Raw genomic sequence first — 115,343 nt, 5'->3', positions numbered from 1 at the left:
AATGCCCTCGGGGCTGGCGGGATCCCCATCGTGGGTGATGATAATTCGGGCAGCCTTGCCATCAGGGGAGACCAGCAGTTTGAGCCCTCGATTGAAGTCTGGGCTGTTGAACACCTCAGGGGGGACGTAGAAGAAGTCGTCGATTTTAGCGTTGTCAAAGTATTTACCCATCAGGGTCGCCGTATCGGTCATGCGGTCCATTTGGGTTAGCAGACCCGAAAAACTGCTGTAGAGGGCCAGGAACGTGGCCTGCATCGATTTTGCGACGGTGATCATTGGCGGTATCTGCGCGAGAATTTGGGGCATCAGCGTGTCGACGTGGTCTAGTTCGTTTACCATCGTTTGAAGGTTTTCGCTGAGCTTGTCGACGTTGTCCAGCGAATCAAAAAGCGATCGAAACGACCAACAAAGTGGGACGTCGAAGCAGTGCTTTTCCCAATAGAAGTAGCTGCGAATCGGCCTCCAGAAGTCGTCGAAATCAGCCAGCGAGTCTCGTAGCTCATTAGTGATCGCCGACAGATCGTGCGAAGTGCCGGCCAGATGGTGATACGCGTCGTCCAGCTCGAGCGTCAAGCGATATTGACGCTCCAGAGTCGCGATCATCGTGCCAAGGTCGTCGCGGCTCAACTTAAGAATATCGGCTAGGCGATCCCGCAGATACTGCAGATTATCCCTGATGGGAACGGGTTGCAGGCCGATCTGAAACGGGATCGTACCGTGTTCGATGTTATATCCCAACGGCCTGGTTATGCTCTGCACCCGGGCGATGCCAGGTACGCGGAATATGTTTTTCGCGATCCTATCCAAGTCGAGCATGTCCGTCGGATTCCGAAGATCATGGTCGGCTTCGACCAGCAACAGATCGGGATTCAGTCTCGCGTAAGTGAAATGTTGTTCGGCCGCGGCATCTCCGACATTGGATACCATCTTGGCAGGAACATAGGCACGGTTGTCATAGCTGGTCCGGTACCCGGGCAGAGCGAGCCCCCCGATGACGGAGACAACGAGGGCGCCGGCAAGGATTGGCGCGGGCCACCGCACGACCGCCGTTCCAATTCGTCGCCACCTGCGGATGTTGGTCTTTCGTTTAGGGTCGAGCAGGCCAAAGCGGCCGCCCACGACGAGGATGGCTGGAACCAAGGTGAGTGACGCCGCGATCACAACGAGCAGCCCCACCGCGCAGGGAATCGCCAGGGTGTGTAAATACGGCAACCGCGTCAATAGCAAGCACAGCATAGCTCCGGCGACGGTGAGGCCGGAGCCCAAAACAACGTGAGCAACCCCGCGATATGTGGCGTAAAACGCCGCCTCGCGATCGTCGCCGGCTTGGCGCGCCTCATGATATCGGCCGATAAAGAATATCGCGTAATCCGTTCCGGCAGCTATCACCAGCGACATGAGCAGGCTGACAGCGAAAGTCGTAAACCCCATTAAATGAAAGCTGCCAATAATCGCGACAGTCCCTCGCGCGATGCCTAATTCGACGAAGACCACGCTGAGGACAAGCAACATGGTGGTAATAGAGCGATAGAAGATCAGCAACATGATCGTGGCGACGATAAGCGTTATCGTGACACGCTGCCCCAGGCTCTTGTCGCCGGCCTCCGTGGTGTCGGTGGTCAGCGGCGCCTGCCCGGTCACGTAGGCTTTTAGCTGCGCCGGCGGGTGCGAATGCGCCACGATGTCCTCGACTGCGTGGACCGATTCGTCCGACAGCGTCTCACCCTGGTTGCCGGCGAGGTTCACCTGCACGTAGGCGGCCTTGCTGTCAGCGCTCTGGTTACCCGCCGCCGTGATCAGATCGCCCCAGTAGTTCTGGACGTGCTGGACATGTTTGGTGTCATGTTCGAGTTGGCGCACCAGGTCGTCGTAGTAGCGGCGCGCATCATCTCCCAGTGGCCTTTCCCCCACCAAGACCACCATCGCGACGCTGTCGGAATCGAACTCCTGAAAAAGCTTGCCCATGCGCTTCATCCCGATCAACGACGGGGCATCCTTGGGCAACAACGCCACCGTGTTTTCACGCTCGACCGCTTGTAGCTTCGGTGCGGCGACCAGCACGACGACGGTGAGCACCAGCCAGCCGACAATGATCGGCACCGCCATCCGCCGGATCGTCCGCGCTAGCAACGACCCCTCGGCGTGACCGCCGCTCATGCAGCCTTATCCAAGCAGAATGTCTGGGCGTTAAAGCTGCTGCTGAACTGTTCGTCTCTAACCTGGCCATCAACCACGATGCGGCACCCGATCGTGTCGCTGTAGCCCTGGGCCACCACGGCGGCGAAGACTCCCGGCAGGGTCGTAGTCACCGTGTGCGACCAGGGCAGGGCGGTGAAATCCGCCCCCTGCGGCTGGGCGTCCTGGTCAAGGTAGCTGATGTGTCCTACGGTGCCCGCAGGGCCGAAAATCTCATATGTCACCCGCTTGACATTGATGGGCACGATCGCTTCGACCTGACCGCTCCCCGAAACAGCGTGCGACGCAAAGAGTCCATGCAACCGATAGGCGACAAAACCGCCGACCACCACCACCGCCGCGATAACCAGCGGTATCCACATCCGCGTGAGAAAACGCACCATCGCGATCCCTTGTCGGTGTGGTTGCCGGAGTGCCGTTGAGCGTAGTACTCGGCCTCGGCTTTTGTGGGGGATTGACCGACGTTGCTACGACCGTCCCGATTTATCAGGCTCGGCGTGGACCGTCGGCATATGGTGAGGTGCGTGGGCCTCGGTGCGAGTCGCGGGCTAACGCGCAACCCTCAGCTGCGCTGGCTCATGGCGGCGTGGACCGCCTTCTACATCGGGCTCTACGCGTATTTCGTCCTCGCCGTCGCGTTTACCTATTCGGCGGGCGGCGCCCGCGTTGTCGGTGCGGTGACCCTGCTGACCGTGTTGCCGGGCGGGCTGCTTGGGCCGGTGGCGGCGTCACTGGCCACCAGGCCACGGCCCCAGCTACACCTGGCGATCGGGATTGGTGCACGTGTTGCGGTGATCGTGGCAACCCTGATCGCGGTGCTGAGCGGACCGCCGGTCGGCGTCGTGCTGACGTTCGTGGCGATCGACTCGCTTGTCTCGGCCGCGGTACGGCCGCTGCACGGCGCGCTCGTCGTGCGGCTGGCCGACACCGCGGCTGAGGCGGCGGCGGCCAACGCCGCGACCAGCTCCTTGGTCAGTGCCGGCGCCCTGGTTGGGCCGGCGCTGGCGGGCCTGGCGCTAAGGCTGGTGGGCATCGGCTGGGCTTTTGCCCTGCCGGCGGCCGCCTGCGCCGTGGGGGCGGGCGCGGCGCTGCTGATTGTGATCCCGCCCGCTCATGACGGACCCGAGGCTGAGCCACAGGCCAGCGGTTCGCGGACTCGTGGCGGATCGGCGCGAGCCCACCTGAACGCGGTCGGCGCCGGGTTCCGCGCGATCCTCGCAAGCCCCCCGGCGACCGCGGCCGCCACCCTGTTAGTCGTCAACATGGCAGTGCTTGGTGCCTGGTACGTCGCGAGCGCGTCGGTCGCCCATGGGTTGAGGCTCGGGCCGGGCGGCGTCACGATAGTCATGACACTGTTCGGTGCCGGTGGCCTGGTCGGCGCGCTCGCGATGCTGTCTATCGTCGGGCGGCGCCGGCTGGCCCGAGTGCTCGCCGGGGCGATGTTGGGCTTGGCGGTCACGCTGACGGCGATCGGGGAGGTTGTCGTGCCCGCCGTCGGCCTGGCGTTAGCTGCCGGTGTGGGTGCAGCGGGTGCTGTGGCGTACGCCATCGCGCCGACGCTGGTGCAGCGTTGCGTCGCCGCCGAGGCGATGGTCCCCGCCGCGGCCAGCCTGCAAAGCCTGTACTTGGTCGGAATCGCCCTGGGCGCCCTGATCACACCGGCGCTCATCGAGTCGGTCGGGGTGCCCGCCGCGCTGGCCATCGTGGGCGCCGCGGTGGGGCTCATGACGATACTGGCCTGGTCGAAATTGCACCGCGCCGACGCACTGAGCGCCGAAGACGCCGCAAAGCTAGCCGTGATCCGGGACAGCCCGATGCTGGCCCCGCTGCCTGCACTGGCACTCGAACAGCTCGCCCGGGCCGCGACGCGATTCACGGTTCCCGCGGGCTCCGACCTCATCCGCCAGGGAGACCCAGGCGATCGGTTCTACATGATCGCCGCGGGCGTGGCCGACGTCACCGTCGATGGCCGTCGCTTGGCCACGCTGGGTCACGGTGGCTCGTTCGGCGAGATCGCTTTGCTGCGCGACATGCCGCGCTCGGCCACCGTGACAGCGCGCGAGGACCTTGACCTGGTCGCCGTGGATCGCGCCGAGTTTCTCAGCGCGATCTGGACCGCCACTGGGGCAGTGTCGCGCCTGGACGAGCTGGCCAGTGCTCGGCTGGCCACCCCGCCGGTGGAGGAGCGACTTGTGGAGTTGGACCGCGACGTCGCTCTGGGCGGGCGATCGGTTGTCGAGCTGCTGGCGCCGCAGCCGCCGTTGGCCGCGATCGATGCCGGCGCAGTGCGCAAGCTCGCCGACGCCGCGCGGGTGCTGGCCGCGCCGGATGGCGCGCTCGTCACCCGCGAAGGCGACTATGGGGACACCTACTACGTCGTCATTGACGGCGCCGTCGAAGTGCTCGAGGACGAGACCCGCGTGCGCAAGCTTCGCCCTGGCGAGGGCTTCGGTGAGCAGGCGATCCTGCGCGATGTCCCGCAACCGGCAACCGTACGCGCTGTGGGTGACACCACACTCCTGGCGGTGGATCGCGAGTTGTTCCAGCGGGCGCGGCATGCCGGGTAATGGGCCCGCGCGGCGGTGTCTTGTCGTATCTGGGTGATGGCTGTGATGGTGAAGGCTGAGTTGGTGAAAACGGTCCTTACACCACATAGGTAATACGACGTTACGAACGAAACCGCTTCAGAGCCTGGCCAAGTCGTACTGCGCAATGTGGTCAACCAGAACATGGAGGTGGTCCTGCGAGGAACCCAGGGTGTGCTCAATCGCGGTGAGCCGGGCCGCGTAATGGCCGACCGGATACTCCGCGGTCATCCCGATGCCGCCATGCAACTGAATCGCCTCCTGCGCGATATGACGCCCCGACCGGCCGATCTGCAGCTTCGCACGTGATGCGATCACCGGGTCGAGGGTGCCGTCGGCGATCGACATCGCGGCGTAGAGGTTCATACTGCGGGCCAATTCCAGCGAAATGTACATGTCCGCGGCCCGCTGGGTCAGTGACTGGAACTTATTGAGTGTGACGCCGAATTGCTTGCGGGTCTTAAGGTAATCGGTGGTCAGGCGAAGCGTTTCCTCCATCGCGCCGATGGCTTCGGCGCATAGCGCTGACTGGATACGGATGATGGCGTTGCGGATGGCGCGGGAGAAGTCTTGCACCTGAGCGGTGTCGCCGAGAGGCTCGGCGGGGGTGGAGTCGAGTTGGATCTGGGCGCCGCGCTGACCGTCGAACGTCGGATAGGAATGTCTATTTACGGCACTACCGCTGACGAGGAACAACCCGGTGCCACCGTCTGGCAACGCGGCGCTGACCACCAGTGTGTCGGCGCAGTCACCGGCCAGGACCGGGTTCTTCGTTCCGCTCAGTGTCCACGAATCACCTTGCTGCACAGCATGAGTGGTGACAGCAGCGGTCGGTCTACGGTGACCGGTTTCAAGGTGAGCGAACGCGAGTAGTTTCTGACCCGCTGCGACCTTGTCTAGCAGCTGCCGCTGTGTGTCGCTGCCAAGTTCGGCGATCAGCGCTCCGGGTGCCAGCGCGGCATGCACCACCGGTTCGGGCGCCAACCGCCGCCCGATTTCGGTGAGCACGACCATGATCTCGATCTGGCCCGCCTCACACGGGTCGAAACCCAGGCCGAGTATCCCGACATCGGCGAGCTGACTCCAGACATCACGGCTCCAGCCAAGATCGGTATCGATGACTTTGTTGCGGCTCTCCGGGTCATAGCTGCGCGACAGTAGGTCGCGGGTGGTGTCGCGGAGCAGAAGCTGCTCGTCGTTTAACTGAAAGTCCATGGCTGCCTTACAGTCCGAGAATGGTGGACGCGATGATGTTACGTTGCACTTCGTTGCTGCCGCCGTAGATCGATGTCTTGCGGTAGTTGAGGTAGCGCGGGGCGCTGGACTGCGCCCAGTCGGGGGAGGCGATATTTTGGCCGCCGTCGATCGGTAACGCATCGAGTCCGGCCACCTCGACCAGGAGCTCGGTGGCCACTTGCTGTAATTGGCTGCCGCGCAACTTGAGCACCGACGACGCCGGGTTGGGCTTACCGGCCCTGCCATCCCCGGAGTCTGAGACCACCCGCGCTTGGGTGAGTTCCAGAGCCAGCACCTCGTTTTCGGCCTCGGCGAGTCGCGCCGCGAACAGCGGATCTCTCAACAAACCGGTCTGTTTGGCATGCTTTTTCACCTCGGCGAGGCGCACCTTGGTTCGGCCCACCGCGGCGATGCCGGTGCGCTCATTACTGAGCAGGAATTTCGCGTACGTCCAGCCTTGGTTCTCTTGTCCGACAAGCTGATCCGCCGGTACTCGAACGTCGGAGAAAAACACCTCGTTGACTTCGTGGCCGCCATCGATCGTCTTGATTGGCCGCACGGTGATGCCTGGTGTGGCCATGTCAATGAGCAGAAATGAGATGCCCGCCTGGCGTTTGGGCGCGTGCGGGTCGGTGCGCACCAGGCAGAAGATCCAGTCCGCATACTGGCCCAGCGTTGTCCACGTCTTTTGTCCATTGACGACGTAGCTGTCGCCGTCGCGCACCGCGGTGGTGCGCAGCGAGGCGAGGTCGGAGCCGGCTTCAGGCTCCGAAAACCCCTGACACCACCAGATATCGATGCTGGCGGTCGGTGGCAGGAAGCGCTGTTTGAGTTCCTGGGACCCGAATTCGGCGATCACCGGGCCAACCATCTTGGTGTTGAAGTTCAGTGGCTCCGGGACACACGCCAATTGCATCTCGTCGGACCAGATCTGGTGCTGGGTCGGTGTCCAGTTCTTGCCGCCCCACTCGACCGGCCAATTCGGCACCGCGAGCCCGTGATCGTTGAGAATCTTCTGGCTGGTGACGATCTGGTCGCGGCTCAGCGCGGAGCCGCTGCGCATCAGCTCGCGGATCTCGTCGGGGATCTGCGTGGTGTAGAAGGCGCGGAGCTGGTCGCGCAACGCGGCTTCCTCGGTGGTCAGTGCCAGTTTCATGGCAGCCTCCGGTGTCCTGAAACGTGCCCGATGGAAGACAGCGGGGCGTTCGGCATTAGTCGTTCGTCCCGAACTCCATCTTGACCTATCCCGGACTGGATTTGTGCACAGCCTCGGGTCAATCCACAGGCGGGCGCCGTGGCAGCGTTGGTCGTAACCGTGATGGCAGTCACCGCGCTTACTGTCGGCGCATGCAAACAGAATTCCCTACCCAGCGACTGCATCGGCGGTTGGCGGCTGCCCCGAATACCGACGCGCCCGCTGACCCCGATGCGGCCCAGGACGCTGACGATGACCCGAACTCCTTGCTTCCCCGCTGGGTTCCCGACGCACCCAGCGGCATGGGCTGGATGGCCAGAGTCCGCGCCGATCCCGGACGTGCCGGCGCCATCGCATTGGCGGTGGTGGCCGCCCTCGCGGTGCTGATCGCCGTGTTCACCTTGGTGCGGGACCGGCCTGCACCGGTGATGTCGGCGAAGCTCCCCCCGGTAGACAAGGCTGTGTCGGCAACTCCAAGATCGTCCACAAGTCCGGGTGCCGGCCAGCCAGCCGGTGCTGATCGGCCGGTGGTGGTCAGCGTGGTCGGTCTGGTGCACACCCCCGGACTGGTCACGTTGGCGCCCGGCGCGCGGATCGCCGATGCGGTGCAGGCCGCGGGCGGTGCGGTCGACGGTGCGGACACCATCGGATTAAACATGGCCCGTCCGCTGGGCGACGGAGAACAGATCGTGGTTGGGCTGGCCCCTCTCCCCGGGCAGCCGAGGGTGCTCGGCAGCTCGGTGAGCTCGGGCTCGGCGTCGGTATCTGGGTCACCGGCGTCAGGGCCGCCATCGGGATCGGTCACGTCGAAGGCGAGTGAAGTGCTTGACCTCAACACCGCGACCGTGCAGCAGTTAGACACTCTGCCCGGGGTCGGACCGGTCACCGCCGCGGCGATCGTGGCCTGGCGGCAGGCCAACGGCAAGTTCACCAGCGTCGACCAGCTCGCCGGTGTCGATGGCATCGGTCCGGCGCGGCTGGAGAAGCTGCGTGCCTTGGTCCGTGTTTGACGCCGGTGTGCCACCTCGGCCCCGCGGAATCCGCGGTGGCGCCGGTCGATGTGCGCTTGGTTCCGGCGGCTCTCACCAGTTGGGTAGTGACCGCCGCCGGGATGCTGTGGCCGGTCGGCCGAGTGTTGGCATCGGCCTGTGTTGTGCTGACCGTCGCCTCGGGTGCGCTGCTGTGGTGTGCGGCACGTTGGCCAGACCGAGCCGCGCGGCTACGGGTTATCGGCGCTGGCCTGGTGGCGATCGGTGTGGTCGGTGCGGGGTTCGGGCTCGCGATCGCGTTGCGTGCGGACGCGGTGAGTCGGCACCCGATTACCGCAGCGTTCGGAACAGCGGCCCCAGTGACGGTCACCCCCAGCGAGAGCGCGGTGTCGGTGGGCCCAGGGGGTCAGCACCGGCTGATGTTTCGTGCGACCCTACAGCGGCTGCGCGCCGACGAGATGTCGGGCCGGGTAGTGGTTTTCGCGCAGTCATCGGACTTCGGTTCGCAAACCAGCCTCGAAACCAACACAGTGATGGTGGGCCAGCCGGTGCGGTTCACTGCGCGTATCACCCGCCCGGCCCGCCATGATCTGACGGTGGCGGTCCTCAACGCGACGGGCCCGCCGACCCGGGGCCGGGCCGGTGCGGTGCAGCGGGTGGCTCACGCCGTGCGCAGTCGGTTCGCCGCCGTTGTTCGCGAGGTGTTGCCCGCCGGGCAGGCCGCGATGTTGCCCGCGCTGGTTCTCGGCGATACCTCGGCGGTCACCACCGAGACCGGCCGCGAGTTCCGCGCGGCCGGCATGACGCACCTGACGGCGGTATCGGGGGCGAACGTCACGATCGTGTGCGCGGCGGTGCTGTTCTCGGCCCGGCTGATTGGTCCGCGCGTGGCCGTAGTGCTCGCGGCAGCGGCACTGGTGGCCTTCGTGATCGTCGTACAGCCCACAGCCAGCGTGCTGCGGGCGGCCGTGATGGGCGCCATCGCGTTGTCCGGGATGCTGTCTTCGCGTCGGCGACAAGCGATTCCCGCGCTGTCTGCCGCCGTGCTGGTGTTGCTGGCAGCTGCTCCTCACCTGGCCGTCGACGTGGGGTTCGCGCTGTCCGTGCTGGCCACGGCCGCACTGGTCGTCCTTGCGCCAGTCTGGTCACGGCGCATGGTCGGGCGAGGGTGCCCTCAGCCGCTGGCCGACGCCCTGGCCGTCGCGTGGGCCGCGCACGTGGTCACCGCTCCACTGGTCGCTGGTATCTCGGGCCGGTTCAGTCTGGTCGCCGCTGCCGCCAATCTCGCGGTGGCGGCCGTGATAGCACCGATTACCGTCCTGGGCACCGCGGCGGCTGTGGTGTGCGGCCTGTGGCCGGCCGGTGCGCAGCTGTTGATCCGTTTCACCGGGCCCGAATTGTGGTGGGTGTTGAGTGTGGCCCACTGGGCGGCCTGGGTGCCCGTGGCAACCGTGCCCGTTCCGGCGGGTGCGCCCGGCGTGCTGGTGGTCGGCGGTGCCACCGTGCTGGTGGTGGTCCTGTGGCGGTGGCGGTGGGCTCGGATGGTGATGAGTTCAGTCCTGGTGGTCGCGGTCGTGTGCGTGCTTGCCTGGTCGTTGTCAGGGCTCCTGGTCGGCGGGCTCACAGCGGGCTCGTCGGCCCGTCGTGCCACCATCATGGGGTGAGTAAGGTTTCGTCGCTGCACCTGGTCCTAGGAGACGAGGAACTGCTGGTTGAGCGGGCCGTGGGGGAGGTGTTGCGGTCGGCGCGGCAGCGGGCAGGCACCCAGGACGTCCCCGTGAACCGAATGCGGGCCGGTGACGTCGGCACCTATGAGCTCGCCGAGCTGCTGAGCCCGTCACTGTTCGCCGACGAGCGGATCGTCGTGCTGGAGGCCGCCGCCGAAGCGGGCAAGGAGGCGGCCGCGTTGATCCTGTCGGCTGCCGCTGACATCCCGCAAGGCACGGTGCTGGTGGTGGTGCATTCGGGCGGCGGTCGAGCCAAAACGCTCGCCAACGAGCTGCAGTCGCTGGGCGCTGCGGTGCATCCCTGCGCGCGGATCACCAAGGTCAGCGAGCGTACTGACTTCGTCCGCAAAGAATTTCGTTCACTGCGGGTCAAGGTCGACGAGGAGACGGTGACCGCCCTGCTCGACGCTGTTGGTTCCGACGTGCGCGAACTCGCCTCGGCCTGTTCGCAATTGGTTGCCGACACCGCCGGTGACGTGGACGCCGACGCGGTGCGGCGCTATCACAGCGGCAAGGCGGAAGTGAAGGGCTTTGACATCGCCGATAAGGCGGTGGCCGGCGATGTCGGCGGAGCAGCGGAGGCGCTGCGGTGGGCGATGATGCGCGGCGAACTACTGGTGGTGCTGGCTGATGCGCTGGCCGAAGCAGTGCACACTATCGGCCGGGTCGGGCCGCTATCCGGCGACCCCTACCGCCTCGCGTCGCAGTTGGGGATGCCGCCGTGGCGGGTGCAGAAGGCCCAGAAGCAGGCTCGGCGTTGGTCGCGTGACACGGTGGCAACCGCGATGAAACTGGTGGCTGCGCTCAACGCCGACGTCAAAGGGGCCGTCGCTGACGCCGACTACGCTCTGGAATCCGCGGTCAGGAAAGTGGCTGAGCTGGTGGCCGACCGGAACTGACGGGTCAGCCGAGCTTGTTGAGGGTCCGGGCCAGCGCCGACTTCTTGTTGGCCGCCTGGTTTTTATGGATCACACCCTTGCTGGCAGCCTTGTCCAGCTTGCGGCTGGTCGACACCAGCAGCTCCGCGGCCTTCTCCTTCTCGCCGGTGTGGGCCGCCTCGCGGAACGCGCGGACAGCGGTACGAAGCGCAGACTTCACCGACTTGTTGCGCAATCTGGCGCGCTCGTTGGTGCGGTTGCGCTTCTGCTGCGACTTGATGTTGGCCACGCGTTAAGTTCCTTTGTCGATTAGGCTCGGGTGCCCTGCTACCCGACGGCGACTGACCAGGTTATCAGTCGGCTACGCTTTCTCCCAAAAGCACAACCCCGTGCTGCTGACACAGCGAATTTGAGGCAGCATGTCTGAGGTGAGTCTTCCCAACCAGCTCCAGGAGACTGGACCACGGTCGCGGTCTCGTCGCCGGTCCGCTGCCCGGCCGGAGCGCATTTTTGGTGGGTACAACACCTCGGACAGCTATTCGCTGGCCTTCGACGAGATGTTCGATGGTCAGGGCAATGTTCGTGGCCCGTACAAGGGCATCTACGCCGAGCTGGCGCCGTCGGACGTATCCGAGCTGAAGGCTCGCGCCGAAGCGTTGGCTCGCGCATTCATCGACCAGGGCATCACGTTTTCGCTGTCGGGTCAGGAGCGGCCTTTTCCGCTGGACTTGGTGCCGCGGGTGATCTCGGCCTCCGAGTGGAGCCGGTTGGAACGGGGTATCATCCAGCGCGTCAAGGCCCTTGAGATGTACCTCGACGACATCTATGGCGATCAGGAAATCCTGCGTGACGGCGTCATCCCGCGCCGCTTGATTACCTCTTGCGAGCACTTTCATCGCCAGGCGGTCGGCATTGTCCCGCCCAACGGCGTGCGCATCCACGTCGCGGGCATCGACCTGATCCGTGATGACCGCGGCAACTTCCGGGTGCTCGAGGACAATCTTCGCTCCCCGTCCGGGGTGTCGTATGTCATGGAGAACCGGCGCACCATGGCGCGGGTCTTCCCGAATCTTTTCGCCACCCATCGGGTGCGAGCGGTCGACGACTACGCCTCGCGCCTGCTGAGGGCGCTGCGTAACTCCGCTGCCACCAATGAGGCCGACCCGACGGTGGTGGTGTTGACGCCGGGGGTGCACAACTCGGCGTACTTCGAGCACTCGCTGCTGGCCCGCCAGATGGGTGTCGAGTTAGTCGAAGGCCGTGATCTGTTCTGCCGCGACAACCAGGTGTACATGCGTACCACCGAGGGGGAGCGCCAGGTCGATGTCATCTACCGGCGTATCGATGACGCCTTCCTGGACCCGCTGCAGTTCCGGGCCGACTCGGTCCTGGGGGTGGCCGGGTTGGTTAACGCGGCGCGCGCGGGCAACGTCGTCATCTCGAGTGCGATCGGCAACGGTGTCGGCGACGACAAGCTCGTATACACCTACGTGCCAACCATGATCGAGTACTACCTCCGAGAAAAGCCGTTGCTGGCGAACGTCGATACGTTGCGCTGCTGGCTGGATGATGAACGCGAAGAGGTGCTCGACCGGATCCACGAATTAGTTCTCAAGCCGGTCGAGGGGTCCGGCGGTTACGGAATCGTTTTTGGTCCCGATGCTTCCGAGAAAGAGCTCGCCGCGGCCAGTAAAAAGATTCGTGACGATCCCCGAAGCTGGATCGCGCAACCGGTGATGGAACTCTCGACTGTGCCGACCCAGATCGAAAGTACGCTGGCGCCTCGCTATGTCGACCTGCGGCCGTTCGCCGTCAACGACGGCAACGACGTATGGGTGCTGCCGGGTGGGCTTACCCGTGTTGCGCTGGTTGAAGGTTCGCGGGTGGTCAACTCCAGTCAGGGCGGTGGATCCAAGGACACCTGGGTGCTGGCGCCGCGTGCGTCGGATGGCGCGCGTGAGTTGGGCGCCGCCGAAATCGTGCGTTCGTTGCCGCCGTCCCCGAATCGATTGCCCGACCCAGTGCCCGACGAATCGCCGCGACCAAAGCAACAGCCGCAGCAAGCTCAGCAACCGCAACAGCAGATAACGGTGCCCTGATGCTGGCCCGCAACGCCGAGGCGCTCTATTGGATCGGTCGTTACGTTGAACGCGCCGACGACACCGCGCGCATTCTCGACGTCGCGGTGCACCACTTGCTGGAGGATTCCAGCGTGGATCCCGACCACGCCTCGAGGACGCTGCTGCGGGTGCTGGGCATTGAGCCCCCCGACCACGAGTTGGACGTCTGGTCGCTGACCGACCTGGTGGCGTTCAGCACCAATGCCCGAGGCGGCTCTTCGATCGTCGACGCGATCTCGGCGGCGCGGGAAAACGCAAAATCGGCGCGGGAAGTGACATCCAGCGAGACCTGGGAGTGTCTCAACACCACCTACCATGCCCTCGCTGAACGCGAACGCGCCGCCAAACGTCTTGGGCCACACGAATTTCTGTCGTTCATCGAAGGTCGGGCGGCGATGTTCGCTGGCCTGGCCGATTCGACGCTCTCGCGTGACGACGGATACCGCTTCATGCTGCTGGGTCGCGCGATCGAGCGAGTCGATATGACGGTGCGGCTGCTGCTGTCGAGGGTGGGGGACAGCGCGTCGTCGCCGGCGTGGGTGACGCTGTTGCGCTCAGCGGGCGCCCATGACACTTATCTGCGCACCTACCGCGGTGTGCTGGATGCCGCCCGGGTGGTCGAGTTCATGCTGCTCGACCGGTTGTTTCCCCGCTCGGTGTTCTATTCGCTGAAGCTGGCCGAACACAACCTCGACGAGCTGTTGCACAATCCACAGAGCCGAGTTGGGGCCACCGCGGAAGCGCAGCGGTTACTCGGGCAGGCCCGCAGCGAACTGGAATTCGTGCAACCCGGCGTCCTGCTGGAGACACTGGACAGCCGCTTGGCTAGCCTGCAGACCACTTGCCGTGATGTCGGAGAGGCTTTGGCGTTGCAGTACTTTCACGTCGCGCCGTGGGTGGCGTGGTCCGATGCCGGCCACCGGGGCCGATTGGTCGGCAAGCAGGGAGAAGCCTGATGTGGCGGATGCGGGTGGTGCACAGCACCGGATACGCTTACGAATCGCCGGCGACCGCCTCCTTCAACGAAGCCCGGCTGACGCCGCGATCCAACACCCGGCAAACCGTCATCCTCAACCGTGTCGAAACCATTCCGGCCACCCGGTCCTACCGCTACATCGACTATTGGGGTACCGCGGTGACGGCGTTCGACCTGCACGCGCCGCACACCGAGCTGACGGTGACGTCCTCGTCAGTTGTCGAGACCGAACGCCCTGAGCCACCGGCGGGCCAGATCACCTGGACCGACCTGCAGTCGATGGCCGTGATAGACCGATTTGACGAAGTTCTGCGGCCCACCGCATACACCCCGGTAAACAATCGGGTAGCGGCCGTGGGTAAGCGGATCGCCAAGAATCACGAACCCGCCGAAGCCGTCGTCGCCGCAGCTCGGTGGGCGCGCAGTGAGCTGGACTACGTTCCGGGCGCCACCGGTGTGCATTCGTCCGGGTTGGATGCCCTGTACCATGGCAGGGGCGTCTGCCAGGACTTCGCGCACCTGACGTTGATTGTGTTGCGCAGCATGGGAATTCCCGGGCGTTATGTGTCAGGGTATCTGCATCCCAAACGCGACGCGGTCGTCGGAAAGACGGTTGACGGACGCAGTCACGCCTGGATTCAGGCCTGGACGGGCGGGTGGTGGAATTACGATCCCACCAATGGCGCTGAAATCACTGAGCAATACGTCAGTGTGGGTGTCGGGCGCGACTACGCCGACGTGGCCCCGCTGAAGGGGATCTACTCTGGGCTGGGGGCAACCGACCTCGACGTGGTCGTGGAGGTCACTCGGCTGGCCTAGCGGTCCGGGGTTCTACCGTTCGGTGAATGAACGATTCGTCGGCGCAAAGAACTAACAGTGCAGGCACAACCACGGCGATGCGGGGTCGGTTGATGCCCGGTCTGGGACTGGCCTGCATGGGGTTGCTGTTCGGTGGACTTGCCGTCGGGGTCGCGCTGGGTGGCGTGATCCCGTTGCCCTACGGGCCGATAGCCAGCGTTGCGATGTACGTGCGCGCCGAACCGATCGCGGTGCAGGTGATCGCCATTGGCACGTTTGCGTCCTCGGTGCCGCTGGCGCTCTACGCGGCGATAGCCAGTGCCCGGTTGCGTCAGCTGGGCGCGACGTCGTCCGCCGCGGCGATCGCGCTGACCGGCGGTATTTTGGCGGCCGGCGCGTTAGGTCTGACCGGATTGTTGGCGTGGCCGCTGTCGCGACCGGAGGTCAGCGCGGACACCGCGCTGGTTCGGGCGATCTCGTTGCTGGTATTTCTGGTCGGCAGCCCAGGACACCTGGTGGCGTTGGGTCTGCTGGTCGCCAGTATGGCGGCGCCCAGCCTGATACGAGGTCTCCTGTCCAGGCCGTTGGCGTGGACCGGCCTGGCGATCGCCGCGCTCGCCGCAGCAACAATACTGGTGTTGGTCTGGCCGACGCTGGGTGTGATACTGCCGGTCGCACGCGTCTCGGCGCTGGTCTGGCTGGTAGCGGCCGGTGCGCTATGGCCGCGCGCCGACCTCGACTCGGTGTAGGTCATCGCCAAGCTCGATGTGCCCGCTGAACTCGGACGCGGCCAGCGCCCGCCACTGTTCCTCTTGCCCCGGCACCAGAGCCGGCACATAGTGCGTCATGACCAGGATGCCTACGCCCGCGCGCGCCGCGGTTGCTGCCGCCTGCTCGACCGACGAGTGGTAGTCGCAGATGTCTTTGATCCGCTGTTGCGGAACATGCGTGACGATGTCCTTGCGAATTACGGTGTGCACCAATGCGCCGGCCCCGGCGGCTAGCTCGTCCAGGCTGGCGCAGGGAACCGTGTCTCCGGCCAGCACCACTGAGGTCGGTCCGGATTCGATCCGGAATCCGATAGTCGGCGTCACCGGCCGGTGATCCGTGGGGGCCACCCGGATCGACACGCCGTCGCGGTCCCACGCCAAGCCTTCGGTGTATTCGTGCACCTCGACCGGTGGCGGCGCAGTCAGGTCAGCGTGGTGGGCGATCCGGTAGCTGATGTCGTGATTGAACGCCGTCAGCGTCGCCGCCACCGTCTCGGCGGTGCCCGGCGGTCCGATGATCGGCAGCGGTGGGGGATCGGGCGTGAAGGTGGTGACCCAACGCGTGATGAGCAGGTCGCCCAGGTCGCCGATGTGGTCGCTGTGCAGATGAGTGAGCAGCAGCGCCGACAACCCGCTAGCGCCCACGCCGACAGCCGCCGCGCGCTGCAACACGCCACGCCCGCAATCCACCAGGAACAACTGTCCGCCAGCCCGCACCAGCGTCGAGGGTCCGGCGCGGTTGGGGTCAGGAATGGGGCTTCCGGTGCCGAGCAGTGTGATCTCGATCATGGTCCCATCCTTGCAAGCCGGACGAGCGCGCAGCAGCGCAATCCCTCATTCGGCCCCTCATTCGGTCGGTATTAGTGGGTGTGTTCTTCTGTTTGCTTTCCCGTTGACGGAGTTAGCCGTAGCCTGGTGTGAAGCAGATCACAACCTTCGGCTGGAGGCCTCGATGCGGATCGCGGACGTCTTGCGGAACAAGGGTGCGGCGGTGGTGACGATCAATCCCGATGCGACCGTCCGGGAACTGCTCGCCGGACTCGCCGAGCAGAACATTGGCGCCATGGTGGTGGTCGGCGCCGAAGGCGTGGTCGGCATCGTGTCGGAGCGTGACGTCGTACGCCAGCTCCACACGTACGGCGCCAGCGTGCTGTCTCGCCCAATCTCCAAGATCATGACCACCGTGGTCGCCAGCTGCAGAAAATCCGACACGGTCGACAGCATCAGCGTGCTGATGACCAACAACCGGGTCCGCCATGTGCCAGTGCTCGACGGAAAAAAGCTGATCGGCATCGTCAGCATCGGTGACGTGGTGAAGACGCGAATGGAAGAACTCGAGGCCGAGCAGCAGCAGCTGCAGTCCTACATCACCCAGGGTTAACGCCAGGAATAGTCGGCACGCAGCCGGGCGGCTATGACATCGAAGATCTCCCGGTCCAGGACCACGCCCTCGCGGCGAATACTTTCCTCCGGCACGTCGAGCACCCGGTCCAGCCGGACCCAGCTCTCCCTGCCTTCGTAATCCCAACTGCCAGAGCCGATGCCCACCCAGTCTCGGTCGGCGCCATGGCGTTCTTGGCTGGACACCATCAGCCCCAGTAGAACGCTATGGTCGCGGCCCACGACGAGGACCGGTCTGTCTTGGCCGCGGGTCGGATCGGCGTCATAGACCACCCAGGTCCACACGATCTCCCCGGGATCAGCCCGGCCGTCGAGGTCAGGGGAGTAGACCAGCTTGCGGGCTCGCTGCGCGGTGGGGAAGCTAGCGCTTGTCACCGGCCGGCCCGCGGTGATCGCGACAGATGATGTCGGCGCAGCCGCGGCTATCACATTCACGGTGACCTTCACCGCTTGCTGGAGTTCCCGCAGCACGGCTTGCGAATTTTGCATGTGACGGGCCAGATTCGGAGCCCGGTTTAATACCATCTTCTCGGCGAGCCGTTGCAATGTCTTCCACTGCGACTTCCGGGCCGACGCCATACTCGCAGCATAGACGTGAAAGGCCCGGCGGGATTGCCTCCCAGTGTGTCTCGGCCACCCCGCATGGATACGCTGGACGCACCGGCGAACCGCCGCCCAACGCACACTCAAGCATCCCCTCGTAACCGCAGCCCAGGAGATTCCCATCAGCAGTTTCGCCGACAAGACCTTCACCGCGCCGGCGCAGATTCGGAACTTCTGCATCATCGCTCACATCGACCATGGCAAGTCCACGCTGGCGGACCGGATGCTTCAGCTCACCGGCGTCGTCGATGAGCGGTCGATGCGTGCCCAGTACCTGGACCGGATGGACATCGAACGCGAGCGTGGGATCACGATTAAGGCGCAGAACGTCCGGCTGCCGTGGAGTGTCACAGCGGGCGGGGCGACGGAGAACTATGTACTACACCTGATCGACACCCCCGGCCACGTTGACTTCAGCTACGAGGTATCGCGAGCGTTGGAAGCCTGTGAGGGTGCGGTGCTGTTGGTCGATGCCGCCCAGGGCATCGAAGCTCAGACCCTGGCCAATCTCTACCTCGCGCTGGATCGTGACCTGACGATTATTCCGGTGCTCAACAAGATCGACCTGCCGGCCGCCGATCCGGACCGCTATGCCGCTGAGATCGCCCACATCATTGGTTGCGAGCCAGGCGATGTGCTGCGGGTGTCCGGCAAAACCGGCGAGGGGGTCGCTGAACTTCTTGACGAGGTGGTCCGGCGGGTGCCGCCTCCGCAAGGCGACGCCGATGCGCCCACCCGCGCGATGATCTTCGACTCCGTCTACGACATCTACCGCGGCGTGGTGACCTACGTCCGCGTGGTCGACGGCAAGATCAGCCCGCGTGAGCGCATCGTGATGATGTCCACCGGCGCGACGCACGAACTGCTCGAGGTCGGCATCGTCTCGCCCGAACCGAAGGCCAGCGAGGGCCTGGGCGTCGGGGAGGTGGGCTACCTAATTACTGGGGTCAAGGACGTCCGCCAGTCCAAGGTCGGCGACACCGTGACGACCGCGCGCCACGGTGCCACCGAAGCGTTAACGGGCTACCGCGAACCTAAACCGATGGTGTATTCGGGGCTGTATCCGGTCGACGGTTCGGATTACCCGAATCTGCGCGACGCCCTAGACAAGTTGCAGCTCAACGACGCGGCGCTGACCTACGAGCCGGAAACGTCGGTGGCGTTGGGCTTCGGGTACCGGTGCGGCTTCCTTGGCTTGCTGCACATGGAAATCACCCGGGAACGCTTAGAGCGCGAGTTCGACCTGGATCTGATCTCCACCTCGCCCAATGTCGTGTACCGCGTCGTAAAAGAGGACGACGCCGAAATGCAGGTGACCAACCCGTCGGACTGGCCGGAGGGCAAAATCCGAACGGTGTACGAGCCGGTGGTGAAGACCACCATCATTGCGCCCAGCGAGTTCATCGGAACGATCATGGAGCTGTGCCAGTCGCGCCGTGGCGAATTGGGTGGCATGGACTATCTGTCGCCCGAGCGAGTTGAGCTGCGCTACACCATGCCGCTCGGGGAAATCATCTTCGACTTCTTCGACTCGCTGAAGTCACGCACTCGAGGTTACGCCAGCCTCGACTACGAGGAGGCCGGTGAGCAGGAGGCGCAGCTGGTCAAGGTCGACATCCTGCTGCAAGGCGAAGCCGTCGACGCCTTCAGTGCGATCGTGCACAAGGATTCAGCCTTCGCCTACGGCAACAAGATGACCACCAAGCTCAAGGAACTGATCCCGCGCCAGCAGTTCGAGGTGCCGGTGCAGGCCGCTATCGGATCGAAAATCATTGCACGCGAAAACATTCGGGCGATCCGTAAGGACGTGCTGTCGAAGTGTTATGGCGGCGACATCACCCGCAAACGCAAACTTCTGGAAAAGCAGAAGGAAGGCAAGAAACGGATGAAGACCATCGGGCGGGTCGAGGTGCCGCAGGAAGCGTTCGTCGCCGCGTTGTCCACCGACGCCGCGGGGGACAAGGGCAAGAGGTAGGCGCCGACGCGAGATTGCCATTAGGGCTGTGCTCGAGGCCGGTATCACGACCCTGGTCGCCATCTCGGTGTCCTACACCGGCGCGTTGGCGGGCAGGAACATCCCCGAGCTGTCAGCTTCCTCCTCGGCGCGGATCACGTGGACCACCGCGTTGATCAACGCCAGATGGGTGAACGCCTGCGGGAAGTTGCCCAGGTGCCGCCCGGTGCGCGGCTCGATTTCCTCGGCGTAGAGGTGCAGCGGGCTCGCGTAGGCCAACAGCCGCTCGCACAGCCGCTTGGCGCGGGCCACCTCACCGATCTCGACCAGTGCCGACACCAACCAGAACGAGCAGATGGTGAACGTGCCTTCTTCGCCGGATAACCCGTCGTCGGTCTCGGACACCCGGTATCGCAGCACCAGACCCTCTTCGGTGAGTTCGTTGGCGACAGCCAGCACGGTGTTGCGCACGCGCGGGTCGTCCGGCGGCAGGAATCGGGTCAGCACCACCAGCAACAGCGAAGCATCCAACGCGTCGCTGCCATACCGCTGGGTGAACACACCGCGGGAGTCCACCCCATGCTCGAGAATGTCGGCCTTGATCTCCTCAGCGATGGCCCGCCACTGCTGGGCGTAGCTCTTCTCCCCCTGCCGTTCGGCCAGCTTGGACCCGCGGTCCAGCGCCACCCAGCACATCACCTTCGACGACGTGAAGTGCTGCGGCTCCCCGCGGACCTCCCAGATTCCGCGGTCGGGCTCACGCCAGTGCGCGATCGCCTCCTCCACCTGTCTTTTCAATACCGGCCACAACGTCTCCGGGATTTGCTCGCGCGACTTGGCGTGCAGGTAGAACGAGTCCAGAATCGAGCCCCAGATATCGTGCTGGACTTGGTCGTAGGCGCTGTTACCGATCCGCACCGGCCGCGCGTGGTCGTAGCCGGACAGATGGTGCAACTCGTCTTCAACCAGGCTGCGTTCACCACCCACCCCGTACATCACCTGCAGCGGATGACGCTGGTCGCTGTTGGCGCCGGACACATCGGCGATGAACGCGAAAAAGTCGTCGGCTTCGCGGTCCAGCCCCAGGGTGTACAGGCCCCACAACGCGAACGTCGAGTCCCGCACCCAGGCGTACCGGTAGTCCCAGTTGCGTTCACCCCGCGGCGTTTCCGGAAGCGATGTGGTGCTGGCCGCCAGCAGCGCGCCGGTGGGGGAATACGTCAGCCCCTTGAGCGTCAGCGCGCTGCGTTGCAGGTATGCCCGCCACGGGTGGTCGGGGAAGTTGCCGATATTAATCCACTGCCGCCAGCACTCGGTGGTCTGCCACATCTTGTCGGCGGCCTCTTCGTAGGTCTGCGGCGCCGGGTGTTTGGTCCAGCTCAGCGCGACGAACACGTCGTCGCCCTCTTTCATCCGGGTGCGGGCCCGGGCCTCACGGCCCTCCAACCCGATCCGCAGATTGGTGGTGAGTCGCAGCGTCGGGTGGGCGTCTGGTTGTTTGCTGGCGCGTGCGATGGCTTCGCCGTAGGCATTGGTCGAATACTCCCACGCGACGCCGATGCGGTGGTAGTCGAACGCCGGCTCGCAGCTCATCATCAGCTCCACGGTGCCGCTCACGCAGCGCACCGTGCGCAGCAGGATGTGCTCGGCGTCCCAGTCCATCGGGGTGCGGCGATGCGTTCGTGATCGGCGCTCGATGTCGTGCCACGGCCCCATCACCAGCGCGTCTCGCACGATCAGCCATCCGGTGTGTGTCTGCCACGTGGTTTCCATGATCAGGCTGCCGGGCAAGTAACGGCGCGCCGACGGCACCGAGACGCCGTAGGGGCCCAACCGGAAATGTCCGGCGCTGCGGTCCAGGATTGCGCCGAACACACTCGGGGAATCAGGCCGGGGCAGACATAACCACTCCACCGAACCGGCCGGCGAGATCAGGCACGTCGTTTCCCAGTCGGACAGAAATGCGTAGTCGGCGATCGGCGGAAACGGGTTGCGCAGCGCGCCGCCGGAGGCAAATGGCGCCGGCAAGCTGAAATCGACGGGCGCGGATATGGTCGCGTCACCGGCGGTGGTTTCGGCTGCGGCAAACGCTCGAGCCGCAGCGGCCTCGTCGTCGGCCTCGGCGGGTTGGTCGGCGGGTTCGGCGTGCAGGACCATCCCGACATCATCATCTGTCGACCTGCCCGGCGTCCATTGTTTGCGGTGGCTGACCGTGTCGGGGTTTACCCGGCGCGCCTGGCGTACTTCGGCGCGTGCTCGGAGAGCGGTCCTATCGCCACCAGGTAACCGACCATTCGCCGCAGTGTCGGTGACTCGCTTACCAGCCGCACGCCTCGCGGCGGTTGTCGATCGGCGCCGGCCACCGCGACCGCGACCACGTTCGTGTGGATCATCCGTTGCGCCGCCTGCAGAATCGCCGTTGGTATCCAGCGGCGCATCTGCACCCGGGCCAGCTGCCCGGTGGTTACCCGCCCGGCACGCAGCGGATCTGCCAGCATCCGTGCCGCGGCGACGGCGTCGGCTACCGCCAGGTTGATTCCCACACCGCCGACCGGCGACATCGCGTGCGCCGCGTCGCCGATGCACAGCACACCGTCGGAATACCATCGCCGGAGCCGATTAAGTTGTACGTCAAGCAGTTTTACGTCGTCGAATGAACTCAATCTGTCGACGCGGTCAGCCAGCCAGGGCACCATGCTCAGTATCACGTGGTGCAACGCCTCGATGCCCTGCGACCGCATCTCGGAGTCGGTTCCCTTCGGAATGATGTAGGCGATCTGGTAGTAGTCGCCGCGGTCGATCATGATGGTCCCATGTCCGGCGTTGAACATGCCGGCAAGTCCCCCCGGGTCGTTCGGGTAGCGAGGCAACCGGAACCACCAGATGTCCATCGGCGCGCCGAAGCCATCCGGTGTCATGCCAACCGCTGAGCGCACGGTCGAGGTTCGGCCGTCGCAGGCCACCGTCAGCTCGGCGCGCATCTGGTTGGTTCCAGCCGCGTCACGGTAGGTGACGCCGACGATGCGGTTGCCCTCGCGAACCACTCCGGTCACCTCGGTGCTGCGCATCAACCGAAAGCTGGGTTCCGCTTCGGCAGCGGTGGCCAGTAACTCGAGGAAGTCCCACTGTGGCACTAGGGCGATGTGCTGATGCGAGGCGGGAAGATGGCTCAGATCGAGATCGACGGGTTGGCCTTGCAGCTGCATCCGGATGGTGTCGATGCGGCGCTGCGGAATGCGGGCGAACTGCGTCCCCAAACCGAGTTCGTCAAGCAGCCGCAAGGTACTCGCGTGCACGGTGTCCCCACGGAAGTCACGCAGAAAGTCGGCGTGCTTTTCCATCACCGTGACTTTGACGCCGGCGCGGGCCAAGAGCAGGCCAAGCATCATGCCCGCCGGTCCGCCGCCGGCAATGAGACACGTCGTTTTGTTCTGTGTGGGAGACATCCGCCGATCTTGACACATTGGTTTCGGATGTCAGGGCGAATAGTGTGAGCCCAGTGAACGGGTTCCTGAATTGGTGGGACAGCATCGAGCTGTGGCTGTCAGGGCTCGCCTTCGTGCTGCAGGCGGTGTTGGTGATGCCGGTTGTCCTCGCACTGGCCTACGGCACCGCGGTAGCGCTGGACGCCGCGCTCGGCAAGGGCATCCAGTTGATGCGTCGGGCCCGCCACGCTGGCTCGGCCCGCGGGTAACCCGGATGCCTCGGTCACATGTGACGTTGGTGCTGGTCACCCTCGTGGTGCTGGTGATAGTGGCGTGGCTGCTGACGCGCTGACCAGCATTGGGTTGCTGACGTGCTCAGGCGCGCGGCCCGGTGGCGGGCCCGCCAATTCTGTTAGGCTTCGCGCCATGCAGGTAGCACCCGGCGTTATGGCGTGCTGTGTCCTCGTGGACTGTTGTCGCTGACTCCAAACCCGTGCGCGGTCTGGTATGGAGTTCGTGAATTCTCCCCAGTTTTAGGTGCCTTTCCGCAGCAACGGAATCGAAATATCTACGTCCCGCATTGGAAGGCCGTTCATGCTTAACGACATTGGGCCAGTACTGCGCTGGCGGTATTCGATGGTCGTCGTGGTCGCGCTTGCTGTGACCGTCGGTGTGGTTGCTGGGTGTCGTGGTGGTGCTAGTGACGTCGTTGGCGGCGGGCTGGGTAACGCGCATACGAGTATCACGTTGGTCGCTTACTCGGCCCCGGAACCCGGGTGGAGCAAGGTGATTCCGGCGTTTAATGCCGCCCGGTCGGGTGATGGTGTGCAGGTGATTACGTCGTATGGTGCGTCTGGGGATCAGTCGCGTGGTGTTGTCGACGGCAAGCCAGCAGACCTCGTGAACTTCTCGGTCGAAACAGACATCACCAGATTGGTCAAGGCCGGCAAGGTTTCTTCAGCCTGGGATACCGACGCCACCAAGGGCATCCCGTTTGGGTCAGTGGTGACCTTGGTGGTGCGCACCGGCAATCCCAAGAACATCAAAGATTGGGATGACCTGGTGCGCCCCGGGGTGGAGGTGATCACTCCCAGCCCGCTGAGCTCGGGCTCGGCCAAGTGGAATCTGCTCGCTCCGTACGCCGCCAAAAGCGGAGGCGGCCGCAATAGCGCGGCGGGGATTGACTTTGTGAAACGGTTGGTGGCCGAACACGTCAAATTGCGGCCAGGATCCGCGCGAGAAGCCACCGATGCCTTTGTCCAGGGCAGCGGCGACGTGCTGATCAGCTATGAGAATGAGGCCATCGCCGCCGAACGCCAGGGTAAGCCGGTCGAACACATCAACCCGCCGGTGACCTTCAAGATCGAAAATCCGTTGGCGGTGGTGAGCACCAGCGCGCACCTTGAGGTCGCGACCGCGTTCAAGAACTTCCAATACACCACCGCCGCGCAGGGGTTGTGGGCGCAGGCGGGTTTTCGGCCGGTGGATCCGGCGGTCGGCGCCGATTTCAGTGACCAATTCCCGGTGCCGGTGAAACTGTGGACGATCGCTGACCTGGGTGGCTGGAACACGGTGGATCCGCAGCTGTTCGACAAGAACACCGGCAGCATCACCAAGATCTATATGCAGGCCACCGGATGACGGCTGCGCTCATCGTTACTCGTTGCTCGGGCCGGCTCGGTAGCACCACGTCAGTTCGGGTCGGTGCGGCGATGGTGTGGCTTTCGGTGATCGTGCTGCTGCCGCTGGCCGCCATTGTGTGGCAGGCTGCCGGCGGCGGCTGGCGAGTCTTCTGGCTAGCGGTCACCTCGCATGCCGCGATCGACTCGTTGCGGGTGACGCTGACCATCTCCGCCGGTGTCGCGGTCATCAACATCGTGTTTGGTCTGCTGATCGCCTGGGTACTGGTGCGTGACGACTTCGTTGGCAAGCGGCTAGTCGATGCGATCATCGATCTGCCGTTCGCGTTGCCCACTATCGTCGCCAGCCTGGTGATGCTGGCCCTCTATGGGAACAGCAGCCCGGTGGGTCTTCATCTGCAGCACACCGGATGGGGCGTGGGGGTGGCGCTGGCGTTCGTCACGTTACCGTTCGTGGTGCGCGCCGTCGAGCCGGTGCTGTTGGAGATCGATCGTGACGCCGAACAAGCAGCGGCGTCGCTGGGCGCCAACGGTCCGAAAATCTTCCTCTCGGTGGTTTTGCCGTCGGTGACTCCGGCGTTGTTATCGGGTGCGGGCCTGGCGTTTTCGCGGGCGATCGGCGAGTTCGGTTCAGTGGTGCTGATCGGTGGTGCGGTGCCGGGGAAGACCGAAGTGTCATCGCAGTGGATCCGGACCTTGATCGAGAACGACGACCGCACTGGTGCTGCCGCAATATCGATTGTGCTGCTGTCGATCTCGTTTGTCGTGCTCTTCTTGCTGCGGGTCGGTGGCGCGCACGCGGCCCGACGCGAGGAGATGACTGCGTGACGACATCGCCTCGGGTTCGCTATCTGCTGCGGTCTGTCGCCCTGGCCTACATTGTTGTGCTGCTGGTCATTCCGGTGGCACTGATCCTATGGCGGACCTTCGAGCCGGGTTTTGGCCAGTTCTGGGCTTGGGTCAGTACCCCAGCGGCGGTATCGGCGCTGAAGTTGTCGCTTCTGGTCGTGGCGATCGTGGTTCCGCTGAACGTGGTCTTCGGAATTCCAACAGCATTAGTGCTGGCGCGCAACAGATTTCGAGGAAAAGGTGTACTGCAGGCGATCATCGATCTACCGTTCGCGGTCTCACCCGTCATCGTCGGCGTCGCACTGGTCGTGCTATGGGGATCGGGCGGCGCGCTGGGCTTTGTGGAGAAGGATTTGGGGTTGAAGATCATCTTCGGCCTGCCCGGCATCGTGCTTGCCAGCATCTTCGTCACCCTGCCCTTTGTGGTACGCGAGGTCGAACCGGTGTTGCACGAACTGGGAACCGACCAAGAGCAGGCGGCGGCAACACTGGGTTCGAAGTGGTGGCAGACGTTTTGGAGGATCACACTGCCATCGGTCCGGTGGGGCCTGACCTACGGCATTATGCTCACCGTCGCCCGTACGCTGGGTGAATACGGCGCGGTCATCATGGTGTCGTCCAACCTACCGGGGCAGTCGCAAACGCTGACGCTGCTGGTCGCCGACCGCTACAACCGGGGGGCTGAATACGGCGCTTATGCGCTGTCCACGTTGCTGATGACGGTATCGGTGGTGGTCTTGATCGTCCAGGTCAGTCTTGACGCCCGCGCGGCCCGAGCAGCCAGAAACGTCTGACAAGGAGACGCCGGAGATGATCGATGACCCGACTCGCCAGGGCGCGCACGCGATCATCGTGCGCGACGCCCACAAACGGTACGGCGACTTCGTGGCCCTGGACCACGTGGACTTCGTGGTGCCCGCCGGTTCGCTGACGGCGTTGCTGGGGCCCAGCGGTTCGGGCAAATCGACGCTGCTGCGCACCATCGCCGGCCTCGACCACCCCGACACCGGAACCATCACGATTAACGGTCGCGACGTGACCCGGGTGCCGCCGCAGCGCCGCGGCATCGGATTCGTGTTCCAGCACTATGCCGCCTTCAAACACCTGACTGTGCGCGATAACGTGGCCTACGGACTCAAGATTCGTCGACGCCCCAAGACCGAGATCACAGCGAAGGTCGACCACCTACTAGAGGTGGTGGGCCTGAGCGGATTTCACAACCGTTACCCCAACCAGCTCTCCGGTGGTCAACGTCAACGGATGGCGTTGGCTCGAGCACTAGCGGTCGATCCACAGGTGCTGCTCCTCGATGAACCATTCGGCGCATTAGACGCCAAGGTCCGCGAGGATCTGCGCGCCTGGTTGCGGCGCCTGCACGACGAGGTGCACGTCACCACGGTGCTGGTCACCCACGACCAGGCCGAAGCACTCGACGTCGCCGACCGCATAGCCGTACTCAACAAGGGGCGCATCGAGCAGATCGGATCCCCCACCACCGTCTACGACTGTCCGGCGAATCCGTTCGTCATGTCTTTCCTGGGAGCGGTATCCACCCTGAATGGGAGACTGGTTCGACCACATGACATCCGGGTCGGCCGCACCCCCAACCTCGCGGTCGCCTCCGCTGATGGCACCGCAGAATCCACCGGCGTCACCCGGGCCACCGTCGACCGGGTAGTGGTGTTGGGTTTCGAGGTACGAGTCGAGCTGACCAGCGCGGCAACACAAGGCAGCTTCACCGCCCAGATCACCCGCGGCGATGCCGAAGCACTCGCCCTGCGAGAAGGCGACACCGTCTACGTGCGCGCCACCCGAATACCGCCAATCGCCCATGACATTTCGGTCACCCGCTACGACGACGGCACCGCCGACGAAGACCAAAGCGCCCTGACGCCGGCATGACCCGGGCAGACCCGTGCCACGCCAGGTCCGGCGGGCACAGGTGCCTGACAGCAACATCGAGCTGCGCGGCTGTCAGGCCGCAATGCGGTCGTCCAGAGTTTTCCGGGCGTGTTCGTAGCGATCTAATGCGGTCGCGGCCACCAATGTGTGCGCACCCAGCGGTTGTGCCATCGCGATGCCGGCGTCCCGTGCGTAGGTCTGTACCCGGTCGGGCAGTAGACCCGGCGCCAGAAACCACGGCGCTATGACTACCCGGCGGGCACCTTGGCGACGCAACCGGCGAACCGCATCGGCCGGGGAAGCATCGGGTCGGGTGACGAACGCGGTGGTCACTCCGGCCCACCGGGCCCCCGCTGCCAGCTTCGACGCGACCGTCGCGGTGCGCGCATTGGCTGCGGGCATTGACGAGCCGATCGCGACCACGACCACACCCAGCGTGTCATCGAATGGCGAAACGCCCAGCTCGATCAAGCGCTCACGCAGCACCGACACCAGCCGATCGTCCACATCGAGCACATTGGCCTGTTGCACACGGTGATTGGCGCCGCAGCGTGCGATCTGACCCGGGATGTCGACGCGCGCGTGGTAGGCGTCAGCCAACAGCAGCGGGGTTACGACGGCATGGCCCGAACACCCGTTGAGCACGTCGACCAGGTTCGGCGTGTTGAGCTCGCAAAACGCCAGCCGCACGTCGAGGCCGGGACGTATGCGCCTCAACCGGGCCGCGACGGCCCGTGCGTTGGCTGCCGACCGTGGATCCGCACTCCCGTGCGCGGTCAGTACGAGGGTAGTCAGCGCCGCTCCTCCTCATCGCTACGTTCTGCATCGTCGCCGGCGCGGGTAGTCACGAGGCGTGCAACCCGCATTCGGTCTTGGTCAGCCCCTGCCAGCGTCCACTGCGCGGGTCGGCGCCCTGGGCCGGTTTGACTGTGCAAGGAGCGCAGCCGATCGACGGATACCCCTCGTGGACAAGCGGATTGACCAGCACGTCGAACTCGGCGATGTAATCCTGCATGTCTTGGTCGGTCCACTCCGCCAGCGGGTTGACCTTCACCAGCTTGAACGCCTCGTCGAAGCTGATCAGCGGGGCGTTGGCGCGGGTTGGTGCTTCGATCCGGCGTAGCCCGGTCACCCAAGCGGAGTAGTCACGCAGTGTTTTGCCTAAGGGCACGACCTTGCGTAGTCGGCAGCATTCGCCAGGGTTATGGGCGAAGAGATCGCTGCCCAGCGATTGGTCCTGCTGGGCAGGCGTCTGCTCCGGAGTGACGTTGAGTACCCGGATGTCGTAGACGGATTCGACGGCATCTCGGGTACCGATGGTTTCTGCGAAGTGGTAGCCGGTGTCCAGAAAGATCACCGGTACGCCTGGGCGCACCTTGGCGGCTAGATCCACCAAGACGGCGTCGGCCATATTGGAGGCCACCACGTAGTTGCACGTTGCCCCTTCGCGGTGTCCCCCGACAACCCCGTCACCGCCGAAGATGTCGTCGGTCCACCGCAACAAATCGATAGCGCTGGCACCGTCGAGTTCGGCCGCGCCGCGCGCCGCCAGCTCACGTAGCTCGTCTTCGGTCGGCCTAGCAGCTGGGGTGCTCATCGCAAGTCGTCTTCGTCGGCTCGAATAACCCACTGCGCGAAGCGCTCACCGTCGCTGCGATGCTTAACGAAGTTGCGAACCACCCGATCGATGTAGTCACCCAGCTCGTCGCTGGTGACCTTATGCTGGCGCAGTTTGCGGCCGAAACCGCTGTCCAGGCCGAGGCTGCCGCCCAGATGCACCTGGAAGCCTTCGACCGAGCCGCCGTGACCGTCGTCGACCATCTGGCCTTTGAACCCGATGTCGGCGATTTGAATTCGCGCACAGGAGTTCGGGCAGCCGTTGATATTGACTGTGATCGGCACGTCAAGCGTGGAATTGATGTCGGCAAGCCGGCGCTCGAGCTCGGGCACCAAAGACTGTGCCCTGACCCGAGTTTCGGCGAACGACAACTTGCAGAACTCAATCCCGCTGCACGCCATCAAATTTCGGCGCCATTGCGACGGCTGAGACCGCAGACCCAACGCTTCCAGTCCGGCGACCATGTCATCGAGTAAGGCATCGGGTATGTCGAGGATGACCAGCTTCTGATACGGGGTGAACCGGATCCGGTCCGACCCGGCCCGCTCGGCCAGGTCAGCCACCGCAGTGAGGATGGTGCCGGACACCCGTCCGGCGATCGGAGCAACCCCAACGGCGTTGAGCCCGTTCTTGAGCCGCTGCACCCCGACGTGATCAATCGGATGCTTGACCGGCTCGGGGGCTGGGCCGTCGATCAAAGGACGCTTGAGGTACTCCTGTTGGAGAACTTCCCTAAATTTCTCGATACCCCAGTCTTTGATGAGGAACTTCAGCCGCGCCTTAGCCCGCAGCCGCCGGTAGCCATAATCACGAAACAGTGAGGTGACGGCCGCCCACACCTCGGGCACCTCGTTTAGCGGAACCCAGGCGCCGACCCGCTGGGCCAGCATCGGGTTGGTCGACAGACCGCCGCCGACCCACAGGTCCAGGCCGGGCCCGTGTTTGGGATGGTTGACGCCGATGAACGCGATGTCGTTGATCTCGTGCGCGACATCCTGCAGACCCGAGATCGCGGTCTTGTACTTGCGCGGCAAGTCGGCGAAGTCAGGTTTGCCGATGTAGCGGCGCACAATCTCGTCGATCGCCCAGGTCGGGTCCAGCACCTCGTCCAGCGATTCACCGGCCAGTGGTGAGCCGAGCACTACCCGCGGGCAGTCGCCGCACGCCTCGGTGGTCTGTAGTCCGACCTCGGCCAGCCGCCGCCAGATTTCGGGAACGTTTTCCACCTCGATCCAGTGGTATTGCACATTTTCCCGATCAGAGATGTCGGCGGTATCGCGAGCGAACTCGGTGGAGATCTGGCCCAGCGTGCGAAGCGCGGCAGTCGAGATCGCGCCGCCGTCGCAGCGCACCCGCAGCATGAAGTATTTAGCTTCGAGCAGCTCAATGTTCTCGTCGCCGGTCCAGCTGCCGTCATAGCCCTGCTCGCGCTGGGTGTAGAGGCCCCACCAGCGGAAGCGCCCACGCAGATCGGTTTTGTCGATGCTGTCGAATCCAGCTTTGGCGTAGATGTTTTCGATGCGCTCCCGCACGTCGAGCGGGTTGCCGGCCTTCTTGAGTTCCTCGTTGGCGTTGAGCGGCTCATGATTTCCCAGCGCCCACTGGCCCTCGTTGCGAGCCTTTGCCGGACGGGCTGTGGTCATTCGGGGGTTCTCCTTCACAAACATTGCCGACGTGGACCGCGCAGCTCACCGATGTTTCGGCGGCGCAGATCCGATGACCAGCGGGTAGTGCGAGTAGTCGGGTCTACGGCATCAAGGCAGACAGCAACAGCTGCAGACACGTTTGAGATCGACATGCCGCCGCGCCACCAGCGCGATGCGCAAGTTGGGGCGCGGCCTGGGGTTGGCGACGATCACGCCGCCATTCTGCCACGGATAACGACGAGCCGCTCAACCAGGTCAAATTTCTTCTCACGATGATTAAAAGTACCGAACAAACCTGAGTGATCGGGTAAACAAAACCGAGAATCTGCTGAGAGGCCCGCTTATTCAGCTCTGGGTCGACCTAGTTGTCATGCGATGATTTGGCATGACCCTTCTTCGGGCACCGGTGGAGTTGCCCGGCGTGCAGCTCAGTGCCGGACAGCCATTCGGGGTGTATGTGCATGTCCCCTTCTGTGTGACCCGTTGTGGTTATTGTGATTTCAACACCTACACCCCAGCCGAGCTGGGTGGTGTCAACCCCGACGCTTGGTTGGCGGCACTGCGGACTGAGCTCGAGCTGGCGGCCGCGCGGCTGGCCGCGCCTACGGTGAACACCGTGTTTGTCGGCGGTGGGACGCCCTCGTTATTGGGCGGTGAGCGCCTGGCCACGCTGCTCGACATGGTGCGGGAGCATTTCGTGCTGGCGCCGGATGCCGAGGTGAGCACCGAGGCCAATCCCGAGTCCACCTGGCCGGACTTCTTCGACGCGATCCGCGTGGCTGGTTACACGCGGGTATCTCTCGGCATGCAGTCGGTGTCGCCACGGGTGTTGGCCGCCCTCGACCGGGTGCACTCGCCGGGCCGGGCAACGACCGCGGCTCGCGAGGCGATGGCCGCGGGCTTCGAACACGTCAACCTCGATCTGATCTATGGGACGCCGGGGGAGTCCGATGATGACCTGGTGCGCTCCGTCGACGCTGCGATCGAGGCCGGTGTCGATCACATATCCGCGTATGCCTTGGTGGTCGAGGACGGCACCGCGCTGGCGCGGCGGATCCGGCGCGGTGAGCTGGCTGCTCCCGACGACGACGTGCAGGCGCATCGCTACGAGCTGGTCGACGCGCGCCTGTCCGCCGCCGGGTTGAGCTGGTACGAAGTGTCCAACTGGTCTCGACCAGGCGGTGAATGTCGGCACAACCTCGGCTACTGGAACGGTGGTCAATGGTGGGGCGCAGGACCGGGCGCGCACGGCTACGTCGGCACGACGCGCTGGTGGAATGTCAAGCACCCCAACGCCTATGCTCAGATGCTGGGCAATGCAATGCTTCCCATTGCGGATTTCGAGCAGCTTAGCGTGGATGCTCTGCACACCGAAGACGTACTGTTGAAAACCCGTCTGCGCCAAGGGCTCCCGCTTGCCCAGCTGGGGGCTGCCGAACGCAAACGCGCCGAGGACGTGGTCGCTGACGGTCTGCTGGTATTCGAGGGCGACAGTCTGGTGCTCACCCCGCGCGGACGGCTGCTCGCCGACGCGGTGGTACGCACGCTGCTGGGATAACCCGGTTGGCCGGATTGCGCCGACCGCAGCTTAGAACCAGTGTCCGACCATCCGGTTGATCTCGATATACAGCGGGATTCCAACGGTGACGTTGTAGGAAAATGTCAAACCCAGTGATGCGGCTAACGGCAGGGTCGGGCTGGCCTCGGGGATCGCCAGCCGCTGGACCGCGGGGACGGCGATGTAGGACGCCGCTCCACATAGCGCCGCGAACAGCACGTAGGTTCCCGGTTTGAACCCGGTGTGGGTCAGGTAGGCGTAGCTATGAGCGACGATGATCCCAAGCAGCGCAAAGAGATTCGGTGCCAACAGGCCGAACAAGATGAAGCCGAATCCCGCCGATCGCAGGTCTTTTAGCTTCCGGGACGCCGTCATGCCCATCTCGAGTAGGAACAGGCACAGCACGCCCTGGAAGGCCATGACGAAGAATCTGTCGTCGTCTTGAACGACCTTTTGTCCCTGCAGCCCACTGATGAGGCCGATGAGGATGCCGCCGATGAGGAGAACGAGTCCAGGGTTTAGGAAGACTTCCTGCAACAGCTTACGGGAGAACACCGGCATCCTCTTGGGTTTCTCCAGGGGTGTGCGCTGGTCGGGCTCCCAGTTCGGATGCGCTAGCTTTTCCATCGAGAGTTCCAGTTCTTGCTCGACGCCCCGTTCGCGCTGGGCCTCCAAAGTCCGGCCATGCGGCGGCCGCGCGGCCGTGCCCGGCCCGACCCCCACCTTGACCGGCGGGGCGTAGCCCGACTCACCAGGCAGGTATCCGGCTTGGCTCAAACCCTTGTGGCGGAGCCGCGCGACAAGATACAGCGCCACCAGACAGCCTGGGATCTCCATCACCGCAAGCATGACCGGCATGTAGGCGTTGAACGTCATGCCGATGGCGGTCAGCACGGCCACGCACGCGGCAAAGGTCCCTGCCGAGTCCGACGCGTAATAACCAGCGACCGTTGCTACGTCGACTCTCCGCATCGAACTCAAGCGACCCAGCAACAAGTAGGCCAGCCCTCCGATCAGGAAGTTCAACACGAAGCCGAGCAACACAAAGCCAGCGATGTTGCCGACCTCGCTAGGCCTGACCTTGGCTAGCTCTTCGCCTCCGTGCCAGCCGATGGCAAGCAAAAGATACATGGTCAAGCCCTGGTAGATCACGTACGGAAACTCGAAGCGTACCTTCAGGATTGGGATCAAGAACCCGAAGTAAAAGAACAGCAGGAGTGGCTTGAACAGGTTGTGGGTGAAATTATCGCAAAATTCTTGAAGCATTGAGCGGCCCTCCCGTGCTCGCTGCGGCGTTCACGGAAGCACCGAACGTCGGCGGCGCGACCATGAACATCCAGACAAATGTCGAAACTTAGACCTGCTCAGGCCAGTCCGCCACTCAGTACACGCGCTGGCTTGTGAGGTTGATGGCCAAACGCGACCTGTAAGCCCTGATGCAGGGCGGCCGAGATAGTCAATAGGCATCGATAGGCCCACTACCGGGCGTTCGAAACCAGCGAAGGACGCACCTCGACGCCGCGTTTGCGATGTGTCACGGACTGCCACGCCGATGGTGAATAGTGTGTGGTGGTTTCTCGAAGCCGTCGATGCGGGTAACCGTAAGTACGCCTGTCTCTTGGTTAATCGTGAGTTCGTCGCGGTCGGATGCCTGCACTTCTTCGCCGTCCGTAAGCCGGATTACGAACATGATTGCGTTCCTCTCAATCGATGGGTGGCGGGCCGCGATCGGGCGGCAGCGCGGCGAGCTACCCCATCGCATTAAAATTAAAGTTGTGTTAAGCCTTTTCGCTACCCGGTCAGTGGGCGCGATTCGCTATTCTCGGCCGTGCGGTGGCGCGGGTCTTCGTACACAACCGCCACGTCCCACACGAGGCTGGCAGGCGGCCAATGGACGTGTCGGATATATCCACTAACACATTCACCGAGCCTCCTTTCCCGTGCGAACGGAGCCCCCGGTCCGCGCGCCCATCCGGGGCCACACGGCTTAGCGTGATGTTAGGAGAACTCTGGGGACAGCAACCGGCCAGTATGTAAACGGTTGGGAAAAGTTTGGGACCTTAGGGCGTCCGGGAGAAACGGCGTGATCCAGCGCGAAAGATGGCGCCAGACCAGCTATCGCTGCTGTTCTGGGTGAGATCTATCCGAGTAAGTGCGCCACGGGGGACAGGCCGCGCGGGTTTTTCTAGGTTAGGCTACGTTTACTAGCGTGACCGAGGTCGGCGTCGAGACAGGCTCCGCCGGCGCGCGCGGCTAGGCGCGTCGAGCGACCGGATGGATGCGCTGGAGGCGCTATTTCCTGCGGTCACCGCGTCGGGCATCCCGAAAGCAGCCGGCGTCGAGGCCATCTTGCGTCTTGACGAAGTCCCGCGTGGACTGTATTCCGGTGCCGTCGTGATGATTTCAGCAGATGGCGGGCTGGATGCCGCGTTAACGCTGCGAGCAGCCTACGAGTGCGACGGGAAGACCTGGCTGCGGGCCGGTGCCGGCATCATCGAAGGGTCACAACCCGAGCGCGAATTCGAGGAGACCTGCGAGAAGCTGTGCACACTGGCGCCGTATTTGGTTGCGCGCCAGTAGTTTCTCATCCACGTTGCCTCGTCGCGGCCGCAGGTTCTGGAACTGCCTAGATTGCATCTGCACAACCGGGTTTAGGGCCTTTCGGCCCTAGTCGAGGTATATGTCCACCAGCGATGCTTCGGCCACAGCCGCAACCGATACGGGCGAATATGAAAAGAAAGCGGGGTTCCTGCGTCGTGTGTGCACCCGGGATCTGCCAGTGGTCATGTCTTTGCTCCGCAAGCCCGTCTCTGGCCCGCCGGCGTGGCTGATTTGAATGTGACTAGCATCTACAGTTAAATTGAGTGTTACTTAGCGAAACACATAACTAGGGAGGTGTCGTGTCCAAGGACTTGACCAACCTGCAGCTACTCCGTGAGCTTGAACCCGTGGTTGAGCGCCTGCTCAACCGACACCTGTCGATGTTCAAAGAATGGAGTCCGCACGACTACATTCCGTGGTCGGACGGCAAGAACTACTACGCCCTCGGCGGAGACAATTGGGAACCCGGGCAGAGCCAGCTCTCTGACGTGGCTCAGGTCGCGATGGTGCAAAACCTGCTGACAGAGGACAATCTGCCGTCGTATCACCGCGAGATCGCGATGAACTTCAGCATGGATGGCCCTTGGGGGCAGTGGATCAACCGGTGGACAGCCGAGGAAAACAGGCACAGTACGGCGCTGCGCGATTACTTGGTGGTGACCCGCGCTGTCGATCCGGTCGAGCTGGAGAAGCTGCGCCTGGAGCAAATGACTAGAGGCTTCAGCCCAGGCCAGAACCACCAGGGCGACGTGTTTGCTGACAGCCTATTCGACTCCGTCATGTACGTTTCATTTCAAGAATTGGCAACCCGGGTGTCGCACCGCAATACGGGACAAATCTGCAACGAGACGATCGCGGACAAACTGCTCGCCAGGGTGTCAGCAGACGAGAACCTGCACATGATCTTCTATCGGGATGTCAGCGCAGCCGGTCTCGAGATTGCGCCTAACCAGGCGATGAAGTCGGTGCACCGGATACTGCGTAACTTCAAAATGCCCGGGTTCACGGTCCCGGAGTTCCGGCGCAAGGCTGTGATCATCGCCGTCGGCGGCGTCTACGATCCGCGGATCCATCTCAACGAGGTAGTCATGCCGGTGCTGAAGAAGTGGCGGATTTTCGAACGCGAAGACTTCACCGGCGAAGCCGCCTGGATGCGCGACGATCTTGGCTTACTGATTAAAGAGCTCGAGCAAGAGGGCGAGAAGTTCGACGAATCCAAGCAGCGCTACCTTGACCGCCAGTCCCGCAGAGTCGAGAAGATCACGGCACGCAACGTGCTCAAAACCAAAGGGACGCTGACGCTTAGCGGACGGTGATCGCTACCGCAGTGGGCAGCGGGTCGCGGCTAGTTGTAACAGTCTTAGCCCGCTTCGTTAATGACTGTGTTAGCGGACTCGGCATGCCAAAGAGAGTCTCCGATAAAACGCGCCGCATAAGCCATGGCTTTGGCGGCATCGGCTGTCAGCCGCGGTAGCGACTGGAATACGTGCACTTGGTCGGGCCACACTTGCAACTCGCAACGGCCGCCAGCGGCCTGGATATCGGCGGCGAGTTGCCGCGCGTCGCCCTCCAGCATTTCGGCTCCACCGACCTGGATCAGTGTCGGCGGAAGTGCTGGCCCCCCGGTGACGTTGAGTGCCAGGCGATGGTGGGTCGGGTCGATCCCGGCGTGGTAGAGGCCGACCACGCGGGCGGCGGTCGCCGCCCGAACGGCGGGATCGGGGCGGATCCGTTCGCGAGCCGTCGACAACGCGAACGTGAGGTCGATCAACGGCGAAAACAACACCAGTGCCGCCGGAGGCTGTGCTGCGACCTCGGGTTGCAGCAGCATATCCACCGACAGATGTCCGCCTGCCGAATCAGCAACGACCACAATGCGTTCCGCTGGCAAGCCGCACGTTTGCAGCAACCAGTCCCAGCCTGCCCGCACGTCATTGGCTGCGGTGGGAAACCGGTAACGCGGCGCGAGGCGGTAGTCGGCACAGAACACCGGCAGCCCGGTCAGCGACGACAGCCAAGACGTCAACCGTCGATGCGTTCGGGGTGAGCACATGGTGTAGCCGCTGCCGTGCACGAAGTAGATCACCGCCCCGGCAGTGCGTCGGGTGTTGGTTGCGCGGCGGCGCGGCCCGTACACCCATTCCCCGACGACGCGCTGGCCATCGGACAGCACGGAGTTGACCTGTTCGACGCGAGTACCCGCCAACGACGGCCCGAGTGTGCCCATGAGCCGGGCGATGATCTGGCGCGCCATCCAGACCCCCCACGCTCGCTCCGGCTGCAGCAGCCCGGTGATCCGCGGCAGCGTGAGCGCGCTGATCGCTACCGCGCCGCGGGATCGCCAGGATCCGCGGGTCGGTATGCCGTCGGTCATGAATCGTAGTCAATCGCAAATGGTGCCATGAATCAAAGTCAGAGATATCCGTAGCGCCGTCGCCGCCAGTGTGCGCTATCGGCCCGCGACCCGGCGTGTCAGTAGTATCAATGGTCAGATGCCGGGATTCCCGTCGTGTCGCTCTGGTATGTCTTTTCGTGCCAACCGGTTTCCGCAGCTCCGCCCGCTTTGATGATCAGATTCGTGATGTAGCCAGGATTGCTCGACTCCGTACAACGTAAAACCTAAGGTCAACACAGTTTTCGTGTGAACAGTCAGCAGTAACTTCGGACTAAACCGAAATGTCGGTGGGCTGGGCTAGCTTGCGGGCATGGGTTGTGGCGAGGGTGTTGATGGCCTGCTCAGGCGCAGGGCTAGCGAGCGCACTCCCGCGTATTCACGTTCGATGATCCGTTGGTGCAGTTGGTCCCTGCCGATGGGCGCGCTGATGCGGGAAATCGCGCCAACCTCGTTCGCCGAGAGTTTCAGAGAAGCGGTTCTCGAGTTGCTGGAAACGGGAGATCGGTAGGTCGGCAAGGAGTGCGTTGGCAATGCGGCAGACCTCTTGCAGGTAGTGGCGGGCTTCATCGCTGGGAGTGAGATCGTTGGGCGGCCAGCGTAGTTCGTGGCACCCTCTGGTCAGGCCCACCAAGGGCTGGCGGCCGACGCGATTGTTGAGCCGCACCAAATATCGGGCTCCGTCAGCGTGGTCGTGGATGTTCAGTTCGATGCCGGGGTCGCCGACGACAACATGGGCACTTAGCGCCCGATAGACCAATTCCGACAAGGTCGATCCCGACGGGGCAAATCCTGGAGCGGGGAGGTAGTGTGCCAGCTCATCGTCTTCGGCGGCAACCCAGGCCGCAAACGCATCGTCGTCGATGCCGAACCTTCGGAGGGCGCCCTTGGCGGTGATCACAAAAGCCGGTGCACCATCGGCGGCGTGGGTCGCGGTAGTAGCGTCGAGCATCATCGCCTCCAATTCACCTGTCCGTTGACCGCATCCTTCGGATGGAACCTAGGTCACCGATCGCCAATATGCAACAAAGAAGAGTAAAATATAATTAAATTACGTAGGTTTACGTGAGTCGATAGGCTCCAGGTCGACCACTGCAAGATCTACCGTGACACGGCTGGCTCGTTCATCGCTGTTTCGTATGTATTTGTGACGTAGTATGTAGCACCTGATGACAGGACATCCGGAGCACTTCGCCACTAGAGTTGCGCAGCGGCGCCGGAGTCTCGGAATGACGCTGGTTGATGTCAACCGCCATGGTGGACCTACCGCGCCGACGCTGGCCAAGGCAGAAGCGGGAGCACTTGAGGATCCGCGTCCCAGCACGCTGTCGAAGTTCGATGTCGGACTTCGCTGGCTACCTGGTAGTGCGGCCAGTGTCTACTGGGGCGGTGATGAGCCGAAAACTCGGCAGGACGTCGGTAAGCGCGCGGTGCTGGAGCCCGCGGGCGGGGCGGTGGCCTTGCCGCTGGACCGGATCCTGGCGATGATGACGACTCAGGCGCAACTCAACGACGTGATTGATGGCCACTCGCACGAACCCATTCCGTCCGGCGAAATCCGACCCCTCGTTGACGCCCTCAATCAGCACCTGAGCGTCATCGTCGGACTTTATGTGACAGATTTGCTCGAACGTAACCACACCAAGGGCGGCCAGCCGATGCAGCCGCTGCTGGAATACGCGTTTGCTGAGTTGCTTTCGGCGCCGGTCTCAGCAGATGATCCCGAGAAAGTTGAGAAGCTGTACCGACGATGGCTCCTAGGCCGCCTGGAAAGCATCGACGCCGAACTTGAGGCGTCATTTCGGCGGCGACTTCGACGCCGCAACCATCCACGAGAAGGGGCCGACGGATGATCGGCAGCAGCGACAGCGCGCTGACGTTTCCGGCCAAACTTAACCGGCTGTTCGACGTATATCGGTCACGGGATCAAGCCGAGCAGTCCGCCGACGACGTCGCGAGATCGGTGAGTCAGATCATTGGCCGCCCCGTCAGTGGTAACCAAATCCATGCCCTACGACATGACGGCGCAACCATCCCGGACGCAGACATCATTCGTGGGTTGATCACACACTTCGGGGTGCCCGCCGACTACCTGGCATCTACAGGGCCCCAAGCCGAGCACCTAGACAAGCAGCTTCGACTGTTGGCCGCCGCCCGTGACGCGGGTGTCAAGCGCCTTGCTTTGCGGGGCGGCGTGGCGATTGACGATCTGGACAGCATGCTTGAGGTGATCAACAAGGTACCTCCCGAAGTTCCTTGAATCCGGTGAGCAAACTTTGGTGAGTACGATGCGACGATGCAGTCAGGTCCGCGATGAGCCTGCGGGATAGAGTGGATGCGGGAGCTGAGCGAGTATGCCAGCTGGTAGGAGCATTGGATGTTCCATCGCCCTGGGATCTTGACGTCTTCATCAGCACTACCGCGCAGGCGCGTGGCAAACCGATACGGTTAATCCCTCATTCTGGGTTATCCGGCCCGGGGCAACCCTGCGGAGTCTGGATCGGCCGTCATACCGACGACATCATCGATCCGGCGACCGTCACCCACGTACTGAACCGCACATCGTATGACACTGAGCAGGAAAGCCAGGCGGAGCTTTTCGCATCTCTGATCAAGTCGGAATCACGAAAGGCCTACACCGCATCGAAATTCCTGCGCACATTTCTTCGCGATTAAAAGTCCAGGCAACGACAAGACAGGGCTGACGGGTAGGACATGGATTCAGGGATTCCCGAGTTGCTGTATGAACTCAGCGGATACCTGGTAACTCCGGCTCTCGGCCCCCTTTTCCTGGCGCGGCTGCTCGATCGCGCTGGAAGCGAGCCGGCGTGATGGTCACTGTCGGCGCGATCAGCCGGTCGGCTGATGCCCCAGTACTGCGGCCGACCGCCAAGGTCGCCGTTTTCCTGTTGGGGTTGTGCGCGCTGCTGAACATCTACTCGACCCAGCCTTTGCTGGCTGAACTGGCCGCGGTCTTTCAGGTGCCCGTTGACCGGGCGACGTGGACGATCACCGCGACGACGCTCGGCGTTGCAGTGGCGGCCCCGTTCGCCGGTTCGATCTCGGACTACCTGGGCCGCAAGCGGGTGATGCTTGCTGCGATCGCCATCACAGCGGCGGCCACCGTTGCGTGCACGGTCGCCTGGAGCTTCGGTGCGCTGCTGGCGTTCCGGTTCGTGCAGGGCATGCTGATCCCGTTTGTGTTCGCCGTCGCCGTCGCCTACATCGCCGAAGAACATGCCGGCGCGGCGGCGGTCGCGGCGAACGCGCTGTACGTGTCCGGCACGGCATTCGGTGGGTTCTGCAGCCGCTTTCTGTCTGGCGCGATGGCGACCCACTATGGGTGGCGCTCCTCGTTCGGTGCGCTCGCGGTCGTGCTGCTGGTTGTCCTGGCCACGACCGCGGCGTGGCTAGACCCGGACCGGCGATTCCGCCGCTCGGGTTCGCTGCTGGCCAGCGCACGCGGCATCGGTGCACACGTTGGCAACGGGCGACTGATCGGCACCTGTTTTGTCGGCGCGGCCATCTTGTTCCTGCAGGTCGGATCGTTTACCTACGCGGGGCTGTACCTGCAGGCACCGCCGTTTGGCCTGACCACGTTTCAGATCGGCGCGGTGTTCGCGGTCTTCCTGGTCGCCGTCGTCGTCACACCCGCGGCCGGAGCGCTGATCACCCGGGTCGGCCGGCCGTGCACCTACGGTCTGGCCAGCGCGGTGTCGCTGGCCGGCTTAGGCCTCACGCTCATCCCGACGACACCGACCGTGGTCGCTGGCCTCGCCGCGTCGGCCACCGGCGTGTTCTGTGGGCAATCCTGCGCCACGGGATACGCCGCCGCGGCCGGTGGTGCGGGGCGATCCAGTGCGGTCGGGCTGTATCTGACGTCCTACTATTTGGGCGGCAGCGTGGGAGCCGTGGCGCCCGCGCCGCTTTACCGGTGGGCAGGGTGGCCGGCCTGCGCCGGTTTGCTCGCCGCCGTGATCGTCATCAGCATGGTCGTCGCGGTCGTCGCCTGGCGCCCGGACGGGATGCACCGATGATCGACCTGGACGCCGCCGGCCTGCTAGCCGGAGATACAAGATCCTGAGCTGCTGCATAGCTTCGGCACAGGTTGCTCCGCGACGCTGAACCCAGCTCGGAGGTAACATGGCCGCTCGAGACACGAAACACCAGTAACAAGGTGCACCAGCTATATCATGCGCACCATCCATGGAACACGTGAACGGCTTCGTCAGTCTGCGGCCGTCCGCCCCGGTCCATCCCAATCGGAGGGGAAAGAGATGACCATAAAATCCATCGCCACCTGCGCGGCGGCGCTGGCCACAATCGGAGCCGCCGCCGGCGGACTGACATTGATGGCTACCCCGACTGGCCCGGGCGCGTCCCAGGTGCAATCCGTTGCCTTCGGTGTGCCGCTGCCGCAGGACCCGCCTCCGGCCCCGGGCGCAAATGTGCCGACCGTCGCCGAATTGACCGACCTGCTCAATAGCATTGTCGATCCCGGCGTTCCGTTCGCGGACAAGAGCAATTTGGTCGAAGGCGGCATCAGCTTTACCGAGGCCCATATCGGCGACCACGAGCTGAAAAAGGCGGCCCAGAACGGTGACCTGCCGTTGTCGTTTAGCGTGACGAATATTCAACCGGGCGCCGCTGGTTCAGCCACGGCTGACGTTTCCGTGTCGGGCCCGAAACTCAACCCGCCGTTGACGCAGAACATCACCTTCGTCAACCAGGGCAGCTGGATGCTGTCGCGCAACTCGGCGATGGAGTTGCTGCAGGCCGCTGGGCGGCGCTGAGCACCAGCGAATCCCGCCGCTGCCTGCGCTTACCTGTTCACGGCGCTCAGGTCGAGTTTGCTGATGCGCTGCGGATCGGCCAGTACGTCGATCGCGGCGATCCGCCCGTCGTGTACGACGAACCCCATGATCGCCGTTGCTCGACCGGCGACGTAGATGACCGCGCCGGCGGCGCCGTTGACGGTCGCGGCGCGCACTTCGCGTTCCGGCAGCGCGTAGCTGCGGGCCAGTTTGGCCACTGCGGACGCCCCCTGAACAGCGCGGACGCCGGCCGTGCCGGGTCCCAAGTCACCGCGCAACACCACGTCGGGATGCAGCACCGACACCAGCCGGTCGAAGTCGCCGCTGCGCCCGGCCGCGAAGAACGCGTCGACTGCTTCGCGCTGCGCGGTGATGTTTGCGTCGGGAACCGGATCGGCCTGCTGGATGCGCCGGCGTGCGCGACTGGCCAGCTTGCGGGTTGTCTCCGGTGTCCGATCGACGATGGGTGCGATCTGGTCGAACGGTACCGCGAAGACGTCGTGCAGGACGAACGCCAACCGCTCGGTCGGTTGCAACGTATCCAGTACCACCAACAGCGCCAGCCCCACCGCGTCGGCCAGCATGGCCTGGTGTTCGGGGTCGAATTCACCCACTGGATCCACGACCGGATCTGGCAGCTGCGCAACCAGTTCCTCTCGACCGCGGGCATGGCGGTCACGCAACGTGTTCAGGCAGATGCGGGCCACCACGGTGGTCAGCCAGGCTTCCAGATTGGTGATGGTCTGCGCGTGCCCGCCGGCCGGGTCGGTGCTGCTCAGCCGTAGCCACGCTTCCTGCACGGCGTCCTGAGCATCATCGATCGAGCCCAGCAAGCGGTACGCGATGGCGCCCAACTGAGGTCGAGCCGCTTCGAAGCGCGCCGTTAAGGACGTGTCGGACGCATCCATAATCAGGGGCCGCCAGCACCCGGCTGCCGGCCGGTGTCGGGGAGCGCGCAGACCCGGCCGGCGGAAAAGCCGGATGACCCGATGCCAAGCGCCAGATTGAAGCGGGCACGCAGGTTGCCCAGCGTGATGATGTGGGTCAGTCCCACCAGCTGGGCGGTGCTGAAGTGGGGGCGCAGCGCATCGAAAAGCTCGTCGCTCACTTCGACTGGAGTGCGGCTAATCGCGGTGGCGTAATCCAGGATCAGCTTGTCGACGTCGGAGAAGCAGGAGGCGTTCTGGTAATCGGCCATCGCCAGCAGCTCTTCGTCGGTGATCCCCCACTCCCGGGCGATCTGCGAACCCAGGTCGATGCAGAATTCACAGCGAACCGTTGTCGATGCCTTCAGCTCGGCCAGCGCGCGGTGGCGCGGCTGGAGAATATCCAGTTTCGATTCGGCCTGCTCTAGCCTGCCGTAGGCATTGAGCAACCTTGGGATATGCGCGTATAGCCGCAGCGGTTCGAGCATGCCGGCGGTTTCCAAGCCAGTCATCTGCGCCAGCTTCCGCTTAGTGAAGAAGAAAGCGATTTTGGCGCTCAGGCCGGCGTCGTGGTCGGAGACTCCGATAAGCCGGGACATGGCGATCCTCCTGAGATCGGGCGACGACAGCTAAGACTTTTGTTCCTCACCTAGTCGACACCTGGTGGCCGCGAAACGTGACCGACTCACCAACGGCGCTCGCGACTTATCTCCGTCTGCCCATCGGCACGTCCATGTCGAAGACCCGCGCATGCAGTACCGTGCGATTGCGTAGCGCGGCGCGCACCGCCCGGTGCAGGCCGTCCTCGAGATAAGTGACCCCTCGCCACCTCACCGCATGCGGGAAAAGGTCGCCATAGAACGTCGAATCCTCCGACAACAACCGGTCGAGCGCGAGCACGGTGGTGGTGGTAACCAATTCGTCGAGCCGAATCTGCTGCGGCGGTATCTTTGCCCAATCCCGATAGGACAGCCCATGTTCGGGGTACGGTTTGCCGTCCCTGACGCCTTTGAAGATCATCCGCGCAACTTCTTTGACGCCTCGCCCAAGCTCGACGTGGTCATGGGCCCAGGCTAGCCGGAGAAGCGGGTCGGCGGTCATCGCGGATAACAGCTTCTCCAATCGGTCGATTCAGGCGCTGATCGTGGTGGCGTCGTAGACGTCGGTGCGATATTCCGCAGCACCACAGCGCCACAGCGCGATTGTCCATCCGGGCGGTGTGGGTGTGCAGCGGGACGGTGGTGATGTCCAGATCTCCTAACGCCCACTCGGCGGAGCCTAGGCCCTATTAAGTGAGCCACGCCGTGGCGTCAACCCCGGTGCAGCGGACTACCTCTGACACGCCCCCGGGACATGTGATTCATGCCACCGGCACCGCGGCCGATGATTCGTCGTGTCCGCCTCTGACGGTCTACTCATCGATATCTTCGATCCAGGCTCCGGCCTCCACTCCCAGCGTGCCGCGCGACCGCGCGATCCTCTCGAGCCGTACGCCGCCTGACGGCCACTCATGGCGGTCAGCGCCATTTTGAGCCCGTAAAATGAACGCGACTAAGGAGGTGTGGACTGGCTATGGGAAGTGCCGACGAGCGTCGCTTCGAGGTGCTGCGCGCCATCGTCGCCGACTTCGTCGCTACCAAGGAACCGATTGGGTCGAAGACCTTGGTGGAGCGTCACAACCTGGGTGTGTCCAGCGCCACCATCCGCAACGACATGGCGGTGTTGGAGGCCGAGGGGTACATCGCCCAGCCGCACACCAGCTCCGGACGGGTGCCCACGGAGAAGGGCTACCGAGAGTTCGTCGATCGACTTGAAGACGTTAAACCACTATCCGCGGCCGAGCGGCGGGCGATCCAAAGCTTCCTGGAGTCCGGTGTCGACCTCGACGACGTGCTGCGCCGGGCGGTGCGGTTACTGGCTCAGCTGACCCGCCAGGTGGCAGTGGTGCAGTACCCAACGTTGTCGACGTCGACCGTTCGCCATCTGGAAGTGATCGCGCTGAACCCGGCCAGGTTGCTGATGGTGGTCATCACCGAGTCCGGTCGGGTGGATCAGCGCATCGTCGAACTCGGCGATGTTATTGACGATTACCAGCTTTCCCAGCTGCGTGAAATGCTCGGCCAGGCGATGGAAGGCAAGAAACTGGCGGCGGCCTCGGCCGCGGTTGCTGACCTCGCCGGACAGTTTCGCGGTACGGGCGGGTTGGCCAACGCCATCGGCCGCTCGGCGACCGTATTGCTGGAGTCGCTGGTCGAACACACCGAAGAACGCTTGTTGCTGGGCGGCACTGCCAACCTGACCCGCAACTCCGCGGACTTCGGTGGTTCACTGCGACCCATCTTGGAAGCGCTCGAAGAGCAGGTGGTGGTGCTGCGACTGCTGGCCGCCCAGCAGGAGGCTGGCAAGGTGACCGTGCGTATCGGTCACGAGACGGCGGCTGAGCAGATAATGGGTACCTCGATGGTGTCCACCGCCTACGGCACTTCGGATACTGTCTACGGCGGCATGGGTGTGCTGGGGCCTACCCGGATGGATTATCCGGGAACTATCGCCAGTGTCGCCGCGGTTGCTTTGTATATCGGCGAAGTTCTGGGTGCCCGGTGAACGCGCACCCGCTACGGAATCTGTGGACAGCCGCTTAGAAGCGGCATAAGACGCTGCTAGGAGAGTTAGGCGTGGCACGCGATTATTACGGGCTGCTCGGTGTGAGCAGGAATGCCAGCGATGCGGACATTAAGCGTGCCTATCGCAAGTTAGCGCGCGAACTGCACCCTGACATCAATCCCGATGAGGCCGCGCAGGCGAAATTCAAGGAAATCAGCATGGCTTACGAGGTGCTGAGCGACCCGGAGAAACGTCGGATCGTCGACTTGGGCGGGGATCCAATGGAAAACGCCGCAGCATCTGCGTCAGGGTTCGGCGGCTTTGGTGGCTTAGGCGATGTATTCGAAGCCTTCTTTGGCGGGGGCTTCGGCGGGGGTTCGGCATCACGTGGTCCCATCGGCCGGGTACGGCCGGGCTCGGACTCGTTGCTGCGGATGCGGCTCGACCTTGAAGAGTGCGCAACCGGTGTCACCAAGCAGGTCACCGTCGACACCGCAGTACTGTGCGACCGATGCCAGGGCAAGGGCACCAACGGCGATTCCGCGCCGATACCCTGCGACACCTGTGGGGGTCGCGGGGAGGTGCAGACCGTGCAGCGTTCACTGCTGGGCCAGATGGTGACGGCGCGGCCATGTCCCACCTGCCGGGGTGTCGGGGTGGTCATCCCCGACCCGTGCTACCAATGCGTCGGCGACGGTAGGGTGCGCGCCCGTCGGGAGATCACCGTCAAGATCCCCGCCGGTGTTGGTGACGGGATGCGGGTCCGGCTCGCCGCCCAGGGTGAGGTCGGGCCTGGGGGAGGACCGGCGGGTGACTTGTATGTCGAGGTCCACGAGCAGGCCCACGACATCTTTGTTCGCGACGGAGACGACCTGCACTGCACGGTTTCGGTGCCGATGGTCGACGCGGCGCTGGGCACCACGATCACCGTGGACGCCATCTTGGACGGCATGAGCGAGATTGACATTCCGCCTGGGACGCAACCGGGTTCGGTCATCGAACTGCGTGGTCAAGGGATGCCGCACCTGCGCTCTAACACTCGCGGCAATCTGCACGTCCACGTCGAGGTGATGGTCCCCACCCGGCTGGACCACCAGGACACCGAACTGCTGCGCGAACTGAAGAGCCGCCGCAGCCGCGACGTGGCTGAGGTTCGCTCGACGCATGCCGCCGGCGGCGGACTGTTCAGCCGGCTGCGCGAGACCTTTACCAGTCGCTAGCACGGTTTTAACGGTTGTTGGGGGGCTGCACATATGGTGAGCACATGGTGGCGACGCTGTTCTACGTCGACGCATTGCCCGATACCGGTGCGGTAGCTGTAGTGGGCGGCGACGAAGGGTTTCACGCTGCCACGGTGCGCCGGATCCGTCCCGGTGAGGAACTCGTGCTCGGCGACGGCGCCGGTGGCCTTGCGCACTGCCTGGTCGAACAGGCCGGGCGCAATGGGCTACGTGCCCGGGTACTGGGACGCTGGACGGTCGCGCCGGGGCGGCCACCGGTGACGGTGGTGCAGGCGCTACCCAAATCTGAACGCTCGGAGTCGGCCATCGAAATGGCCACCGAGGCCGGTGCCGATGCGTTCGTGGCGTGGCAGTCTGCCCGTTGCGTGGCAAGCTGGGACGGTGCTCGGGTGGTCAAGGGGCTGCGCCGGTGGCGTGCGGTAGCCCGCTCGGCGGCCCGGCAGTCTCGCCGGGCGCACATCCCGTCGGTCGACGGGGTGCTGACCACTGCGGCGCTGCTGCAGCGGATCCGGGACGAGGTTGCCGCCGGCGCTGTGGTGCTGGCTTTGCACGAGTCGGCGACCGATCGGCTCACCGACGTCTTTGCGGATGTCTCTGTGGCGCAAGCAAACTCGCTAGTGCTGGTGGTCGGTCCCGAAGGCGGTATCGCGCCGGACGAGATCGCCGCATTGACTGAGGCGGGCGCTGTCGCGGTCCGGCTCGGCCCTACCGTGCTGCGGACGTCGACCGCGGCTGCGGTGGCATTGGGTGCGTTGGGTGTGCTTACCCCCCGGTGGGATCAACGCGCCGACTGTGAATCTGACGACGCGACACGCCGCTGATGCGTCGTCAGATTCACAGTGGACGGCGGACGTGCGGCTTGACCAGCGGTAGACTCGCAATCCAGAACCCCGAAGCACGCAGAAGGCAGGCATCAGAAACCACGTGACGCCCCGCGAGACAAGCGCTGCTGATGCAGCTAAGGCCCTGGGGGCCGACGTTCACGTTCGCAGCACCATCGATATTCCGCCCGACCTCGTCGTGGGCTTGCTGGGTTCAGCAGACGAGAATTTGCGCGCCCTCGAACGCACGCTGAGCGCCGATCTGCATGTGCGTGGCAACGCCGTTGCGCTCTCGGGCGAGCCGGCCGATGTTGCGCTCGCCGAGCGGGCGATCTCCGAGTTGGTGGCCATCGTGGCCAGTGGTCAGTCGTTGACGCCGGAGGTGGTGCGCCACAGTGTGGCCATGCTGGTCGGCACTGGTAACGAGTCGCCGGCTGAAGTGCTCACCTTGGACATCTTGTCGCGCCGCGGTAAGACGATCCGGCCTAAAACGCTCAATCAGAAACGCTACGTTGACGCGATCGACGCGAACACCATCGTCTTCGGGATCGGTCCGGCTGGCACCGGGAAGACATATCTGGCCATGGCCAAGGCGGTCAACGCGTTGCAGACCAAGCAGGTGACCCGGATAATTTTGACCCGGCCGGCAGTGGAAGCCGGTGAGCGTCTTGGCTTTTTGCCGGGCACACTGAGCGAGAAGATAGACCCTTACCTGCGGCCGCTGTACGACGCGCTGTACGACATGATGGACCCCGAGCTGATCCCGAAGCTGATGTCGGCCGGTGTCATCGAGGTGGCGCCGCTAGCGTACATGCGGGGGCGCACTCTTAACGACGCGTTCATCGTCCTGGACGAGGCTCAGAACACCACCGCCGAGCAGATGAAGATGTTCCTCACCCGACTGGGTTTCGGGTCGAAAGTTGTTGTCACCGGGGACGTTACTCAGGTTGATCTGCCGGGCGGTGCCAGGTCGGGTCTGCGCGCGGCGGTCGATATCCTGGAGAATATCGACGATATACACGTTGCGGAGCTGACCAGTGTGGATGTGGTGCGCCACCGGCTAGTGTCGGAGATTGTCGACGCCTATGCCAAATACGAGGAGCCAGGCTTGGGGATGAATCGGGCGGCTCGGCGGGCGTCGGGCGCTCGCAGTCGTCGATGATGGTGGCGTGAGCGATCGTATGAGTTTTATGAGCATCTTATGAGCATTGAAGTATCTAACGAGTCAGGCATCGACGTCTCCGAAGCGGAACTGGTCAGCGTCGCGCGGTTTGTCATCACCAAAATGAATGTCAACCCAGGCGCGGAGCTGTCGATGGTGCTGCTGGACACCGCGGCGATGGCCGATCTGCATATGCGCTGGATGGACCTGCCCGGGCCGACGGACGTCATGAGCTTCCCGATGGACGAGCTCGAGCCGGGTGGTCGACCCGACGCCCCCGAGCCGGGGCCCTCCATGCTGGGCGACATTGTGCTGTGCCCAGCGTTCGCCGCGCAGCAGGCGGCTGCGGCGGGCCACAGCCTCGGACATGAGTTGGCGCTGCTGACAATTCACGGTGTGCTTCACCTGCTCGGCTACGATCACGGTGAGCCGGACGAGGAGAAGGAGATGTTCGCCCTGCAGAGCCGATTACTGGAAGAGTGGGTGGCCGAACAGGTCCAGGCCTATCAGCACGACCGTCAGAACGAGAAGGACCGTCGATTGCTGGACAAGTCAAGGTATTTCGACCACCCGTGACCGGCCTGAATCAGCTGCTCGGCGTGATCGCGTTGATTGGACTGGGCGGGCTGTTCGCGGCGATCGACGCCGCCATCAGCACCGTGTCGCTGGCCCGGGTGCAGGAGCTAGTTCGCGACGAGCGGCCTGGCGCGGGACGGTTGCTCACGGTGATGGCCGATCGGGCGCGCTACATCAACCTGGTGGTGCTGCTGCGGATCACATGTGAAATCACTGCGACCGTGCTGCTAGTGGTGTTCCTTTACGGCACCCTCGGCCTGGGCTGGGGCTTGTTTGGCGCTGCCACCACCATGGTGGTGGTCAGCTTCGTGGTTATCGGCGTTGGCCCACGCACCCTGGGCCGCCAGAACGCATATTCCATTTCGTTGGCGACAGCCCTTCCGTTGCAGGTGATCTCATGGCTGTTGATGCCGATCAGCCGGTTGCTGGTGGTTGTCGGCAACGCGCTCACCCCGGGCCGCGGCCTGCGAAACGGGCCGTTTGCGTCCGAGATTGAGCTCCGCGAAGTCGTCGATCTGGCGCAGCAGCGTGGCGTGGTTGCCGCCGATGAACGTCGGATGATCGAATCAGTCTTCGAACTCGGCGACACCCCAGCCCGTGAGGTGATGGTGCCGCGCACCGAGATGATCTGGATCGAAAGTGGCAAGTCAGCCGCTCAAGCGACAACCCTGGCCGTCCGGAGCGGCCACTCACGTATTCCGGTGATCGGCGAGAATGTCGACGACATCGTTGGGGTGGTGTACCTGAAAGACCTTGTGCAGTATACGTTCTTCTCGCCTGATTGCGGCCGTGCCACCACCGTGGCGCAGGTGATGCGTCCGGCGGTGTTTGTTCCGGACTCCAAGCCGTTGGATACGTTGCTGCGTGAAATGCAGCGTGACCGCAACCATATGGCGCTGTTGGTCGACGAGTACGGCGCGATAGCCGGCTTGGTCAGTATCGAAGACGTGCTGGAAGAAATCGTCGGCGAGATCGCCGACGAATATGATCACGCTGAGACAGCTCCGGTAGAAGACTTGGGCGACAAACGTTTCCGGGTTTCGGCGCGACTGCCGATCGAAGACGTTGGTGAGCTGTACGGCATGGAATTCGACGACGATCTCGACGTCGACACGGTGGGCGGCCTGCTGGCTCTGGAACTGGGCCGGGTCCCGCTGCCTGGCGCCGAAGTGGTATCGCATGGCTTGCGACTGCACGCTGAGGGCGGCCCGGATCTTCGGGGGCGGGTGCGGATCGGCACCGTGCTGCTGAGCCCAGCCGACTCCGACGGTTCCGAAGGTGCCAGCGGCGGTCGACATGGCTGAGCCGCTGGACGCTGAGGATGCCAAGTTGGTGGCCCTGGCGCGGGCTGCGATGGCGCGCGCTGAAGCCGGCAGCGGTGCCGCGGTCCGTGACGTCGACGGCCGCACGTATGCCGCTGCGCCGGTGACCTTGTCAACGCTCGAGCTGACCGGCCTGCAGGCGGCGGTCGCCGCCGCCGCGTCCAGCGGGGCGAGCGGGTTGGAGGCTGCCGTGCTGGTGGCCGGGTCCGTAGATGATCCGGGTATCGCCGCGGTCCGTGAACTGGCCCCAACAGCAGCGCTAATCCTGACTGATGGAGCCGGGAACCCGTTATGACGGCTCATCATGGCTGAATTCCGTTCGGGCTTCGTATGTTTGATCGGCCGGCCGAATACTGGCAAGTCGACGCTCACCAACGCGCTGGTCGGCGCCAAGGTAGCGATCACATCGATGAAGCCGCAGACTACCCGGCACACCATTCGAGGGATCGTGCACAGGGAGGACAACTTCCAGATCGTTCTGGTGGACACTCCCGGCCTGCACCGGCCGCGCACGTTGCTGGGTAAGCGGCTCAACGACTTGGTGCGCGACACCTATACCGAGGTGGACGTCATCGGACTGTGCATCCCGGCTGACGAGGCAATCGGTCCGGGAGATCGCTGGATTGTCGACCAGATCCGGTCGGTCGCCCCGAAAACGACGCTCGTCGTTATCGTCACCAAGCTCGACAAAGTGCCCAAGGACCGGCTGCCCGCACAACTGGTCGCCGTCAGCGACCTCGTTACCGACGCAGCCGAGATCGTTCCGGTGTCGGCGGTGACGGGTGAACAGGTCGACGTGCTGATCGACGTGCTGGCCGCGGCATTGCCGTCGGGCCCGGCGTATTACCCCAACGGTGAACTGACCGACGAGCCGGAAGAGCTTCTGATGGCAGAGCTGATCCGCGAGGCCGCGCTGGAAGGAGTGCACGACGAGCTGCCACATTCGCTGGCGGTGGTGATCGACGAGGTCAGCCCGCGGGCGGGCCGTGACGACCTGATTGACGTGCACGCTGTGCTTTATGTCGAGCGGCCAAGTCAGAAGGGAATCGTCATCGGCAAGGGCGGTGCCCGGTTACGGGAGGTGGGTACCGCGGCCCGCGGCCAGATCGAGAAGTTGCTGGGGACCAAGATCTATCTCGACTTGCATGTCAAGGTCGCCAAGAACTGGCAGCGCGACCCGAAACAGCTTGGCCGACTAGGATTTTAACTCTCCCACCACGCCTGCGGCTGCTTGGTCGCCCAACCGCAAACGGCTTCCAGTTCGGCGGCCAGCGAGATCAGCATGCCCTCGCTGTTTGCTGGTCCCATCAGCTGCACACCGATTGGCAACCCCTCGGCGGTGAACCCTGCTGGCACATTGATCGACGGCCAGCCCAGCACGTTCCACGGCCACGTCACCGGGCACGCGGCGATCATGGCGCGATCGGTGCGAAAGGAGCCCAACCGGTCGAAGGTGCGTGCCAGTGGTGGTGGCTGCGCGGTAGTTGGCGCCAGGACGACGTCGACGATGTCGAAGATCGAACCGACGCGACGCTGGTCGACGGCTTCGTGCCGGCGCGCGCTGCGTAGAACCGCCTCCCCGAGCACATGGCCGGTGCGCAGATTGGCCACGGTGCGACGGTCCAGGGCGACGCCGTCGCCCAGCCGTTCCTGCCAGTCCACCAGGCCGGAGGTGGACCGGGCAAGAAAGTTCCACGACAGCCGCAGGCCGTAGTCCGGGTTGCCGGTTACTACGGTGTGGCCAAGCAGCTCAAGTTGCTTAGCCACCAGCTGCGTCGCGGCCAGGATCTCGGGGTGCAACTTGGCCCGAAACCCGGTGAACGGGAACCGGGTTGACAGCGCGATGTTGAGCGGACCAGGCGCGATGCCGAGGTAGTCGGATACCGTCACCGGGCGTGGTTGGTGCCGGTCGCCCTCAACGTTGCCGGACGCCGCGTCGAGCACCAACGCCGCATCGGCCACCGTGCGGGCTAGCACGCCGTTGACCGTGATGCCGTTGAATGCCTCCGGCAACGGCCAGGTGGAGATGCGCCCGCGTTGCGGTTTGATGCCCACCAGGTGCGTCCATGCTGCGGGGATCCGGACGCTGCCGGCGCCATCGGAGCCGATGGCGGCGGTGACCAGGCCCGCGGCCACCGCGGCCGCACTACCGCCGGACGATCCACCTGGTGTGTGCTGACGCGACCAGGGATTGCGGGTATGGCCGAATCCGGGGCCGCTGGTGAATGGCCATTGGCCCAGTTCACAGGTGTTGGTTTTGCCGACGATGACCGCGCCGGCCGCCTTCAGACGGCGAACGACTTCGGCGTCATGGGTGGCGGGTCGCACGTGCCCTTCGGTGCCGAAGGCGGTTGGCACTCCAGCCACGTCGACGTCATCCTTGATCGCGATCGGGATGCCGAGCAACGGCGCCGTGTCGCCGGCGGCCCGTCGCCGGTCTGCGGCAGCCGCGTCGGCCCGCGCGGACTCGGTGAGTACCACACGGAAAGCGTTCAACGTGGGCTGGCTGACCTCGATGGCCTGCAGGGAACGTTGCACCAACTCTTGGGCAGTCACGGAATGCGTGGCCAGTTGGTAAAGCAAGTCGGTGAGGGTGGGCAGGCGCTGATCGCCGGATGCAGAGGTGGGCCCAGAAGCGGACCCAGAAGCGCCAACCACGGGTTACGAGACTATCGGCGCGGATACCCGCGATATCGCGGTGGGGTGCAAAACTGTTGTGATGCGGCTGTATCGGGACCGGGCGGTAGTGCTGCGCCAGCACAAGCTCGGCGAAGCCGACCGGATCGTCACCTTGTTGACCCGCGATCACGGGCTGGTGCGTGCGGTGGCCAAAGGTGTGCGTCGCACTCGCAGTAAATTCGGCGCCCGCCTGGAGCCCTTCGCGCATATCGACGCGCAACTGCACCCCGGGCGCAACCTCGATATCGTCACCCAGGTCGTCTCGATTGATGCGTTCGCCACCGACATCGTCAACGACTACGGCCGCTACACCTGCGGGTGCGCGATGCTGGAAACCGCCGAACGTCTCGCTGGTGAAGAACGGGCGCCCGCCCCGGCTCTGCATCGGCTCACGGTGAGCGCGCTGCGCGCGGTGGCTGACGGAAGCCGGCCTCGCGATCTGCTGTTAGATGCTTATCTGCTGCGTGCCATGGGGATCGCCGGATGGGCTCCAGCGCTGACCGAGTGCGCCCGCTGTGCCACACCCGGTCCGCATCGGGCGTTTCACATCACCGCTGGGGGCAGCGTCTGCGCGCATTGCCGTCCGGCCGGTTCGACGACACCGCCGCTGGGTGTGCTGGAACTGATGTCTGCGCTGCACGACGGCGATTGGGAAGCCGCCGAGGCGGCGCCGCAGTCCCACCGCAGCCACGTCAGCGGATTGGTGGCCGCACACCTGCAGTGGCATCTGGAACGGCAGCTGAAAACGTTGCCGCTGGTGGAACGACCACATCAGTCGTACCAGGTCGATCGTTCCATCGCTGAGCGGCGCGCAGCGCTGGTCAGGCAGGCAGGGCTGGTCGGGCAGGATGGGGCCTGTGGTTAGGAACGAGCGCAAACTAAAGTCCACGGATTTTCCGCAGCTGCCCGCCGCGCCCGACGACTACCCGACCTTTCCCGACAAGTCGACGTGGCCGGTTGTCTTCCCGACGCTGCCGCCATCACCCGACGGCGGGCCGAGGCGACCGCCGCAGCACACGTCGAAAGCCGTCGCTCCACGGATCCCGGCCGCCCAATTGCCGACTCATGTCGCCATCGTGATGGACGGCAATGGCCGTTGGGCCAACCAACGCGGACTGCACCGCACCGAGGGTCACAAGATGGGCGAAGCGGTGGTCATCGACGTCGCCTGCGGCGCTATCGAACTCGGGATCAAGTGGCTCAGTCTCTATGCCTTCTCTACTGAGAACTGGAAGCGGTCCGTCGAGGAGGTCCGTTTCCTGATGGGTTTCAACCGTGATGTAGTGCGACGGCGCCGGGAGAATCTCAAGGAGATCGGGGTCCGGATCCGGTGGGTCGGGTCACGACCGCGGTTATGGCGCAGCGTCATCAATGAATTGGCAATTGCGGAACATATGACGGCGGGCAACGACGTCATCACTATCAATTACTGCGTTAATTACGGCGGTCGCACCGAGATCGCAGAAGCCACAAGAGAAATCGCTCGTCTGGCAGCTGCGGGCCGGCTCAATCCGGAGCGGATCACCGAGTCCACGATCACACGGCACCTGCAGCGGCCAGACATCCCCGATGTCGATCTCTTCGTGCGGACCTCGGGGGAGCAGCGGTCCAGCAATTTCATGCTGTGGCAGGCGGCGTATGCCGAATACATCTTCCAGGACAAGTTGTGGCCCGACTATGACCGCCGCGACTTGTGGGCGGCGTGCGAGGAATACGCGTCACGCAATCGACGCTTCGGGAGCGCATAATGCCCTCGTTGCAAGAGCGACTCGCATTGGTTCTTCGCGGCGTGTTACCCGCCGAGGAGGAACCTGACGGCGCGCTTACGGTGCGAATTGACGGTACGTTCGCCTCGTTGCGGGTGGTCAATATCGTCTCCGACCTCGACTTGGTGTCACTCACTCAAATATTGGCGTGGGATTTGTCGGTGACCAAGAAGATCAGTGACCAGGTGGCAAAGTATGCACGCGATACCAATCTCGGCACGGTGACCTTGGTCGAGAAGGTCAGCGGGCAGGCCGCGCAACGTAACTCCGGAAAGCCCGGGCTCAAAACCGCGGACGTGATGCTGAGATACAACTTTCCCGGTGCCGGCTTGACCGATGACGCGCTGCGCACGTTGATCCTGCTGGTACTGGATGCGGGTGTCCAGATACGCCGCGCGCTAACGGCGTGAGCTGGGCGCCTTGAGGCAGTTTCAGGACCGGCATTCTGCGCAGGTGCCGAAGATCTCGATGGTGTGGCTGACGTCAGAGAATCCATGCTTGGCGGCCACTTCCGCCGCCCATGCCTCGACTTCATGGTCGCCGACCTCGATGGTGGAACCGCAGCCTCGGCACACCAGATGGTGGTGATGGTGCTCGGAACACCTGCGGTAGACCGATTCTCCGGTATCGGTGCGTAACGTGTCGACCAGTCCCGCCGCTGCCATCGATTGCAGGGTCCGGTAGACGGTGGTCAAACCGATATTCTCGCCGCGACGGCGCAGCTCGTCGTGCAGCTCCTGGGCTGAGCGGAAGTCCTCAAGCGTCTCTAACAGCGTCGATATTGCCGCGCGTTGTCGGGTGGAACGGACGCTGGCTCCGGTCATCTGCGCCGCTCCTCCTCATCGCTTCGCTCTGCATCGTCGCTGGCGGGGGTCATCTGCGCCGCTCCTCCTCATCGCTGAGCGGATCCTCGCCAGCGTGGGCGACGGCATCGACGACGATGTGCGCCAGGTGGTGGTCAGCAAGCCGGTAAAGCACCTCGCGGCCGGACCGCTCCCCGGCGACTACCTCCGCTGCCTTGAGGATCTTCAGGTGTTGGCTAACCAGCGGTTGTGGTACGCCCAGTGCGTCGACCAGTTCGTGAACGCACCGCTGCGATTCGCGCAGTTGCAGCACGATGGCGATGCGCACGGGTGCGGCCAGCGCGCGCAGCAACTCTCCGGCCGCGTCCAGAATCTCCCGCGGTGGGGGCGCGGGGTACTCCGCTAGCCTCGAAATCCCATCAGCGCCGTGCTCGTGACCCCCAACTAAACCTGAGCTTAAGTCGGCGGTCACGGTCGCGGATGGGTGGTCAGCGGTGGTCGATGTTGACGGGGACGTCACCATATTTTAGGTCATCACCTTCGAGCAGTGCCTGGTATCGAGTTCGTTAGGGTAATCCCACTGTCACATGCATGATGACGCATGTCAAAGACGGTGGCGGCGATCGCTAACATGACTGATGCTTTGCGCACACGGTTCGCCGCTGCGCGACCGTCCTGATCAGAAAAGGAGTGCCCTGCCTCGTGGCATCCGTCATCGACACAGTAGTCAACCTGGCCAAGCGGCGCGGCTTTGTCTATCCTGCGGGCGAGATCTACGGTGGCACAAAATCGGCGTGGGATTACGGTCCGCTAGGTGTAGAGCTCAAGGAGAACATCAAGCGCCAGTGGTGGCGCTCGGTGGTGACCGGCCGCGACGATGTGGTGGGAATCGATTCGTCGATCATCCTGCCGCGGCAGGTATGGGTGGCGTCCGGCCACGTCGAGGTCTTCCACGACCCGCTGGTGGAGTCGTTGATCACCCACAAGCGCTACCGTGCCGACCATCTGATCGAGGCTTACGAAGCCAAACATGGGCAGCCGCCGCCCAACGGCCTGGCCGATATCCGCGATCCAGACACCGGCGAGCCCGGCCAGTGGACAGAGCCGCGCGAGTTCAACATGATGCTCAAGACTTATCTCGGACCGATCGAGACTGAGGAGGGGCTGCACTATCTGCGGCCCGAGACAGCGCAGGGCATCTTCATCAACTTTGCCAACGTGGTGACGACCGCTCGCCGCAAGCCGCCGTTCGGTATCGGGCAGATTGGCAAGAGTTTTCGCAACGAGATCACCCCGGGCAACTTCATCTTCCGCACCCGAGAGTTCGAACAGATGGAGATGGAGTTTTTCGTGGAGCCATCGACCGCGAGGGACTGGCACCAGTATTGGATCGACACGCGGATGCAGTGGTATGTCGAACTCGGCATCGAGCGTGCGAACCTGCGACTGTTCGAACACCCGAAGGACAAGTTGTCGCACTATTCCGACCGCACCGTCGATATCGAGTACAAGTTCGGCTTTGTCGGTAACCCCTGGGGCGAATTGGAAGGTGTTGCCAACCGAACCGACTTCGACTTGTCGACGCACGCAAAGTATTCCGGCGTTGATCTGTCGTTCTACGATCAGGTCAACGATACCCGGTACACGCCGTATGTCATCGAGCCGGCGGCCGGTCTGACGCGATCGTTCATGGCGTTCTTGATTGATGCCTACACCGAGGATGAAGCCCCAAACACCAAGGGCGGGACGGATAAACGTGCGCTGCTTCGACTGGATCCGCGGTTGGCGCCGATTAAGGCCGCTGTGCTGCCGCTATCCCGGCACGCCGATTTGAGTCCCATAGCCCGTGACTTGGCCGCGGAATTGCGCAAATGCTGGAACATCGAATTCGACGACGCCGGCGCCATCGGGCGACGCTACCGGCGCCAAGACGAGGTTGGTACGCCGTTCTGTGTGACAGTGGACTTCGACTCACTTGACGACAATGCCGTGACCGTGCGCGAGCGTGACGCCATGACACAGGAGCGGGTCGCGATGGCAGGTGTTGCCGATTATCTCGCGGTGCGGCTCAAGGGCAGCTAAAGCGTGTCGAACTACTCGGTTGAGTCCGGGCTGGTTTCACCAACATCAGGGTGTTGGTCAGCACCGTCCCGTCGGCGGGCATTGGTGCCCCGGCCAGCATGCCCGCCACGTTGAGGTTTCGACGACGAGCCGGTCGTGGGTCTTGACCAACTCGCCTGATACCTGGTGCAGGAAATGGCGGCGCATATTGACGACACGATGATGGTGGCGCTCCAGCCGGGCAGCGGCATCCTTACGGCGGTGTTGGGGGCATGTTTCAGGGGTGTTGTGCGGTCGGCGTGTTGGGGGTAACGCGTGGCCGGGTGGCTGGGAATAACCCGTTGACGGAGGGCCAAATGGTCGGGAAATCGCTCGACTTGAGCTCGTTCTGGGACCGTTTCTAAGCACTTTGCTGAGGTACCCAGCCGGTGCGTCGCGTAATGCGCCGCTGACCGCACAGATGGTCGTCTCTTTCCACGCTCAAATCCGCGAAGTCAACTGCCGTTCATCGCCTGTATGCCTCACCGTCAGAATCCGTTGTTGTTGTTGAATGACGTGACACCTTGTTTGGCGGGGTCGTAAGGGTCCTCTGGGCCCGTCAAGGCGGTGATACGAGCTGCGGCCTGGCGTTACCGGGACGGTGGAAAAAGGTTTGGTAAAAGCGGGGATTTTGACGGGGGATTGTCCTACGATCCGGCGGTAGAACTGGGTGGTTGTCGGGTGAGTAGTGGTTGTCGGAGACGCCGCCACGATTTGTTGGATTGAGGTTGTGATGGCTCTGGATTTTTCATGGTTGCCGCCCGAGATTAACTCCGCGCGAATCTTTGCTGGGGCGGGTTCGGGGCCGTTGTTTGTGGCGGCGGCGGCCTGGGATGGGCTGGCATCGGATTTGCAGGCGTCGGCGTCGTCATTCGCCTCGGTGATTGCGGGGTTGGCCAGTGGGCAGTGGGCGGGTCCGGCATCGGTGTCGATGGCGGCGGCGGCGACGCCGTACGTGGGGTGGTTGAGCGCGGCGGCGGGACAGGCAGAGTTAGCGGCTAGTCAGGCTCGAGCGGCGGCGACGGCGTTTGAGTCGGCGTTGGCGGCCACGGTGCCGCCGGTGGCGGTGACGGCGAATCGGACAGCGTTGTCGTCGTTATTGGCGACAAACATCTTCGGTATTAACGCTCCAGCGATCGCGGCCACGGAGTTTCAGTATGTGGAGATGTGGGCTCAGGATGTGGCCGCGATGGTGGCGTATTTCCTGGGGGCGACGTCGGTGGCATCGACGTTGACGCCGTTTAGTGCGCCGCCGCTGAATTTGGCGGCGTTGACGGGGGTGGTGTCGCAGGCGGTCTCGGACGTGTCAGCGGCGGGATTAGCGGCGTGGACTGGGTTGACCACGCAGGTGCAGTCGGCGGTCGCGGCGTTGCCGGGCGCGGTGTCCACGGTGGAGTCGTTGGTCGCCCAGCTGCCGTTGTCGCAGCTATCGTCGGTGGCCCAGGTGGCCGCGTATCCGGCCAGCATGGCGATTTCGCCGCTGATGTCGCTGATGATGCAAGGGGCGAATGGGAGCACAGCCGCGTTGGCTGGTTCTACCGCGAGCTTAGGGGCCGATGTGCCGAAGTTCGCGGGCACGGCTGTGCCGGATATGAAGCCGCTGGGCGGTGTCGGTGGGGGATTGGGTTCGGGGATGTCGGCGGGTTTGGGTCAGGCGCGGTTGGTGGGGGCGATGTCGGTGCCGCCGACGTGGCAGGGGTCAATGCCGGCTCGGATGGTGAGTTCGGCGATGTCGGGGTTGGGGGCGATGCCTGCGGCGATGGCAGAGGCTCCTACCGGTGGCGGTATGCCGATGATGCCGATGCCGATGGGTATGGGCGGCGGGGGTATGCCCGGCGGGATGATGGGCCGCGGTGGCGCGAGTCCGCATGTGGTGCAGTCGCGGCCCAGCGTGGTGCCACGCACCGGGGTCGGATAGGGCGGCTCGCGCGACGACAATTAATCGGTGGCGTGCCGGAATCATCCAGTTGGGACGATCCTTTCGGGCCGAATATCGCTGCAGTACCAAGCTTTCTACAAGTCGTTACAAGCGCTTCAGCGAGCCAAAGACCGGCCGAGGACGGCTGGCTGCTGCTCTCGAGATATTAGCCGTGGATCATGGCGCGTACGGAGCTGCTCGCCGAAGCGGGCTTTCCGCGCCGTGGTGACATGCCGGCTGTCACCAAAAAGTTGTTGTCGCACAGATATTTTCGCCAGATCAGGCGTAGTCCGGCGGTTCTTGTGGGCGCCGCGAGTTGGCTAGGAGCAGGATCTCAACGAATGCCTGCGTTATCACGACATGCAGCGCGGCTGCGCTGATTTGAGTTCTCGTCGTGCTCCGGAAGGCGAGGTGGTGGTGAATGCTGCCAAGTAAACCGTGCGCACCAAGACTCGTGTGCCCGCGTCCGCGGGTGGACGTCGAAGTCCACCGCACGACACGCCGATCGGCGTGTTCTGGCTGATCGGTGACGTGACTATACCGTGATCGGCAATGCGGTCACGGGGCCTTCGAGGAAGGGTGGGTAGTGGGCCGCAATCCAATCGGCAGAATGTCCCGTCGAGAGTTCCTGGCTAAAGTCGCCACCGCTACCAGCACCGGGGCTCTGATGTTCCTGGCTGGTCCGGTGATCGAAAAGGTTTACGGCGCTAGGCCGTGTCCCGATCATTTAACCGACATCGAATACTTCGTGTTGTTGATTCAGGAGAACAGGTCGTTCGATCACTATTTCGGGACGCCCTCTGGCACCAATGGGTTCAACACTCCGTCGCCGGCGTTCCAGCAAAAGTGCTGGAACCCGCTGACCAAAGCGCTTGACCCCGACCACGGGTGGATCGCCATGCACCAATCATGGAATGGCGGTCCCAACGACAACTGGCTGCCGGCGCAGGTTGGGAACAGTCCGTTTCAGGGCAATGTGCCGGTGACGATGGGCTAATACACGCGCCAGGACCTTCCGGTCCATTACTTCGATCCTGACGGCCTCAACGGTGGACCGCAGCTGATTGAGTCCATCATCTAACCGCTGTTCCAGCTCAGCTGGACCATCATGCTGGAGAACCTCAGCATCGCCGGGGTCAGCTGGAAGGTGTACCAGAACAAACTGCTTGGGCCGCTCAACGACGCCATCGTCGGCTACAACGGGCTGATAAACGATTTCAAGCAAGCCGCAAATCCGACGTCGGACGTGGCCCGCAATGGCAGCGCACCGAGCTACCCGAGCAGCTTCGCTCTTGATGTCAAGCACAACAAGCTGCCGGCGGTTCCGTGCCTGGGGTTTTCGGGTGCCGTGTTTCGTTATTTCTCCGTATAGCCGCGGTCTGCCCAAGGTCGGTCGGCGATATGACCACGGCATTCAACGTCGCTGTTCCACCAAACCCGTCGAGACCCAATTTGGGCTACCCGGTGGTGGGTGCGATTCCGAAACTGCCGCAGTGCGTACCCAATGTAGTGCTCGGGTCGACGGTGAAGGCATCAATTCCAGATTTCGATCGGCCAGGCCGTGTTTCAAGCAATACCGTCGCAAAATATGGCGGTGAGCAGAAATGCGCGAAGGAAGACGGATTTGGTGAAGCCAAAGTCCAACCACTTCGATATCTCGTCGAGAAATTTTTGGCGAAGTTACCGCTGACGCAATCGCTTGATCTCAACGGCGTCACGACGCCGCATCGTATCGACATCACCACGAGCCCACCGGACGTTGGCGAGTGCATCAACTACCTTGGCCGCCAATGGATTCAGGAGAACGGGTCATGGAACACTGACAATAACGACGGCTGGCTGGCGACGCGGCGTCCGAGTTGGCCCGCTACGGCCGGGCCCCTACCCACCCCATCCGAACAGCCCTGGTTTCGGGCGCCCTGGATAAATGGATTTGCAACACCTGTGAGGTCAATAAGGCCAGCGGCTCCGCGCTATTTCGGCCGGGACCTTCGGGTTCGCTGTTTCGTGATTTCACCGTTCAGCCAGGACGGGACGGTGATCCACGACCAGGTCGACACACCGCCCGGCCCAACCCGTCAACGTTGACCACCGGGTACGCCAACTGTCGAAGCTGCTCAATGTGTGCCCAACCCGTGGCCATCCGCAGGATTCCCGGTGGCCGCTGCAGGCTGCGGGACGGGCTGCCGGTTAGTCGTTCCGCGCCCTCGCGGCGCCGATCCCAAGCCACTGACCAGGCGTTTTGTTGGTACCACGCCGGGCGCAGGCCCGCAGCCGCCGCATGACGCCGCGGTTCTCGATCCGCGTTGGCGACAGCCGAGTTGCAATGACAATCGAAATTGGAGAATTCAATATATTGCCCCGCGGATTGTCTTACGATGCGAAGTGTTGGCTGGCGAGTATTCGCCACCGAGTTTGAAGGTATTGGATTCTGCTGTGGAAGGGGACAGCGTGCTTTTGCCTCTTGGGCCGCCCTTGCCGCCTGACGCCGTATCGGCGGTTCGGGGCGAGTCAGGCATGCTCGGCGGGTTGTCGGTGCCGCTCAGCTGGGGCGTTGCCGTTCCGCCGGACGACTATGACCATTGGGCATCGGAACCTGGGGAGGGCGCCGACGCCGATGTTGTTGCGGCCGAAGGAATTTCAGATGCGACCACTGAAGGAATGGACGAGTGGGATGAGTGGGGCGAGTGGGAAGCCGAACCTCGGTTCGACGTGCCGCGCAGCAGCAGTGTGATACCGCATTCTCCGGCGGCCGGTTGAGAGAGGGGGAAGACTGTCGGTTTTTCACAGATAATTGGCGGCTTCAGGGTCCCCGGTAGCCGGCAGACGCAGCAGCCGATCCGTACGACAAGTTGCAGCTACTGAGAAGTCCAGGAATAAGGAGACAGGCAACATGGCAACACGTTTTATGACAGATCCGGACGCGATGCGCAGCATGGCGGGTCGGTTTGAGATGCACGCACAGACGGTGTCGGCCGAGGCTGCCAAGATGTGGGCATCGTCGATGAACATCGCTGGGGCGGGCTGGAGCGGTATTGCCCAGGCGACCTCGTACGACACTATGGGGCAGATGAATCAAGCGTTCACCAACATCGTGAACATGCTGCACGGGGTACGTGACGGGCTGGCCCGTGACGCCAACAACTACGAGCAGCAAGAGCACGCCTCGCAGCGGGTCCTCGGCAGCTAACGTCCGCATGGCGAAATCTGCTGCAGCACAACACTTTCAACTCAGGAGGACATGAACAATGACGATCAATTACCAGTTTGGCGATGTCGATGCCCACGGCGCGTTGATCCGTGCGCAGGCCGCCTCGCTAGAGGCCGAGCACCAGGCTATCGTCCGCGATGTGCTGGCTGCCGGGGACTTCTGGGGCGGCGCGGGCTCGGTGGCCTGCCAGGAATTCATCACGCAGCTGGGTCGCAATTTCCAGGTGATTTACGAGCAGGCCAACGCCCACGGTCAGAAGGTGCAAGCCGCCGGTAGCAGCATGGCCAGCACTGACAGCGCCGTCGGCTCGAGCTGGGCCTGAAGAAGAATCGATTCGCGGCGACGCACCGATGCCCCGGTGCTCGTGTGCAATCGATGGCGTGCGCCCGCCCACGGGATATCTGATGTCCGCGGGCGGGCGCCGTTATTTGTCGACTCGCGGATCTAGTTGCCGCTCAAAATCGTCCGCCGCCGCCGATAAGGCCGCCGTCGGACGAGCCACCGAATGAGGTGGGGATCCAGCCGTCCATCCCCATCCGGCCCCGCAAACCTCCGCTTAGCAGGTCGCCGATGATGATCCCGCCGATCATCGCACCGGCGTCGCCGCCCGCGCGCCGGGTGTAGGCGCGCTGGGCAGACTGCACGTCGGCATTAGCCAGCGACTGCGCGTTAGCAGCCAGCGTCGACGCCGCGTTGGCGTAGGCAATCGCTTCGGTAAGGTTGGTCGTTTTCTTTTCTAGTGCGGTCTCGAGCTGCCGTTTCGCTTCGGCGAGCCGGGTCCGAGCCTCAGGCCCGATGCTGCCGCGGCGGGTATCGATGTAGTCGGAGACCGCGCCTACCCGTGCCTGTGCGGTGAACAACGCTTGTTCGAAACTACGGCTGAGCCGATCGGCGGCTGTCTGCTCTTCGGCCAGAGTGTCCAGTAACCGGTTAAGGTCCGCGTTGGCTGTGGTCAGCTGGGCAAACGCGGCCAGCGGATCGGCGGAGCCAGCCCCGCGGGCGCCGTCTAGGGCTCGGGCCGCCGCATCGCGCGCGGCGACCAATTCCCCAGTGTGCAGAGATTTGGCGTGCTGTGCCTTGTGCAGTTGTTCGTTGGTGCGCATGATGCCCGATTGGATGTCGTCCGCGACCGTCGGCAACGCGGCTACGGCATGCCGGATGTCGCTAGCCGCGTTGTCCACCGCATCGAGCAGTGCCCGAGCTTGCCCGAGCGCCGCCTCGGCGGCGCGGACCGCATCCACCAAACCAGTCTGCTGTCCACTCGCTGGCCGCGCGGCCAGATCACGGGCCGAACTGACGTTACGGTCAGCGAACGTCAGCCGCTCCTTGGCGGCCGCGACATTACCGGACACCGAGGCCAATGCGGCAGGGGCGAATTCGTTGTGCAGCTCCGCCAGTCGCTGCTCGGCTGGGCTGATGCGCGCGGTGAGTTCGACGTACTGCTCGGTCAGCCCATTGAGTCGCGACGGGGCGTTGATCACCAAATCCCGTAGCGTCTCGAATGCCTCGGTTTGTGACTCCAGTTCGCGGTCGGCGCGCGCCGCGGACACGATCGCTTGGGTGAGCAGTTGGCGGCGCTGTGCCGCGGTCAATGGCGTGCCATCGTCAAGTTGATGGCGCACCGTGAACGCCTGGGACAGAGCCGCTTTAGCGTTGAGCACCGCCTTGGTGAAGGGTTCGGTCCGATCGTCGCCGAACTCGTCGACCGCCACTGCGAGCTCATGGGAGCTGGTGCGCAGCGCGTTGTCGACCTCCACCACCATCGACCGGGACAGATCGTCGAGGGCTTCCAGCGGCACGGCAGCCAGCGCATTCGTGTCGGTAGGGTCGACTTGTCGTGCCGCGGCCAACGCGGCAGCGCGCCGTCGGCGACGGCGGTAACGCATGACAACCAGCAAGACCACCACGGCGGCGGTGATGACGCCCAGTGCAACTAGCAGCATGACCCGTCCTGACGCACTGGAGGACCTGTTGAGCCCGTTGGCCGCAGCTACTGCCGCGCCGCTCCAGTCGCCGTTGCGCAGTGCCGGCTCGATCTGATTGTGCCGTAGGTTATCTACATGACTTTCGCTGACGCCCGGCAACGTGGAGGGCACCAGGAAGGCATACGCCCGACTGGTGGTGGCTACGGCGAGTAAAGCGTCGTAGTCGCCTAATTCGCTAGCGCGCATGGTGCGTTGCGCCCAGTTCACCGCGCTCTGGCCGGAAAAATCGTCAACGTAGACCACCCACAGCCGGATCTGGCGATCTTCATACAGCTTGTCGATGGCTGACGTGATGGCGGTGCGACCGGATTCTGACAGCGTGCCCGCGTTGTCGGTGACGTACTTCGGCAGCCGGAACGGTGGTTGCGCGCCAGCAGGCGGTGCCAGCAGCAGCCCGGCGGTGATGATCACCAGGACTACGGTGAACAGGCGAGTAATGCGCATATGGGTAATTTAGCCCGGCGACGATGCGCGCCGAAGGGGCGCGAGGAGGAGGCGGGCAATCAAGTCGAGCCCGGCGACGATGCGGGCCCGAAGGGCGCGACGGCTCTGCCTCGGTCCTCTCGTGGCCGTCCCTGGCAGACTGTGCTGCGGTGATTAAGAAGGCGAACACGTATCAGCAAGACCCCTACGGCGACTTCGACCGTCAGCGGCGGGTGCATGAAGCGCCGAAGACTGCGGGTCTGCCGGGTAGCGAAGGCCAGCACCGCACCGAGTTCGCTCGGGACCGGGCCCGGGTGCTGCACAGCGCGGCGCTGCGACGGTTGGCGGACAAGACGCAGGTCGTGGGGCCTCACGAGGGAGACACTCCGCGCACTCGGCTGACCCACTCGCTGGAAGTGGCCCAGATCGGACGGGGCATGGCGGTCGGGCTGGGCTGCGACCTCGACCTCGTTGAGCTGGCTGGACTGGCCCACGACATCGGCCACCCGCCATATGGGCACAACGGTGAACGCGCGCTCGATGAGGTGGCAGCCGGCTACGGCGGCTTCGAGGGCAATGCGCAGAATTTCCGAATCCTGACCAGCCTTGAGCCCAAAGTCATTGATGCACAAGGGTATAGCGTGGGGTTAAACCTGACTCGCGCAGCCCTGGACGCGGTCACCAAATATCCATGGACGCGTGCAGACGGGCTTGGAAATGGGAGAAGCAAGTACGGGTTTTACGAGGACGACCGCGATCCCGCGGACTGGGTCCGCGTAGGCGCGCCGGTGGCTCGCGCGTGCCTGGAAGCCCAGGTGATGGACTGGGCTGACGATGTCGCCTACTCCGTCCACGATGTCGAGGACGGCGTTGTTTCGCAGCGGATCGACCTGCGCGTGCTCGCTGACGATGACGGGGCCGCTGCGCTGGCCAAGCTGGGGGAGGGCGAATTCTCCCGGGTGAGTGCCGACGAATTGATGGCGGCCGCGCGCCGGTTGTCCGGGCTGCCTGTGGTCGCCGCGGTCGGCAAGTACGACGCCACGTTGGCATCGTCGGTCGCACTCAAGCGATTAACCAGTGAGCTGGTTGGCCGGTTTGCCTCGGCCGCGATCGCGGCCACCCGTGCGGTGGCCGGTCCGGGACCGCTGGTGCGCTACCAGGCCGACCTGCAGGTGCCCGATCTCGTACGTGCGGAGGTCGCGGTGCTGAAAATCTTGGCACTGCAGTTCATCATGTCCGATCCGCGGCATCTGGAAGGCCAGGCCCGGCAGCGCGAGCGTATCCACCGGGTAGCGAATTGGCTGTACTCCGGGGCGCCACGCACCCTCGACCCGGTCTTTGCCACGGCGTTCACCACCGCTGCCGACGACGGCGCCCGCTGGCGGGTCATCGTCGATCAGATCGCCTCGTATACCGAAGGTCGGCTGGAGCGCATCGACGCCGGTCAGGCGAGTCCGTAGCACGTAGTCGGGTTAGACAACCCGTCATGCTCAAACTCGGTGCCGTTGCCACCCTGTTGCTCTTGCTAGATCCACGGTGTTGGCGATGCAGCGAGCCGAACCCGGCGTTCTAGACTGAGCCGATGGCCGGCCGGATCCCAGATCGCGATATCGCCGCCATCCGCGAACGGGTCCGCATCGAGGAAGTCGTCGGCGATTACGTCCAATTGCGGCGCGCCGGCGCCGATTCGCTTAAAGGCCTGTGCCCGTTCCACAACGAGAAATCACCGTCGTTTCATGTCCGCCCAAACCATGGCCACTTCCACTGCTTTGGCTGTGGTGAAGGCGGCGACGTGTATGCGTTCATCCAAAAGATCGAACACGTCAGCTTCGTCGAGGCGGTCGAGATGCTGGCCGACCGGATTGGCCACACGATCACCTATTCCGGCCCGGCCACCAGCGTGCAGCGCGACCGCGGTAGTCGCAGCAGGCTCATCGCGGCCAACGCGGCCGCAGCGGAGTTTTATGCCGCCGCGCTGGAGTCGGACGAGGCGGCACCGGCTCGCCAGTACCTCACGGAGCGCAATTTCGATGCGCAGGCCGCCCGTCATTTCGGCTGCGGATTCGCGCCGTCGGGTTGGGATTCACTGACAAAACATCTGATACGCAAGGGTTTTGAATTCAAAGAGCTGGAGGCTGCGGGGTTATCCCGGCAAGGGCGCCGTGGCCCAATGGACCGCTTTCACCGTCGGCTGTTGTGGCCGATCCGCACCTCGGCGGGTGAAGTGATCGGGTTCGGCGCCCGGCGGCTGTTCGATGACGACCCGATGGAAGCCAAGTACGTCAACACACCCGAGACGCTGCTGTACAAGAAGTCGTCGGTGATGTTTGGCATCGACTTGGCTAAGCGCGATATCGCCAAGGGGCATCAGGCCGTTGTGGTCGAGGGCTACACCGACGTGATGGCGATGCATCTGGCCGGGGTCACCACCGCGGTCGCGTCGTGCGGCACGGCGTTTGGCGACGAACATCTGGCAATGCTGCGCAGGCTGATGATGGACGACAACTGGTATCGGGGCGAATTGATCTTTGTCTTCGATGGCGACGCGGCTGGGCAGGCAGCGGCGCTGAAGGCATTCGACGGCGACCAGCAGGTTGCCGGTAAATCGTTCGTCGCCGTCGCTGCCGATGGCATGGATCCGTGCGACCTCCGGCTGCGCTCCGGTGACCAGGCATTACGAGACCTGGTTGCTCGTCGCAAACCAATGTTCGAATTCGCAATTCGAAGTTTGATTCCCGACGGAATGGTTCTTGACGACGAACCGCAGGCGAAAGTGGATGCGCTGCGCAGGTCCGTTCCTCTGGTTGCTCGGATTAGGGACTATGCGTTGCGCGACGAATACGCGCGACGCCTGGCGGGCTGGACGGGGTGGTCGGACGAAGGGCAAGTACTTGCCCGAGTGCGCGAAGAGGCCAACCGACGTGGCGCGCCGGAACGCACCAGACGGCGCAGCGCGAGCGTTGAGCAGTCACCATCCGTGCCGCCGCCGAGTGTTCCGACCGAACACCCCGCCGCCCGTCCCGACCCACGTGACCCAACGCTGTGGCCGCAGCGTGAGGCGTTGAAATCGGCTCTGCAGTACCCGGCGCTGGCGGGCCCAGTGTTCGACACGCTGACCGTCGAGAGCTTCACTCATCCCGGCTACGGCGCCGTTCGCGCGGCCATCGACGCGGCGGGCGGGACGTCGGCCGGCATCACCGGAGCGCAATGGATTGACGTGGTCCGCCAGCACACCACATCGGCGCTGACCGCCGGTCTGATCAACGAGCTGGGCGTGGAGGCGATCCAGGTCGACGACGAGAAGCTGCCGCGCTATATCGGCGGTGTGCTGGCTCGCCTGCAGGAAGTGTGGATGGGCCGGCAGATCGCCGAGGTGAAATCCAAGTTGCAGCGCATGTCGCCGATTGACCAGGGAGACGAGTATCACGAGCTGTTCGGCGACCTGGTCGCCATGGAAGCCTATCGACGCAGCCTGTTAGAGCAAGCCAGCGGCGACGATCTGACCGCCTGAGGTGGTGTTGGCCTCAGTTCGCGCCGTTCGCCCGCCACTCAGCAGGGCGTTCGACAATAGTGGTCTGGTTGTCGATTTCGGTCAGGGTCACGAACCCCGTGTCAGGTGAGATCCGATTGGCGACCTTGCGGCGCCCGCCTTCGATCATCGACTTGGCAATGGGACTGCCGGTAAGCGCGCGATAGGTGCCGACGAGCTGCTCGTAGCGGCGGCGGCCAGCTTTCGCGCCCAGCACATAACCCAGTCCAAGCACGATGACATACCGGATCAAAACGTTCCTCCCACGACGGTGCGGCTGGCTCCATCCTGCCTCACGCGCCTGGGTGCGTGCGCGCCCAATCCGGCTAGTCGCGGTGGCCGACGGCTAGTGGCCTGGTCCGCTCTTGGGTTCGGGTGGGCCAGTACGCTAGAGTCGTCCCGCGATCTGCGCCATCGTTTGCGTGGACCGAGCGGTCCCCTGTAGCTCAATTGGCAGAGCATTCGGCTGTTAACCGAACGGTTGGAGGTTCGAGTCCTCCCGGGGGAGCTGTGGTTAGCCGCATACGTGGCGTGCTGCCGGCGAGGGGCCTATTCGTAAACTGGTCGCCACGTGGCGTCACGGATGGCTTGCGCGACATCGGCCTGGATCCTGGTCGCGACCCCGTCTTCGACGGCGGCGTCATAGACAGCTGCAGCGACCGCGCTCGAGATGGCGCACAAGTTCCGCACATCCGGCAACAGCGAATCCCCGGGATTCGTCGGACTGGCTTGGCGGGCAATGGCCTTGGCTGCGGCGTGCAGCATTCCCTGGGTTAGCCGCCTGGCACCGGCCACGATAATGCCCATTCCGAGTCCGGGAAACACCAGCGCGTTGTTGGCTTGGCCAATGGTGAAGGTGGTGTGCTCGTCGTATTCAACAGGGGCGACCGGGCTGCCGGTAGCCACCAGCGCCCTGCCGTTCGACCACGCCAGAATGTCGGCCGGCATGGCCTCCATGCGTGAGGTCGGGTTGGACAACGGGAAGATCATCGGGCGCTCGCAGGACGCTGCCATCGTCTCGACAACCTCCCGGGTGAACGCACCGAAAACCGTCGAGCAGCCGAGCAGGAGTGTGGGTGATGCCATCTTGATCGCGTCGACCAGTCCGACCCGCTCCCCAGCAGCCACACCGAGCTGTCGGCGGTCTTTCGCATAGGGCACCTGAAAGTCGCGTAGGTCGTCCATGTCGTCGAACAGCAGACCCTGCTTGTCGATCGCCCAGATCTGCGACGTGGCCTGCTCGACGGTGGCGCCGTCGTCGATCATGGCGTCACGGATCTGATCGGCCACACCAATCCCGGCGGTCCCGGCTCCGAAGACAACGCTCACCTGGTCGCGCAGCGGGATACCGGTGACCCGGGAACCGCCGTGCACGGCGGCCACGACCACGGCGCCGGTGCCCTGCACGTCATCATTGAACACGCAGTAGTCGCCGCCATAGGTCCGCAGGATGTTCCGCGCGTTGATCGGCCCGAAGTCCTCGAAATGCAGGATCGCGTGCGGAAACAGCCGGTTCGCGGTCTCGATGTAGCGTTTGATGAATTCGTCGTATTCGGCGCCGCGGCGGCGCGCATGGCGGTTGCCGAGATAGAACGGGTCCTGCAGCAGTTGTTCATTATCAGTCCCGACATCCAAGGACACCGCAAGACAGCGGCGCGGATCGATTCCACCGCCGGCGGTGTAAAGCGCGAGTTTGCCCACCGCGATTTGGATGCCACCCACGCCCCAGTCGCCGATACCGAGGATGGCCTCGGCGTCGGTGCAGACGATCAGGTCGACATCGTTGGGCCCTAATCCAAAGGTTTGGAAGGCAGCGGTGATGTCGTCCGGTTCCTCGATGCTCAGAAAGAGTCCCCGCTGCCCACGGTATTCATCGGAGAAGCGCTGGATGGCCTCACCGACGGTAGGCGTGTAGACCACCGGCATCAGCTCCGGCAAATGGTCGGCCAGCACCTTGAAGTAGAGCAGTTCGTGTCGGTAATGCAGCTGCTCAAGAAGTAGGTTCCGACCCAGATCAGTTGCCAGGCTTTGCAATTGAATCCAGACGCGGTCGGCTTGTTGTTCCAGCGTTAGTACGGCCGACGGCAGTCGGCCGGTCAGTCCGAGCCGTCGCCGCTCCTCGTGAGTGAAGCCCACCCCACGGTTGAGGGTTGGTGAGGACATCGCGACCGGGATTAGCGGCGTGCGGGCGTCGCTCATCAAAACCTCCGTAGGTGTGTGGCGCGTGAGATCACGGTAACGCTGATCGAGATGAACGCATCTTGACGAGCATTTGAAACCTACCGTTCGGGCGTCACCGCCCGGTGCCCGGCTCCGTCGTCGAAGTTTGGCATTCCACGTGGCCGCGAAAGTGCAACTGCCGACCTAATCGCCCGCGAGTGGGTGTCGCCAGTTGCACTTTCGCGGTCAGATGGAGAAGTCCTCGCCGTGCCACACCCCGGCTTCGGGCGGCCGGATGACGCGGTCGGTTTGCGAATCGCCGCCCTCGGCCTCCAGCTTGGCCACCCTGGTGAGCAGGGATTGCAGGCTGACGCCCACCAGATCGGGCAGCACGGAGTCGTCCTCGTTGGCTGGGCCGGCGCGGCTGATGATCTGTCCGGGAACCCCGACAACCACAGCGCTTGCTGGGACATCCTTGACCACGACCGCGTTGGCGCCAATCCGGCTGTCCTCACCAATCTTGATCGCACCGAGGACCTTGGCGCCGGCGCCGATGGTCACGCGATCCCCGATGGTCGGGTGACGTTTACCCGTCTCCCGGCCGGTGCCGCCGAGAGTGACGCCATGGAACATGGTGACGTCGTCGCCCACCTCCGCGGTTTCCCCGATCACCACGCCGGTCGCGTGATCAATGAACAGGCCGGCTCCGAGCACGGCACCAGGGTGGATGTCGACCCCAGTCAGGATGCGGGTGAGTTCGGCGAACGCGCGCGCCGCCAGCCTGGCGCGACGGCCCCACAACCAGTGACTGACCCGATGGCCCCAGACGGCGTGCACGCCCGGATAGCAGAAGATAACCTCGGCCACCGTGGGCTGCGCCGGATCCCGCTGTCTCGCCGCCTCGATATCACGCCGGATTGTCGTAAACATGGCTAGTCGGCCAAGTCGGCGAACAGCACCGTGCTCAGATACCGCTCACCGAAATCGGGCAGTACGACGACGATCAGCTTTCCTGCATTCTCTGGCCGGCGGGCCAGGTGTAGGGCGGCGCAAACGGCCGCGCCCGAGGAGATGCCGACCAGCAGTCCCTCTTCCTTGGCCAGCCTGCGGGCCAGATCGAGCGCTTCTTCGTTGCCGACGGTGACGATCTCGTCGACCAGGCCCAGGTCCAGCACCGGCGGGACGAATCCAGCACCGATGCCCTGAATCGGGTGCGGACCCTTCTGGCCACCGGACAGCACCGGCGACGCGGCGGGCTCGACGGCGACGAACTGCGCGGCGGGCCGGCGCTCCTTAATGATTTGGGCAACACCGGTGATGGTGCCCCCGGTCCCGATCCCAGAAACGAAGATGTCAATCTTGCCGTCAGTGTCGCGCCACACTTCCTCGGCGGTTGTGACGGCGTGGACGGCTGGGTTCGCCGGGTTTTCGAATTGCTGTGGTATGAAATACCGTTCGTCGGTCTTCGCCAATTCCTCGGCCTTGCCGATGGCGCCCGACATGCCATCGGCGCCCGGAGTCAAGATGAGTTCGGCGCCATACGCTCGCAACAGCATTCGTCGCTCGATGCTCATCGTCTCGGGCATGGTTAGCACGCAGCGGTAGCCACGCGCCGCGCACACCATGGCCAGCGCGATGCCGGTGTTCCCGCTTGTCGGCTCAAGGATGATGGTGTCCGGCTTGATCAAGCCCGCTTCCTCGGCCGCGTCGATCATGGCCACGCCGATACGGTCCTTCACGCTGTTGGCGGGGTTGAACGACTCCAGCTTCGCGACGACGTCAGCCAGTGCACCGTCGGTGACGCGGCGCAGCCGGACCAGTGGCGTGTTACCGACTAATTGTGTGACGTCCTCGGCAATGCTCATATGCGCCGCTCGCCTCCTCGCCGCTTCGCGGCTGGGAGGTGCCCCCACTGCATCGTCGCCAGCGCGGCTCATCGACATTCGTCTCCAAGAGTCTCGGCTTCTCCAAACAGCTCAGCCTCGTTGACCTCCCAACTAATGTCGAACTCTATGGCCATTTCGGTGGGGATGGCTAGGGCAATGGGTGTTAGCCGCTGTGGTGTCGTCTCGAGCGCCACTGCGGTTAGTACTCGACCGGCGACGTTATGCGGCGTGGTTGCGGTCAGCGTTGTCGTCGACGTGCCCGCCGCTCGGCGTAGGTAGAAGTCTGTTCCCGGTTGGATGATGCCGTCGATGGCGTAGCCGTAGGTGTCGACGAGCGTGTGACCGTCGCTAGCGTTGAGCATCAGCGGGATTCGCACCTGGAAGGGGCCCACGAGTTCGGATTCGGCGATGGCGTTCGTGTCGACTAGGCCCGGTTCATCGGTTTGGCGCAGGGCTTGGCCTGCGCCCGCGAGCAAGTAGTTGTAGAGGTGCACAACTCGGTCGGCGTTGTGGTAGTGGCGAGTGCCGGTTAACCAGAAGTCGACGTGATCGATTGTCGGGGCGGCGCCATCGGTGGTGGTGATCAATCGGTAGTAGCGGTAACCGCGCCCACCGCGGCTGTGGCTGCTAGCCGACAGTGTGCTACCGACGCCAAGTGTCCGTTGGTGACGGCCGGTGCCGGCGGGTACGGCCAGCTGTGAGCCGGAAACATCTTGCCAGACAACGCCATTGGCCGATTTTTGCAGCTTCAAGTCGATCGGGGCGTCCGCGGCGGTCCATGCAGAATAGCCGCCGAGCTGTGGTTCACCGTCGAATTCGAACGTGATCACCGGTCCAGGGCCGCGATGCACCGCGACGGGCACGTTCCGCGGCCGAGTATCAAGAGCCAGGCCGTTGGTCAGATACCAGATCGCGGCCTGGGTTGCCGCAATTGCTTCATGTTCGCTGATATTGGCCGGCCCTAGTGGGTAGCCGGCCTCACGTAGCCGTCGGCTCAGGTCGGTGATGGAGCGCATCGGAAAGGAGTGGCGCAAAATCCAGTCCACCTCGACCTCGCAGACGCGTGCGCTCAGGTGCGGCAGTGCTGAGAACGTTCCCACGCGATAACGCGACGGATGGTGCGGTGCGATGCCGGTGAAATCGAGCGAGTAGGCATGCAGGTTGGGGTTGAGTCTGATCAGATCGGTGCGCGCGCACGTGCCGTCGGCGAACACAATCGTGTCGACCGTGTGGGAGTAGGTGCCGCCTCGGTAGCGAGTCATCTGCGGCAGGTCGGCGGCTGGCCGCACCGTGATGCGTCGGCGGGTCACCACCTGGGTCAGGGCGCGAGTGGATATGGACAACACGGTCATCGGTTGTTGGTCTTCCTGAAGGACGAGTTGCGTGGCGCGCGTCTCGATGCCGCCGGGCAGACTGGCATAGCACCCGTTTGCGGGGGAGAACGCGACGATCGCTGAGAGCGTTAACGGCGTCAGGAATCAGCAACAACGACAACAACAGTCCACGACGAGGCGGCGCGTAAGGACAAAGCGCGGCTGTGTGGGCTGATGCATAGCCCCACTATAGGGCATCGTGCGACGGTATGTGCATGTATCGGATTGAGCGACCGGCGGTCAGAATTTGAGACCCGCGTGGTTTAAACCGTTTGGCGCACCCATAAACTTCCCTACACTCAGCGCGCGAGCCCGCTTTGCAGTGGGCATCACGGGGGTGTTCAAAGTCAGCCGCTGTATTCGATCAACTATGGAAGGGTCAGGATGACGTCCGCTCAGAATGAGTCTCAGGCACTCGGCGATCTTGCTGCCAGGCAACTAGCCAACGCGACGAAGACTGTCCCGCAACTCGCAACGATCACGCCGCGGTGGCTGCTGCATTTGCTGAGCTGGGTGCCGGTGGAGGCGGGTATCTATCGGGTGAACCGGGTGGTCAACCCGGAGCGGGTCGCGGTCAACGCCGAAGCCGGTGCCGGCACCGAGGCGCCGCTGCCGGAGACCTTCGTCGACTACGAGACCAGCCCGCGGGAATACACGCTGCGTACGATTTCGACATTGCTCGATATCCACACCCGGGTGTCGGACCTGTACTCCAGCCCGCACGACCAAATCACCCAGCAGCTGCGGCTGACCATCGAGACCATCAAGGAGCGCCAGGAGTTCGAGCTGGTCAACAGCCCCGAATACGGGCTGCTGGCGCAGGTGACCCCGGAGCAGACGATCCGGACCCTCGCCGGTGCCCCCACGCCCGACGACCTGGACGCGCTGATCACCAGGGTCTGGAAGACACCGAGCTTTTTCCTGACACATCCGCAGGGCATCGCCGCGTTCGGCCGCGAAGCCACCTACCGCGGGGTGCCGCCCGTGGTCGTGAGCCTGTTCGGCGCCCAGTTCATCACCTGGCGTGGCATTCCGCTGATTCCGTCGGACAAGGTCCCGGTGCAGGACGGCAAGACCAAGTTCATCTTGGTGCGCACCGGTGAGGAACGTCAGGGCGTGGTGGGCCTGTTCCAGCCGGGGCTGGTCGGCGAGCAGGCGCCGGGACTGTCGGTGCGGTTCACCGGCATCAACCAGTCGGCGATCGCGACCTACCTGGTCACCCTCTACACGTCCTTGGCGGTCCTCACTGACGACGCACTGGCTGTGCTTGACGACGTCGCCGTGGATCAGTTCCATGAGTACAAGTGAGTATCGGTCGGTAGACGCCGAAAGCGAGTTGCCCGTCAGCGGCGCCGAGCTGGCCGCGCTGGCCACCCAGTTGTATGCGGCCAGCTTTCGGCCCGGGTCTGATGGCCCGCCGCAGGCGGTGCCGGTCGCCCCGCGTGGAAATGTGCCGGACACGACGGCCGCGGCTACGGCCGGGCGGACGGCGGCCGGCACCTCGGATCCGCTCACGCCTGGCGTTCCGGCTCTCCGCCTCTCGGACGTCTACGTGCCGGCCCCAACTTCGCCGGGGCCGGAGGCCGGGCCACCGCAGACGGTGCCGGTGGCGCCGCGCGGAAACGTGCCGGACGCAACCGCGGCGCCGTCGGCAGCCGAGACGACGGAGACGGTAGCCGATCCGTTCTTGCCACCCGGTGTTGCGGATCTGACGGCGTTTGCGGTGCCGAGTTCGGGCATCGTGTCGACGGTGCCCGGGGTGCTGTCCGGGATGACCCCGACGGTTCCGGTGGCGCCGCGCGGATCAGCGCCGGGCTGGCGCCCCGAAGCCCCGTCGGTTGGGGACCTGGGTTGGTCGGCTGCGCCGCCGGCCGCGCCGGTCGGTGACGAGGCGAGTTATCACTTCCTGAATAGGCCCGAGCCGGTGCCGCAGCTGCCCGACCAGCACGAGGTATTCGACGTCAACGCGGTGCGGGCCGATTTTCCAATCCTGGCCGAGACCGTCAACGGAAAGCCGCTGATCTGGTTCGACAATGCCGCGACCACCCAGAAACCGCAGGTGGTCATTGACCGGCTGTCCTACTTCTACGCCCATGAGAACTCCAACATTCACCGCGCGGCGCATGAACTAGCGGCCCGGGCCACCGATGCTTACGAGGAAGCCCGGGAAACAGTGCGGCGTTTCATCGGCGCGGCCAAGTCCGAAGAGCTCATCTTCGTGCGCGGCACCACCGAAGCGATCAACCTGGTCGCCTATGCGTGGGGTGGCAAGCATCTGCAACCCGGTGACGAGGTCGTCATCACCCACCTCGAACATCACGCCAATATCGTTCCGTGGCAACTGCTTTCGCAGCAGACTGGGGCAATCCTCAAAGTCGCACCGGTCGACGATGCGGGCAACTTGTTGATGTCGGAATTCGAGGATCTGCTGGGGCCCAGAACGAAGCTGGTGGCCGCGACTCAGGTATCAAATGCGTTGGGCACGGTGACGCCAGTTGAGAAGATCGTCGAGCTGGGTCATCGCTACGGTGCGCGGGTGCTGATCGACGGCGCCCAGTCGATTCCGCACCTGCCGATCAATGTCTCTGGGCTTGGCGCCGATTTCTTCGCATTCTCCGGACATAAGATCTACGGCCCCACCGGGATCGGTGTGCTCTACGGATGCGAGGACGTGCTGACGGAGATGCCGCCGTGGCAGGGCGGCGGCAACATGATCGCCGATGTCACACTGGAACGGTCGCTCTATCAGGGGCCACCCAACAAGTTCGAGGCCGGCACCGGCAATATCGCCGACGCCGTCGGGCTGGGAGAGGCGCTGCGGTACGTCGAGCGGGTAGGCGTCGAGCGCATTGCATCCTATGAGCACGCGCTGCTCGACTACGCGACCCCCCGGCTGGCCGACATCCCGGGTGTACGCTTGGTGGGCACCGCAACGGAGAAAGCCAGCGTGCTGTCGTTCGTGCTGGCCGGACACCAGCCGCTTGAGGTGGGCAAGGCGCTCAATGCCGAAGGGATTGCGGTGCGGGCCGGTCATCATTGCGCACAGCCAATTCTGCGGCGCCTCGGGTTGGAGGCCACCGTTCGTCCGTCGTTCGCCTTCTACAACACGTTTGAAGAGATCGACGTCTTCGTCAACGCGGTGCGTCGGATCGCGGAGGGCGGCGCAGGCGTCGGCTGATCGGTCGTCCAAGAGATCGTGAACGCCGTCGCGCTCGAATACTTCCCTTTCATGGTGTCGTAAATCGACGGTAGCTCAAGGCTTTTCAGCTGGACGTCGCGCCACACATCCAGTCCGGTCCAGTTGCTCAGCGCGAATACCCGCAGAGCACGGGGATCCCACCGGCCGAACTCGTCGCGGCGGGCCTTTCTGTCAGTCTGGGATTGGGCCGGTAGCGGTAAACCCATTCGTCGACAGGCATCTGTCACTCCGAAACGTAGCCGGACGGAAAACGGTGCACGACATGGAATTGCCTTCACACTGAGCGAAAGTCTTGCGTTCGAGCTTGAATCGTCCGCACGCTGACGCCAGCGGCGATGGCCAAACGAGAGACCGGAGCGGTGTGGCGGTGGATGCTCAGATGGGTTTCGGCATGGCGGATAGGAATTCGCATGGCGGTCAACCTCGAACTGATTAGGCCTAGGAGGAAGCCAAATGATCTTCACCCAGCACTACCTAGCCTGTTTGTCGCAGGCTTCCTATCTGATCGGGGATGAGACCACTGGCCGCGCCGTCGTGGTCGACCCGCGCCGCGATATTCACGACTACCTCGGTGAAGCGGCTGAGCATGGGCTCAGCATCGAACGAGTTATCGAGACGCATATCCACGCCGACTTTTTGAGTGGTCATTTGGAGCTGGCGGCCGCCACCGGTGCGCTGATCTCCTTCGGTGCGGGCGCCGACGTTGCGTTTCCGATTGAGCCATTGCGGGATGGCCAGCGGATCTCACTCGGAGAAGTGACTCTTGAGGTTCTCGCGACACCCGGTCATACTCCTGAGTCGATCTGCATTGTGATCTACGAGCACGCCAACGATGAAATTCCCTACGGGGTGCTCACCGGTGACACGTTATTCGTCGGTGACGTTGGGCGCCCAGATCTCTTGCTGGCTTCCGGCTTATCGGCGGATGCGCTCGCTGAAACGCTGTACCGCTCGCTGCACGGCAAGCTGTTGACGCTGCCCGATATTACCCGGGTGTTTCCTGCGCATGGCGCCGGGTCGACATGCGGCAAGCAGCTGTCGACTGAGACCAGTTCGACGATCGGCGAGCAGCGACTGACCAATTATGCGCTACAGACGATCGACGTGGACCAGTTTGTTGCCGCGGTGACCAACGGACAGCCGGTGCGTCCGCGTTACTTTGAGTTCGCTGCCCATCGCAATCGCGAGTTGCGCCCGCTGCTCGACGAAAATCCACCAGCCCTGCTGGATGTCGATGACGTGTGCAAGCACGCCCAAGCGGGAGCAATCCTTCTGGACAGCCGTGAGCCGGGCGATTATGCGTCCGGGCATCTGCGCGGCGCGGTTAATGTTGGCCTGCAGGGACGTTTCGCCGAGTGGGCTGGCCATGTCTTGTCACCAGACCGCGACATTGTGTTGGTCGGCGATGTCGAGCTGGCGCGTGAATCCAAGATCCGACTGGCTCGTGTGGGGTTCGATAGAGTCGTTGGTCAATTACGCGACCTTGCAGGCGTTTTGGCGCAACGACCGGATCTCGTTGCGGCCACTTCACGATTGACCATCGAGCAGCTTGCTGAATTGCGTGGCTTGGAACCTTACTTGCAGCTGGTAGACGTGCGCAGTACGCACGAGGTGACGGGTGGCAAGATCCCAGGAGCTCTTGAGATTCCGCTGGCGTCCCTCATGGAGTCGATAACGAATCTCGATCGGGGAGCCCCGGTGGTCGTCTATTGCGCCAGCGGCTACCGCTCGATGGTGGCCGCGAGCGCGCTCGCGGCGTCCGGTTTTGACGACGTGTCGGACGTGCTTGGAGGATTCGGCGCTTGGCAAAGCGCTGGTCTGCTCGCATTGTGTGGAGAGAACGGCGACATCGTCGACGACGCACCACAAGTCGGCCCGCGAGCGGCCAATGCGATGGTCGATGCCGGTGCGCTGCTGCTTGACGTGCGCGAGCCCGATGAATGGTGTACCGAGCACGCGCCCGGAGCGATGTTGTTGCCGACCGGACGCGTGCGTGCTCGACATCATGAATTGCCGCGCCACCGCCGCATCGTGGTGGTGTGCCGGTCGGGTGGGAGGTCGGCGGCGGTGGCGGCGTTGCTTTGTCGGTTGGGCTTCGACGCCGTCAATCTGGCGGGCGGCATGTGCGCGTGGGCTGCCGCCGGACTGCCGGTCGTCGCCCACGGCGCTGACCCGGGTCTGATTGTGCACCGGGAGGAGCCGCTGAATTGTGAGACATCAGTCGCTGCGTTAATCGGTGGTGTCGTGATGCCCGTTGCCCGCTTTTACGTCCGCAACCACTTCGCAACGCCGACATTGGATCCCGAGCTATATGAGTTGTCGATCGGTGGCCTGGTTGAGCGGCCGTTGCGGCTTCGGTTGCGCGATCTGCACAACATGCCGTCACACTCGTTGGTTGCCACGTTGGAATGTGCCGGCAACGCTCGAGCTGGTTTCGATCCGCCGGTCGATGGTGAGCAGTGGCATTTTGGGGCGGTGAGCACCGCGGAATGGACGGGTGTGCCGCTGGTGGAGATCCTGGGACGGGTGGGTCTGACGGCCGGTGCCCACGATGTCGTGTTTCGCGGCGCCGATGCCGGATTGGTTGCCGGTGCAACCGCACCGGTGCGGTTCGAGCGCGCCCTATCGGTGGACGACGCGCGTGGCTCAGGTGCCCTCATCGCCTACGCGATGAACGGTGAACCATTGCCGCTGCAGCATGGTCGCCCGGTACGGCTCATAGTTCCTAGCTGGTACGCGGTGGCCTCGGTCAAGTGGCTGACGGAAATCGAGGTGATTGGACAGCCGCTCGACGCCTTTTTTCAGTCGGAACGGTATACCTACGAATGGGAGCAGGACGGCGCCGTGGTCCACGAGCCCGTTGGCTTGCAGCGCGTCCGCGCGTTGATCACCGAACCGGCAGACGGCGCGTTGCTGGCGGGAGGTGAATTTGTGGTGCGTGGTGTCGCTTGGTCAGGGGTTGCGCCAGTCGAACGGGTCGACGTCGCCATCGGCGAGGGTTCGTGGCAGCCCGCACGGCTGCTCGGCGAACACCGCCGGCACAGCTGGCAATGGTGGGAACTGTGCACACAATGCGAATCCCAGGGGCATCCCACACTCACGACAGTGCGAGCGCGGGCGACCGACCAGGCTGGGCGCACGCAGCCTGAGGAGCCCGAATGGAATCGTCTCGGCTATGGCGGCAACGCAATCCAGACGATTTCCGTCACGGTCGCATAACAAGAACAAACGGCAGATTCACAGGCTTCGCTAAGCTCGCGGGGTGGTGCGTCAGCTGGTCGTGATGTTGTTGAGTCTGTGCCCAGGTCTGGCAGGCGCCGGATGCGGCTGGAAGCCGCCGACACCATCACCACCGTCGCCCGACACGTGCAAAGTCTCCGACGGACCGACGACCCAGACGGTGCAGCAGGCCATCGCTTTGGTTCCGATCCTGACTCCGGGATCGATCTGGGTCGAAATCGCCCGGGGACATAGCCGGAACTGCCGCTTGTACTGGGTGCAGATCATCCCCAGCATTGCCACCGAGTCGACTCCCCAGCAGTTGTTGTTTTTCGACCACAACACCCCGCTGGGTACACCGACCCCGAACCCGAAGCCCTACATAACTGTGCTGCCTCCCGGCGACGATACGGTGACGGTTCAGTATCAATGGCAGGTCGGCGACGAGCAGCCGTGCTGCCCTAACGGTATTGGCACAGTGCGATTCCGGATCGGATCCGACGGCAAGCTGCAAGCCCTCAGCGCGATCCCGCATCAGTAGTCCATCAGTAGTCTTGGTGCGCTGATCTTTTCGGCTCAGCGGTGCGCCCAGACAGGCAGCGTTTTCAGGAGTTCTACAGGAGTTCCTCAGGAGTTTCAGGCTCTCCGGGAAGTGCCTTGTGCCCGGAAGCCTGGCACCCTGGGAGGCCGTGGCTGCACACGCGGCCGGGTTAAGGAGGGCGATGGACCAGCAGGTGCTGCTGCAAGCCGAGGAGTCGCCGCGCGACCTCGGTCGCAGATCGAGAGCTGTACCCACTGACCATCGGGGCAGTCCAAGGCCGAGCCGCTTCCGGCTGCGGGTGGGGAGCGCGTGTCGCATCTCGCATTGGGACGCTGAGGATCAAGCGGCCTGGGAGGCCGGCAACAAAATCATCGCCCGGCGCAATCTGCTCTGGTCGGTCCTGACAGTCCACCTGGGGTATTCGGTGTGGACGCTCTGGCCGGTGATGGAGCTGTTCATGCCCAAGGACGTATACGGCTTTTCCGCGGGCGACAAGTTTCTGCTCGCCACCACCGCGACCCTGGTTGGGGCGTGCCTGCGGATGCCGTACTCGTTGGCCACCGCGATCTTCGGTGGCCGCAACTGGGCGATTTTCTCGGTGACGGTGCTGTTGATCCCCACTGTTGCCACCATGGTGCTGTTGGCGCATCCGGGCTTGCCGCTGTGGCCGTATCTGGTGTGCGCGGCACTGACCGGGTTGGGCGGCGGTAATTTCGCGGCGTCGATGACTAACGCCAACGCCTTCTACCCGCATCGGCTCAAGGGTGCGGCGCTCGGGCTCGCTGGTGGGGCCGGCAATCTTGGGGTGCCGATGATCCAGGTGGTCGGGATGCTGGTCATCGCCAGCGTCGGTGACCGAAAGCCCTATGTTGTGTGCGGATTTTATGTGGTGCTGTTGATAGTCGCCGGGATCGGAGCGATGTTGTTCATGAACAACATTGACCACCACCGTGTCGAGGTGACCCGCATCCGGTCGATCTTGTCCGCCGTGGTTTCCACCCGTGACAGCTGGGTTCTCGCGCTGCTCTACCTGGCAAGTTTCGGTTCGTTCATCGGTTTCTCGTTCGCGTTCGGCCAGGTGCTGGAAACCAACTTCGTCGCCGGCGGACAAAGCACGGCTCAGGCCGCGTTGCACGCCGCCGAGCTGGCATTCATCGGACCGACGCTGGCCGCGGTAGCCCGGGTTTGGGGCGGCCGACTGGCCGACCGACTCGGCGGCAGCCGCGTCACCCTGATGGTTTTTGCTGCCATGGTTGTTGCCGCCGGGTTGCTGGGGGTACTGGGTATGAGCGAGGGCTCACACGGCGGCCCGATCAGGGACGCCATGATGGCCAGCTACTTCGCCGGATTCATCACCCTGTTCATCTTGTCTGGGTTGGGCAATGGCTCGGTGTACAAGATGATCCCGACAATTTTCGAGGCTTGCAGCCATTCCCTGGGGATCAACGACGCCGAGCGCCGCGACTGGTCACGAGTCATTTCCGGGGTCGTCATTGGTTTCGTCGCGGGGATCGGTGCACTCGGCGGTGTCGGGATCGACCTGGCGTTGCGTGAGTCCTACCTCAGCACTGGCGGGGTGACCGCGGCGTTTTGGATCTTCATGTTGTGCTACGCCGCGGCCGGTGTCCTGACCTGGAAGATGTACGTGCGTCGACCACTGCCAGGCATCCGCACGGCGAAGCCGCCAATGCGTCTGCGGCCAGCGTCGGAGCCAGCTGAGCTCATCGGGGCCGAAGCTTAGACGGGCCGATTCTCGGGGTGCAGCATCTCGGCGTAACGCAACTGCTCTGGGACCCCGAAACCGTCGACCAACGTCTTGGCATAGGTCTGCAGCGCGCGGCATCGGTCGTTGATCCCCCGGTGATATGCGCCGCTCGCCGCGTGCAGCACATGACTTTGCACGGCGTTGAATGCGTCGAAAGCCGACATCGTTTTACGACCCGCTCAGCACATGGTTGTCGCGTGAACACGTCGGTGTCGGCGCGCAATGCGGTCAACCGGTTCTCGGTCAGATAGCCCGCGCTTCTAGCTCGCGTTGCTCATCGGCATCGGCATCGGCATCGGTGACGTCGGACGTCTGCAGCTTATGGCACCTAGACACCAGCTCGTTTTGGGCGAATTGCAGTGCATAGGACCTCGCTATCAACGGAAGCCGCCGCCGCCGACCGTGACCCGTCCACGGATCAACGTGCCCCGCGAAAATAGCTGCGACACTGGCGGTCTCGGCGGCGCTTCCGATGTAGTCCTTGCGGGCCGTCGGGGTGGGGGAGTGACGAACTCTTGGGCAGCGCCGACGTCGCCGACGTCGCCGGTGCCGCCGTGCTCCTTGCGGAGTCCTTCGTCGGAGATGCCTGCAGCGGCGATGAGCTTCATCTGCTCGAATACTTTGGCCCGGGCGATCACGGTGTTCGGGGTGTAGTGCGGGCGGAATTGTTCACCCTCGAAACACGTCGGGCACCAAGATCTTCTGCCGTGCCGGCTAGCTGGATGATACTGGTCTCTAGGGTGCATCAGGATGAAAGGGCGAAGCTGAAATGCAGACATGGTGGTCGCCGAGCGGTGTGCGTCGGGTCCTTGCCGTAGTCGGGGTTGCATGCGGTGTCGCTGCGCTCAACGCTGGTGTGGCTAGCGCTGACGGCCCGGTCCAGTTGAGAAGCCGATTAGGCAATTTTTGTCTGGACACCCCGGGCGACAGCTGGGCGGTCGTCATTACCCCGACGGTGATCAACCCCTGCAATGGGTCGGACTTTCAGCGCTGGAATCTCACCGATGTCGGGCAGCTTGAGAGCGTGGCCTTTCCCGGGAAGTGCCTGGCGATGGAGAACAACTGGTGGGTGCATGTCCTGCCCTGTATAGATTTCTATACCGAGAAGTGGACCATCCAGCCCAACGGCCAGGTCACGACTTATCTCAATGCCTGCCTCACCGTTTCTGGCGGCGCGAATCCGGGGACTCCGGTCACGGCCAGTCTTTCTTGCAACGCCGATGCACCCGACCAAGGGTGGGATGTTATTTCGTGACCGGGCTCGCCGCGGTAGGTCTGGTCAATAATCCGACGTCGTCGGTGGTATCGAGGATGCAGTGTTGAATCCGGGCAGCAGTAGGCCAAAGTTGGTGTTTGTGATGCCACACTATCTGGCCGCTCTACTTCTATACGGTGTTCGCCGCCGCCTTCGGGTGGCCGTTGGTCAGCACGCAGAGATTCTTCCGATCAACCATCATCGCCTGGTGCGGAGTGGGGCTGTGCCTCGTCGGTGTAGTGATTCTGGTGCTCAGCCTGGTGTCATTTGGATTCTCCTGCTCTACCTAGCCGGCGCCACCCTGTTGATCCACCGGCAAGTGCTACGGGAGGAAGACTTCATGCGGCAGCGGTATGGCCAGGAGTACCTCGAGTACTGCAGCCACGTCCGACGGTACATCTAACGGGGTTTCGCCCCAGCCCGACGAGGCGTGTCTTTGGTTGGTTTGAGGGTTGCGGTCATCGGCGGTCCCGTCGTGGCGTCGACTGTGCACTGAGGGCTTTGAGTGTGCGTGTGGGGCGGTGGTGCTAGCGTGCTGCCGCCCTGGATGCACCCTCGACGCCGTCAACGCACACTCAAGGTCGTTACATGCCGCCGCCTTCGGCGCGATGGATGGCCTGGTCGGCAACACCGGCCTGATCGCGGGGGTGGCCGCTGGCGAAGGCGGCCCTGCGATCACGGTCAGCGGCATCGCCGGCCTGCTGGCCGGGGCGTTCTCCACGGTGCTAGGTGAATACTCGTCGGTCACCACCGCCACAAGCAGATTGAATCCGAGGTGCACGTCGAACGCCGAGCGCTACGCACCCGGCCACCAGCGGAGCAGGCCGAACTCGTCAGCATGCTCGTCGGCATGGTCATGACCGAGAAGACCGCGCAGACCGCGGCTGACGAGATTCACCGCGACGAGAATCGTGCGATCAGCGTCCTGCTGATCGCGGGTGGCTTGACCGTCCGGCGCCGTGGCCGCCGCCTTTCCTCACCGGTCTGCGTGCGCGTCAGACCAAGTGTCTACCCGCTTCCGGTGCGTGATCCACTAACGATCGAGTTGATCACAGTGTCTTGCGGCTCGGTGCTGCCGCAACATTCTCGAGAAGGCGGCGCAACACCACGACCGCATCCGCCAACACCTGGCGGTCCGCCGGCTCGAGCCGGGCCAGTTGTGGTTCGATAGCGGCGGCGCGGTCGGCCCGGACCGCGGTCAGCGTGTGAATCCCTTGCGGCGTGATGCGGATTCGGATCGCCCGGCCATCTCCGGGGTCGACGGTTCGGGTTACCAGGCCAGCGTCCTCGAGCCGTCGCACCTGCGTGGTCATCGTCGGCTGCGAACAGTGATCGACAGCGGCCAGGTCACCGATGCGGGCCTCACCGTGGGCTTCGATAATGGCTAGCAGCCTGGCCTGCGCCGAAGGCAATGGCATTTGGATGCGCTGGGTAGCCAACCGGTTGAGCCGCGCGACCACCGCGAGTAGGTCCGCTCCCAGGCCTTGTTGGGGCTCAACGTTCGTGGGTTCGCTGACCTCGGCGTCACGGGCCGGGGCGGCTAGATTCATGCATCCATCGTTGCATAGCTTTGCTATGCGAGACCACTAGGCGGTGCCGTCATACCAAAACCCAAGCGGGTCGGTGCGCTGCGCCGGACTTAGCGCTCGGGCCTGGCACAATCGGTAAAGTGACCGCGCCCGATCCGCTCCATTTGCATCATCAGGGCGGGTCGCTGGAACCGGGCGAATTGGCACAGGCTTCGGTCCTGGCAGCGCTGTGCGCGGTCACCGCGATCGTCTCGGTCGTCGTCCCCTTCGCGGCCGGCCTGGCGCTACTCGGTACCGTGCCCATGGGCTTGTTGGCTTACCGCTACCGCTTCCGGGTGCTGATGGCCGCGCTGGCCGCGGCCGGGGTCATTGCCTTTCTGATCGCCGGGCTGGGCGGTTTCATGGCGGTCGTCAACAGCGCCTATATCGGTGGACTGACCGGAGTCGTCAAGCGTAACGGCCGGGGCGCACCAACGGTGATTGCGCTGGCCTTGCTCGCCGGATTGGCCTTCGGCGCCGCCAACGTGGCCGCGCTGGCGGTGCTGGGTCGGCTGCGGCACCTGATCTTTAAAGTGATGACCGCCAACGTGGACGGCATCGCGACCACCCTGACCTGGATGCGTTTGCCGTGGGTCGCGGTCCAGCTAAAGCGGTATTTCGCCGTCGGGTTGCAGTACTGGCCGTGGATGCTGCTCGGCTATTTCGTCATCGCGATTCTGGTCGTGTCGTTGATTGGTTGGTGGGCCTTGTCGCGCGTACTGGAGCGGATGCGTGGCATCCCCGACGTCCACAAGCTGGACGCCCCGAGCGCTTACAACGAGGACGCTCCGGTCGGGCCGGTTCCGGTGCGGCTGGACCAGGTGCGTTTTCGTTACCCGCGCGCCGGTCACGATGCACTGCGTGAGGTCAGCCTGGACTTGCGGGTCGGTGAACATGTCGCGGTCACTGGCTCCAACGGTTCCGGGAAGACCACGCTGATGCTGATCCTGGCCGGCCGGGAACCGACATCGGGCACGGTGGATCGCCCGGGCGCGGTGGGCCTGGGCAAGCTTGGCGGCACCGCGGTCGTCTTGCAGCACCCAGAAAGCCAGGTTCTGGGCACCCGGGTCGCCGACGATGTGGTGTGGGGGTTGCCGCCGGGAACCGACGTCGATGTCGGTCGGTTACTCAGGGAGGTTGGCCTCGAAGCACTCGCCGAACGCGACACCGGCAGCCTCTCCGGCGGTGAACTGCAGCGCCTCGCACTGGCGGCGGCCTTAGCCCGGGAGCCGGCGCTACTGATCGCCGACGAGGTCACCAGCATGGTTGACCAGCAGGGTCGGGATGCCTTGCTCGGTGTGCTGTCCGGTCTCCCCAAACGACACCGCACCGCCTTGGTGCACATCACGCACTACAACAACGAAGCCGCTACCGCCGACCGAACGATCAACCTCAGCGACTCACCCGACAATGCCGACATAGCCGACCTGGTCACGACCGCTGCGCCGCCGGTATCGACCGCCGCGGTGGATCACCGCCCGCACGCACCGGTGCTCGAACTCATAGGTGTTGGCCACCAATACAGCAGCGGCACCCCGTGGGCCAAGACCGCGCTACGCGATATCAGCTTTGTGGTGGAGCAGGGAGACGGGGTACTGGTCCACGGTGGTAACGGCTCGGGTAAGTCAACGCTGGCCTGGATCATGGCCGGATTGACGGTTCCCACGATCGGCGCCTGCCTGATCGATGGTCGGCCCATCCATGAGCAAGTCGGCGCGGTGGCATTGTCGTTCCAGGCCGCCAGGTTGCAGCTGATGCGCAGCCGCGTCGACCTGGAAGTGGCTTCGGCGGCAGGCTTTTCGCCCCGTGATGAAGACCGCGTGGCCGCTGCGCTGGGCGTTGTCGGGCTGGATCCCGCGCTGGCCAAGCGGCGCATCGACCAGCTCAGCGGCGGCCAGATGCGCCGTGTGGTGCTAGCCGGGCTGCTGGCGTGTTCGCCGCGCGCGTTGATACTCGACGAGCCGCTGGCGGGGTTGGATGCGGTCAGCCAGCGTGGCCTGCTGCGGTTGCTGGAGGACCTGCGCTGTGAGCGGGGCCTGACGGTGGTCGTTATTTCCCATGACTTCGTCGGGCTGGAGGACGTCTGCCCGCGCACCTTGCATTTACGCAATGGTGCGCTGGAATCGGTGTCGACCGCCGCGGGGGGTACGTCGTGACCTCAACCTCGATATCTGACCAACACGTCCCCCGACGTCGCCCTCGTCCGGTGGTGTTGCTGGTTCCGGTACCCGGAACCTCGACCATTCACGATTTGTGGGCCGGCACCAAACTGTTGGTTGTTTTCGGTGCGGAGGTGCTGCTGACCTGCTATCCGGGTTGGGTGACGATCGGGGTGATGGCGGCGCTGGTGTTCGCGGCGGCCCGGATCGCGCGCATTCCGCGTGGCGCGTTGCCGTCGGTACCACGTTGGCTGTGGATCATTGTTGCGCTGGGTGGTTTCACCGCTGCGCTGGCCGGTGGTAGTCCGGTGATCTCGATGGCCGGAGTCGAAGTCGGACTCGGCGGGGCGTTGAATTTCCTGCGCATCACAGCTTGGTCGGTGGTGTTACTTGGGCTGGGGGCGATGGTGTCGTGGACCACCAATGTGGCCGAAATTGGGCCGGCGATGGCGACTTTGGGCCGTCCGTTGCGGATACTGCGGATCCCGGTCGACGAATGGGCGGTGGCTGTGGCGCTCGCGCTACGCGCCTTCCCGATGCTGATCGGCGAGTTCCAGGTGCTCTACGCGGCTCGCCGGTTGCGGCCCAAACAAATTCCGCGCAGCCGCAAGGCTCGTCGACAGCGGCACGCCAGGGAACTGATCGACCTGCTCGCCGCTGCCATCACCGTGACGCTGCGGCGCGCCGACGAAATGGGTGACGCGATCACCGCCCGTGGCGGCATCGGTCAACTATCTGCCTATCCGTCCCGGCCGAAATTAGCGGATTGGGTGACCTTGGCGATCACGGTCGCTGCCAGCGGCACCGCGGTGCTGCTCGAGACGATCTTGCACACCGCTGCCTAGGCGTAGGGCATTGCATTGAGATTGACGCGGGCACGGTTGGCCACGAGAGGCCAGCGGCGACGTATGCCGCTGGTTGCCGGCATCGCGGTGTTGCTGACTTTTGCAACTGCATGCGCTGGTCAGTCACCATCGACGCCGAGCCTAGACCCCGCCACGGTCCGGCAGCTTGACGGCGCCATCGACGACGCGAGGCGAACGGCATCGATCCCAGGCGCCATCGTGGGTTTGTGGGGGCCGCAGGGCCAATATGTCCGAGCGTTTGGGGTGTCGGACAAGACCACCGGCGCTGCGATGAACGCCGATTTCTACAGCCGCATTGGCAGCGAAACAAAAACCTTTACCGTCACAGCGTTGCTGCAGCTTGCCGACCAAGCCAGGGTCCATCTCGATGATCCGATTGCGAAGTACGTCGACAGTGTCCCTGCTGGCGACCGAATTACCTTGCGACAGTTGGCGCGGATGCAAAGCGGACTGTCCAACTACACCAACACTCAAGCGTTTAGACAAGCGTATCTCGCTGACCCGCACCGCCACTTCAGCCCTCAAGAGCTGCTCGGATACGCGTTCGCGCAGCCGCCGGAGTGTTTGCCGGGGGAGGCATTTCACTACTCCAACACCAATACTGTCCTGCTGGGCCTGGTGGTGGAAAAGGTCAGCGGACAGTCGCTGCCCGACTACCTCCGCGAACACGTCATCACACCGCTTGGCTTGAGTCATACCAGTTTTCCTACAACGAACGGGTTTCCGGAGCCGCACGCTCAGGGCTACACCACCTTGACGTCCAACGGCGCCGAGGCCACGGCAACCGACTGGGATCCGTCCTGGGCCTGGGCCGCCGGGGCGATGATTTCCACGCTCGACGACTTACACGTCTGGACGATCGCGGCCGCCACCGGCAAGCTGCTCAGTCCTGCGATGCAACGGCAACGGCTGGAGACTGTGGATGAGCCCGGCGTGCCTGTGCGGATCCGATATGGGTTGGGAATCGGCAACTTTGCCGGATGGATCGGGCACAACGGCACTTTGCCCGGCTACGAAACCGTGGCGGTTTACCTGCCGGACAAGCAACTAACGCTCGTCATTCTCACTAACACCAATATTGATTATCGTGGCGAGGCGGCGAGTATGACGCTGGCCGCCGCCGTCACCAAGATCGTCTCCCCAGATCACCGCTACGCGCTGAGTCCGTAAACCGGGGGCTCAGCTCACCGGCGGCATCCCCGAGAATGCACGCCTAGGCACCCCAGGTTTCGTTCGGTCCCCGAACGAAACCAGCTGTCGCCGTTAGCGTCTCGCCGGCTGACCGGGGTCTAGGGCCGCATGCGGTCGATAAGGTTAGACAGCACGACGATGCTTTCGCTGCGCTCGATGTCAGCGCTCGAACGGATGCGTTCGAGCGCTGTCTCGAGGTGCTGCATGTCATGGGCGAGCACGTGCAGGATGGCGTCAGAGGTGCCGGTAACCGTCGCGGCGCTGACAACCTCGGGGATATCCACCCACGCCGCCTGCAACTGATCGGGCGCAATCCTGCCGTGGCAGAACACCTGCACATAGGCCTCGGTGTTCCAGCCCAACGCATTGCGGTCGACGATAGTGGTAAAACCCTTGATCACGCCCTTGGCAAGCATCCGATCGACACGTCGTTTGACTGCCGGTGCGGACAAATTCACCTGCTGTCCGATCTCGGCGAAGGTGGCCCGCGCATGCTTGGCCAGCTCGGCGAGGATGCGCTCGTCGGTGTCATCTAGGCGGTTCAACACGGTCTCCTTGGCTCGGCGCATCCTCGTGCGCAACAGATCGTCGCAGATACAAATTTAGCGCAATAAATTGGCTATTAGCACGCAATATCCGTCGTTTTGATTGTTAATCAAGGCAAAATATCGTTGACGCATGACGGATTACTATGTCGAGGCCGCCTGTTCTCAATCGGAAGCTCTGGCATGGCAAGCCGCCGAGCAGCGCGGCCGCACGCCCCGCCCCTGCCGATACGCGATGACCCCGCCGACCTATTTTGCGGTCGAGTATGCAATCAACCCTTGGATGGACGTCACCACCCCGGTCGACGTCCAGGTCGCGCATGCTCAGTGGGTGGACCTGTACCAGACCTACGTACGGCTGGGCCACCAGGTGGACTTGGTTGAACCCGTGCCCGGACTGCCAGACATGGTCTACGCCGCCAACGGCGGGTTCATCGCGAACAATATTGCCATCGCCGCCAGGTTCCGGTTCGCCGAGCGGGCGGGCGAGTCGAAAGCCTACGCGGAGTGGATGTCGTCGGTGGGATATCAGCCGGTGACCACTCGTCACGTCAATGAGGGGCAGGGCGACGTACTGTTGGTGGGCGAAATGCTGTTGGCGGGCTATGGCTTTCGAACCGACCGTCGCGCACACGCCGAAATCTCAGTGGCACTGGGGAGGCCGGTGATTTCCCTCGAGCTGGTCGATCCCCGCTTCTATCATCTCGATACCGCGCTGGGTGTTCTCGATGACCGCACGATTGCGTTTTACCCTCCGGCGTTCAGTACGGCGGCGCAGGATCAACTGTACGCGCTGTTTCCCGACGCCATCGTGGTCGGTAGCGCTGACGCGTATGTGCTTGGTCTGAATGTCGTATCCGATGGCTTACATGTTGTGCTTCCTTCTGCTGCAACTGGTTTCGCCACGCAGCTGCGTGAAGTTGGCTTTGAGCCGATCAGCGTCGATCTGTCCGAGTTACTCAAGGGTGGCGGTTCGGTCAAGTGCTGCACGTTGGAGGTCTTCCCATGACAATTCTCGGCGCTCCAGCTTCGGCGCCGGTGGCCACAGACCGAACTCAGGCGGCGATTGCTTTAGTGGAAAAATATGCAGCGCATAACTATTCGACGCTGCCGGTGGTCGCGGCAAGCGCCGAGGGCGCGTGGATCACCGACATCGACGGCCGGCGCTACCTGGACTGCTTGGCCGCCTATTCGGCGGTCAACTTTGGTCATCGCAATCCAGAGATCACCGCGGTGGCCCACGCTCAACTCGACACCGCCACGCTGGTGAGTCGAGCCTTCCAGTCCGACAATCTCGGACCGTTTTGCGCCGCACTTGCCCAGTTGTGCGGAAAAGACATGGTGTTACCGATGAACTCTGGCGCTGAAGCAGTGGAGAGCGGCCTCAAGGTCGCCCGCAAGTGGGGCGCCGAGGTCAAGGGCGTCCCCGAGGGTCGGGCTAACATCATCGTGGCCGACAACAACTTCCATGGTCGCACGATCAGCATCGTCAGCTTCTCGTCCGATCCGGTAGCGCGACACGGATTTGGGCCGTTCACACCGGGGTTCCGCTCGGTACCGTTCGGCGACCCTGAACCACTGGTCGCCGCGATCGATGACAACACCGTCGCGGTGCTACTCGAGCCGATCCAAGGCGAGGCGGGCGTCATTGTTCCCCCAGACGACTACCTGCCGGCCGTGCGGGCGTTGTGCAGCGAGCACAACGTGTTAATGATCGCCGACGAAATCCAGTCGGGGTTGGCCCGCACCGGCTATACGTTCGCCGGTGACCGCTGGGGCGTGGTACCAGATGTTTACCTGCTCGGTAAGGCACTCGGCGGCGGCGTGGTTCCGCTGTCAGCGGTGGTCGCAGACCGCGAGATCCTCGGTGTGCTGCATCCCGGTGAACACGGCTCGACGTTTGGTGGCAACCCGTTGGCCGCGGCAATCGGTACGACGGTCGTTTCCATGTTGGCGCGGGGGGAATTCCAGGCTCGCTCGGCGGAATTGGGCGCGCATCTGCATCGCCGTCTGCAGGGACTGATCGGCGACGGTGTGCTGGCGGTGCGTGGCCTGGGATTGTGGGCAGGCGTCGACATCGAGCCGACATCGTCCACCGGCCCACAAACAGGGAGGGAAATGAGCCTGCGGTTGGCCGGCCGTGGTGTGCTGGTGAAGGAAACCCATGGTTGCACGCTACGGTTCGCACCGCCACTGGTCATCACTGCCGAGGAGATCGACTGGGCGGTATGCCAGTTCGCCGCCGCGTTGAGGGAGGCCTGATAATCAGCTGATCCAATAACTCCGGAGGTGCAATGACGTCCCCGTCGATCAGCCTGACAGAGCAGATGTTGCGGCGCCGACCGGTGGTCGGCGCCCCGGTCGCATATGGGGCCGCTGCCCACCTCAAACGGAGTATCGGCACGTTCGAGCTGACCATGTTCGGGGTCGGTTCGACGATTGGTACCGGCATCTTCTTTGTGCTGTCCCAGGCCGTGCCAGAAGCGGGTCCCGGGGTGATCATCTCGTTTGTCGTCGCGGGCGTCGCGGCTGGACTCGCGGCTATTTGCTATGCCGAATTAGCCTCCGCGGTGCCGGTTTCGGGTTCATCGTATTCGTACGCATATACCACGCTGGGCGAGGCCGTTGCGGTCGGTGTGGGCGCCTGTCTGTTGCTGGAGTACGGGGTGGCCACCGCCGCGGTCGCGGTCGGTTGGAGCGGCTACGTCAACAAGCTGCTGCGCAACTTATTTGGATTCGAGATGCCGCAGGCCTTGTCGGCCGCGCCGTGGGACTCGGCACCGGGTTATGTGAACCTGCCGGCGGTCATTCTGATCGGAATGTGTAGTTTGCTGTTGATCCGCGGCGCCAGCGAGTCGGCGAAGGTCAACGCGATCATGGTGCTGATCAAGCTCGGTGTGCTGGGCATGTTCGTGGTCATCGCGTTCAGCGCCTATGACGCCAACCACCTCAAGGATTTCGCGCCATTCGGCGTCGCCGGCATCGGTTCGGCGGCGGGCACGATTTTCTTCTCTTTCGTCGGCCTTGACACCGTGTCGACCGCGGGTGACGAGGTGAAAAACCCGCAGAAGACGATGCCGCGGGCACTGATCGCGGCGCTAATCGTCGTCACCAGCGTTTATGTGCTCGTTGCGCTCGCTGCGCTGGGCACCCAGCCGTGGCAGAAGTTCGGTGAGCAGCAAGAGGCCGGGCTGGCGACGATCCTCGACCACGTCACGCACGGCAAGTGGGCCAGCACAATTCTGGCGGCCGGTGCGGTGATCTCGATCTTCACCGTCACGTTGGTCACGACGTACGGCCAGACGCGCATCCTATTTGCCATGGGCCGCGACGGACTGCTGCCGACATGGTTTGCGACGGTGAATCCGCGCACGATGACGCCGGTGGCCAATACGGTCATCGTCGCCACCGCGGCGTCGGTTCTTGCCGCCGTCGTACCACTGTCTGATTTGGCGGACATGGTGTCCATCGGCACGCTCACCGCATTCATCGTCGTGTCTACCGGGGTGATCATCCTGCGCGTGCGCGAACCCGACCTGCCGCGCGCGTTCAAAGTGCCCGGTTATCCTGTGACGCCGGTGCTTTCAGTGCTGGCGTGTGGGTACATTCTCGCCAGCCTGCACTGGTATACCTGGATCGCGTTCAGTGGATGGGTCGCGCTGGCGCTGATCTTCTACCTGGCGTGGGGTCGCCACCACAGCGCGCTCAACACTCGCGGTCCCCAGCGCATCACGACAGGCGTCCAGCAAAACGAGGTGTTCAACAGTCCGCCGAAGGAAATGCTGTGACTGTCGTTGCCGGCTACCTGGCTGGCAAGGTCGGGCTGTCAGGGTTGCATCTGGCCGTGCGCACCGCGCGGACACTGAGAACGTCGCTAACCGTCGCGACCATCGTGCCGAAACCGTGGCTGACCCCGTCGCGGGCGCGCATCGACGCCGAATACGAGCAATGGGCAGATCATCTGGCCGCGGACTCGGCGAAGGAGGCCCAGCAGCATCTCGACAAAGTGGCCGACGGGATCGAGATCGACTACTGCCACCGCGCGCACCGCTCGGTCGCGGGTGGGTTGATCGAAGTGGTCGAGGAAGTCGACGCTGAGCTCTTGGTGCTGGGGTCGTTGCCGAGCGGTGGACGTGGGCAAGGGCAGGTGGTGATCGGCTCGACGGCTGACTGGCTGCTGCATTCGTCGCCGGTGCCGGTAGCGATCAGTACCCGCGGATATCGTGGCCACACCGGCAAGCTATCGCGGGTGACGTGTGCCTATTCGGCTATCCCGGATGCAGTCGATGTGGTGAGGCGCTGCTTTCAGTCCGCCAAGCGGTTCGGGGTGCCGGCGCGAGTGATCAGCTTCGCGGTGCGCGGCCGGACGATGTATCCACCGGAGGTCGGGCTGGACGCCGAGGATTCGATCCTCGACGCGTGGGCGTCGCAAGCACGAGAAAACCTGGAAAATCTGAAGACTGATGGGGTAGTTGGCGAGGACGTTGTGCTGCAAGTGGTTACCGGCGACGATTGGCAAGACGCGCTCGCCGCGGCGGACTGGGAGGACGGCGAGATCCTGGCGCTGGGCACCTCGCCCCGCGGCGAGATCCACCGGGTATTCCTCGGTTCTCGCAGCGCCAAGATTATCCGCCACAGCCCGGTTCCGGTGCTGGTGCTGCCCAGCTAGCGGTGAGCTGCGGCGTTGGCTGCTGCCTGAGCCTGACCCAGGATTGTCGCGACATCGCCGCGGCCGAGGAACATTTCGTCGAAATAGCTTTGCAATGCGCCGTCTCCGGCGGGAAAGCCGGCGCCGCCCGGAGCCGGAATGTGGGAGCCGTCCAGCACCGAGAAGAAGGGCCTGATATCTATGCCTTTACCGGCCCAATAGTCGAAGTAGACCGGCTGAGCCGACCGCACCGCCGGGATGGCGGCACCGTGACGGCCCAGGTACGCGTTGCCCTGCCTGCTGCCCATCCAGGCCAATACCTGACGCACCGCGTCCGGATGCTTGGTCGCTGCATTACCGGCTGCGGCAATACCATTGGTAACGCTTACCCGGCCTTGCGGACCGGCCGGCAGCAACGCGACACCCCAACGGAACTGGGCCTCGCGGGCTATTGGTACCAGGTTGTAGGTGCCGGATTGGAAGAGCGCCATCCTGCCGGCCAGAAATTGGTTGCGCGAGAAATCGCCGTTGTCGTTGGTGTCTGAGGCCGGTGGCGCCACGTGGTCGTGGTTGATCAGCCTGACCAGGTACCGGAAGGCCTCGATCGCCTCGGGGTTATCGAAGGCGAACTCGTCGCCGCGCTGGAATACTCCGCCGGCTGACCCGATGTAGTTGAGGTAGATGGCTTGGGGGTCGTTGGCCGCGTTGTATCCCCATTGACGGACTCGTCCTGAGTCGAAACCTGGTGTGTTCGCAGCATTTCCATCGGCATCCAGGGTGAGCCGAGCCAGCAAGGGGCGCAAGGTGTCGTCACCGCTGGGAGTCCACCACATATGGTCGAGCTGGACCGGATCGATACCGGCAGCAGCGAGCAGGTCGGCGTTATAGAACACGGCGATGCCGGCGTCGGTCAACTGCGGTACACCCCATAGCGCACCGGCCCGGGTGAACTGGTCTACCACCGCTGGTTCCCACTCCGACGCCGGATTATCGATCCTCATCAACCGGCCACTGTCGGCATATGCGGCGAGGTAAGCGCTTGATATCCAGAAGATGTCGGCGGCGCTGCTACCGGCCACGTCGGTGCGCAAGGTGTTGAAGTATGTCGAGTAGGCAACCATATCGGTGCGCACTTCGATATGGGGATGCGTACGGGTGAAGGCCTGGAACGACTGCTGATACGCCAACGCGATCGGTTCATCCCACAGGCGCACCGTAACGACGACCTTGCCGCCACGGGGTTCGCCCGAGTAGTCCAGCAGTACCGCAGTCGCGGCCAACAGCACCGCCACCAGCGCAAGCGCGCCGGCGACCAGCGTGGAAAAGCGAGGCCCGGTCACGGTGTGCGTCGAGATTGCCGTGGTGGTCGTGGATCCACAAAAATCACAGCCTTGACGGCAATCTCGGTACTAAACCCAAAGCGGCTCATTTCAGCCCCGAGACGACGATCGAGGCGACGATGTGCCGTTGGAAACCAACGAATAGTACGATCAGCGGCACGATCGCGACCGTGGTCGCGGCCATCACCAGCGTCCACTGGGCGTTGAATCGGGACTGTAGGTCAGCCGTCGCCACCGTGAGCACACGCCACTTGTGGCCACTAGTAATCACCAACGGCCACATGAAGTTATTCCACTGCGAGACCACAGTGATGAGTGCTAACGCCACTAGAGCTGAGCGGCTGGACGGAATCACGACATGCACGATCACGTCTAGAGTGTTAGCGCCGTCGAGGCGTGCCGCGTTGATCAAATCGTTCGGAATGATGCGAAAGTGCTCGCGCAGCAGGAAAATTGCGTACGGGGAGCCAAACATAAACGGCAGAACCAGCGCCCAAAATGTATTGCGGAGGCCGATTTGGGCCATCATCAGATACATCGGCACCACCGTGACCGTCGCCGGCACCATCAATGTCGCGATGTAGACCCAAAACAAAGCATCTCGCCCGGGGAACCGTAACCGTGCGAACGCGTAGCCGGCCAACACCGAGAAGGTCAGCTGGCCAAGCAGAATCACCGCCGTCATCAACGCGGTCACCGCTGCTGCGCGCAGAAATCCAGCACCGGACAGGCCGGCGTAGTTGGCCAGTGTGGGTGGCCGCGGCAACTCCAGTGGCGTACCGGTCACAAATTGGTGAGCCGACGTGAACGAGGTGAGTAAGCCAAGTGCGAACGGTGCCACGGTGATCAGCGCACCGAGTGCTAGGCCGGCGTAGATCACGGTGTTGGAGAGGCGGCTAGGTGAGCTCATAGCTGATCCGCCGCCGGAAGTACACATGCTGAACGACGGTGACGCCGAGCAAGATGACGAATAGTAACACCGCCATCACCGATGCTCGCCCGATGGCCGCGGAGCCGAACGCTTCGGCATAGATGCGGTGCGCCACCAGGTCGGTGCGACCATCCGGACCGCCATCGGTCAGCGCATAGACGGTGTCGAAAATCTGTGCTGTGCTGACGATTCCGGTAACCAACACAAAGAACATCGTCGGCCGCAGCATCGGCAGAGTAATGCGCCAGAACCGCTGCCAGGCATCGGCGCCGTCGGTGCGCGCGGCCGCGTGGATGTCGTCTGGGATAGCCAGTAGGCCGGCGAGGAACGACAGCGAGACATATCCGATGTTGGTCCAGACGACGACCGCCGAAACGATCGGCAGCGCAAGGCTGGGCTCGAAGAGCCATTCAATGCGATGTCCGAGGACGGTGGCAACAGCGCCGTCGGTGGGAGCAAAGATCCAGCGCCACAACACCGCGATTGCCAACGGGGCGCAGATCCACGGCAGCACATATAGCGTGCGAAATACGCCGGTGCCCGGAAGTTGGCGGGCCAGCATTGTCGCGGTCAGCAGGCCGAGCACCGTCTGAGCCGGCACCACGATCGCCACGAAGACGGCCGTGACAATTAGTGAGTTGGCGAAGTCGGGGTCGGTCAGCACCGACCGCCAGTTGGCCAGGCCGACATAGTGCAGCGGCCCCAGCAGGTCCCACCGGAACATGCTCAGCCAGATCACCACGAGAATGGGCAGCAGTAAGAAGGCGGCCACACCGACCAGGCTGGGGGCCAGCAGGGCGTAGGCCAGCACAATGGATCGGCGGGGCGACGCAGCCATGGGTGTATTAAAGCCGGTCGTTACGGTGTAGCCGTGACACCAAACCGGGGGATCGATGCTGACTTCGTGGACCTGCCGCGCCAGGAGTTGGCCGAAGCCGCGTTGTCGGCGGCTACTGCGGCCGGGGCCAGCTACGCCGACCTGCGCATTCACCGCCTCTGCACCGAGATCATCCAGCTCCGTGACGGCGAGCTGGAGACCGCGATGGTCAGCCGTGAGGTCGGGTTGGCGGTCCGGGTGATCGTGGACGGTACCTGGGGGTTCGCCTCGCACGCCGAGTTGGCGCCTTCCGTGGCAGCCGGCACTGCGCGCCGCGCAGTACAGGTGGCCACCACGCTCGCGGCGCTCAACAGCGAGCGCGTCGAGCTTGCACCCGAGCCGGTCTACGCCAACGCCAGCTGGGTGTCGAGTTACCGGATCGACCCATTCAGCATCCCCGCGGCGGACAAGATTGCCGTGCTCGAGGGGTTCTCCTGGCGGTTGCTGGACGCCGACGGCATTGACCACGTGTCGGCTGGTTTAACGGCGGTCAAGGAGCAGACGTTCTACGCCGACACCTTCGGATCGTCAATCACCCAACAACGGGTGCGGCTAATGCCCTCCTTGGAAGCGGTGACGGTGGACGCCGCGGCGGGCGGTTTCGACTCGATGCGCACCCTGGCGCCGCCGACGGCCCGAGGCTGGGAGATCCTCGTCGATGATGGCGTGTGGAACTGGACCGACGAGCTCGCGCAGCTGCCGTCGCTGCTGGCCGCGAAGGTCAAGGCGCCCAGCGTGACCCCGGGACCTAAGGATCTGGTGATCGACCCGACTAACCTGTGGTTGACCATTCACGAATCCATTGGTCACGCAACCGAATACGATCGCGCTATTGGCTACGAGGCCGCCTACGCTGGCACCTCGTTCGCCACCCCTGACAAACTCGGAACCATGCAATATGGTTCGCCGGTGATGAACGTGACAGCGGACCGGACGGTCGAATTCGGTCTAGCCAGTGTCGGTTACGACGACGAGGGCGTGGCCGCGCAGCGCTGGGACCTGGTGCGTGACGGGGTGTTCGTCGGCTATCAGCTCGACCGGGTCTTTGCCCCGCGGTTGGGGCAGCCGCGCTCCAACGGGTGCTCGTATGCCGATTCGCCGCATCACGTGCCGATTCAGCGGATGGCCAACGTGTCGCTGCAGCCCGGCCCCGACGAGATTACTACTGCTGACCTGATCGCCCGGGTCGACGACGGCATCTACATCGTCGGCGACAAGTCATGGTCGATCGATATGCAGCGCTACAACTTTCAGTTCACGGGGCAGCGGTTCTTCCGTATCCGAGATGGCCGCCTGGATGGTCAGCTGCGTGATGTCGCGTATCAGGCCACCACCACCGACTTCTGGAATTCCATGGAAGCCGTGGGCGGCCCGTCGACCTGGCGGCTTAACGGCGCCTTCAATTGCGGCAAGGCCCAGCCCGGCCAGGTGGCCGCCGTGAGCCACGGCTGTCCGTCGGCGCTATTCAGAGGCGTCAACGTACTCAACACCCGTACCGAGAGCGGCCGATGATCCGCGCCGGCGACAATGCAGAGCGAAGCGAAGCTGAGGAGCGGCGCTCATGATCACTGCGCAGCATGCCGTCAATCTCGTGCTAGCTGAGGCGGCGAAATCTGGCCGGGCCGACGAGACCATGGTGATAGTCACCGACCGTGTCGAAGCGACCTTGCGCTGGGCGGGCAATTCGATGACCACCAATGGAGTTTCGGTCAATCGAAATGTGGCCGTGATTTCGGTTGTGCACCAAGGTGATAGCGCTTTCGTTGGCACGGTGGTATCGGCTGAAGTGGATCCCCTAGTGATTCCCGGGCTGGTGGCTGCATCCCAAGAGGCGGCTCGCTCGGCGCCCGAGGCCGGCGATGCTGCGCCGCTGCTGGCCGGTACCGGGACACCCGACGATTGGGACGCGGCGGTGCCTGGCACCGGAGCTGAGGTGTTCGCCGATGTCGCCGGCTCACTGAGCTGGGGGTTCCGCGGCACCGACCGGCTGTACGGCTACGCGCACCATAGTGTCTCGACGACGTTTTTGGCGTCGTCCACGGGACTGCGCCGACGCTACACCCAGCCCACCGGGGCAATTGAGATCAACGCCAAACGGGGCGACGCGAGTGCTTGGGTGGGTGTCGGCTCGCCCGATTTCGTGGACGTGCCAACCGATCTGCTGCTCGAGCAGCTGTCGATGAGGTTGGGCTGGGCGCAGCGTAGGGTCGAGCTGCCGGCGGGACGATACGAGACGATCATGCCGCCATCGACGGTGGCCGACATGATGATCTACCTGGCATGGTCGATGGCCGGCCGGGGTGCCCAGGAGGGCCGGACCGCATTGTCGGCGCCCGGCGGCGGGACCCGGGTGGGGGAGCGGCTCACCGAGTTGCCACTGACGTTGTTTTCCGACCCTTTCGCTGCGGGGTTGGCATGCATGCCGTTTGTCGCGGTGGGCAATTCTTCAGAGACGATGTCGGTGTTCGACAACGGGATGGAAATCGGTCAGGTCGACTGGATCCGCGACGGGGTGATCAACGCGCTGGCCTATCCGCGGGCCACGGCTGCCAAGTTCAACGCCCCGGTCGCGGTCGCCGCCGAAAACCTGATGATGACGGGTGGGTCGACCGATCTCGCCGACATGATCGCGGGCACCGAGCGCGGCCTGCTGCTGACTACGCTGTGGTACATCCGCGAGGTCGACCCCACCACGCTGCTGCTCACTGGGCTGACCCGCGACGGCGTGTACCTCATCGAAGACGGCGAGGTGACTGCGGCGGTCAACAACTTCCGGTTCAACGAAAGCCCGCTGGACCTGCTACGACGGGCCACGCAGGCCGGTGTCAGTGAGATGACCCTACCGCGGGAATGGGGGGACTGGGCCACCCGGGCGGCGATGCCTTCGTTACGGATACCCGACTTCCACATGTCGTCGGTGAGCCAGGCGCACTAGCCGATTGCCGAGCGGTGCGTGACAGCACCGAGACCTCAGTATTGTGCGATGACCGCGCAAAAGCCGCGCTGCGGTATGTGGATGCGTTAGTTTGGACACTGGCGCACCTCGTCGCCGACGATGTCGGCGAGGTGCGCGCCCGTTTGTCCGATGCCGAGGCCGTCGAACTGACCTTTGGCATCATGCGTAACGCCAGCAACAAGTGTTCAGCTGATGCCGTGATTACTAAACAAACCTGACGTCCACCTGTTGATCTCCCGTCGGGCGTTCATCGTCGATTGGGTGCTGCCGGGCAGGCTGTCCCTTGCGTAGGGTGGCGAGCAGTTCTCGGTACGGACCGACAAGGTAAACGGTGTCGCCGGCGCTGAGCCGGGCGTCGCGGCCCGGGTGCAGCTGGACCGGCGCATCTTCCCGGGTAATCGCGATGACACGCGTTTGCGTTGACAGCTCGAACATCTGCAGCCCATCGAGTTCGCTGCCGGCTTGCACATGCATTCCGCCGATCAGAAACGAGCGGTTTCCGACCGAAAACGTCCCCAGCACCTGCAGCCCCAGCGCGGCGCCGATAAACCACGGGGCGGCCAGTTCTACGGTAGAACGAACGTTTTCGAAACCGAACCGTTGGGCTACCGCGGAGCCGAGGTCGTGGTCGTATACCCGCAGCACCAGCGGGACGCCGTCCCGTCGGTTGGCGGCGGCTTCCACCTGGTGGCCCAGCATTTCACGAAGCACGATCCCGGTCTCGATGTTGACCATGTCGTCGCGGGTCAGCACCGCTACGGCGCGGGCTTGGTCGACGCGGGCCGCTTCCAATGTCTGGCGTAACGTGGCATCCCCGAAGATCACCGGTACGTCGAGTTGGTCCGCCGTCGACAGGAAGCGGTTGTTCATATCGCGCTCGATCACCGCTACGTCATATCCGGCTGCGGTCAGATCAGTGACGACGCGGATGCCAAGCGCGCTCAGCCCGACGACGATGATGTGGTTGCGCAGGTGGCGCGCTCGCGGGCGTCCGCTCGACCAGACGAACCGACGCGACAACAGCACGTCGGCGACAAAAGCGACAAGCAGTGCGGTGGTGGTTACGCCACCCAACATCAACATGGCAGCGTACATCCGTAGCCACGTGGGCTGCTGGGCGAAGCTGAAGTCGCCGTAACCGACCGTCGTGATCGTCTCGTTGGTGAAGTAGAACGCGTCCACCCACGACATCCCGGGGTGCTTATAGCCAAAGTGCAGCAATGCCGTTGAGCCGAGTATTAAGGCACCCAGGGCGGCAATCACGGGATAGAACGCGGGATTGACTTCGCTGGGCAGGGTGCGCGCGGCGTCCAATGCTCGGCGCAGTCGAGAGTGGCGCGAACGTGTTCTAGCCTGGCGCGGAGCCTTGACGCCGCAGCGGTCCACTTCGTCGGTAGTGCCGATCATCGCCGTCCAGTCACCAGCGTGCACCTGCACATCCCGTCCCGGACACGCCACCACATTGCCGGGGGTGGTGGTGTTCTGGCCGCGAACAATCGCGACCGGGGCAAGATCGCGATAGATTTCGCGCAGCGTCGCGTCGCGCGGTGCCTCGGCGCCAAAGACCATGAATTCAATGCCGGCCGCCTCGAAGGGGTGTGTGGTGCGCGCCAGGCACGCCTCGACGACCGCCGACGCCGCGAGGGCGGCGACGTCAAAGATCGCACTCGGCCCATCGTCGTCGGCCACCGCTTCCCGCAGCACCTCGTTGGCCAACCGCGCCACCACGCGAATGTCCGGATTGGCTTTCCTCGCGAGCAAAGCGATTTCGAGATTCGTCGCGTCGTCATCTCCGGCGCAGATCACGGCGGTTGCTTCGGCGACCCCAGCTCTAGCGAGTTCCGTTTTGACCCGGGTGCCGGCGAGTTCAGGACCGAGGAGTTTGGCGACGGTTGCGCCCGCTCTCTTCAACTCTTCGATGATCGTCGTCGCCAGCGCATCGTCACCGCTGACGATAACGCGCTGGCGCATAAGCTTCGGCCCCTCCGTGGAACATTGATCTAGACAACGCCGCTAAGGCTCTTCCGACGTCAATTAGGTCGAAAACGATTTCATCGCAACACTTTTCTACAGTTGTCATAGGCAGTTACCTTGTTTGCAGTGATGTTCATTCGGAACTTGGACTTCGGAGATCTTGACTGATACTAGCAACAGAATTGCCCGTGCTGCACAGCAATAGCCTGATCATGTTGCTGAGATGCAGTCAATCAGACTGTGTCACAGCATAAATAGAGTTGGCAATATGTCGCCATTCAAATCAACCGTGTTGGTACTAAAGTTGGTTGGTAGCCAAACGTCTTGTCGGGCCAAGGATTTATATGTGACGTGCATCACTGCTCCCGATGTCAGGGCCCGGACTTTGTTACATGGAGATTAACTGAGGTTGGGAAGATGCTGGCAACATCCTGCTCCTGGCCATTCCGTCGACCGATGAAGCGCACGAAGGCGATAGGCTCTCGTCGAAGTCCACATACCGGCAAAGGGAAATTGATTCTTGACAACGACTTTGGTTGACAAACAGAGAACATGGTTGTCCTTTTCCGATGTGTGTAAGCGCGGCTTGCTCGGGAAACCGTTGATCACCGACCAGCTGCAGCACGAACGATTGTCGAATTCTGTTGCTCTCGGTGTCCTTTCGCCGGATGCGATCTCCTCGACCGCCTACGGCTCTGAACAGGTCATGATTGAGCTGCTGCCGGCAGCTGGGATGGCGGCGTTCGCATTGTTGCTTCCGATCACCGGTGTCATCCTGCTAATTCTGGTGTTGGTGGCCGCGTCCTATCGGCAAGTCGTCATGGTCTATACCCGTTCCGGTGGGTCATATGTGGTCGCACGGGACAACTTCGGGCCACGGGTGGCGCAGATCGCCGCCGCATCGCTGCTGATCGACTACGTCGTCACTGTCGCGGTGCAATGCGCGGCCGGGACAGTCGCGGTGGTCTCGGCGATACCGGTGTTGGGCCCCTACAACCTGGAAATCACGGTGGGCGTGGTGTTGCTGATGTGCCTGGCGAACCTGCGTGGATTGCGGGAGGCCGGAGTGCCTTTTGCGCTGCCGACTTACGCCTTTGTGGCCATGGTCTCGCTGACGATCGTGGTCGGACTTGTCCGTGAATTCGTTTGGGGTTTACCGAAATACGATCCGCAGCAGATTGTCGGTGCGGTGCCGGTTCATCAGGGTGGTGGCCTGGTGATGGGTGCGACGGTGCTGGTGGTGTTGCGAGCATTCGCCAACGGTGGCTCGTCGCTGACCGGTGTTGAGGCTATTTCCAACACGGTCAACAGTTTCCGTCGGCCCGAAGGTGTTAACGCGCGTCGGGTGCTGACTGTGATGGCCTGCATCCTCGCGTTTTTGCTGGCGGGTGTGGCTTGGCTGGCGCATGTCACCTACGCCACGCCCTATGTTGAGGGGTATCCGTCGATGCTGTCCGAGATTGCCCGGGCGGTCTTCGGGCACGGTGTGCTGGGCAACATTCTGTACTTTTTGGTGCAGGCGTCGACCGCGGCCATCCTCTACACAGGCGGCAACACCAGCTTCAACGGCTTTCCGGCGTTAGCCAGCTTTGTTGCCGAGGACCGTTTTCTGCCGCGCCCGCTGATGAAGCGCGGTCATCGTCTGGTGTTTTCCAACGGCATCCTGACGCTCACCGTGCTGTCTGTGGCGCTGCTGGTCGTCACCGGCGGTTCGGTCAATGCGCTGGTGCCGTTCTACGCGATCGGCGTGTTCACCGGGTTCGCGATGGCCGGCTATGGCATGACCAAGCACCACTTGACCCGCCGCGGGCCGGGCTGGCGCTACAAGCTGGTGGTCAACTTGTCGGCGGGGGTGTTGTCGACGATCGTGGTGGGAATCTTCGCGGTGGCCAAGTTCACTGAGGGTGCGTGGCTCATCGTCGTGGTGTTTCCCGTGTTGGTGTTGGCTTTGGTGCGGCTCAACCGGCAATACCGCGCCGAGGCCTCCGTTCTGGAGATGTCCCACACCACACGTCCGGACTTGGCTCGCTACCCGCGACACCGGGTCGTCGTCTTTGTCGATTCGGTTGATCTCGCCGAGATTGAGGCACTGCGCTACGCAAACGGGCTGCATGCCGACGACCTCACTGCGGTGCACTTCCTACTGGACGTCGTCCACGCCGACCGGTTGCAGCAGCGCTGGGAGCACTTTGACCACGACACGCCGCTGCGGGTGATCGACTGCCCGGATCGCCACCTGGTTCGGGCTGCGCATGAGTTGGTCGCGGAAGTGCTCAACGATCACCCAGACAGCAAAGTGACGGTGCTGCTGCCACGTCGAACATATTCGCCGCTGGTGGGTCGGTTGCTTCATGACCGCACCGCGGACAAGATCGCCCGCGCCGTCAGCCGCATCCCTGGGGCGGCGGCACAAATCGTGCCCTACGACATAGAGTCGCGGATCGCAGAGGTCACCCGCGCGGGCTGACAGCACGTCGCAAACCGCAATGGCTCCGCGTCGACGTCGACCCCACACACCAATCGTCAGATAGCCCGAGAAAGTGATGCGTTGTGACGACACCGATTGGCGAAATACCGCCGTCTTTTTCGGACAGATGTAAGCGGATCTTCCTCGGAAAGCCGCTAACCACCGATCAGTTGGACTCCGAGCGATTGTCGAACCCCGTTGCGCTCGGCGCGCTTTCGCCGGATGCGATCTCCTCGACCGCCTACGGCCCGGAACAGATCATGATCGAGTTGCTGCCGGCAGCTGGGATGGCGGCGTTCGCTTTGTTGCTTCCGATCACCGGAGTCGTCCTGCTGATTCTGGTGTTGGTGACCGCATCGTATCGACAGGTCGTCATGGTCTACGCCCGCTCTGGCGGCGCCTACATGGTCGCACGGGACAACTTTGGTCCTCGGACGTCGCAGATTGCCGCGGCGGCGCTGCTGATCGATTACGTGGTCACTGTCGCGGTGCAGCCGGCGGCGGGGACAGTGGCGGTGGTCTCGGCGATCCCTCCGCTGCGTCCGTATTACTTGGAAATCACGGTGGCCGTGGTAGTCCTGATGTGTCTGGCGAACCTGCGTGGGTTACGGCAGTCGGGCCGGGCGTTCGCAGTCATCACCTACGCATTCGTCATGATGATCACGCTGACGATCGTGGTCGGCCTTGTCCGTGAATTCGTTTGGGGTTTACCGAAATACGATCCGCAGCAGATTGTCGGTGCGGTGCCGGTTCATCAGGGTGGTGGCCTGGTGATGGGTGCGACGGTGCTGGTGGTGTTGCGAGCATTCGCCAACGGGGGAACTTCGCTGACCGGTGTTGAGGCTATTTCCAACGCGATTAATAGTTTTCGTCGGCCCGAAGGTGTTAACGCGCGTCGGGTGCTGACTGTGATGGCCTGCGTCCTCGGGTTGTTGCTGGCGGGTGTGGCTTGGCTGGCGCATGTCACCTACGCCACGCCCTATGTTGAGGGGTATCCGTCGATGCTGTCCGAGATTGCCCGGGCGGTCTTCGGGCACGGTGTGCTGGGCAACATTCTGTACTTTTTGGTGCAGGCGTCGACCGCGGCCATCCTGTTTACCGGTTGCAACACGAGTTTCAATGGTTTTCCGGCGTTAGCCAGTTTTGTTGCCGAGGACCGTTTTCTGCCGCGCCCGCTGATGAAGCGCGGTCATCGTCTGGTGTTTTCCAACGGCATCCTGACGCTCACCGTGCTGTCTGTGGCGCTGCTGGTCGTCACCGGCGGTTCGGTCAATGCGCTGGTGCCGTTCTTCGCGATCGGCGTGTTCACCGGGTTCGCGATGGCCGGCTATGGCATGGCCAAGCACCATTTGACCCGCCGCGGGCCGGGCTGGCGGTACAAGCTGGTGGTTAACTTGTCGGCGGGGGTGTTGTCGACGATCGTGGTGGGAATCTTCGCGGTGGCCAAGTTCACCGAGGGTGCGTGGCTCATCGTCGTGGTGTTTCCCGTGTTGGTGTTGGCTTTGGTGCGGCTCAACCGGCAATACCGCGCCGAGGCCTCCGTTCTGGAGATGTCCCACACCACACGTCCCGACCTGGCAAAGCATCCGCGTCTTCGGGTACTGGTCTTCGTGGATTCGGTTGATCTCGCCGAGATTGAGGCACTGCGCTACGCAAATGGTCTGCATGCCGACGACCTCACCGCGGTGCACTTCGTGATCGAAGCTGATCATGCCGCGCGGCTCAAGGAACGCTGGGAGTACTTTGACCACGACACGCCGCTGCGGGTGATCGACTGCCCGGATCGCCACCTGGTTCGGGCTGCGCATGAGTTGGTCGCGGAAGTGCTCAACGATCACCCAGACAGCAAAGTGACGGTGCTGCTGCCACGTCGAACGTATTCGCCGCTACTGGGCCGGCTGCTTCATGACCGCACCGCGGACAAGATGGCCCGCGCCGTCAGCCGTATTCGGGGTGCGACCGCGATCATCATGCCCTACGACATAGAGTCGCGGATATCACGGTTGGCGTCCGCAGGCGTAGTCGAGCAGCGAAGCGCGAACAATGTCGGCATGGCGCAGACACCGAGCTGTAGCTAGAGCGCCGGCTACATCAGCCCGATAAGCCCGCAGGCGGCTCGGGCGCGGTGAGCAGTGCCGATTGCATCGCTTGACCAAGTCCCTGCGTACTGCCATTGTGAGTACATGCCCATTATGAAAGATGACCGTCTGCAGCTGCGCGTCGATGCGGTGTCGAAGCGTCGGCTGGAGGAGGCTGCCAGCGAGGCGCACTTGAGTGTGTCGGCATTCGTATTGCAGGCCGCTAGCCGGGCTGCTGACGACCTGCTAGCCGAACGACAGACCGTCCATCTGTCGCCCGACGCGGCGGCTGCGTTCACGGAAGCGCTTAACCGTCCGGCGCGGGTGAACGAGCGGCTGGCGGCTGCGTTGCAGCGCGCACAGAAGTTCAGCTGGCTGGACTGAGTGGAGTTCTATCGGCCGACGCTGCTGGACCCGGAAAAGCATCAGCGCGAGGGGTTCGCCTCGGGCGAGCCGTCGCTAGACGAGTGGCTGCGCCGCTACGCGGGCCAGAACCGACGCGGCAACACCGCAGCAGTGTGGGGCATCGTCGATCGCGGGCACAGGGTTGTTTGCTACGCAACCTTGTCGATGACTTCGGTGGATCGAGCCGCTAGCCCCGCTCCTTTGGCGAAGGGCGCCCCGATGCAAGTTCCCGCGCTGCTTGTCGGTCGACTAGCCACCGACACGCACGTGACCGGACTTGGACTCGGCACGCAAATGGTGAAGCACATCCTGGCGACCGCGGCCGAACTGAACCTTAAGGCAGCATGCCGAGCCGTCGTCGTCACTGCACTCAACCCCGGTGCATTCAATTGGTGGCAGCGATTCGGCTTCGAACCGTTCGACTCCGAGGACTCGACAAACCTCGCCCTCTCCCTGCTGACCAAAGACATCACCGCGACCCTCACCCAACTCTGAGAAAGCCGGTCGATGCCAGGAGCATTCGACCTCTAGGGCTCATAACCCAGAGGTCGCAGATTCGAATCCTGCCAGGGGGCGCCGAACTTGCAATGCCGCTCGATGCTTCGACGGGACAATGAAATTGAACCTCGACTTGGCCAGGTGGTTTTGGCTGTGGACTGATCACAGCGCGGCACCGCGCTTTCGACGAGTCGCATCACACAGGTCCATCAGCTTGTCGGCGCAGTGCATGCGCAACGAACCGGGAAGGTCACTAGAAACGTGGCTGCAGAGATCAAGTGGACCGAAGATTTGCCCATTCCGGTTGAACGGGAGTGGCGACACTTGAACCACACCGAACTGCTCCAGCTTGCCAAGGCGACCGAGGGATTCGAGACACTGACCTTGATTCTCGGCGGTAGAGGCATCGTCGAATCGGCAACCAAGACATACCGGCCCCGCCACGTCCCGGGGCCGGTATGGAACCGACCTTTGGTGGTGTCACCAAAAATCCGCCCAGCCCCGGCGGTTGGGGTGGGATCAGCGTGGCAGGCTAGCGGTGATGCGGCGGCTGCTCGTCGCGGAGCCGACCCTCGTCCCACGCCGCGCGCACTTGCTCCTCGTCGCCGAACCTCTCCCAGTCGTCGGACGTGACGTGCACCCGCGGCGGTTTCGGCGCGGCCCGTGGTGGATGTGGGGGTTCGGTGGGCACGACGCGATTGTCTCAGTTGTTGGCGGAAAGTTCCGGCCCGCGCCGCCGTGCTGACACAGCAGCCGAGCCGCACGATGACAGGCAAGGCCTATGCGCAGAACACCATGGTCGAAGCCAGTGACCAGTCAATCTTGGCCTAGGTGGTCCAGGGCGATTACGTCCGGATGTACGTCGAGGGCAAAGGCGCCGAGACATCTAAGTCCACAATGAACGCTGACCTGACCGTGCCGAAGTTCGGGGTCAACATCATTAGTAAGGAAAATTCTCACACCATGGGAACGGCGGGGGATCTCGGAAAGGACTTCGTCACCTGATCTGCGACCGTGATGGCTCAACGCCGCTTCGCTTGCGCTCACCGGTGTGCGCGAGCTGCCGCGGTCATCTAGCGGGTGTGGCCGACGCCTTGAACACGATGACCGAGGCCCCTGCGGTATTCTGCAGCCAACGATGCAGCGGTAGCAGCTATATCCGCAGCCAGTCGAATCTAGGGGCGGTAGCTCAGTTGGTTAGAGCCGCGGACTCATAATCCGTTGGTCGCGGGTTCGAGCCCCGCCCGCCCCACGTCAGAGGGTGTATGACGTCGGTTGATGCTTGATGTTTTGGCTTCGGTTGATGGTTGACGTTGTTTCGGCTGATGCTTGACAGCTACTTCGGTTGATCCTTGACACTCCCTTAATGAGGGAGTTGAGCGTGGCTGAGCAGAGGTATCAGGCCGTGTTGGCGGTCATTAGTGATGCCCGCGCCCAGAGGTCGAATCGTGACCCGTGGCAGGCGTGGTTGGGGGGCATTCTGTGCGAACGGCCTTGATTCGGGCGCTCCGGCTGCGATGCCTGTTGGTGTCGGTGTAGTTTAGGGGTGTGTTCGAGGGTGCTTACCTGGTAACGTCGCGGGTGGACCAGTCGGAAGAGATGGAGGTGCGACGTGCCGGTCTTGACCGTCTCAGCGGCCCAGCGGCTCGATGATGAGGCAGCGACGCTTTCGATCCGGCAAATCGCGGCGTATCTGCAAGAGGCCGTTGGCCAGCGCGTTGCGGCGGCGATGGCGGGCTTGGCCGACGCGAAGCAAATCGGGCGCTACGCGCGGGAGGGAGGCCCGGAGCCGCATGGCGCGACGGAACGCCGGTTACGTGAGGGCTATAAGGTCGTCAGGATGCTCGTCGATGCCTACGACGGCAGGACGGCGCGGGCGTGGCTGTTTGGCACCAACACGCGCCTGGATGACCGCGCGCCGATCGAGGTGCTCGGTGCGGCGAACGACACCCCAGAGTTCGCCATGGTGGTACGGGCCGCACGGCAGGTCGCCAGTTTCCAGTCGTGATCGCGACGCCCGAAGAGGGGCGAATCCTGTGGCGCGTCGGCTATTACACCGACCCGCTGGGCTTCACCCCGATCGAGCTATACCAGTTCAGTCATCGTTTCGACGACTTCCACCGTCGCTTCCGCACGCTGTATTGCGCTGACTTGGCGGAAACGTATCTGCGCGAGGTGCTCGCTGACTTCCGGCCGAACCTCGACGCGATGCGCCGTCATGTCGAGCGCTACGGGCCCGCGGTCCTGCAGCTCGATGGTCCCTTGGTTGATCTGACCGACGTGCCCACCCGCCAACAGATCGAGCATCGCCACGTCGATTTTCTGCTTGAGCACGACCTGCAGCACCTCGATTTACATGAGATCACGGCGCCGGCGCCGTCCGCTTTCCCTCTCGCCTGGACGGCCACGCATGCGTCGCACTGTTCGAGGGGCGCGGCACCGCGAGCTTGGCGGGAGACCCGATCCCGCTCACCGACCCGCCGCCCGAACCGCTCACCAATGTCATCACGCCCTGGGGCCTGGTGCTTGAGCCAGCGCGGTGAGATTGCTCCAGATTGATGCGACACGAAGCACCCGGTGATAGACGTCAAACGAAACCGTTGGGCCCGCTCACTGTGAACGTCGCCTCCGTCGGGATCAATGAAGACGGCAAGATGAGTTACCGAATATTGCCGCTAGTGATCGGAATCGATGGAAATGATCAGGTTCCCATCGTTGCCGATTGGCGGCGAATACTGTTGTGGCACAGGAGCAGACGATAAACATCACGTTTGAACGCGAAGTTGCTGTTGGTAATCCGTTGGTCGCGGGTTCGAGCCCCGCCCGCACCCCTTAGAAATGCCTGACTTCGGCAGTCAAAGCGGCCATTTAACAACGGCGTGACTGCAACACGGCTCAACCGAGGGGCGAAGCGGCTGAGCTGGCAAATTTCCACAATTTCCGGTGTGGATAAACCGTCAGGTGTTTACGCTGCCTATGAGTCGTGCTGTGTCATCCAACAAGGAGGTTGGGCCACATGATTCTCCGAGCAACCCTCATCGCGACAACTATCTGGGGAAGTGTCACCAGTACGGCCCCCATGGCGGTTGCGGACCCGCCCGACACGAACTGCACGCCAGTCAGCAACAACAGTTGTGTGTATAAGAACTGCACCGACGCGAAGGCGCACAGCAGGTGCAACATTCCAGAGGGTGACCCGGCCTACTGTCCTAAGCAAGACCGCGATGGTGACGGCCTGGCCTGCGAGTGCTAGAGGACTGTCCGGATCGCCCGCACTCCGTTGGGCGTGTGCAACATCGTTGGGCTGCAAGGGCACATAAAGTGGTCTCAGGCCCTGCCATGGCAGGCCACGACGACGGAGCTGAGGGGGCTCAGTCAACGAAACCCACAGACTGACAAGGTCTCCAACGACTTCGCCGCTGCACACGGCATTATCACCCGACCGCAAGGAGGAATACCGTGCCCGACGCAGATTCCCTACAGGCCGACATCTCCGGCGTCGCCATCAATGGCGCCCCCGAACCGTGGCGCCAAGTGCTGGCACGCCACCCACGCAACATTGGCGATATCGTCAACGACCCAGCCCGCGGGCCATGGAACTCTACTCACAACGGGCAGCCATACCAAGGCACCTACGACGCCTTCGAACAACAGGTCACCGTTGCTGAACAGATCGCATGGGTGCATACGTTCAGCGACGGAATCACCCGCGACAGCGGCGACGTGCTCATCGAACTGATGGAGTTTGCTATTCAGTGGCGCAAAGCCAACGGGTTACCGACGACGGCAAAATGACTACTTTCAGCGATATCGCTGCCCACATCTCCGGCGTGAGGCTGGTGCGGCATGCGGTGCTCACCTTTGCCGGTACTTGGGCATCACCCGGCACCGGCTACCCGTCCGATGTGGTCAATGCCGCTAATCCCGACTTTGTCTTCGAGGTACCGGTGCAGGCGCCCTGGACGTTTGGGCCGATACCGCCCGGCGCGCCGTTGTCACCGAGCTACGCTCAGTCCGTCGAGATTGCCGTCACCAACGCCACGGCTTGGATCAACGCCCATCCCCAGCAGACGTTCGTGCTCGGTGGGTATAGCCAGGGTGCCGAAGCCGCGTCGCGCGTGTTGGCCGAGATTATGACCGGTTCGTTGCAGTGGGCGCGGCCGAACCTGATTGGTGGCTATACCTTCGGAAACCCATGGCGGCTTGCCGGGCACACGTTCCCGGGCGGCACCGACCCGGGTGGCCGTGGTATCGCCAGCATCAACCTCACCGCAGCGCAGATCCCCAAGGACGCGAATGGCGTTGACACGTGGTGGGATTTCGCGAATCCCGGTGACCTCTACACCACGACGCCGAACGACGTCGCCGGCGCCGACATCACCGCTGTCTATAAGGCGGCCATCCAAGTCGCCATTAGCATCAACGCCGCCGTGGCCCTGATCGCCGGGCTCACCGGGCAAGGAAGCCTCGCGCAGCAGGTCTTGGCTCTGGTCACGGATCCGATTGTGGGCGGTCCGGCGCTCATCGAGGCGATTGACCTCGCGATTGCCTTCTACGGCACCAATCCGCCTACTTTGCCGCACATTAGTTACCAGAGTTTTCCGGCGGTACCCGGACAGAGTTCGGTTGAGGTGGCCATCGGCCATCTGAACAACATCGCGGCGGGCACCCTGGCACGCACGGCGCTCTAGGGAAAGTTGACTTGGTGACGTGTACGGGTTCGGCTTCGACACGCTGGCGCTGCTAACTGCCGTGGGCCTGGCCGGTCCGCTGCTGGCGTCGCTGCCGCGCCTGCGGATTCCGGCGATCGTCGGTGAGCTGATCGCAGGGTTGGTGCTCGGCAAGACGGGTTTCGGCGTCGTCGATGACGCCAACCCAACTTTTCAGTTGTTCGCAAACATCGGCTTCGCACTGGTGATGTTCGTCGTGGGCACCCATGTCCCGGTCCGCGACCCCAAGGTACGTTCGGCAGTGCCCATGGCGTTGGCGCGCGCGGTTCTGGTCGGTGCCGTCGCGTCGGCGCTCGGTGTCGGGCTGGCGGCGGAGTTCGGCACCTGCCACGCGGCGCTATACGCGGTGCTCATCGCCTCGTCGTCGGCGGCGATGACATTGCCGATGATCGATGCGTTGCGGTTACATGGACCGCAAGTGCTCTCCGTGACGGCGCAAATCGCTATTGCGAACGCCGCGTGTATTGTGTTGCTGCCCTTGGCGATCGACTTCCGTCGGGCGCTAACCGCCGCGCTGGGTGGGTTGGTGATCACCGGCTGCGCGGTAGTGATCTTTGCGCTGCTGCGCGCGGGCGACCGCAGGGGCTGGCGTCAGCGCATGCACGATTATTCCGAGAAGCAGCGGTTTGCCCTGGAATTGCGGATCAACCTGCTTGTGCTGTTCGGGCTTTCGGCACTGGCCGTCAGCACCGACGTGTCAATCATGTTGGCGGGCTTCGTGCTGGGTTTGGTGATCGCGATGGTCGGCGAACCGCGGCGGTTGGCGCGTCAGTTGTTCGGCATCACCGAAGGGTTCTTCAGCCCGCTGTTCTTCGTCTGGCTCGGCGCCTCGCTGCAAGTGCGCGAGCTGGGTTCGCACCCGAAATTAATTCTGCTGGGCGTAGGCCTGGGGCTTGGTGGTGTACTAGCGCATTGCACGGCAAGGTTATTCGGCCAGCCGTTGACACTGGCGGTGATGTCCGCCACGCAGCTCGGCGTGGCGGTAGCGGCGGCCACCATCGGCACCGAAGAACACGTCTTGAGCCCGGGCGAGCCATCGGCGTTGATGTTCGGCGCTTTGCTGACGATCGCCGGCACATCGATCGCCGGCACGTTGGCGGCGCGCGGCCGGACTGCCGAAAATGCGGATACGCCCGTCAAGACCGGCAAGTCCACCCAAGCCGGGTGATTCATCTGGTGTTGGCATGCCGGGCGAGGAAGTCCAAAACAGCCTCGGCGAAAACGTCGTTGCGGTCGCCGGCAACCATGTGGCCTGCGCCGCCAACATCGACGAACTCGACCTGCGGAAAGCGCGAAAGGAATTGGTCAGCACGCTCCTGACTGACCAGGTCGCTCATCTGACCGCGCACCAAAAGCATGGGCACGTCGTTGCGCAGGATCGCGTCGACAGCCGTGTAGAGGCGATCGGCGTCGGTCACCTCAATTGGCGGAAGCGACGAGGTGTCGCTGATGAATTTCGGATCCCAGTGCCAGTACCAGCGATCACCACGGCGGCGCAGGTTCGTGCGCAGCCCATCAAGGTCGGTGGGACGGGGTCGTTGCGGGTTGTATTCGGCGATCATGTCCGCGACCTCATCAAGGGATTCGAACCCCGATGTCACCCGGTCAACCATGAATGCGTGCACCCGGCTCGCCCCTGATGGGTCCATGTTGGGCACGATGTCCACGAGGACGACCGCGCTGGCGATGCCGGGCGCGAGCTCACCCGCGAGAAGCATCGCGGTGAACCCGCCCAAGGAAGCACCGACCAGCACCGGTTGCGGCGGCAAAGTA

Annotated in this window: 104 protein-coding genes, 2 tRNA genes and 8 pseudogenes (2 of these 114 running past the window's edge); 72 read left to right on the top strand and 42 right to left on the bottom strand. The window is 63.6% G+C overall.

Annotated elements, in window-relative coordinates; all coding sequences use genetic code 11:
* A protein-coding gene (locus B586_RS13265; protein WP_236971288.1) for an MMPL/RND family transporter crosses the window boundary here: on the bottom strand, positions 1–2,106 show its 5' portion. The gene continues 702 nt to the left of window position 1, outside the view; the window shows 2,106 of its 2,808 coding nt (coding positions 1–2,106); its start codon is at positions 2,104–2,106; its stop codon lies beyond the left edge, outside the window.
* 47 nt (positions 2,107–2,153) lie between these two features.
* A complete protein-coding gene (locus B586_RS13260; RefSeq protein ID WP_047315053.1) occupies positions 2,154–2,579 on the bottom strand; it encodes an MmpS family transport accessory protein in 426 nt (141 codons plus the stop codon).
* A 141-nt stretch (positions 2,580–2,720) separates the two neighbouring features.
* Between B586_RS13260 and B586_RS13255 the strand changes: the two genes are divergently transcribed.
* Positions 2,721–4,763: a cyclic nucleotide-binding domain-containing protein gene (locus tag B586_RS13255; RefSeq protein ID WP_047315054.1), complete on the top strand. Its 2,043-nt coding sequence runs from the start codon at positions 2,721–2,723 to the stop codon at positions 4,761–4,763.
* Between the two features lie 117 nt (positions 4,764–4,880).
* Here B586_RS13255 and B586_RS13250 read toward each other — a convergent pair whose 3' ends face one another.
* Both B586_RS13250 and B586_RS13245 read right to left on the bottom strand, forming a co-directional pair.
* Positions 4,881–5,996 (bottom strand): acyl-CoA dehydrogenase family protein, encoded by a 1,116-nt coding sequence (locus tag B586_RS13250; RefSeq protein ID WP_047315055.1) that lies wholly within the window; start codon positions 5,994–5,996, stop codon positions 4,881–4,883.
* A 7-nt stretch (positions 5,997–6,003) separates the two neighbouring features.
* Complete coding sequence (locus B586_RS13245; protein ID WP_054879702.1) at positions 6,004–7,173, bottom strand: acyl-CoA dehydrogenase family protein; 1,170 nt, start codon at positions 7,171–7,173, stop codon at positions 6,004–6,006.
* 191 nt (positions 7,174–7,364) lie between these two features.
* Here B586_RS13245 and B586_RS13240 point away from each other — a divergent pair, with 191 nt between their 5' ends.
* The 3 genes from B586_RS13240 (at position 7,365) to holA (ending at position 10,827) form a co-directional block, all read left to right on the top strand.
* Positions 7,365–8,222, top strand: a complete 858-nt coding sequence (locus tag B586_RS13240) for a ComEA family DNA-binding protein (RefSeq protein WP_047315057.1) — start codon at positions 7,365–7,367, stop codon at positions 8,220–8,222.
* 101 nt (positions 8,223–8,323) lie between these two features.
* On the top strand, positions 8,324–9,865 hold the full coding sequence (locus B586_RS13235) for a ComEC/Rec2 family competence protein (protein WP_082129455.1): 1,542 nt from the start codon (positions 8,324–8,326) through the stop codon (positions 9,863–9,865).
* A 14-nt stretch (positions 9,866–9,879) separates the two neighbouring features.
* Complete coding sequence (holA, locus tag B586_RS13230) at positions 9,880–10,827, top strand: DNA polymerase III subunit delta (protein ID WP_082607746.1); 948 nt, start codon at positions 9,880–9,882, stop codon at positions 10,825–10,827.
* A gap of 4 nt (positions 10,828–10,831) precedes the next feature.
* Here holA and rpsT read toward each other — a convergent pair whose 3' ends face one another.
* Positions 10,832–11,095, bottom strand: a complete 264-nt coding sequence (gene rpsT / locus B586_RS13225) for a 30S ribosomal protein S20 (RefSeq protein WP_047315059.1) — start codon at positions 11,093–11,095, stop codon at positions 10,832–10,834.
* A gap of 130 nt (positions 11,096–11,225) precedes the next feature.
* Here rpsT and B586_RS13220 point away from each other — a divergent pair, with 130 nt between their 5' ends.
* From B586_RS13220 to B586_RS13205, 4 genes are all read left to right on the top strand, one after another.
* The gene (locus B586_RS13220; RefSeq protein ID WP_047315060.1) at positions 11,226–12,905 is read left to right on the top strand and encodes a circularly permuted type 2 ATP-grasp protein; all 1,680 of its coding nucleotides are present in this window, start codon (positions 11,226–11,228) and stop codon (positions 12,903–12,905) included.
* Positions 12,905–13,882 (top strand): alpha-E domain-containing protein, encoded by a 978-nt coding sequence (locus tag B586_RS13215; RefSeq protein WP_047315061.1) that lies wholly within the window; start codon positions 12,905–12,907, stop codon positions 13,880–13,882. The genes B586_RS13220 and B586_RS13215 overlap by 1 nt, the downstream gene beginning before the upstream one ends.
* Entirely contained in the window at positions 13,882–14,721 is an 840-nt protein-coding gene (locus tag B586_RS13210; protein WP_047315062.1) for a transglutaminase family protein, read from the top strand. The genes B586_RS13215 and B586_RS13210 overlap by 1 nt, the downstream gene beginning before the upstream one ends.
* A gap of 77 nt (positions 14,722–14,798) precedes the next feature.
* Positions 14,799–15,449 carry a hypothetical protein gene (locus tag B586_RS13205; RefSeq protein WP_236971286.1) on the top strand — a complete coding sequence of 217 codons (651 nt, stop codon included), beginning with the start codon at positions 14,799–14,801 and terminating at the stop codon, positions 15,447–15,449.
* On the opposite strand, the gene B586_RS13200 is transcribed toward B586_RS13205, so the two are convergent.
* Positions 15,417–16,259, bottom strand: a complete 843-nt coding sequence (locus tag B586_RS13200) for a ribonuclease Z (RefSeq protein ID WP_054879704.1) — start codon at positions 16,257–16,259, stop codon at positions 15,417–15,419. The genes B586_RS13205 and B586_RS13200 overlap by 33 nt on opposite strands.
* A gap of 163 nt (positions 16,260–16,422) precedes the next feature.
* On the opposite strand from B586_RS13200, the gene B586_RS13195 reads away from it, so the two are divergent.
* Positions 16,423–16,851 carry a CBS domain-containing protein gene (locus B586_RS13195; RefSeq protein WP_047315064.1) on the top strand — a complete coding sequence of 143 codons (429 nt, stop codon included), beginning with the start codon at positions 16,423–16,425 and terminating at the stop codon, positions 16,849–16,851.
* Here the strand turns inward: B586_RS13195 and B586_RS13190 are convergent.
* Entirely contained in the window at positions 16,848–17,450 is a 603-nt protein-coding gene (locus tag B586_RS13190; RefSeq protein WP_047315065.1) for a type II toxin-antitoxin system PemK/MazF family toxin, read from the bottom strand. The genes B586_RS13195 and B586_RS13190 overlap by 4 nt on opposite strands.
* A 139-nt stretch (positions 17,451–17,589) precedes the next feature.
* On the opposite strand from B586_RS13190, the gene lepA reads away from it, so the two are divergent.
* Positions 17,590–19,449, top strand: coding sequence for a translation elongation factor 4 (gene lepA, locus B586_RS13185; protein ID WP_168162593.1), 1,860 nt, complete (start codon positions 17,590–17,592; stop codon positions 19,447–19,449).
* A 72-nt stretch (positions 19,450–19,521) separates the two neighbouring features.
* On the opposite strand, the gene B586_RS13180 is transcribed toward lepA, so the two are convergent.
* Together B586_RS13180 and B586_RS13175 are read right to left on the bottom strand one after the other, a co-directional pair.
* Entirely contained in the window at positions 19,522–21,585 is a 2,064-nt protein-coding gene (locus tag B586_RS13180; protein ID WP_047315066.1) for a glycoside hydrolase family 15 protein, read from the bottom strand.
* A gap of 65 nt (positions 21,586–21,650) precedes the next feature.
* On the bottom strand, positions 21,651–22,874 hold the full coding sequence (locus B586_RS13175; RefSeq protein ID WP_054879705.1) for an FAD-dependent oxidoreductase: 1,224 nt from the start codon (positions 22,872–22,874) through the stop codon (positions 21,651–21,653).
* Between the two features lie 44 nt (positions 22,875–22,918).
* Here B586_RS13175 and B586_RS13170 point away from each other — a divergent pair, with 44 nt between their 5' ends.
* The 5 genes from B586_RS13170 (at position 22,919) to B586_RS13150 (ending at position 27,244) form a co-directional block, all read left to right on the top strand.
* Positions 22,919–23,122 carry a hypothetical protein gene (locus B586_RS13170; RefSeq protein ID WP_156406776.1) on the top strand — a complete coding sequence of 68 codons (204 nt, stop codon included), beginning with the start codon at positions 22,919–22,921 and terminating at the stop codon, positions 23,120–23,122.
* 325 nt (positions 23,123–23,447) lie between these two features.
* Entirely contained in the window at positions 23,448–24,494 is a 1,047-nt protein-coding gene (locus tag B586_RS13165; RefSeq protein ID WP_047315069.1) for a sulfate ABC transporter substrate-binding protein, read from the top strand.
* A complete protein-coding gene (gene cysT / locus B586_RS13160) occupies positions 24,491–25,321 on the top strand; it encodes a sulfate ABC transporter permease subunit CysT (RefSeq protein WP_054879706.1) in 831 nt (276 codons plus the stop codon). Before B586_RS13165 ends, cysT begins: the two co-directional genes overlap by 4 nt.
* Entirely contained in the window at positions 25,318–26,136 is an 819-nt protein-coding gene (gene cysW / locus B586_RS13155; protein ID WP_054879707.1) for a sulfate ABC transporter permease subunit CysW, read from the top strand. Before cysT ends, cysW begins: the two co-directional genes overlap by 4 nt.
* A gap of 16 nt (positions 26,137–26,152) precedes the next feature.
* On the top strand, positions 26,153–27,244 hold the full coding sequence (locus tag B586_RS13150; protein ID WP_054880918.1) for a sulfate/molybdate ABC transporter ATP-binding protein: 1,092 nt from the start codon (positions 26,153–26,155) through the stop codon (positions 27,242–27,244).
* Between the two features lie 72 nt (positions 27,245–27,316).
* On the opposite strand, the gene B586_RS13145 is transcribed toward B586_RS13150, so the two are convergent.
* The 4 genes from B586_RS13145 to B586_RS22800 all read right to left on the bottom strand — a co-directional run bounded on the left by B586_RS13145 (position 27,317) and on the right by B586_RS22800 (position 30,673).
* Positions 27,317–28,039, bottom strand: a complete 723-nt coding sequence (locus tag B586_RS13145) for a sirohydrochlorin chelatase (RefSeq protein WP_054879708.1) — start codon at positions 28,037–28,039, stop codon at positions 27,317–27,319.
* Positions 28,040–28,088: 49 nt separating this feature from the next.
* Positions 28,089–28,841 carry a phosphoadenylyl-sulfate reductase gene (locus B586_RS13140; protein WP_054879709.1) on the bottom strand — a complete coding sequence of 251 codons (753 nt, stop codon included), beginning with the start codon at positions 28,839–28,841 and terminating at the stop codon, positions 28,089–28,091.
* Complete coding sequence (locus B586_RS13135; protein WP_047315140.1) at positions 28,838–30,505, bottom strand: nitrite/sulfite reductase; 1,668 nt, start codon at positions 30,503–30,505, stop codon at positions 28,838–28,840. Before B586_RS13135 ends, B586_RS13140 begins: the two co-directional genes overlap by 4 nt.
* Before the next feature lie 111 nt (positions 30,506–30,616).
* Positions 30,617–30,673 carry an Ms4527A family Cys-rich leader peptide gene (locus B586_RS22800; protein WP_369119892.1) on the bottom strand — a complete coding sequence of 19 codons (57 nt, stop codon included), beginning with the start codon at positions 30,671–30,673 and terminating at the stop codon, positions 30,617–30,619.
* Positions 30,674–30,893: 220 nt separating this feature from the next.
* Between B586_RS22800 and hemW the strand changes: the two genes are divergently transcribed.
* Positions 30,894–32,066, top strand: a complete 1,173-nt coding sequence (hemW, locus tag B586_RS13130) for a radical SAM family heme chaperone HemW (RefSeq protein ID WP_054879710.1) — start codon at positions 30,894–30,896, stop codon at positions 32,064–32,066.
* Between the two features lie 30 nt (positions 32,067–32,096).
* Here hemW and B586_RS13125 read toward each other — a convergent pair whose 3' ends face one another.
* Together B586_RS13125 and B586_RS13120 are read right to left on the bottom strand one after the other, a co-directional pair.
* Positions 32,097–33,332, bottom strand: coding sequence for a sodium-dependent bicarbonate transport family permease (locus B586_RS13125; RefSeq protein WP_054879711.1), 1,236 nt, complete (start codon positions 33,330–33,332; stop codon positions 32,097–32,099).
* A gap of 212 nt (positions 33,333–33,544) precedes the next feature.
* Positions 33,545–33,756 (bottom strand): annotated as a pseudogene (locus B586_RS13120) (hypothetical protein).
* 554 nt (positions 33,757–34,310) lie between these two features.
* On the opposite strand from B586_RS13120, the pseudogene B586_RS13115 reads away from it, so the two are divergent.
* Positions 34,311–34,646, top strand: a pseudogene (locus B586_RS13115) (chorismate-binding protein); the annotation flags it as partial.
* Positions 34,647–34,966: 320 nt separating this feature from the next.
* The gene (locus B586_RS13110; protein ID WP_047315078.1) at positions 34,967–35,983 is read left to right on the top strand and encodes an acyl-ACP desaturase; all 1,017 of its coding nucleotides are present in this window, start codon (positions 34,967–34,969) and stop codon (positions 35,981–35,983) included.
* Positions 35,984–36,027: 44 nt separating this feature from the next.
* Here B586_RS13110 and B586_RS13105 read toward each other — a convergent pair whose 3' ends face one another.
* Together B586_RS13105 and B586_RS13100 are read right to left on the bottom strand one after the other, a co-directional pair.
* Complete coding sequence (locus tag B586_RS13105) at positions 36,028–37,041, bottom strand: alpha/beta hydrolase (RefSeq protein ID WP_047315079.1); 1,014 nt, start codon at positions 37,039–37,041, stop codon at positions 36,028–36,030.
* A 397-nt stretch (positions 37,042–37,438) separates the two neighbouring features.
* A complete protein-coding gene (locus B586_RS13100; protein WP_156406775.1) occupies positions 37,439–38,014 on the bottom strand; it encodes a hypothetical protein in 576 nt (191 codons plus the stop codon).
* Between the two features lie 214 nt (positions 38,015–38,228).
* On the opposite strand from B586_RS13100, the gene B586_RS13095 reads away from it, so the two are divergent.
* The 5 genes from B586_RS13095 to B586_RS13075 all read left to right on the top strand — a co-directional run bounded on the left by B586_RS13095 (position 38,229) and on the right by B586_RS13075 (position 41,852).
* Positions 38,229–38,912 (top strand): helix-turn-helix domain-containing protein, encoded by a 684-nt coding sequence (locus B586_RS13095; RefSeq protein WP_156166319.1) that lies wholly within the window; start codon positions 38,229–38,231, stop codon positions 38,910–38,912.
* On the top strand, positions 38,909–39,319 hold the full coding sequence (locus B586_RS13090; protein WP_054879713.1) for a hypothetical protein: 411 nt from the start codon (positions 38,909–38,911) through the stop codon (positions 39,317–39,319). The genes B586_RS13095 and B586_RS13090 overlap by 4 nt, the downstream gene beginning before the upstream one ends.
* 53 nt (positions 39,320–39,372) lie before the next feature.
* Positions 39,373–39,735: a hypothetical protein gene (locus B586_RS13085; protein ID WP_156406774.1), complete on the top strand. Its 363-nt coding sequence runs from the start codon at positions 39,373–39,375 to the stop codon at positions 39,733–39,735.
* A gap of 155 nt (positions 39,736–39,890) precedes the next feature.
* Complete coding sequence (locus B586_RS13080; RefSeq protein WP_168162592.1) at positions 39,891–41,096, top strand: MFS transporter; 1,206 nt, start codon at positions 39,891–39,893, stop codon at positions 41,094–41,096.
* Positions 41,097–41,336: 240 nt separating this feature from the next.
* Entirely contained in the window at positions 41,337–41,852 is a 516-nt protein-coding gene (locus B586_RS13075) for an MTB12 family secreted protein (protein WP_054879715.1), read from the top strand.
* 29 nt (positions 41,853–41,881) lie between these two features.
* Here the strand turns inward: B586_RS13075 and B586_RS13070 are convergent, their stop codons facing one another.
* The 3 genes from B586_RS13070 to B586_RS13060 all read right to left on the bottom strand — a co-directional run bounded on the left by B586_RS13070 (position 41,882) and on the right by B586_RS13060 (position 43,819).
* Positions 41,882–42,781, bottom strand: coding sequence for a sigma-70 family RNA polymerase sigma factor (locus B586_RS13070; protein WP_054879716.1), 900 nt, complete (start codon positions 42,779–42,781; stop codon positions 41,882–41,884).
* A 2-nt stretch (positions 42,782–42,783) separates the two neighbouring features.
* Entirely contained in the window at positions 42,784–43,398 is a 615-nt protein-coding gene (locus tag B586_RS13065; protein WP_047315085.1) for a carboxymuconolactone decarboxylase family protein, read from the bottom strand.
* A gap of 106 nt (positions 43,399–43,504) precedes the next feature.
* On the bottom strand, positions 43,505–43,819 hold the full coding sequence (locus B586_RS13060; RefSeq protein ID WP_047315086.1) for a type II toxin-antitoxin system VapB family antitoxin: 315 nt from the start codon (positions 43,817–43,819) through the stop codon (positions 43,505–43,507).
* A gap of 552 nt (positions 43,820–44,371) precedes the next feature.
* On the opposite strand from B586_RS13060, the gene hrcA reads away from it, so the two are divergent.
* From hrcA to era, 8 genes are all read left to right on the top strand, one after another.
* Positions 44,372–45,403, top strand: a complete 1,032-nt coding sequence (gene hrcA, locus B586_RS13055) for a heat-inducible transcriptional repressor HrcA (protein ID WP_047315087.1) — start codon at positions 44,372–44,374, stop codon at positions 45,401–45,403.
* A 71-nt stretch (positions 45,404–45,474) separates the two neighbouring features.
* Positions 45,475–46,623 (top strand): molecular chaperone DnaJ, encoded by a 1,149-nt coding sequence (dnaJ, locus tag B586_RS13050; RefSeq protein ID WP_047315088.1) that lies wholly within the window; start codon positions 45,475–45,477, stop codon positions 46,621–46,623.
* A gap of 44 nt (positions 46,624–46,667) precedes the next feature.
* Entirely contained in the window at positions 46,668–47,465 is a 798-nt protein-coding gene (locus B586_RS13045) for a 16S rRNA (uracil(1498)-N(3))-methyltransferase (RefSeq protein WP_047315089.1), read from the top strand.
* A gap of 103 nt (positions 47,466–47,568) precedes the next feature.
* Positions 47,569–48,627, top strand: coding sequence for a PhoH family protein (locus B586_RS13040; RefSeq protein WP_047315090.1), 1,059 nt, complete (start codon positions 47,569–47,571; stop codon positions 48,625–48,627).
* A 39-nt stretch (positions 48,628–48,666) separates the two neighbouring features.
* Positions 48,667–49,203, top strand: coding sequence for an rRNA maturation RNase YbeY (gene ybeY, locus B586_RS13035; RefSeq protein ID WP_054879717.1), 537 nt, complete (start codon positions 48,667–48,669; stop codon positions 49,201–49,203).
* Entirely contained in the window at positions 49,200–50,507 is a 1,308-nt protein-coding gene (locus B586_RS13030; RefSeq protein WP_054879718.1) for a hemolysin family protein, read from the top strand. Before ybeY ends, B586_RS13030 begins: the two co-directional genes overlap by 4 nt.
* Positions 50,500–50,820: a hypothetical protein gene (locus B586_RS13025; protein ID WP_054879719.1), complete on the top strand. Its 321-nt coding sequence runs from the start codon at positions 50,500–50,502 to the stop codon at positions 50,818–50,820. Before B586_RS13030 ends, B586_RS13025 begins: the two co-directional genes overlap by 8 nt.
* Before the next feature lie 9 nt (positions 50,821–50,829).
* Entirely contained in the window at positions 50,830–51,732 is a 903-nt protein-coding gene (gene era / locus B586_RS13020; protein WP_054879720.1) for a GTPase Era, read from the top strand.
* Here era and B586_RS13015 read toward each other — a convergent pair.
* Positions 51,729–53,183 carry an amidase gene (locus B586_RS13015; RefSeq protein WP_047315095.1) on the bottom strand — a complete coding sequence of 485 codons (1,455 nt, stop codon included), beginning with the start codon at positions 53,181–53,183 and terminating at the stop codon, positions 51,729–51,731. The two genes, era and B586_RS13015, sit on opposite strands and share 4 nt — an antisense overlap.
* Before the next feature lie 61 nt (positions 53,184–53,244).
* Between B586_RS13015 and recO the strand changes: the two genes are divergently transcribed.
* Genes recO through B586_RS13000 form a run of 3 tightly spaced genes read left to right on the top strand, consistent with a single transcriptional unit; the run spans position 53,245 to position 55,380 of the window.
* Positions 53,245–54,069 carry a DNA repair protein RecO gene (recO, locus tag B586_RS13010; RefSeq protein WP_047315142.1) on the top strand — a complete coding sequence of 275 codons (825 nt, stop codon included), beginning with the start codon at positions 53,245–53,247 and terminating at the stop codon, positions 54,067–54,069.
* Positions 54,062–54,952 (top strand): decaprenyl diphosphate synthase, encoded by an 891-nt coding sequence (locus B586_RS13005; RefSeq protein WP_047315143.1) that lies wholly within the window; start codon positions 54,062–54,064, stop codon positions 54,950–54,952. The genes recO and B586_RS13005 overlap by 8 nt, the downstream gene beginning before the upstream one ends.
* Positions 54,952–55,380: a hypothetical protein gene (locus B586_RS13000; RefSeq protein WP_047315096.1), complete on the top strand. Its 429-nt coding sequence runs from the start codon at positions 54,952–54,954 to the stop codon at positions 55,378–55,380. Before B586_RS13005 ends, B586_RS13000 begins: the two co-directional genes overlap by 1 nt.
* Positions 55,381–55,401: 21 nt before the next feature.
* Here B586_RS13000 and B586_RS12995 read toward each other — a convergent pair whose 3' ends face one another.
* On the bottom strand, positions 55,402–55,794 hold the full coding sequence (locus B586_RS12995) for a Fur family transcriptional regulator (RefSeq protein WP_047315097.1): 393 nt from the start codon (positions 55,792–55,794) through the stop codon (positions 55,402–55,404).
* Positions 55,795–55,843: 49 nt separating this feature from the next.
* A complete protein-coding gene (locus B586_RS12990) occupies positions 55,844–56,296 on the bottom strand; it encodes an ArsR/SmtB family transcription factor (protein WP_054879721.1) in 453 nt (150 codons plus the stop codon).
* Between the two features lie 179 nt (positions 56,297–56,475).
* Here B586_RS12990 and B586_RS12985 point away from each other — a divergent pair, with 179 nt between their 5' ends.
* Positions 56,476–57,855 (top strand): glycine--tRNA ligase, encoded by a 1,380-nt coding sequence (locus tag B586_RS12985; RefSeq protein WP_047315099.1) that lies wholly within the window; start codon positions 56,476–56,478, stop codon positions 57,853–57,855.
* A gap of 57 nt (positions 57,856–57,912) precedes the next feature.
* Here B586_RS12985 and B586_RS22795 read toward each other — a convergent pair whose 3' ends face one another.
* Complete coding sequence (locus tag B586_RS22795; protein WP_168162538.1) at positions 57,913–58,242, bottom strand: transposase; 330 nt, start codon at positions 58,240–58,242, stop codon at positions 57,913–57,915.
* Between the two features lie 364 nt (positions 58,243–58,606).
* On the opposite strand from B586_RS22795, the gene B586_RS12980 reads away from it, so the two are divergent.
* The 6 genes and pseudogenes from B586_RS12980 (at position 58,607) to B586_RS12950 (ending at position 63,324) form a co-directional block, all read left to right on the top strand.
* The gene (locus B586_RS12980) at positions 58,607–59,791 is read left to right on the top strand and encodes a PPE family protein (RefSeq protein ID WP_054880920.1); all 1,185 of its coding nucleotides are present in this window, start codon (positions 58,607–58,609) and stop codon (positions 59,789–59,791) included.
* Between the two features lie 610 nt (positions 59,792–60,401).
* A pseudogene (locus B586_RS22110) lies at positions 60,402–61,115 on the top strand (alkaline phosphatase family protein); the annotation flags it as partial.
* 77 nt (positions 61,116–61,192) lie between these two features.
* Positions 61,193–61,879 carry an alkaline phosphatase family protein gene (locus B586_RS22790; protein WP_054879723.1) on the top strand — a complete coding sequence of 229 codons (687 nt, stop codon included), beginning with the start codon at positions 61,193–61,195 and terminating at the stop codon, positions 61,877–61,879.
* 363 nt (positions 61,880–62,242) lie between these two features.
* The gene (locus tag B586_RS12960) at positions 62,243–62,551 is read left to right on the top strand and encodes a hypothetical protein (protein WP_082607745.1); all 309 of its coding nucleotides are present in this window, start codon (positions 62,243–62,245) and stop codon (positions 62,549–62,551) included.
* Between the two features lie 133 nt (positions 62,552–62,684).
* The gene (locus tag B586_RS12955) at positions 62,685–62,981 is read left to right on the top strand and encodes a WXG100 family type VII secretion target (RefSeq protein WP_054879725.1); all 297 of its coding nucleotides are present in this window, start codon (positions 62,685–62,687) and stop codon (positions 62,979–62,981) included.
* A 58-nt stretch (positions 62,982–63,039) separates the two neighbouring features.
* Positions 63,040–63,324: a WXG100 family type VII secretion target gene (locus B586_RS12950; protein ID WP_047315104.1), complete on the top strand. Its 285-nt coding sequence runs from the start codon at positions 63,040–63,042 to the stop codon at positions 63,322–63,324.
* Positions 63,325–63,457: 133 nt separating this feature from the next.
* Here the strand turns inward: B586_RS12950 and B586_RS12945 are convergent, their stop codons facing one another.
* Entirely contained in the window at positions 63,458–65,431 is a 1,974-nt protein-coding gene (locus tag B586_RS12945; protein ID WP_054879726.1) for a TPM domain-containing protein, read from the bottom strand.
* Between the two features lie 149 nt (positions 65,432–65,580).
* Here B586_RS12945 and B586_RS12940 point away from each other — a divergent pair, with 149 nt between their 5' ends.
* On the top strand, positions 65,581–66,870 hold the full coding sequence (locus B586_RS12940) for a deoxyguanosinetriphosphate triphosphohydrolase (protein WP_156406773.1): 1,290 nt from the start codon (positions 65,581–65,583) through the stop codon (positions 66,868–66,870).
* A gap of 122 nt (positions 66,871–66,992) precedes the next feature.
* The gene (gene dnaG / locus B586_RS12935) at positions 66,993–68,921 is read left to right on the top strand and encodes a DNA primase (protein ID WP_054879727.1); all 1,929 of its coding nucleotides are present in this window, start codon (positions 66,993–66,995) and stop codon (positions 68,919–68,921) included.
* A gap of 13 nt (positions 68,922–68,934) precedes the next feature.
* On the opposite strand, the gene B586_RS12930 is transcribed toward dnaG, so the two are convergent.
* Positions 68,935–69,192, bottom strand: coding sequence for a hypothetical protein (locus tag B586_RS12930; protein ID WP_054879728.1), 258 nt, complete (start codon positions 69,190–69,192; stop codon positions 68,935–68,937).
* A 182-nt stretch (positions 69,193–69,374) separates the two neighbouring features.
* Here B586_RS12930 and B586_RS12925 point away from each other — a divergent pair.
* Positions 69,375–69,447 (top strand) — tRNA-Asn (locus tag B586_RS12925).
* A gap of 41 nt (positions 69,448–69,488) precedes the next feature.
* On the opposite strand, the gene B586_RS12920 is transcribed toward B586_RS12925, so the two are convergent.
* The 4 genes from B586_RS12920 to B586_RS12905 form a co-directional block, all read right to left on the bottom strand.
* On the bottom strand, positions 69,489–71,138 hold the full coding sequence (locus B586_RS12920; protein WP_047315108.1) for an NAD-dependent malic enzyme: 1,650 nt from the start codon (positions 71,136–71,138) through the stop codon (positions 69,489–69,491).
* A gap of 207 nt (positions 71,139–71,345) precedes the next feature.
* The gene (gene cysE / locus B586_RS12915) at positions 71,346–72,029 is read right to left on the bottom strand and encodes a serine O-acetyltransferase (protein ID WP_054879729.1); all 684 of its coding nucleotides are present in this window, start codon (positions 72,027–72,029) and stop codon (positions 71,346–71,348) included.
* Between the two features lie 2 nt (positions 72,030–72,031).
* A complete protein-coding gene (gene cysK / locus B586_RS12910) occupies positions 72,032–72,964 on the bottom strand; it encodes a cysteine synthase A (protein ID WP_054879730.1) in 933 nt (310 codons plus the stop codon).
* Positions 72,965–73,032: 68 nt separating this feature from the next.
* Complete coding sequence (locus tag B586_RS12905; RefSeq protein ID WP_054879731.1) at positions 73,033–74,337, bottom strand: TQXA domain-containing protein; 1,305 nt, start codon at positions 74,335–74,337, stop codon at positions 73,033–73,035.
* A 405-nt stretch (positions 74,338–74,742) separates the two neighbouring features.
* On the opposite strand from B586_RS12905, the gene B586_RS12900 reads away from it, so the two are divergent.
* Complete coding sequence (locus tag B586_RS12900; RefSeq protein WP_047315112.1) at positions 74,743–75,666, top strand: family 2A encapsulin nanocompartment shell protein; 924 nt, start codon at positions 74,743–74,745, stop codon at positions 75,664–75,666.
* Positions 75,653–77,536, top strand: a complete 1,884-nt coding sequence (locus B586_RS12895) for a family 2A encapsulin nanocompartment cargo protein cysteine desulfurase (RefSeq protein ID WP_054879732.1) — start codon at positions 75,653–75,655, stop codon at positions 77,534–77,536. The genes B586_RS12900 and B586_RS12895 overlap by 14 nt, the downstream gene beginning before the upstream one ends.
* A gap of 21 nt (positions 77,537–77,557) precedes the next feature.
* Here B586_RS12895 and B586_RS22105 read toward each other — a convergent pair.
* A pseudogene (locus B586_RS22105) lies at positions 77,558–77,715 on the bottom strand (sulfate adenylyltransferase subunit CysD); the annotation flags it as partial.
* Positions 77,716–78,010: 295 nt separating this feature from the next.
* Between B586_RS22105 and B586_RS22605 the strand changes: the two are divergent.
* The 3 genes from B586_RS22605 (at position 78,011) to B586_RS12880 (ending at position 83,058) form a co-directional block, all read left to right on the top strand.
* On the top strand, positions 78,011–80,776 hold the full coding sequence (locus B586_RS22605; protein ID WP_082607619.1) for a molybdopterin-dependent oxidoreductase: 2,766 nt from the start codon (positions 78,011–78,013) through the stop codon (positions 80,774–80,776).
* Between the two features lie 64 nt (positions 80,777–80,840).
* Positions 80,841–81,317: an LppP/LprE family lipoprotein gene (locus B586_RS12885; protein ID WP_047315147.1), complete on the top strand. Its 477-nt coding sequence runs from the start codon at positions 80,841–80,843 to the stop codon at positions 81,315–81,317.
* A gap of 181 nt (positions 81,318–81,498) precedes the next feature.
* Positions 81,499–83,058: a nitrate/nitrite transporter gene (locus B586_RS12880; RefSeq protein WP_156406772.1), complete on the top strand. Its 1,560-nt coding sequence runs from the start codon at positions 81,499–81,501 to the stop codon at positions 83,056–83,058.
* On the opposite strand, the pseudogene B586_RS22785 reads toward B586_RS12880, so the two are convergent.
* A pseudogene (locus tag B586_RS22785) lies at positions 83,055–83,481 on the bottom strand (hypothetical protein); the annotation flags it as partial. The gene B586_RS12880 and the pseudogene B586_RS22785 overlap by 4 nt on opposite strands.
* On the bottom strand, positions 83,460–83,720 hold the full coding sequence (locus B586_RS22780; protein ID WP_054879735.1) for a hypothetical protein: 261 nt from the start codon (positions 83,718–83,720) through the stop codon (positions 83,460–83,462). The pseudogene B586_RS22785 and the gene B586_RS22780, both read right to left, overlap by 22 nt.
* A 131-nt stretch (positions 83,721–83,851) precedes the next feature.
* Between B586_RS22780 and B586_RS12865 the strand changes: the two genes are divergently transcribed.
* A complete protein-coding gene (locus B586_RS12865; protein WP_054879736.1) occupies positions 83,852–84,337 on the top strand; it encodes an Rv1419 family lectin in 486 nt (161 codons plus the stop codon).
* Between the two features lie 608 nt (positions 84,338–84,945).
* Positions 84,946–85,271, top strand: a pseudogene (locus B586_RS21430) (VIT1/CCC1 transporter family protein); the annotation flags it as partial.
* A 115-nt stretch (positions 85,272–85,386) separates the two neighbouring features.
* On the opposite strand, the gene B586_RS12850 reads toward B586_RS21430, so the two are convergent.
* Positions 85,387–85,887, bottom strand: coding sequence for a MarR family winged helix-turn-helix transcriptional regulator (locus B586_RS12850; protein ID WP_047315117.1), 501 nt, complete (start codon positions 85,885–85,887; stop codon positions 85,387–85,389).
* Between the two features lie 119 nt (positions 85,888–86,006).
* On the opposite strand from B586_RS12850, the gene B586_RS12845 reads away from it, so the two are divergent.
* The 3 genes from B586_RS12845 (at position 86,007) to B586_RS12835 (ending at position 90,100) form a co-directional block, all read left to right on the top strand.
* The gene (locus B586_RS12845) at positions 86,007–88,061 is read left to right on the top strand and encodes an ATP-binding cassette domain-containing protein (protein ID WP_211141489.1); all 2,055 of its coding nucleotides are present in this window, start codon (positions 86,007–86,009) and stop codon (positions 88,059–88,061) included.
* Positions 88,058–88,909, top strand: a complete 852-nt coding sequence (locus B586_RS12840) for a CbiQ family ECF transporter T component (RefSeq protein WP_054879739.1) — start codon at positions 88,058–88,060, stop codon at positions 88,907–88,909. Before B586_RS12845 ends, B586_RS12840 begins: the two co-directional genes overlap by 4 nt.
* 63 nt (positions 88,910–88,972) lie before the next feature.
* Positions 88,973–90,100 carry a serine hydrolase domain-containing protein gene (locus B586_RS12835; protein WP_054879740.1) on the top strand — a complete coding sequence of 376 codons (1,128 nt, stop codon included), beginning with the start codon at positions 88,973–88,975 and terminating at the stop codon, positions 90,098–90,100.
* A 119-nt stretch (positions 90,101–90,219) separates the two neighbouring features.
* On the opposite strand, the gene B586_RS12830 is transcribed toward B586_RS12835, so the two are convergent.
* A complete protein-coding gene (locus B586_RS12830) occupies positions 90,220–90,666 on the bottom strand; it encodes an Lrp/AsnC family transcriptional regulator (protein ID WP_047315148.1) in 447 nt (148 codons plus the stop codon).
* 133 nt (positions 90,667–90,799) lie between these two features.
* Here B586_RS12830 and ddaH point away from each other — a divergent pair, with 133 nt between their 5' ends.
* Genes ddaH through B586_RS12810 form a run of 4 tightly spaced genes read left to right on the top strand, consistent with a single transcriptional unit; the run spans position 90,800 to position 95,335 of the window.
* The gene (gene ddaH / locus B586_RS12825; protein ID WP_054879741.1) at positions 90,800–91,675 is read left to right on the top strand and encodes a dimethylargininase; all 876 of its coding nucleotides are present in this window, start codon (positions 90,800–90,802) and stop codon (positions 91,673–91,675) included.
* A complete protein-coding gene (gene rocD, locus B586_RS12820; protein ID WP_054879742.1) occupies positions 91,672–92,928 on the top strand; it encodes an ornithine--oxo-acid transaminase in 1,257 nt (418 codons plus the stop codon). Before ddaH ends, rocD begins: the two co-directional genes overlap by 4 nt.
* A gap of 32 nt (positions 92,929–92,960) precedes the next feature.
* Positions 92,961–94,454, top strand: coding sequence for an amino acid permease (locus B586_RS12815; RefSeq protein ID WP_047315123.1), 1,494 nt, complete (start codon positions 92,961–92,963; stop codon positions 94,452–94,454).
* Positions 94,451–95,335 carry a universal stress protein gene (locus B586_RS12810; protein WP_054879743.1) on the top strand — a complete coding sequence of 295 codons (885 nt, stop codon included), beginning with the start codon at positions 94,451–94,453 and terminating at the stop codon, positions 95,333–95,335. Before B586_RS12815 ends, B586_RS12810 begins: the two co-directional genes overlap by 4 nt.
* Here the strand turns inward: B586_RS12810 and B586_RS12805 are convergent.
* The 3 genes from B586_RS12805 to B586_RS12795 form a co-directional block, all read right to left on the bottom strand.
* Positions 95,332–96,654, bottom strand: a complete 1,323-nt coding sequence (locus tag B586_RS12805; RefSeq protein ID WP_054879744.1) for an extracellular solute-binding protein — start codon at positions 96,652–96,654, stop codon at positions 95,332–95,334. The two genes, B586_RS12810 and B586_RS12805, sit on opposite strands and share 4 nt — an antisense overlap.
* A gap of 85 nt (positions 96,655–96,739) precedes the next feature.
* The gene (locus tag B586_RS12800; RefSeq protein WP_054879745.1) at positions 96,740–97,564 is read right to left on the bottom strand and encodes a carbohydrate ABC transporter permease; all 825 of its coding nucleotides are present in this window, start codon (positions 97,562–97,564) and stop codon (positions 96,740–96,742) included.
* Complete coding sequence (locus B586_RS12795) at positions 97,551–98,423, bottom strand: carbohydrate ABC transporter permease (protein WP_054879746.1); 873 nt, start codon at positions 98,421–98,423, stop codon at positions 97,551–97,553. The genes B586_RS12800 and B586_RS12795 overlap by 14 nt, the downstream gene beginning before the upstream one ends.
* Before the next feature lie 33 nt (positions 98,424–98,456).
* Here B586_RS12795 and B586_RS12790 point away from each other — a divergent pair, with 33 nt between their 5' ends.
* The 3 genes and pseudogenes from B586_RS12790 to B586_RS12780 form a co-directional block, all read left to right on the top strand.
* A complete protein-coding gene (locus tag B586_RS12790; RefSeq protein ID WP_054879747.1) occupies positions 98,457–99,974 on the top strand; it encodes a TldD/PmbA family protein in 1,518 nt (505 codons plus the stop codon).
* A 49-nt stretch (positions 99,975–100,023) separates the two neighbouring features.
* Positions 100,024–101,397, top strand: a complete 1,374-nt coding sequence (locus tag B586_RS12785) for a TldD/PmbA family protein (RefSeq protein WP_054879748.1) — start codon at positions 100,024–100,026, stop codon at positions 101,395–101,397.
* A gap of 29 nt (positions 101,398–101,426) precedes the next feature.
* Positions 101,427–101,600, top strand: a pseudogene (locus tag B586_RS12780) (carboxymuconolactone decarboxylase family protein); the annotation flags it as partial.
* A gap of 22 nt (positions 101,601–101,622) precedes the next feature.
* Here the strand turns inward: B586_RS12780 and B586_RS12775 are convergent.
* Positions 101,623–103,389, bottom strand: a complete 1,767-nt coding sequence (locus B586_RS12775) for an NAD-binding protein (RefSeq protein WP_047315131.1) — start codon at positions 103,387–103,389, stop codon at positions 101,623–101,625.
* Positions 103,390–103,924: 535 nt separating this feature from the next.
* Here B586_RS12775 and B586_RS12770 point away from each other — a divergent pair.
* The 4 genes and pseudogenes from B586_RS12770 to B586_RS12755 all read left to right on the top strand — a co-directional run.
* A pseudogene (locus B586_RS12770) lies at positions 103,925–105,841 on the top strand (APC family permease); the annotation flags it as partial.
* 101 nt (positions 105,842–105,942) lie between these two features.
* Positions 105,943–107,937, top strand: coding sequence for an APC family permease (locus B586_RS12765; RefSeq protein WP_082607615.1), 1,995 nt, complete (start codon positions 105,943–105,945; stop codon positions 107,935–107,937).
* Positions 107,938–108,042: 105 nt separating this feature from the next.
* A complete protein-coding gene (locus B586_RS12760) occupies positions 108,043–108,321 on the top strand; it encodes a type II toxin-antitoxin system TacA family antitoxin (protein WP_236971284.1) in 279 nt (92 codons plus the stop codon).
* On the top strand, positions 108,322–108,837 hold the full coding sequence (locus B586_RS12755; protein ID WP_054879749.1) for a GNAT family N-acetyltransferase: 516 nt from the start codon (positions 108,322–108,324) through the stop codon (positions 108,835–108,837).
* A 535-nt stretch (positions 108,838–109,372) separates the two neighbouring features.
* Here the strand turns inward: B586_RS12755 and B586_RS21425 are convergent.
* Positions 109,373–109,531 carry a hypothetical protein gene (locus tag B586_RS21425; RefSeq protein WP_168162536.1) on the bottom strand — a complete coding sequence of 53 codons (159 nt, stop codon included), beginning with the start codon at positions 109,529–109,531 and terminating at the stop codon, positions 109,373–109,375.
* Positions 109,532–109,671: 140 nt separating this feature from the next.
* Here B586_RS21425 and B586_RS20965 point away from each other — a divergent pair, with 140 nt between their 5' ends.
* From B586_RS20965 to B586_RS12740, 3 genes are all read left to right on the top strand, one after another.
* Positions 109,672–109,845 carry a hypothetical protein gene (locus B586_RS20965; RefSeq protein ID WP_156406771.1) on the top strand — a complete coding sequence of 58 codons (174 nt, stop codon included), beginning with the start codon at positions 109,672–109,674 and terminating at the stop codon, positions 109,843–109,845.
* 173 nt (positions 109,846–110,018) lie between these two features.
* Positions 110,019–110,092, top strand: a tRNA-Ile gene (locus B586_RS12745).
* Positions 110,093–110,452: 360 nt separating this feature from the next.
* The gene (locus tag B586_RS12740; protein ID WP_054879751.1) at positions 110,453–110,848 is read left to right on the top strand and encodes a hypothetical protein; all 396 of its coding nucleotides are present in this window, start codon (positions 110,453–110,455) and stop codon (positions 110,846–110,848) included.
* A 77-nt stretch (positions 110,849–110,925) separates the two neighbouring features.
* Here B586_RS12740 and B586_RS21635 read toward each other — a convergent pair whose 3' ends face one another.
* Positions 110,926–111,186, bottom strand: coding sequence for a hypothetical protein (locus B586_RS21635; protein WP_054879752.1), 261 nt, complete (start codon positions 111,184–111,186; stop codon positions 110,926–110,928).
* 670 nt (positions 111,187–111,856) lie between these two features.
* Here B586_RS21635 and B586_RS20220 point away from each other — a divergent pair.
* The 4 genes from B586_RS20220 (at position 111,857) to B586_RS12715 (ending at position 114,738) form a co-directional block, all read left to right on the top strand.
* Positions 111,857–112,093 carry an excalibur calcium-binding domain-containing protein gene (locus B586_RS20220; RefSeq protein ID WP_082129510.1) on the top strand — a complete coding sequence of 79 codons (237 nt, stop codon included), beginning with the start codon at positions 111,857–111,859 and terminating at the stop codon, positions 112,091–112,093.
* 206 nt (positions 112,094–112,299) lie between these two features.
* Positions 112,300–112,635: a hypothetical protein gene (locus B586_RS12725; protein WP_047314608.1), complete on the top strand. Its 336-nt coding sequence runs from the start codon at positions 112,300–112,302 to the stop codon at positions 112,633–112,635.
* A complete protein-coding gene (locus B586_RS12720; protein WP_054879753.1) occupies positions 112,632–113,531 on the top strand; it encodes a hypothetical protein in 900 nt (299 codons plus the stop codon). Before B586_RS12725 ends, B586_RS12720 begins: the two co-directional genes overlap by 4 nt.
* A gap of 19 nt (positions 113,532–113,550) precedes the next feature.
* A complete protein-coding gene (locus tag B586_RS12715; RefSeq protein WP_054879754.1) occupies positions 113,551–114,738 on the top strand; it encodes a cation:proton antiporter in 1,188 nt (395 codons plus the stop codon).
* A gap of 1 nt (position 114,739) precedes the next feature.
* Here B586_RS12715 and B586_RS12710 read toward each other — a convergent pair whose 3' ends face one another.
* Positions 114,740–115,343 carry the 3' portion of an alpha/beta fold hydrolase gene (locus tag B586_RS12710; RefSeq protein WP_082607614.1) on the bottom strand. It continues 266 nt past the right edge of the window, so 604 of the gene's 870 nt are visible here — the last part of the coding sequence; its start codon lies off the right edge, out of view — the gene reads right to left on this strand; the stop codon is at positions 114,740–114,742.

It is taken from the genome of Mycobacterium haemophilum DSM 44634, from assembly GCF_000340435.2.
GTDB lineage: Bacteria > Actinomycetota > Actinomycetes > Mycobacteriales > Mycobacteriaceae > Mycobacterium > Mycobacterium haemophilum.
This window is presented reverse-complemented; position numbering and strand designations above follow the sequence as displayed.

What these genes read in the sequence shown, in the direction of transcription:
- B586_RS13260 (WP_047315053.1), bottom strand. Translation starts at nt 2,579, where the DNA reads ATGGTGCGTTTTCTCACGCGGATGTGGATACCGCTGGTTATCGCGGCG.
- B586_RS13250 (WP_047315055.1), bottom strand. Translation starts at nt 5,996, where the DNA reads ATGGACTTTCAGTTAAACGACGAGCAGCTTCTGCTCCGCGACACCACC.
- B586_RS13245 (WP_054879702.1), bottom strand. Translation starts at nt 7,173, where the DNA reads ATGAAACTGGCACTGACCACCGAGGAAGCCGCGTTGCGCGACCAGCTC.
- B586_RS13240 (WP_047315057.1), top strand. Translation starts at nt 7,365, where the DNA reads ATGCAAACAGAATTCCCTACCCAGCGACTGCATCGGCGGTTGGCGGCT.
- B586_RS13235 (WP_082129455.1), top strand. Translation starts at nt 8,324, where the DNA reads ATGCTGTGGCCGGTCGGCCGAGTGTTGGCATCGGCCTGTGTTGTGCTG.
- B586_RS13220 (WP_047315060.1), top strand. Translation starts at nt 11,226, where the DNA reads ATGTCTGAGGTGAGTCTTCCCAACCAGCTCCAGGAGACTGGACCACGG.
- B586_RS13215 (WP_047315061.1), top strand. Translation starts at nt 12,905, where the DNA reads ATGCTGGCCCGCAACGCCGAGGCGCTCTATTGGATCGGTCGTTACGTT.
- B586_RS13210 (WP_047315062.1), top strand. Translation starts at nt 13,882, where the DNA reads ATGTGGCGGATGCGGGTGGTGCACAGCACCGGATACGCTTACGAATCG.
- B586_RS13205 (WP_236971286.1), top strand. Translation starts at nt 14,799, where the DNA reads ATGCGGGGTCGGTTGATGCCCGGTCTGGGACTGGCCTGCATGGGGTTG.
- B586_RS13200 (WP_054879704.1), bottom strand. Translation starts at nt 16,259, where the DNA reads ATGATCGAGATCACACTGCTCGGCACCGGAAGCCCCATTCCTGACCCC.
- B586_RS13195 (WP_047315064.1), top strand. Translation starts at nt 16,423, where the DNA reads ATGCGGATCGCGGACGTCTTGCGGAACAAGGGTGCGGCGGTGGTGACG.
- B586_RS13190 (WP_047315065.1), bottom strand. Translation starts at nt 17,450, where the DNA reads ATGGCGTCGGCCCGGAAGTCGCAGTGGAAGACATTGCAACGGCTCGCC.
- B586_RS13180 (WP_047315066.1), bottom strand. Translation starts at nt 21,585, where the DNA reads ATGGTCCTGCACGCCGAACCCGCCGACCAACCCGCCGAGGCCGACGAC.
- B586_RS13175 (WP_054879705.1), bottom strand. Translation starts at nt 22,874, where the DNA reads ATGTCTCCCACACAGAACAAAACGACGTGTCTCATTGCCGGCGGCGGA.
- B586_RS13165 (WP_047315069.1), top strand. Translation starts at nt 23,448, where the DNA reads ATGCTTAACGACATTGGGCCAGTACTGCGCTGGCGGTATTCGATGGTC.
- cysT (WP_054879706.1), top strand. Translation starts at nt 24,491, where the DNA reads ATGACGGCTGCGCTCATCGTTACTCGTTGCTCGGGCCGGCTCGGTAGC.
- B586_RS13150 (WP_054880918.1), top strand. Translation starts at nt 26,153, where the DNA reads ATGATCGATGACCCGACTCGCCAGGGCGCGCACGCGATCATCGTGCGC.
- B586_RS13140 (WP_054879709.1), bottom strand. Translation starts at nt 28,841, where the DNA reads ATGAGCACCCCAGCTGCTAGGCCGACCGAAGACGAGCTACGTGAGCTG.
- B586_RS13135 (WP_047315140.1), bottom strand. Translation starts at nt 30,505, where the DNA reads ATGACCACAGCCCGTCCGGCAAAGGCTCGCAACGAGGGCCAGTGGGCG.
- hemW (WP_054879710.1), top strand. Translation starts at nt 30,894, where the DNA reads ATGACCCTTCTTCGGGCACCGGTGGAGTTGCCCGGCGTGCAGCTCAGT.
- B586_RS13125 (WP_054879711.1), bottom strand. Translation starts at nt 33,332, where the DNA reads ATGCTTCAAGAATTTTGCGATAATTTCACCCACAACCTGTTCAAGCCA.
- B586_RS13105 (WP_047315079.1), bottom strand. Translation starts at nt 37,041, where the DNA reads ATGACCGACGGCATACCGACCCGCGGATCCTGGCGATCCCGCGGCGCG.
- B586_RS13100 (WP_156406775.1), bottom strand. Translation starts at nt 38,014, where the DNA reads ATGATGCTCGACGCTACTACCGCGACCCACGCCGCCGATGGTGCACCG.
- B586_RS13095 (WP_156166319.1), top strand. Translation starts at nt 38,229, where the DNA reads ATGACAGGACATCCGGAGCACTTCGCCACTAGAGTTGCGCAGCGGCGC.
- B586_RS13090 (WP_054879713.1), top strand. Translation starts at nt 38,909, where the DNA reads ATGATCGGCAGCAGCGACAGCGCGCTGACGTTTCCGGCCAAACTTAAC.
- B586_RS13085 (WP_156406774.1), top strand. Translation starts at nt 39,373, where the DNA reads ATGAGCCTGCGGGATAGAGTGGATGCGGGAGCTGAGCGAGTATGCCAG.
- B586_RS13080 (WP_168162592.1), top strand. Translation starts at nt 39,891, where the DNA reads ATGGTCACTGTCGGCGCGATCAGCCGGTCGGCTGATGCCCCAGTACTG.
- B586_RS13075 (WP_054879715.1), top strand. Translation starts at nt 41,337, where the DNA reads ATGACCATAAAATCCATCGCCACCTGCGCGGCGGCGCTGGCCACAATC.
- B586_RS13070 (WP_054879716.1), bottom strand. Translation starts at nt 42,781, where the DNA reads ATGGATGCGTCCGACACGTCCTTAACGGCGCGCTTCGAAGCGGCTCGA.
- B586_RS13065 (WP_047315085.1), bottom strand. Translation starts at nt 43,398, where the DNA reads ATGTCCCGGCTTATCGGAGTCTCCGACCACGACGCCGGCCTGAGCGCC.
- B586_RS13060 (WP_047315086.1), bottom strand. Translation starts at nt 43,819, where the DNA reads ATGATCTTCAAAGGCGTCAGGGACGGCAAACCGTACCCCGAACATGGG.
- hrcA (WP_047315087.1), top strand. Translation starts at nt 44,372, where the DNA reads ATGGGAAGTGCCGACGAGCGTCGCTTCGAGGTGCTGCGCGCCATCGTC.
- B586_RS13045 (WP_047315089.1), top strand. Translation starts at nt 46,668, where the DNA reads ATGGTGGCGACGCTGTTCTACGTCGACGCATTGCCCGATACCGGTGCG.
- ybeY (WP_054879717.1), top strand. Translation starts at nt 48,667, where the DNA reads ATGAGCATTGAAGTATCTAACGAGTCAGGCATCGACGTCTCCGAAGCG.
- B586_RS13025 (WP_054879719.1), top strand. Translation starts at nt 50,500, where the DNA reads ATGGCTGAGCCGCTGGACGCTGAGGATGCCAAGTTGGTGGCCCTGGCG.
- era (WP_054879720.1), top strand. Translation starts at nt 50,830, where the DNA reads ATGGCTGAATTCCGTTCGGGCTTCGTATGTTTGATCGGCCGGCCGAAT.
- recO (WP_047315142.1), top strand. Translation starts at nt 53,245, where the DNA reads ATGCGGCTGTATCGGGACCGGGCGGTAGTGCTGCGCCAGCACAAGCTC.
- B586_RS13000 (WP_047315096.1), top strand. Translation starts at nt 54,952, where the DNA reads ATGCCCTCGTTGCAAGAGCGACTCGCATTGGTTCTTCGCGGCGTGTTA.
- B586_RS12995 (WP_047315097.1), bottom strand. Translation starts at nt 55,794, where the DNA reads ATGACCGGAGCCAGCGTCCGTTCCACCCGACAACGCGCGGCAATATCG.
- B586_RS12990 (WP_054879721.1), bottom strand. Translation starts at nt 56,296, where the DNA reads ATGGTGACGTCCCCGTCAACATCGACCACCGCTGACCACCCATCCGCG.
- B586_RS12980 (WP_054880920.1), top strand. Translation starts at nt 58,607, where the DNA reads ATGGCTCTGGATTTTTCATGGTTGCCGCCCGAGATTAACTCCGCGCGA.
- B586_RS22790 (WP_054879723.1), top strand. Translation starts at nt 61,193, where the DNA reads ATGACCACGGCATTCAACGTCGCTGTTCCACCAAACCCGTCGAGACCC.
- B586_RS12955 (WP_054879725.1), top strand. Translation starts at nt 62,685, where the DNA reads ATGGCAACACGTTTTATGACAGATCCGGACGCGATGCGCAGCATGGCG.
- B586_RS12950 (WP_047315104.1), top strand. Translation starts at nt 63,040, where the DNA reads ATGACGATCAATTACCAGTTTGGCGATGTCGATGCCCACGGCGCGTTG.
- B586_RS12945 (WP_054879726.1), bottom strand. Translation starts at nt 65,431, where the DNA reads ATGCGCATTACTCGCCTGTTCACCGTAGTCCTGGTGATCATCACCGCC.
- dnaG (WP_054879727.1), top strand. Translation starts at nt 66,993, where the DNA reads ATGGCCGGCCGGATCCCAGATCGCGATATCGCCGCCATCCGCGAACGG.
- B586_RS12920 (WP_047315108.1), bottom strand. Translation starts at nt 71,138, where the DNA reads ATGAGCGACGCCCGCACGCCGCTAATCCCGGTCGCGATGTCCTCACCA.
- cysE (WP_054879729.1), bottom strand. Translation starts at nt 72,029, where the DNA reads ATGTTTACGACAATCCGGCGTGATATCGAGGCGGCGAGACAGCGGGAT.
- cysK (WP_054879730.1), bottom strand. Translation starts at nt 72,964, where the DNA reads ATGAGCATTGCCGAGGACGTCACACAATTAGTCGGTAACACGCCACTG.
- B586_RS12905 (WP_054879731.1), bottom strand. Translation starts at nt 74,337, where the DNA reads ATGACCGTGTTGTCCATATCCACTCGCGCCCTGACCCAGGTGGTGACC.
- B586_RS12900 (WP_047315112.1), top strand. Translation starts at nt 74,743, where the DNA reads ATGACGTCCGCTCAGAATGAGTCTCAGGCACTCGGCGATCTTGCTGCC.
- B586_RS12895 (WP_054879732.1), top strand. Translation starts at nt 75,653, where the DNA reads ATGAGTACAAGTGAGTATCGGTCGGTAGACGCCGAAAGCGAGTTGCCC.
- B586_RS22605 (WP_082607619.1), top strand. Translation starts at nt 78,011, where the DNA reads ATGATCTTCACCCAGCACTACCTAGCCTGTTTGTCGCAGGCTTCCTAT.
- B586_RS12885 (WP_047315147.1), top strand. Translation starts at nt 80,841, where the DNA reads ATGTTGTTGAGTCTGTGCCCAGGTCTGGCAGGCGCCGGATGCGGCTGG.
- B586_RS12880 (WP_156406772.1), top strand. Translation starts at nt 81,499, where the DNA reads ATGGACCAGCAGGTGCTGCTGCAAGCCGAGGAGTCGCCGCGCGACCTC.
- B586_RS12865 (WP_054879736.1), top strand. Translation starts at nt 83,852, where the DNA reads ATGCAGACATGGTGGTCGCCGAGCGGTGTGCGTCGGGTCCTTGCCGTA.
- B586_RS12850 (WP_047315117.1), bottom strand. Translation starts at nt 85,887, where the DNA reads ATGAATCTAGCCGCCCCGGCCCGTGACGCCGAGGTCAGCGAACCCACG.
- B586_RS12835 (WP_054879740.1), top strand. Translation starts at nt 88,973, where the DNA reads ATGCCGCTGGTTGCCGGCATCGCGGTGTTGCTGACTTTTGCAACTGCA.
- ddaH (WP_054879741.1), top strand. Translation starts at nt 90,800, where the DNA reads ATGACGGATTACTATGTCGAGGCCGCCTGTTCTCAATCGGAAGCTCTG.
- rocD (WP_054879742.1), top strand. Translation starts at nt 91,672, where the DNA reads ATGACAATTCTCGGCGCTCCAGCTTCGGCGCCGGTGGCCACAGACCGA.
- B586_RS12815 (WP_047315123.1), top strand. Translation starts at nt 92,961, where the DNA reads ATGACGTCCCCGTCGATCAGCCTGACAGAGCAGATGTTGCGGCGCCGA.
- B586_RS12800 (WP_054879745.1), bottom strand. Translation starts at nt 97,564, where the DNA reads ATGAGCTCACCTAGCCGCCTCTCCAACACCGTGATCTACGCCGGCCTA.
- B586_RS12795 (WP_054879746.1), bottom strand. Translation starts at nt 98,423, where the DNA reads ATGGCTGCGTCGCCCCGCCGATCCATTGTGCTGGCCTACGCCCTGCTG.
- B586_RS12785 (WP_054879748.1), top strand. Translation starts at nt 100,024, where the DNA reads ATGATCACTGCGCAGCATGCCGTCAATCTCGTGCTAGCTGAGGCGGCG.
- B586_RS12775 (WP_047315131.1), bottom strand. Translation starts at nt 103,389, where the DNA reads ATGCGCCAGCGCGTTATCGTCAGCGGTGACGATGCGCTGGCGACGACG.
- B586_RS12760 (WP_236971284.1), top strand. Translation starts at nt 108,043, where the DNA reads ATGCCCATTATGAAAGATGACCGTCTGCAGCTGCGCGTCGATGCGGTG.
- B586_RS20220 (WP_082129510.1), top strand. Translation starts at nt 111,857, where the DNA reads ATGATTCTCCGAGCAACCCTCATCGCGACAACTATCTGGGGAAGTGTC.
- B586_RS12720 (WP_054879753.1), top strand. Translation starts at nt 112,632, where the DNA reads ATGACTACTTTCAGCGATATCGCTGCCCACATCTCCGGCGTGAGGCTG.